This is a genomic window from Streptomyces sp. NPDC104367 (genome assembly GCF_055583825.1).
In genome coordinates, this window is sequence record NZ_JBVJND010000029.1 from 1 (window position 1) to 115,343 (window position 115,343).

97 protein-coding genes and 7 pseudogenes (1 of these 104 running past the window's edge) are annotated in these 115,343 nt (G+C 72.2%); 61 read left to right on the plus strand and 43 right to left on the minus strand.

The features are described from left to right. Positions 1-178: 178 nt before the first annotated feature. From ACZ619_RS33885 to ACZ619_RS33895, 3 genes are all read right to left on the minus strand, one after another. On the minus strand, positions 179-1,180 hold the full coding sequence (locus tag ACZ619_RS33885) for an ABC transporter substrate-binding protein (RefSeq protein WP_469607232.1): 1,002 nt from the start codon (positions 1,178-1,180) through the stop codon (positions 179-181). A 101-nt stretch (positions 1,181-1,281) separates the two neighbouring features. Then, on the minus strand, positions 1,282-2,289 hold the full coding sequence (locus ACZ619_RS33890) for an amidohydrolase family protein (RefSeq protein ID WP_469607235.1): 1,008 nt from the start codon (positions 2,287-2,289) through the stop codon (positions 1,282-1,284). Continuing rightward, on the minus strand, positions 2,282-3,106 hold the full coding sequence (locus ACZ619_RS33895) for an SDR family NAD(P)-dependent oxidoreductase (protein WP_469607238.1): 825 nt from the start codon (positions 3,104-3,106) through the stop codon (positions 2,282-2,284). The genes ACZ619_RS33890 and ACZ619_RS33895 overlap by 8 nt, the downstream gene beginning before the upstream one ends. Before the next feature lie 187 nt (positions 3,107-3,293). Between ACZ619_RS33895 and ACZ619_RS33900 the strand changes: the two genes are divergently transcribed. Then, a complete protein-coding gene (locus ACZ619_RS33900) occupies positions 3,294-4,652 on the plus strand; it encodes a hypothetical protein (RefSeq protein WP_469607241.1) in 1,359 nt (452 codons plus the stop codon). Between the two features lie 83 nt (positions 4,653-4,735). Here ACZ619_RS33900 and ACZ619_RS33905 read toward each other — a convergent pair whose 3' ends face one another. From ACZ619_RS33905 to ACZ619_RS33920, 4 genes are all read right to left on the minus strand, one after another. Then, a complete protein-coding gene (locus ACZ619_RS33905) occupies positions 4,736-6,316 on the minus strand; it encodes an FAD-binding oxidoreductase (protein ID WP_469607244.1) in 1,581 nt (526 codons plus the stop codon). A 22-nt stretch (positions 6,317-6,338) separates the two neighbouring features. Beyond that, positions 6,339-7,676 (minus strand): hypothetical protein, encoded by a 1,338-nt coding sequence (locus ACZ619_RS33910; protein WP_469607247.1) that lies wholly within the window; start codon positions 7,674-7,676, stop codon positions 6,339-6,341. A 153-nt stretch (positions 7,677-7,829) separates the two neighbouring features. Further along, positions 7,830-8,759 (minus strand): fumarylacetoacetate hydrolase family protein, encoded by a 930-nt coding sequence (locus ACZ619_RS33915; protein WP_469607249.1) that lies wholly within the window; start codon positions 8,757-8,759, stop codon positions 7,830-7,832. A gap of 46 nt (positions 8,760-8,805) precedes the next feature. After that, on the minus strand, positions 8,806-9,366 hold the full coding sequence (locus ACZ619_RS33920; RefSeq protein ID WP_469607251.1) for a MarR family winged helix-turn-helix transcriptional regulator: 561 nt from the start codon (positions 9,364-9,366) through the stop codon (positions 8,806-8,808). 133 nt (positions 9,367-9,499) lie between these two features. On the opposite strand from ACZ619_RS33920, the gene ACZ619_RS33925 reads away from it, so the two are divergent. The 6 genes from ACZ619_RS33925 to ACZ619_RS33950 all read left to right on the plus strand — a co-directional run bounded on the left by ACZ619_RS33925 (position 9,500) and on the right by ACZ619_RS33950 (position 16,265). Beyond that, positions 9,500-10,573 (plus strand): VOC family protein, encoded by a 1,074-nt coding sequence (locus tag ACZ619_RS33925; protein ID WP_469607252.1) that lies wholly within the window; start codon positions 9,500-9,502, stop codon positions 10,571-10,573. 12 nt (positions 10,574-10,585) lie between these two features. Beyond that, the gene (locus ACZ619_RS33930; protein ID WP_469607255.1) at positions 10,586-11,530 is read left to right on the plus strand and encodes an MBL fold metallo-hydrolase; all 945 of its coding nucleotides are present in this window, start codon (positions 10,586-10,588) and stop codon (positions 11,528-11,530) included. Continuing rightward, positions 11,527-12,666, plus strand: a complete 1,140-nt coding sequence (locus ACZ619_RS33935; protein ID WP_469607258.1) for an FAD-dependent oxidoreductase — start codon at positions 11,527-11,529, stop codon at positions 12,664-12,666. The genes ACZ619_RS33930 and ACZ619_RS33935 overlap by 4 nt, the downstream gene beginning before the upstream one ends. 11 nt (positions 12,667-12,677) lie before the next feature. Continuing rightward, positions 12,678-13,658, plus strand: a complete 981-nt coding sequence (locus tag ACZ619_RS33940) for an ornithine cyclodeaminase family protein (RefSeq protein WP_469607261.1) — start codon at positions 12,678-12,680, stop codon at positions 13,656-13,658. A 91-nt stretch (positions 13,659-13,749) separates the two neighbouring features. Beyond that, positions 13,750-14,769: a dihydrodipicolinate synthase family protein gene (locus tag ACZ619_RS33945; protein WP_469607264.1), complete on the plus strand. Its 1,020-nt coding sequence runs from the start codon at positions 13,750-13,752 to the stop codon at positions 14,767-14,769. A gap of 14 nt (positions 14,770-14,783) precedes the next feature. After that, positions 14,784-16,265 (plus strand): NAD-dependent succinate-semialdehyde dehydrogenase, encoded by a 1,482-nt coding sequence (locus ACZ619_RS33950; RefSeq protein WP_469607266.1) that lies wholly within the window; start codon positions 14,784-14,786, stop codon positions 16,263-16,265. Positions 16,266-16,313: 48 nt separating this feature from the next. Here the strand turns inward: ACZ619_RS33950 and ACZ619_RS33955 are convergent, their stop codons facing one another. After that, positions 16,314-17,558, minus strand: coding sequence for an amidohydrolase family protein (locus ACZ619_RS33955; protein ID WP_469607269.1), 1,245 nt, complete (start codon positions 17,556-17,558; stop codon positions 16,314-16,316). 191 nt (positions 17,559-17,749) lie between these two features. On the opposite strand from ACZ619_RS33955, the gene ACZ619_RS33960 reads away from it, so the two are divergent. Further along, the gene (locus ACZ619_RS33960) at positions 17,750-18,196 is read left to right on the plus strand and encodes a VOC family protein (RefSeq protein ID WP_469607271.1); all 447 of its coding nucleotides are present in this window, start codon (positions 17,750-17,752) and stop codon (positions 18,194-18,196) included. Between the two features lie 139 nt (positions 18,197-18,335). After that, positions 18,336-18,860 carry a carboxymuconolactone decarboxylase family protein gene (locus ACZ619_RS33965; RefSeq protein ID WP_469607274.1) on the plus strand — a complete coding sequence of 175 codons (525 nt, stop codon included), beginning with the start codon at positions 18,336-18,338 and terminating at the stop codon, positions 18,858-18,860. Between the two features lie 38 nt (positions 18,861-18,898). Here the strand turns inward: ACZ619_RS33965 and ACZ619_RS33970 are convergent, their stop codons facing one another. The 3 genes from ACZ619_RS33970 to ACZ619_RS33980 form a co-directional block, all read right to left on the minus strand. Continuing rightward, complete coding sequence (locus ACZ619_RS33970; protein WP_469607276.1) at positions 18,899-20,548, minus strand: thiamine pyrophosphate-dependent enzyme; 1,650 nt, start codon at positions 20,546-20,548, stop codon at positions 18,899-18,901. Between the two features lie 51 nt (positions 20,549-20,599). After that, entirely contained in the window at positions 20,600-22,090 is a 1,491-nt protein-coding gene (locus tag ACZ619_RS33975) for an aldehyde dehydrogenase family protein (RefSeq protein ID WP_469607279.1), read from the minus strand. A gap of 123 nt (positions 22,091-22,213) precedes the next feature. Then, a complete protein-coding gene (locus ACZ619_RS33980; RefSeq protein ID WP_469607281.1) occupies positions 22,214-22,993 on the minus strand; it encodes an IclR family transcriptional regulator in 780 nt (259 codons plus the stop codon). Between the two features lie 202 nt (positions 22,994-23,195). Here ACZ619_RS33980 and ACZ619_RS33985 point away from each other — a divergent pair, with 202 nt between their 5' ends. From ACZ619_RS33985 to ACZ619_RS33995, 3 genes are all read left to right on the plus strand, one after another. After that, positions 23,196-24,407 (plus strand): FAD-dependent monooxygenase, encoded by a 1,212-nt coding sequence (locus tag ACZ619_RS33985; RefSeq protein ID WP_469607283.1) that lies wholly within the window; start codon positions 23,196-23,198, stop codon positions 24,405-24,407. A 76-nt stretch (positions 24,408-24,483) separates the two neighbouring features. Further along, positions 24,484-25,551 carry a maleylacetate reductase gene (locus tag ACZ619_RS33990; protein WP_469607505.1) on the plus strand — a complete coding sequence of 356 codons (1,068 nt, stop codon included), beginning with the start codon at positions 24,484-24,486 and terminating at the stop codon, positions 25,549-25,551. Then, complete coding sequence (locus tag ACZ619_RS33995) at positions 25,548-26,441, plus strand: dioxygenase family protein (protein ID WP_469607284.1); 894 nt, start codon at positions 25,548-25,550, stop codon at positions 26,439-26,441. Before ACZ619_RS33990 ends, ACZ619_RS33995 begins: the two co-directional genes overlap by 4 nt. 29 nt (positions 26,442-26,470) lie before the next feature. On the opposite strand, the gene ACZ619_RS34000 is transcribed toward ACZ619_RS33995, so the two are convergent. Further along, entirely contained in the window at positions 26,471-27,031 is a 561-nt protein-coding gene (locus tag ACZ619_RS34000) for a nuclear transport factor 2 family protein (protein ID WP_469607287.1), read from the minus strand. A gap of 108 nt (positions 27,032-27,139) precedes the next feature. Continuing rightward, positions 27,140-27,922, minus strand: coding sequence for an SDR family NAD(P)-dependent oxidoreductase (locus ACZ619_RS34005; protein ID WP_469607289.1), 783 nt, complete (start codon positions 27,920-27,922; stop codon positions 27,140-27,142). Between the two features lie 295 nt (positions 27,923-28,217). Between ACZ619_RS34005 and ACZ619_RS34010 the strand changes: the two genes are divergently transcribed. From ACZ619_RS34010 to ACZ619_RS34020, 3 genes are all read left to right on the plus strand, one after another. Beyond that, complete coding sequence (locus ACZ619_RS34010) at positions 28,218-31,130, plus strand: helix-turn-helix transcriptional regulator (protein ID WP_469607292.1); 2,913 nt, start codon at positions 28,218-28,220, stop codon at positions 31,128-31,130. Between the two features lie 372 nt (positions 31,131-31,502). Continuing rightward, positions 31,503-33,407, plus strand: coding sequence for a putative Ig domain-containing protein (locus ACZ619_RS34015; RefSeq protein WP_469607294.1), 1,905 nt, complete (start codon positions 31,503-31,505; stop codon positions 33,405-33,407). Between the two features lie 53 nt (positions 33,408-33,460). After that, on the plus strand, positions 33,461-35,995 hold the full coding sequence (locus ACZ619_RS34020; protein ID WP_469607296.1) for a hypothetical protein: 2,535 nt from the start codon (positions 33,461-33,463) through the stop codon (positions 35,993-35,995). A 237-nt stretch (positions 35,996-36,232) separates the two neighbouring features. On the opposite strand, the gene ACZ619_RS34025 is transcribed toward ACZ619_RS34020, so the two are convergent. Further along, positions 36,233-36,343 carry a DUF6210 family protein gene (locus tag ACZ619_RS34025; protein ID WP_469607299.1) on the minus strand — a complete coding sequence of 37 codons (111 nt, stop codon included), beginning with the start codon at positions 36,341-36,343 and terminating at the stop codon, positions 36,233-36,235. A 56-nt stretch (positions 36,344-36,399) separates the two neighbouring features. On the opposite strand from ACZ619_RS34025, the pseudogene ACZ619_RS34030 reads away from it, so the two are divergent. The 4 genes and pseudogenes from ACZ619_RS34030 to ACZ619_RS34045 form a co-directional block, all read left to right on the plus strand. Then, positions 36,400-36,606, plus strand: a pseudogene (locus ACZ619_RS34030) (response regulator transcription factor); the annotation flags it as partial. A 183-nt stretch (positions 36,607-36,789) separates the two neighbouring features. Further along, entirely contained in the window at positions 36,790-37,353 is a 564-nt protein-coding gene (locus tag ACZ619_RS34035; protein WP_469607302.1) for a hypothetical protein, read from the plus strand. Positions 37,354-37,896: 543 nt separating this feature from the next. Beyond that, complete coding sequence (locus ACZ619_RS34040; RefSeq protein WP_382539523.1) at positions 37,897-38,100, plus strand: cold-shock protein; 204 nt, start codon at positions 37,897-37,899, stop codon at positions 38,098-38,100. A gap of 400 nt (positions 38,101-38,500) precedes the next feature. Continuing rightward, positions 38,501-39,319 carry an isocitrate lyase/PEP mutase family protein gene (locus ACZ619_RS34045; protein WP_469607305.1) on the plus strand — a complete coding sequence of 273 codons (819 nt, stop codon included), beginning with the start codon at positions 38,501-38,503 and terminating at the stop codon, positions 39,317-39,319. Positions 39,320-39,539: 220 nt separating this feature from the next. On the opposite strand, the pseudogene ACZ619_RS34050 reads toward ACZ619_RS34045, so the two are convergent. Then, positions 39,540-39,890, minus strand: a pseudogene (locus ACZ619_RS34050) (NAD(P)H-binding protein); the annotation flags it as partial. A 247-nt stretch (positions 39,891-40,137) separates the two neighbouring features. Here ACZ619_RS34050 and ACZ619_RS34055 point away from each other — a divergent pair. Together ACZ619_RS34055 and ACZ619_RS34060 are read left to right on the plus strand one after the other, a co-directional pair. After that, positions 40,138-40,386 carry a hypothetical protein gene (locus ACZ619_RS34055; protein ID WP_469607308.1) on the plus strand — a complete coding sequence of 83 codons (249 nt, stop codon included), beginning with the start codon at positions 40,138-40,140 and terminating at the stop codon, positions 40,384-40,386. A 377-nt stretch (positions 40,387-40,763) separates the two neighbouring features. Then, positions 40,764-40,991, plus strand: a complete 228-nt coding sequence (locus ACZ619_RS34060; protein WP_469607311.1) for a hypothetical protein — start codon at positions 40,764-40,766, stop codon at positions 40,989-40,991. A 21-nt stretch (positions 40,992-41,012) separates the two neighbouring features. On the opposite strand, the gene ACZ619_RS34065 is transcribed toward ACZ619_RS34060, so the two are convergent. The 4 genes from ACZ619_RS34065 to ACZ619_RS34080 are packed head-to-tail and all read right to left on the minus strand — an operon-like array spanning position 41,013 to position 47,984. After that, entirely contained in the window at positions 41,013-42,500 is a 1,488-nt protein-coding gene (locus ACZ619_RS34065; RefSeq protein WP_469607314.1) for a hypothetical protein, read from the minus strand. Further along, positions 42,497-44,128: a hypothetical protein gene (locus ACZ619_RS34070; protein ID WP_469607316.1), complete on the minus strand. Its 1,632-nt coding sequence runs from the start codon at positions 44,126-44,128 to the stop codon at positions 42,497-42,499. Before ACZ619_RS34070 ends, ACZ619_RS34065 begins: the two co-directional genes overlap by 4 nt. Next, on the minus strand, positions 44,125-45,171 hold the full coding sequence (locus tag ACZ619_RS34075) for a hypothetical protein (RefSeq protein ID WP_469607318.1): 1,047 nt from the start codon (positions 45,169-45,171) through the stop codon (positions 44,125-44,127). Before ACZ619_RS34075 ends, ACZ619_RS34070 begins: the two co-directional genes overlap by 4 nt. Beyond that, positions 45,168-47,984, minus strand: a complete 2,817-nt coding sequence (locus ACZ619_RS34080; protein ID WP_469607321.1) for a hypothetical protein — start codon at positions 47,982-47,984, stop codon at positions 45,168-45,170. The genes ACZ619_RS34075 and ACZ619_RS34080 overlap by 4 nt, the downstream gene beginning before the upstream one ends. Before the next feature lie 194 nt (positions 47,985-48,178). Here ACZ619_RS34080 and ACZ619_RS34085 point away from each other — a divergent pair, with 194 nt between their 5' ends. The 4 genes from ACZ619_RS34085 (at position 48,179) to ACZ619_RS34100 (ending at position 53,354) form a co-directional block, all read left to right on the plus strand. After that, complete coding sequence (locus tag ACZ619_RS34085; protein WP_469607324.1) at positions 48,179-49,711, plus strand: helix-turn-helix domain-containing protein; 1,533 nt, start codon at positions 48,179-48,181, stop codon at positions 49,709-49,711. 258 nt (positions 49,712-49,969) lie between these two features. Continuing rightward, positions 49,970-51,646 carry an XRE family transcriptional regulator gene (locus tag ACZ619_RS34090; RefSeq protein ID WP_469607327.1) on the plus strand — a complete coding sequence of 559 codons (1,677 nt, stop codon included), beginning with the start codon at positions 49,970-49,972 and terminating at the stop codon, positions 51,644-51,646. A gap of 1,289 nt (positions 51,647-52,935) precedes the next feature. Beyond that, positions 52,936-53,067: a hypothetical protein gene (locus ACZ619_RS34095; protein ID WP_469607330.1), complete on the plus strand. Its 132-nt coding sequence runs from the start codon at positions 52,936-52,938 to the stop codon at positions 53,065-53,067. A gap of 104 nt (positions 53,068-53,171) precedes the next feature. Then, positions 53,172-53,354, plus strand: a complete 183-nt coding sequence (locus ACZ619_RS34100) for a hypothetical protein (RefSeq protein WP_469607332.1) — start codon at positions 53,172-53,174, stop codon at positions 53,352-53,354. A 306-nt stretch (positions 53,355-53,660) separates the two neighbouring features. Here ACZ619_RS34100 and ACZ619_RS34105 read toward each other — a convergent pair whose 3' ends face one another. Continuing rightward, positions 53,661-54,653, minus strand: a complete 993-nt coding sequence (locus ACZ619_RS34105; RefSeq protein WP_469607334.1) for a hypothetical protein — start codon at positions 54,651-54,653, stop codon at positions 53,661-53,663. Continuing rightward, a complete protein-coding gene (locus tag ACZ619_RS34110) occupies positions 54,650-54,964 on the minus strand; it encodes a PadR family transcriptional regulator (RefSeq protein ID WP_469607336.1) in 315 nt (104 codons plus the stop codon). The genes ACZ619_RS34105 and ACZ619_RS34110 overlap by 4 nt, the downstream gene beginning before the upstream one ends. A gap of 240 nt (positions 54,965-55,204) precedes the next feature. Between ACZ619_RS34110 and ACZ619_RS34115 the strand changes: the two genes are divergently transcribed. The 8 genes from ACZ619_RS34115 to ACZ619_RS34150 all read left to right on the plus strand — a co-directional run bounded on the left by ACZ619_RS34115 (position 55,205) and on the right by ACZ619_RS34150 (position 62,458). Then, positions 55,205-56,500 (plus strand): flavin-containing monooxygenase, encoded by a 1,296-nt coding sequence (locus ACZ619_RS34115; RefSeq protein WP_469607338.1) that lies wholly within the window; start codon positions 55,205-55,207, stop codon positions 56,498-56,500. A 10-nt stretch (positions 56,501-56,510) separates the two neighbouring features. Next, entirely contained in the window at positions 56,511-56,981 is a 471-nt protein-coding gene (locus tag ACZ619_RS34120) for a RidA family protein (protein ID WP_469607340.1), read from the plus strand. Next, positions 56,978-57,652, plus strand: a complete 675-nt coding sequence (locus ACZ619_RS34125) for a DUF1028 domain-containing protein (RefSeq protein WP_469607342.1) — start codon at positions 56,978-56,980, stop codon at positions 57,650-57,652. Before ACZ619_RS34120 ends, ACZ619_RS34125 begins: the two co-directional genes overlap by 4 nt. Then, entirely contained in the window at positions 57,649-58,794 is a 1,146-nt protein-coding gene (locus ACZ619_RS34130) for a M20 family metallopeptidase (RefSeq protein ID WP_469607344.1), read from the plus strand. The genes ACZ619_RS34125 and ACZ619_RS34130 overlap by 4 nt, the downstream gene beginning before the upstream one ends. Positions 58,795-58,894: 100 nt before the next feature. Further along, on the plus strand, positions 58,895-60,337 hold the full coding sequence (locus ACZ619_RS34135) for an aspartate ammonia-lyase (RefSeq protein ID WP_469607347.1): 1,443 nt from the start codon (positions 58,895-58,897) through the stop codon (positions 60,335-60,337). Positions 60,338-60,451: 114 nt separating this feature from the next. Continuing rightward, complete coding sequence (locus ACZ619_RS34140; RefSeq protein ID WP_469607350.1) at positions 60,452-61,033, plus strand: MFS transporter; 582 nt, start codon at positions 60,452-60,454, stop codon at positions 61,031-61,033. Positions 61,034-61,072: 39 nt separating this feature from the next. Continuing rightward, on the plus strand, positions 61,073-62,002 hold the full coding sequence (locus tag ACZ619_RS34145; protein WP_469607353.1) for a LysR family transcriptional regulator: 930 nt from the start codon (positions 61,073-61,075) through the stop codon (positions 62,000-62,002). 207 nt (positions 62,003-62,209) lie between these two features. Further along, complete coding sequence (locus ACZ619_RS34150) at positions 62,210-62,458, plus strand: UTRA domain-containing protein (protein ID WP_469607507.1); 249 nt, start codon at positions 62,210-62,212, stop codon at positions 62,456-62,458. Between the two features lie 36 nt (positions 62,459-62,494). Here the strand turns inward: ACZ619_RS34150 and ACZ619_RS34155 are convergent, their stop codons facing one another. Next, a complete protein-coding gene (locus ACZ619_RS34155) occupies positions 62,495-63,112 on the minus strand; it encodes a TetR/AcrR family transcriptional regulator (protein ID WP_469607355.1) in 618 nt (205 codons plus the stop codon). Positions 63,113-63,358: 246 nt separating this feature from the next. Between ACZ619_RS34155 and ACZ619_RS34160 the strand changes: the two genes are divergently transcribed. The 5 genes from ACZ619_RS34160 (at position 63,359) to ACZ619_RS34180 (ending at position 71,079) form a co-directional block, all read left to right on the plus strand. Further along, positions 63,359-64,831, plus strand: coding sequence for an aldehyde dehydrogenase (locus tag ACZ619_RS34160; protein WP_469607358.1), 1,473 nt, complete (start codon positions 63,359-63,361; stop codon positions 64,829-64,831). A 69-nt stretch (positions 64,832-64,900) separates the two neighbouring features. Beyond that, entirely contained in the window at positions 64,901-66,253 is a 1,353-nt protein-coding gene (locus ACZ619_RS34165) for an aminotransferase family protein (RefSeq protein WP_469607360.1), read from the plus strand. 124 nt (positions 66,254-66,377) lie between these two features. Beyond that, on the plus strand, positions 66,378-67,883 hold the full coding sequence (locus ACZ619_RS34170) for an APC family permease (RefSeq protein WP_469607363.1): 1,506 nt from the start codon (positions 66,378-66,380) through the stop codon (positions 67,881-67,883). 147 nt (positions 67,884-68,030) lie between these two features. After that, positions 68,031-69,398, plus strand: a complete 1,368-nt coding sequence (locus tag ACZ619_RS34175) for a purine-cytosine permease family protein (protein WP_469607366.1) — start codon at positions 68,031-68,033, stop codon at positions 69,396-69,398. 25 nt (positions 69,399-69,423) lie between these two features. Beyond that, entirely contained in the window at positions 69,424-71,079 is a 1,656-nt protein-coding gene (locus ACZ619_RS34180) for an amidohydrolase (protein WP_469607369.1), read from the plus strand. Between the two features lie 288 nt (positions 71,080-71,367). Here the strand turns inward: ACZ619_RS34180 and ACZ619_RS34185 are convergent, their stop codons facing one another. Then, complete coding sequence (locus ACZ619_RS34185) at positions 71,368-71,556, minus strand: hypothetical protein (protein ID WP_469607513.1); 189 nt, start codon at positions 71,554-71,556, stop codon at positions 71,368-71,370. Positions 71,557-71,582: 26 nt separating this feature from the next. Here ACZ619_RS34185 and ACZ619_RS34190 point away from each other — a divergent pair. The 3 genes and pseudogenes from ACZ619_RS34190 to ACZ619_RS34200 all read left to right on the plus strand — a co-directional run. Continuing rightward, positions 71,583-71,959, plus strand: a pseudogene (locus ACZ619_RS34190) (dioxygenase family protein); the annotation flags it as partial. 160 nt (positions 71,960-72,119) lie between these two features. Continuing rightward, a pseudogene (locus ACZ619_RS34195) lies at positions 72,120-72,616 on the plus strand (DinB family protein); the annotation flags it as partial. Positions 72,617-73,364: 748 nt separating this feature from the next. Then, the gene (locus ACZ619_RS34200) at positions 73,365-73,871 is read left to right on the plus strand and encodes an RICIN domain-containing protein (RefSeq protein WP_469607372.1); all 507 of its coding nucleotides are present in this window, start codon (positions 73,365-73,367) and stop codon (positions 73,869-73,871) included. Between the two features lie 242 nt (positions 73,872-74,113). Here ACZ619_RS34200 and ACZ619_RS34205 read toward each other — a convergent pair. Together ACZ619_RS34205 and ACZ619_RS34210 are read right to left on the minus strand one after the other, a co-directional pair. Next, a pseudogene (locus ACZ619_RS34205) lies at positions 74,114-74,209 on the minus strand (integrase core domain-containing protein); the annotation flags it as partial. A gap of 108 nt (positions 74,210-74,317) precedes the next feature. After that, entirely contained in the window at positions 74,318-75,406 is a 1,089-nt protein-coding gene (locus tag ACZ619_RS34210) for a GMC family oxidoreductase (RefSeq protein ID WP_469607374.1), read from the minus strand. Between the two features lie 282 nt (positions 75,407-75,688). Between ACZ619_RS34210 and ACZ619_RS34215 the strand changes: the two are divergent. Next, a pseudogene (locus tag ACZ619_RS34215) lies at positions 75,689-75,845 on the plus strand (DEAD/DEAH box helicase); the annotation flags it as partial. A gap of 226 nt (positions 75,846-76,071) precedes the next feature. Continuing rightward, positions 76,072-76,317 (plus strand): DUF5302 domain-containing protein, encoded by a 246-nt coding sequence (locus ACZ619_RS34220; protein WP_469607376.1) that lies wholly within the window; start codon positions 76,072-76,074, stop codon positions 76,315-76,317. Between the two features lie 698 nt (positions 76,318-77,015). Here ACZ619_RS34220 and ACZ619_RS34225 read toward each other — a convergent pair. The 5 genes from ACZ619_RS34225 to ACZ619_RS34245 all read right to left on the minus strand — a co-directional run bounded on the left by ACZ619_RS34225 (position 77,016) and on the right by ACZ619_RS34245 (position 84,964). Next, positions 77,016-78,701 (minus strand): ribonuclease J, encoded by a 1,686-nt coding sequence (locus ACZ619_RS34225; RefSeq protein WP_469607379.1) that lies wholly within the window; start codon positions 78,699-78,701, stop codon positions 77,016-77,018. Between the two features lie 422 nt (positions 78,702-79,123). Continuing rightward, positions 79,124-80,542 (minus strand): amidase, encoded by a 1,419-nt coding sequence (locus tag ACZ619_RS34230; protein ID WP_469607381.1) that lies wholly within the window; start codon positions 80,540-80,542, stop codon positions 79,124-79,126. 80 nt (positions 80,543-80,622) lie between these two features. Next, complete coding sequence (locus tag ACZ619_RS34235) at positions 80,623-82,311, minus strand: CocE/NonD family hydrolase (RefSeq protein ID WP_469607384.1); 1,689 nt, start codon at positions 82,309-82,311, stop codon at positions 80,623-80,625. A gap of 45 nt (positions 82,312-82,356) precedes the next feature. Then, positions 82,357-83,847, minus strand: coding sequence for a long-chain-fatty-acid--CoA ligase (locus ACZ619_RS34240; RefSeq protein ID WP_469607387.1), 1,491 nt, complete (start codon positions 83,845-83,847; stop codon positions 82,357-82,359). A gap of 448 nt (positions 83,848-84,295) precedes the next feature. Next, complete coding sequence (locus ACZ619_RS34245; RefSeq protein WP_469607389.1) at positions 84,296-84,964, minus strand: TetR/AcrR family transcriptional regulator; 669 nt, start codon at positions 84,962-84,964, stop codon at positions 84,296-84,298. 355 nt (positions 84,965-85,319) lie between these two features. Here ACZ619_RS34245 and ACZ619_RS34250 point away from each other — a divergent pair, with 355 nt between their 5' ends. The 7 genes from ACZ619_RS34250 to ACZ619_RS34280 all read left to right on the plus strand — a co-directional run bounded on the left by ACZ619_RS34250 (position 85,320) and on the right by ACZ619_RS34280 (position 93,546). Continuing rightward, positions 85,320-86,948, plus strand: coding sequence for an ABC transporter substrate-binding protein (locus ACZ619_RS34250; protein WP_469607392.1), 1,629 nt, complete (start codon positions 85,320-85,322; stop codon positions 86,946-86,948). 21 nt (positions 86,949-86,969) lie between these two features. Beyond that, the gene (locus tag ACZ619_RS34255) at positions 86,970-87,917 is read left to right on the plus strand and encodes an ABC transporter permease (protein WP_469607394.1); all 948 of its coding nucleotides are present in this window, start codon (positions 86,970-86,972) and stop codon (positions 87,915-87,917) included. After that, positions 87,914-88,786, plus strand: a complete 873-nt coding sequence (locus ACZ619_RS34260; RefSeq protein ID WP_469607397.1) for an ABC transporter permease — start codon at positions 87,914-87,916, stop codon at positions 88,784-88,786. The genes ACZ619_RS34255 and ACZ619_RS34260 overlap by 4 nt, the downstream gene beginning before the upstream one ends. A 65-nt stretch (positions 88,787-88,851) precedes the next feature. Continuing rightward, on the plus strand, positions 88,852-89,838 hold the full coding sequence (locus ACZ619_RS34265; RefSeq protein ID WP_469607400.1) for an ABC transporter ATP-binding protein: 987 nt from the start codon (positions 88,852-88,854) through the stop codon (positions 89,836-89,838). Continuing rightward, entirely contained in the window at positions 89,835-90,641 is an 807-nt protein-coding gene (locus ACZ619_RS34270) for an ABC transporter ATP-binding protein (protein ID WP_469607403.1), read from the plus strand. The genes ACZ619_RS34265 and ACZ619_RS34270 overlap by 4 nt, the downstream gene beginning before the upstream one ends. Continuing rightward, positions 90,638-91,804 (plus strand): class II histone deacetylase, encoded by a 1,167-nt coding sequence (locus ACZ619_RS34275; RefSeq protein WP_469607405.1) that lies wholly within the window; start codon positions 90,638-90,640, stop codon positions 91,802-91,804. The genes ACZ619_RS34270 and ACZ619_RS34275 overlap by 4 nt, the downstream gene beginning before the upstream one ends. 59 nt (positions 91,805-91,863) lie before the next feature. Then, positions 91,864-93,546: a CocE/NonD family hydrolase gene (locus tag ACZ619_RS34280; RefSeq protein WP_469607408.1), complete on the plus strand. Its 1,683-nt coding sequence runs from the start codon at positions 91,864-91,866 to the stop codon at positions 93,544-93,546. Positions 93,547-93,562: 16 nt separating this feature from the next. On the opposite strand, the gene ACZ619_RS34285 is transcribed toward ACZ619_RS34280, so the two are convergent. After that, positions 93,563-93,916, minus strand: a complete 354-nt coding sequence (locus ACZ619_RS34285; RefSeq protein WP_469607510.1) for an MFS transporter — start codon at positions 93,914-93,916, stop codon at positions 93,563-93,565. A gap of 38 nt (positions 93,917-93,954) precedes the next feature. After that, positions 93,955-94,128: pseudogene (locus ACZ619_RS34290) on the minus strand (IS256 family transposase); the annotation flags it as partial. Positions 94,129-94,183: 55 nt separating this feature from the next. Between ACZ619_RS34290 and ACZ619_RS34295 the strand changes: the two are divergent. Then, the gene (locus ACZ619_RS34295) at positions 94,184-94,363 is read left to right on the plus strand and encodes a transposase (protein ID WP_469607411.1); all 180 of its coding nucleotides are present in this window, start codon (positions 94,184-94,186) and stop codon (positions 94,361-94,363) included. A gap of 217 nt (positions 94,364-94,580) precedes the next feature. On the opposite strand, the gene adh is transcribed toward ACZ619_RS34295, so the two are convergent. The 5 genes from adh to xylB all read right to left on the minus strand — a co-directional run bounded on the left by adh (position 94,581) and on the right by xylB (position 101,417). Continuing rightward, entirely contained in the window at positions 94,581-96,104 is a 1,524-nt protein-coding gene (gene adh / locus ACZ619_RS34300) for an aldehyde dehydrogenase (protein ID WP_469607414.1), read from the minus strand. A 96-nt stretch (positions 96,105-96,200) separates the two neighbouring features. Beyond that, positions 96,201-97,457, minus strand: coding sequence for a GAF domain-containing protein (locus ACZ619_RS34305; protein ID WP_469607416.1), 1,257 nt, complete (start codon positions 97,455-97,457; stop codon positions 96,201-96,203). Positions 97,458-97,535: 78 nt separating this feature from the next. Further along, positions 97,536-98,141 (minus strand): N-acetylmuramoyl-L-alanine amidase, encoded by a 606-nt coding sequence (locus ACZ619_RS34310; protein ID WP_469607418.1) that lies wholly within the window; start codon positions 98,139-98,141, stop codon positions 97,536-97,538. 587 nt (positions 98,142-98,728) lie between these two features. Next, positions 98,729-99,937, minus strand: coding sequence for an ROK family protein (locus ACZ619_RS34315; protein ID WP_469607421.1), 1,209 nt, complete (start codon positions 99,935-99,937; stop codon positions 98,729-98,731). Positions 99,938-99,971: 34 nt separating this feature from the next. After that, positions 99,972-101,417, minus strand: a complete 1,446-nt coding sequence (xylB, locus tag ACZ619_RS34320) for a xylulokinase (RefSeq protein WP_469607424.1) — start codon at positions 101,415-101,417, stop codon at positions 99,972-99,974. 212 nt (positions 101,418-101,629) lie between these two features. Here xylB and xylA point away from each other — a divergent pair, with 212 nt between their 5' ends. Together xylA and ACZ619_RS34330 are read left to right on the plus strand one after the other, a co-directional pair. Further along, complete coding sequence (gene xylA, locus ACZ619_RS34325) at positions 101,630-102,796, plus strand: xylose isomerase (RefSeq protein WP_469607427.1); 1,167 nt, start codon at positions 101,630-101,632, stop codon at positions 102,794-102,796. A gap of 184 nt (positions 102,797-102,980) precedes the next feature. After that, the gene (locus tag ACZ619_RS34330; protein ID WP_469607429.1) at positions 102,981-103,433 is read left to right on the plus strand and encodes a hypothetical protein; all 453 of its coding nucleotides are present in this window, start codon (positions 102,981-102,983) and stop codon (positions 103,431-103,433) included. Here the strand turns inward: ACZ619_RS34330 and ACZ619_RS34335 are convergent, their stop codons facing one another. After that, positions 103,434-104,774: an esterase-like activity of phytase family protein gene (locus ACZ619_RS34335; RefSeq protein ID WP_469607432.1), complete on the minus strand. Its 1,341-nt coding sequence runs from the start codon at positions 104,772-104,774 to the stop codon at positions 103,434-103,436. 540 nt (positions 104,775-105,314) lie between these two features. Here ACZ619_RS34335 and ACZ619_RS34340 point away from each other — a divergent pair. Beyond that, positions 105,315-105,497, plus strand: coding sequence for a hypothetical protein (locus ACZ619_RS34340; RefSeq protein ID WP_365291209.1), 183 nt, complete (start codon positions 105,315-105,317; stop codon positions 105,495-105,497). A 51-nt stretch (positions 105,498-105,548) separates the two neighbouring features. Here ACZ619_RS34340 and ACZ619_RS34345 read toward each other — a convergent pair whose 3' ends face one another. The 3 genes from ACZ619_RS34345 to ACZ619_RS34355 form a co-directional block, all read right to left on the minus strand. Further along, positions 105,549-106,499 carry a hypothetical protein gene (locus tag ACZ619_RS34345; protein WP_469607435.1) on the minus strand — a complete coding sequence of 317 codons (951 nt, stop codon included), beginning with the start codon at positions 106,497-106,499 and terminating at the stop codon, positions 105,549-105,551. Positions 106,500-106,636: 137 nt separating this feature from the next. Continuing rightward, complete coding sequence (locus ACZ619_RS34350) at positions 106,637-106,933, minus strand: hypothetical protein (RefSeq protein WP_469607437.1); 297 nt, start codon at positions 106,931-106,933, stop codon at positions 106,637-106,639. Between the two features lie 244 nt (positions 106,934-107,177). Further along, entirely contained in the window at positions 107,178-107,786 is a 609-nt protein-coding gene (locus ACZ619_RS34355) for a class I SAM-dependent methyltransferase (protein ID WP_469607439.1), read from the minus strand. 141 nt (positions 107,787-107,927) lie between these two features. On the opposite strand from ACZ619_RS34355, the gene ACZ619_RS34360 reads away from it, so the two are divergent. The 5 genes from ACZ619_RS34360 (at position 107,928) to ACZ619_RS34380 (ending at position 112,912) form a co-directional block, all read left to right on the plus strand. Beyond that, positions 107,928-108,701, plus strand: a complete 774-nt coding sequence (locus tag ACZ619_RS34360) for an MHYT domain-containing protein (RefSeq protein WP_469607441.1) — start codon at positions 107,928-107,930, stop codon at positions 108,699-108,701. A gap of 48 nt (positions 108,702-108,749) precedes the next feature. Beyond that, entirely contained in the window at positions 108,750-111,254 is a 2,505-nt protein-coding gene (locus tag ACZ619_RS34365) for a sensor histidine kinase (protein ID WP_469607443.1), read from the plus strand. Continuing rightward, entirely contained in the window at positions 111,251-111,688 is a 438-nt protein-coding gene (locus ACZ619_RS34370) for a roadblock/LC7 domain-containing protein (protein WP_469607446.1), read from the plus strand. The genes ACZ619_RS34365 and ACZ619_RS34370 overlap by 4 nt, the downstream gene beginning before the upstream one ends. Next, positions 111,685-112,065 carry a DUF742 domain-containing protein gene (locus ACZ619_RS34375; protein ID WP_469607448.1) on the plus strand — a complete coding sequence of 127 codons (381 nt, stop codon included), beginning with the start codon at positions 111,685-111,687 and terminating at the stop codon, positions 112,063-112,065. Before ACZ619_RS34370 ends, ACZ619_RS34375 begins: the two co-directional genes overlap by 4 nt. 241 nt (positions 112,066-112,306) lie before the next feature. After that, positions 112,307-112,912, plus strand: a complete 606-nt coding sequence (locus ACZ619_RS34380) for a GTP-binding protein (protein WP_469607450.1) — start codon at positions 112,307-112,309, stop codon at positions 112,910-112,912. 2 nt (positions 112,913-112,914) lie between these two features. On the opposite strand, the gene ACZ619_RS34385 is transcribed toward ACZ619_RS34380, so the two are convergent. Next, positions 112,915-113,343, minus strand: coding sequence for a PPOX class F420-dependent oxidoreductase (locus ACZ619_RS34385; protein WP_469607453.1), 429 nt, complete (start codon positions 113,341-113,343; stop codon positions 112,915-112,917). Positions 113,344-113,439: 96 nt separating this feature from the next. Here ACZ619_RS34385 and ACZ619_RS34390 point away from each other — a divergent pair, with 96 nt between their 5' ends. Both ACZ619_RS34390 and ACZ619_RS34395 read left to right on the plus strand, forming a co-directional pair. Continuing rightward, positions 113,440-113,853 carry a roadblock/LC7 domain-containing protein gene (locus ACZ619_RS34390; RefSeq protein WP_469607456.1) on the plus strand — a complete coding sequence of 138 codons (414 nt, stop codon included), beginning with the start codon at positions 113,440-113,442 and terminating at the stop codon, positions 113,851-113,853. A 127-nt stretch (positions 113,854-113,980) separates the two neighbouring features. After that, positions 113,981-114,949: a DUF6397 family protein gene (locus ACZ619_RS34395; RefSeq protein ID WP_469607458.1), complete on the plus strand. Its 969-nt coding sequence runs from the start codon at positions 113,981-113,983 to the stop codon at positions 114,947-114,949. Between the two features lie 44 nt (positions 114,950-114,993). On the opposite strand, the gene ACZ619_RS34400 is transcribed toward ACZ619_RS34395, so the two are convergent. Next, positions 114,994-115,343, minus strand: partial view of an acyl-CoA thioesterase gene (locus ACZ619_RS34400; RefSeq protein WP_469607461.1) — the end only. Its footprint extends 517 nt past the window's final position; 350 of the gene's 867 nt are visible here — the last part of the coding sequence; its start codon lies off the right edge, out of view; it ends in the stop codon at positions 114,994-114,996.

Consider the following 115,343-nt stretch of genomic DNA (forward strand, 5'->3'; position numbering starts at 1 on the left):
CCGCGACAACCGCCCACAACAACAGGACGGCCACGACGGCGGACAACTGGAGCAGCAGGAGCCCGGACCGCCCGGGGCCCCCGGGCCGGGCGCGCCGAGCGGGTGGTACGCCGAGCGGGGCTGGGCGCCGACGGCGTTTGGTGGATGTGGCCATGATGTGGGTGTACCTCTGCGCTAGTCAGCCGGTGACGGTCGGAGCCTGGTCCCAGTAGATGGCGCTGTCCTTCGGGGTACTGCTCAGCAGCCCGTACTGGTGCATCTTCGTGATGACGGTACGCATCACGGTCGTGTTGACGGTCTTGTCGTAGTACGAGACCTGTTCGTTCTTGATGTAGTCGGCGGACAGCTGGGTGTACTTCTTCTGGATGTCCTTCACCGCCTGCGGGTGCGCGTTGGCATAGGCGATGCCCTTGGCGACGGCTGCGGTGAACTTCTTGGCCGTGGCGGCGTTGGCGGACAGGTACTTCTGGCTGGAGAAGAGCACACCCTGGGCGATGCCGGGCAGGCTGTTCATGCCGTCGCCGATGGAGGTCAGACCGGCTGCCTTGCCGGCGGCGTAGAAGGCGCCGAAGGAGTAGACGGCGTCGGTCTTGCCGGTCTTGGCCGCGTCGGTGAGCGAAGTGGTCGGCAGCGCGACGAACTTGACCTTGCTCGGGTCGCCGCCGTCCTTCTCGACCAGGTACTCGACGATGAACTGGATCGTGCCGCCGAGCGCGGCCAGGCCGACGGTCTTGCCCTCCAGGTCCTTGAAGGACGTGATGGAGCTGCCCTTCTTGACCAGCAGGCCGTCCGTGGGGTCGGTCCTGGTGGTGGCGGACTCCAGTCCGGTGGCGATCCGGATCGGCATGTTCTTCGCCGCGCCCTTGAGGAAGCCCGAGCTGTCCGTCATCGCGAACTGGGCCTCACCGTTCAGCACGGACGGCGCGTTCTGCGAGGTGTCCTGCGCGCCGGCCTTGATGGTGACGTCGAGGCCCGCGGCCTTGAAGTAGCCCTGCTGCTGGGCGATGTAGAGCGGCTCGAAGAGAGCGGCGGTCGAACGCAGCACGGTGATCTTCGTCGCGCCGTCACCGGAAGCGGTGTCGGCGCCGCCCGATCCGCAGGCCGCGAGCGGGCCCGTGACGGCGAGCGTGACGAGGACGAGTGGAAAACGGCCCAGTGGACGGCTCATGGACTTCGACATGAGGGGTGTGCTCCTTTGCACGGTCACGGCTGTTGTTCGTGGGCGCGTCGCCGCAGACGATCTGGAGGTACCCAGACGTTACTGTCGACACAAAATGGGGGTCAAGGGATCAGATCTGATTTTTCTTGGCTTTCTGTCGACACAATTTGGTTGGTGTCGAGATGTCCGTCATGTCGGCCCGGCGCGGTCGCATCGTCCGTCGGGCCGAGCGGCGGGAAGTCGAAGAGTTGCGCCGGGTTGTCGACCAGCAGGCCGTGCAGCAGGCCCGGATCGGGAGCGATGCCGGCGAGCAGGTCGACGAGCAGGCCGTCGTCGGGAGCGTCGCCCTCGATGTTCACGTGCGGATAGTCGGTGCCCCACACCACCCGCTCGGGAGCGTGGGCCACCAGGGAGGCGGCCAGGGCGACGCCGTCCAGGTAGGGCGGGCCGGTGCGGGACACCCGGTCCACGCCGCTGACCTTGAGCCAGACGTCGCCGGTGTCCAGGAGGGCGCGCAGGCTGCGCAGGGCCGGATCACTGGGTCCCCGCGCCAGATCCACGCGTGCGAGATGGTCGATCACCACCCGGCCGGGCAGGGAGCGGATGAGTGACTCGTACTCGGCGACCTCCTGCCCCCGGACGTGGATCTCGGTGACCCAGTCCAGACCGTCGACGCGCTCCAGGACGGAGTCGATCTCCCCGCGGGTCGGCGCGCTGCGCAGGTGCGGCAGGAAGTTGAGCCGGAACCCGCGGACTCCGGCGCGGTGGAGGGCCTCGATCTCCGTCCGGGTGGTCGTCTCCCCGACGAGCGCGACCCCGCGGAACCGGCCGCCCCCCGACGTCAGCGCGTCGACGAGTGCCCCGTGGTCGGAACCGTTGCACGAGGACTGGACGATCACGGCACGGGACAGGCCGAGACGGGCGTGGAGGGCGGCGACCTGCTCCTTGGGGGCGTCGATCGGCGTGAAGGTGCGCTCGGGCGCGTACGGGAAGACCGCGGCCGGGCCGAGGATGTGGCAGTGGGCGTCGCAACTTCCCGGCGGGAGCGCGAGAGAAGGCTTGCGCGGTGTCGGATGCGGAGGCGGGCAGCCGGGGGAGGGCACCGCTTCGTGGACGGCGGGTTCAGTCACAGCGGGCCGTCATTCCGCCGTCGACGACGATCTCGGTGCCGGTGACGAACCGCGCCTCGTCCGAGGCGAGGAAGAGCGCCGCGTGCGCGGTGTCCCTGCCGTCGCCCATGAAGCCGAGCGGGATCCGGGCCTGGCGCTCGGCGAGCAGCTTCGCCACGTCGCCGCCCGCGCGCTGGTGGGCCAGCCGGGCCTCGACCATCGGCGTGTGCAACTGGCCCGGTACGACGGTGTTGACCCGGACGCCGTCGGCCGCGTACTGGACGGCGGTGACCCGGGACAGCTGGATGACCGCCGCCTTGGCCGCCGCGTACCCGACCTGTGCGGCGCCGGTCCACCGCAGCCCGGACGCGGAAGCCGTGTTGACGATCGAGCCGCCGCCCCCGCGCCGCATGATCGGGACGGCGTGCTTGCAGGCCAGGAAGGCGCTGGTGAGGTTGGTGCGCAACTGGCCGTCCCAGTCCTCCAGGGACAGTTCGGCGGCTCCGCCGGCGCGGGATCCGCCGACGTTGTTGACCAGGATGTCGATCCGGCCCGCCTGCCGCTCGGTGCGTTCGAAGTAGGCCTGCACGTCGTCCGGTTCGGTGACGTCCAGCAGGTCGGTGCGGACCTGGCCGCCCTCCTCGCGGATCTGTGCCGCGGTGACCTCCAGTGCCTCGCTGTCGCGGTCGGTCAGGAACACGGTGGCGCCTTCACGGGCGAAGATCACGGCCGTCGCGCGGCCGTTGCCCCAGCCGGGGCCGACGCTTCCGGCGCCGCTGATTACGGCGATCCGACCGGCCAGGCGACCGGACCGATCGGGGACCACGTCGTGGGTCACGGTTTGTCTCCTCGGTTCAGGTGGTGCGCTTCATCCGTCGAAGTCTCGCCTAGTGTCGACAGAAAGTAAATCCATCCCGACCTTAAGTCGGTCTTCTTCGGGTTTGTTCGGATCTAGTGTCGACAGTTGGGAATTCGCGGTGATTGAATGACGGCGCAAGGACAGCCCGAGACCGCCCGGAGGGCGCATGGACAAGCCGGCCGTGTTCACCAGTGAAGAAATCGAGCGATTCCGCTCCGAACTCGCCGCCAGACGGGCGCCGGGCTCCTACGAGCCGGGCCGCTGGTCGGTGAGCCCGCTCAACCGCCGCCCGGACGTACGCGGGCCCATGCCCGAGTCCGTGCGGCTACGTGACTCCACCCTGCGCTCCGTCGAGACCATGCCGGGCGTCGTCGCCTCCACGGAGGCGAAGGAGGCGTATCTGCGCCGGCTCGTCGGCGCGGGCGTCCACGAGATCGTCACGGCGGGTCTGGCCGGCCGTGACGACAAGGCGCTGCGCGCCGAGGTCGAGGTCATCAAGGGCGAGAACACCGGCTGCCGGGCCGTGCTGCCGCTGCCGCGCACCGCGCGGGACGTCGACCGGGCCGCCGACGCCGGATACGACGCGGTGCAGATCTGGGTACAGGGTCTCGGCGAGGCGTCCCTGATCTACAACCCGGCCGTCTACCAGCACGCGTGGCGGGGCGAGGACTGGCGGGGCACCGGTGTCGCGCGAAACCGTGACGACCTCCTCGCCGGGGCCTGCGCTCTGGTCCGGCGGGCCCGTTCCCGGGGTCTGGAGGTGATCGCACCGATGCTGATGGTGTCCTACCTGACCGAGGAGGTCCTGGAGGAGACCGTCGCCGTCCTCGTCGACGCGGGCGCCACGGAGCTGACGCTCTTCGACGGCCCGGGTGCCATGAGCCCCGAGGCCTACGGGCATCTCGTCGCCCGTACCAAGCAGCTCGCACCCGGAGTGCAGGTGGGGCTGCACCCGCACAACACCTTCGGGCTCGCGATCGGTTGTGCCGTCGAGGCGGTCCGCGCCGGTGCCGATGTCGTGGAGCTGTCGGTCAACGGCTACTGCGGAGGCCCCGGCAACGCCGACCTGGCCGCCACCACGATGGCGTTCGAGGTGCTGTACGGGGTGCGCACCGGGATCCGGACCGAGCGGCTGACGGAACTGGCCCGCGCGGGCGAGGCGCTGACGGACCATCATCTCGCCTGGAACCACCCCGTGACCGGGACGAGCGCCTTCTCCTGGGGAGGCCTGGACTTCATCACGCAGGAGACGGCCGTCGACCCGCTGCTGCACAACTGCCTTGAGCCGACCCTCGTCGGCAACGCCCGCAAGGTCCCCTTCACGCTGCACAGCGGTCCTTTCACTCTGGCGGACAAACTGACCGGGCTCGGTGTCGACGCGACCACCGCCCAGGTCGACGAGATCCTGCGGCGGGCCCGTGAGGTCATGACCCGTGAGGGACGCCCGCTCACCGACGCGGACCTGACGGCACTCGCCCGGGAGTCGGCGGGCGGCTCGGACACGGAGCCGGCCACCGGTTCCTGAGGCCGGAGCCCGTACCGGCCGGTGCGCCACGGCGGAGTTCCGCCCACCGGCCGGTTCGCGGGCGCCGGGAAGGCGCTCCGCGATCAGCGGCTCTCGCGCAGGCCGGCGGGCCAGATGCCCTGCTTTCCGGGGGAGAGGATGCCGGCCGGGTCCACGGCGTCCTTGATCTTCTCGACGAAACGCCGGTACGCGTGGTCGTTGAAGGAGAACTGGTCCGCGGCCAGGTCCATGAAGCCGAGGTGGGACCGGTACATGCCGTATCCCTGCCTGCCCGCCTCCTGGATCAGGGACGCGACCACGTCATGGACCCGGCGGGTGCCCTCCTCGTCCCGGAAGTCGAAGTTGCTGCCGCTCACGTAGATTCCGCTGCGGGGATTGATCGCCATCAGGTCGGTCTTGTAGTCGAGTCCCGCGCTTTCGACCATGGGCCGGAACGTCCTGACGAACCGGAGCACGTCCGCGCCCCGCAGCGGCACCACCGGCGCGAAGTCCATGTGCCCGCCGTGGTCGCCGCCGGCCCATCCCGCCATGCCGACGAGTTCCAGGTGCGGTACCCCGGATATCACCCGGTCCGACGGGTTCGACAGCTCCCGCGCGCCGTCCGGCGTGGTCTTCTCGCCGCGGACACGGACCCCGGGGACGGCCGAGAAGGCCGCCTTCACCTTGGCGAACCTCCGGTCGACGAGGTCGCTGTCGCCCCAGAGCGACAGACGCAGCATCCAGCGGCCGACCTCCAGTTCACGTCCGATCCGCTCCAGGACCTCCTCGGGCATCGGACCGTCGCCGGCGTACCAGTCGCTGCGCCGCGACAGCATCGCCGCCGCGCTCGGTGTGTTGAACACGCACGGCACCCCCTCGACCGTGCGGTCGAGCAGCAGCCCCCGCAGCGTGTCGATCAGGGGGACGATGTCGTCCTCGGCCCGCGCCGTGACCGTCACCGGCATGACGGTCTCCGGAGCGGGCTGGAGCCAGACGCCCATCTTGGTGACGATGCCGAAGTTGGACTGCATGAACAGCTGGTCCAGCGAGGGCCCGAGACCGCGCCGGTAGAGGTTCCAGGCGGGGTTGCCCGGTACCCCGCCCATGCCCGTGCGCAGCAGCTCCCCGTCGGCGAGGACGACCTCCATCCCGCAAGGTGCCATGAAGTCCTGGCCGTACGCCATGTAGGTGACACCGTGGTCGAGCGAGTTGCCGATCACGCTGCCCCACCCGATGTCCGGCACCGACAGCATCAGGGGATGCCCGCGGCCGGTGAGCGCCTCGTGCAACTGGAGGAAGCTGACCCCGGGTTCGACGAGCGCGTACGACAACTCGTCGTCGATCTCCAGGATGCGGTTCATCCGGCGCAGGTTCACCGTCACCGAGCCGCCCAGCCGGGGACCGGCGCCGCCGTAACCGTTGTTGCGTCCCTGGCTGTTGGTCCACAGGGGCACTCCGTGTTCGGCCGCGACCCGGACGATCGCCTGTACCTCCTCCACCGTCTCCGGCTGCACCACCGCGGACGGGCGATGGTCCTTCCAGGCCTCGGGCTGGAAGGGGTCGCGGAACTCGAGGAACTGCGGCCCGGACGTGAGGACGTGCTCGGCCCCCACGATCTCCTCGAAGCGGCTGATCGCCGTTGCCAGAGCCTGCTCGCTCGGGGCACCCGCGGTCGATGCGGTCATGACGGTTCTCCTTCGGTCTCTGTCAGATGTCGTTCTTGGCGTCGAACCGGAGAGCGAGGTCCCTGATGTCCTCGTCGGACAGGGGCGCGCCGACGCGGGCCGCCATGGCCCGGCAGGCGCGCAGGATCTCGCCGGTCTGCCGGGGAGTGGCCGACATGCCGAGCGCGGTGAGTTTGTCGGCGAGGGCGTAGGGCCCGCTGAACGGCGTGAAGGTGACCGGCCGTTCGTTGCCCACGGACTCCGGCGCCAGGCAGTTGTGCAGCAGGGCGTCCACGGTGACCTCCTGCGAGATGTGGTCCGTACCGCCCCAGTCGAAGGCCATCGGTCCGGTGACCGGGTGGTTCCAGGCGACCCGGAGGCCGGTGAGCGCCTCGCCGGCACGGGCGAGCCCGGTGAGTTCGGCCATCCGGATTCCGGTGTCCACGCCGTAGAGCGCCTCGAACGCCGCCGTCGTCGCGGCCAGGTCGGCGTTGCCCGGGCCGCCGCAGTAGCCGTTCGCGGACAGTTCGACGACGTCGGCGCCGGCCCGGACGGCCGCGACCGCGCACGCCACCGCCAGTCCGAACGTGTTGTGGGGGTGCAGACCCGTCTCGACCTCCGGGGCGAGCGCCCGGACCCGTGTCACGAGCCGGGCGAACGCCTCGGGACCGACGGCGCCCGGACCGTCGAACAGGGTCAGCTCCGAGGTGCCCGCCCGCCGCAGCGCGTCGACACTCTCCTCCAGCAGCGCGTCGTCCAGGTAGGACACCATCAGCATGGGGGTGACGACCCGCAGTCCGTGTCCGCGTGCGTGGGTGACCAGCCGTTGGGCGTCCGCGAGGACCTCGGTCCGGGAGCGGACCGGCAACGCGGCGCGCCAGTCCTCGCCGGCCCACGCGGTGTCGTAGACGGGCCGGTAGATCTGGGACGCCTTGCCGAAGGCGTCGACCCACACCTGGACGCCGTCGAAGCCGGCCCGTGCCGCCCGGTCGATGTCCGTCTCGGTCCACACCAGCGGGCTCAGTATCCGGCAGTCGTCCTTCTCCTCCTTGACGACGGCGACCTCGGCCTTCAGCGCGTCGAGTGTCCGTCCCGCGGGGCTGCTGCCCACGATCTCGGTCACTCCGGCTCGGATCAGGCGCCGGAGGTAGGCGTCCCGTTCCTCCTGGCCGAACCGCGTGCCGGGCATGGTGTCGAGCGAACGCAGGGTCGAGTCCCGGAACCGGACCTTCGACGGCATCGCACCCGTGACACCGGGGTCACGGTTGAGCGGGCTCACCGACCACCGGCCGGGTTCGAAGGCCCCTCGGACCCGCCGCTCCGCGATCTCGGCACGGAACGCGGAGATCTCCTCGGCGGTGAAGACGGGTGGCTTGTCCACGGACGTTCCTCCTCGGTTTCGGGGTGGACGGGGGCATGGGTCGCCGCACCATGGCGCGGCGGCCGACGCCGGGAGGCGTTCTGGGGGAGTGCCGTCGCCGTCCGTGCGGCGGCCGGGGGCCCGCGCGTGGTCCGGAACGCGGGGGCGGGTGCCTCAGCGCAGCGGCACGACGGGGGCCGCGGCCGTGAGCCGGGCGTCGATGGCGCCGAGCCGGCCCGCTTCCAGGCGGACCCGGTCGCCCGGCCGGAGCCAGGGGTACCCGGCCTGGCCGTGGCGTGCGGACAGGTCCGCGATGCAGCCGGTGGGGACCGTGCCGGAGCCGATGATGTCGCCGGGGCGCAGGGTGGTGCCCCGGGAGGCGTAGGCGATCATCTGCCCGAAGGTCCAGTAGAGGTCGGTGAGGTTCGCCTCGGAGTACGCGCGGCCGTTGACACTCGCGCGCACCGTCAGATCCGGGCGGCCCGAGCCGCCGGCCGGCGGCAGTTCGTCCGCGGTGACGAAGTACGGGCCGAAACTGGTCGCCCAGTCCTTGCCCTTGGCCGGCCCGAGGCCCACGCCCCGTTCGCGGCGCTGGAGATCGCGTGCGCTCCAGTCGTTCATCAGGATGTAGCCGGCGATCAGGCTCTGGCCCGTGGCCGGGTCCACGTCCTCGGCCTGCCGTCCGACGACCGCCGCCACCTCCAGTTCGAAGTCCAGCTCCACGGCGCCCGGTGCCGCGCGTACGTCGTCGTGCGGGCCCCGGGTCGCGGCGGGGTTGGTGAAGTAGAAGGCGGGGATCTCGTACCAGGCCGGGTCCATGGACGCGCCTCGCGCGGACAGGATGGGTTTGAGGTGGTCCTCGAAGGCCATGAAGTCCCGGACGGACGGGGGCCGCGGAATCGGCGCGGTCAGCGCCGCGTCCTCGATCCGCAGTGTCTCCAGCGGGTCGGCCAGGATCTCGGCCGCGGTCTCGGTGAGGTCCCGGCCCTCCCTGAGCACGGTGACGAGGTCGTCATGGGTCCTGCTGGCGAACAGCCTGCCGTCGTCCGTGGCGACGGCCAGGCGCAGCCCGGAGTCGGATGTCCGATAGCTTGACCAGCGCATTTCTTCTCCTCGGGTGAGGTCTGCCGGAGCCGCCCGAGCGGGCGGCTCAGCCGGCTTCCCGGCCCCGGGAACGCCCGGTCCGGGCAGTGCCGGGCGGCGTGGCCCCGGCGTCCCTGATCGATTGCAACGCAGTTTTGTCGTCGGCGAGTTGTTCCCATGCCGTGGCATAGCGGGAGAGCAGGCCGAGCAGTGTGGCGAGCTCTTCCGGCGTGAACCCCTCCGACGAGCGGGATTCGATGCGCATCATGCGGTCCCGGAGGGCGGCCGCGAGGGCCTGCCCCTCCTCGGTGAGCCCGACCGGCCGGGTGCGGACGCTGACGCTCTCCGGCGGCCGGGTGACCAGGCCGCGCCGCTGGAGCTCGTTGAGCGGAATCGTCAGCGCCTGGCGGGTGACCAGGGTGCGCCGGGCGATCTCGGCCGCGCTCGTGGTGCCGGTCTCGGCGAGGGTCTCCAGGATCATCGCCAGCGTGCCGTTCAGCTGCAGGTCGGTGAGCATCGTGGACACGGCGTCGCCCGTGGCGACGCGGATTCGGTGGACCAGGTTCATGGGCCTGTCCGAGATCGTCTCGGCCCCTTGGCCGGAATCCGTGGGCGTGGGCATGGACATGCAGTCGGCTCCTTCGTGCCCCATCTGCGGGGACGGACAAGAGCGTAGACATCCCCCCACGGGTGAGGTCAACAGCTTGACGTCAATCAATTTACGTCAAGTAGTTGACGTCAACTAGTTGACATTCGCGATCGTGCGACGGATCGTTCTGGGCATCCCCAAGGCACAGGAGCCGCTGATGTCCGACATCTCCACCGCCTCCGCGGACCGCCCACCACCCCCGTTCAGGCCACAGCCGATGCCGCCCGTCGCCGCTCCCCGCCCGGTGAGGGCGTCCGAGCTCGCCGCCCGGTCTCCGGTCGCCGGGCTGCGGTACGTCGGCCTGGGCGTCCCCGACCTGGCGCGCGCCTGCGCGTTCTACGAAGGCATCTGGGGTCTGTACCGGGTCGCGGACGACCGCGGTGTCGTCTTCCTCGGCTCGGTGGGCTCACCGGAGCCCTATGTACTCCGCCTCCGGCAGGCCCCCGCCAAGCGCATCGACGTCATCTCCTTCGCGGGCCGCGACCGGGCGGCGGTCGACTCGCTCGCCGCCGACCTCGCCACGTCCGGCGTACGGCTGGTCCGCGAACCGGACGCGCAGGACACCCCCGGCGGCGGATACGGCGTCCGGTTCTTCGACCTCGACGGCCGCCTCGTCGAGGTCTCCGTGGACGTCGCCCCGAAGCCGTACCGCCTCCTGGAGAAGGGCGAGGCGGTCCCGCGCAAGCTGAGCCACGTCGTCGTCAACAGCACCGACGTGGATGCGACCGTCGGCTTCTACGAGCGCTTCCTCGGCTTCCGTGTGTCCGACTGGCTCACCGAGCGCATGGCGTTCCTGCGCTGCTCCACCGACCACCACAGCCTCGCCGTCGCCCGCCGCTCCAAGGTCTCGCTCAACCACATCTCCTTCGAGATGCGCGGCGTCGACGAGTACCTGCGCGGCACCGGCCGCCTCATCCGCAACGGTCACCCGCCGGCCTGGGGGCCGGGCAGGCACTCGGCCGGCGACAACACGTTCTCCTACTTCGCGGATCCGCACGGCAACGTCGTCGAGTACACCACCGAGCTGGCGCGGATCGACGACGAGGACGCCTGGATTGCGCATGTCTGGCCGAGCACCCCGGACTACTACGACCAGTGGGGCACGGCGGGCGACCTGGAGGACCTCTACGCCCTCGACGCTGCGAGCGAAACCGACAGCGGGCTGTGGAGTCCCGCACCGATCTAGGAGGGAGGAGCCATGACCCACGCAGTCCACGAACCGCCCGCCGGCCTCGCACCGCCCCGCACCGAGCTGATCGCTCCCGGCGTGTACGCCTACGTACAGCCCGACGGCGGCTGGTTCGTCAACAACAGCGGCATCATCGTCGGCACCGACACGGTGACCGTCATCGACTCCGCCGCCACCACCCGCCGCACCGACGCGCTCATCGACGCGGTCGCGCAGGTCAGCCCGCTGCCGGTGGCCACTCTCGTCAACACGCACTGGCACACCGACCACACCAACGGCAACTACCGTTTCCGCGGCGCCACGATCGTCGCCCACGAGCGGACCCGGGCGATGATGCTGGACCACGCGCCCACGACCCCCGACCCGAACGGGCCCTTCCCCGACGTCGACTGGGGACCGCTGGAGCCCGCACCCCCGTTCCTCACCTACGCCGACGCGGTCACCCTGTGGGCCGGCGCCACCCGCTGCGACATCAACTGGGTGGGCAGGCCCGCCCACACCACCGACGACTCGGTCGTCTGGATCGAGGAGCACTCCGTCCTCTTCGCCGGCGACCTCGCCTTCAACGGCAGCGCACCGCTGATGTCGGCCGGCTCCGTGGCCGGCGCGATCGAGGTCCTCGCCGACCTGCGCGGGCTCGGCGCCCGGCACGTCGTGCCCGGACACGGCGACGTCTGCGGCCCCGAGGTGTTCGACGCCCAGATCGACTACCTCCGCTTCGTCCAGGACGTGGCCAGGACCGGGCACCGGCTCGGGCGCACCCCCCTGGAGGCCGCGCGGGACGCCGCGGACAACCCGTTCGCCGACCTGCTGGACTCCGAACGGCTGGTGGCCAACCTCCACCGGGCCTACGCCGAACTGGACGGCGCCCCGCCCGGCGCCCCGATCGACCTCGACGCGACCCGACGGGACATGATCGCGTTGCACGGGGGACCGCTGAGGTGCGCCGCATGAGCCCGAGAACACGTTCCGCACTCGTCGTCGGCGCGGGCATAGCCGGCCTGTCGGCCGCGATCGCGCTGAGCGAGCGGGACTGGGACGTCACCGTCGTCGAGGTCAAACCCGAGAACGCCACCGTCGGGGTCGGACTGAACCACCCGGCCAACGCGCTGCGCGCGCTCAGGGCACTCGGCGTGTACGACCAGGTGGTCCGGCGCGGCTACGTCTACCGGGGAATCCAGCGCTACACCCAGGCCGGGGACCTGATCGCGACCTTCGAACCGGCCGACCCCGACGACGTGCCCTTCCAGGTCTCCATGACCCGGGCCGACCTCCACGAACTCCTCACCGACCGGGCCCGCGTACTCGGCGCACGCATCGAGTACGGCCTGACCTGGAGCGACATCCGCCAGCACGAGGACGCCGTGGCGCTCACCCTGACCGACGGCAGCACCCGCACCCACGACCTCGTCGTCGGGGCCGACGGCATCCGCTCGCCGCTGCGCCGGCTGCTGTTCGGCGACGGGCACGAGCCCCGCGGCACCGGCTACGTGTGCTGGCGCATGCCGGTGAAGCGCCCCGAGGGGGTGACGCACAGCCAGTACTTCAACGGGGAGCACGTCAAGGCCACCGCCATCAACCTCAACCGGACCACCATGTACCTGCTGGTGATCCAGCAGGCCGCCGCCAGAGCGCCGCGCGACGCCGCCGGACTCGCCACGGAACTGCGCGATCTGCTCGACGGGTTCCCGGGCATGATCGGCGACATCCGCGACGGCATCACCCCGGCCACCGAGATCCACGTCGGCCCGCTGGAGGAGGTCGAACTCCCGGGCCCCTGGCACCGGGGACGCGTCCTGCTCATCGGCGACGCCGCCCACGCCATCACACCCCATCTCGCGCAGGGCGCCGGCATGGGCATGGAGGACGCCCTCGTCCTGGCCGACGAACTGACGCGCCACGACGGCGTGCCGCAGGCGCTGACCGCCTTCATGGAACGCCGGCTGCCCCGCGTCCGCTTCGTGCAGCGCCAGGCGCACGAGATCCTCCGCAACGAGATGGAATCCGACGCCGAACGCAAGGCGGCCTTCGCCGCCGGCCTCGGCGCCCGCCAGGAGCGCATCACCCGGCTGCTGGCCGAACCGGCCTAGGGAGGCACAGAATGACGACCTTCCTCACGGAAGACGACATCCGCTCCGTCTTCGACTGGCACGGAGCCGTCGACGCGCTCCGCTCCGCCTACTCGACGCCGATCGCGGACAGCCAGGTACCCCCGCGCGCCGTCGCCCGTAGCTCCGAGGGATGGCTGCGGACCCTGACCGGCGTACTGCCGGGCGGCCCCGTGATGGGCGCCAAGCTGATCGCGGCCTCCACCACTCGCCGCCGCGCGTCGTACCTGATCCCCCTGTTCGACCAGCACTCCACCGAACTGGTGGCGCTCCTGGACGCCGGGCTCATCACCGGCTACCGCACCGCGGCGACCTCGGCGCTGGCGGCGGACACCCTGACCCCGCCGGGTCCCGTACGGGTCGCGGTGATCGGGTCGGGCTTCGAGGCGCAGCAGCACGTGCGCGCGCTGGCGGCGGTCCGCGAGCTCGCCGCGGTCACGGTGTTCAGCCCGAACCCGGCCAGCCGCCGGCGCTTCCTCGACGTCCTGTCCGACGTCGAGGCACCGCTCGACGAAGCACCCACCGCGGTCGAGGCCGTCGTCGGCGCCGACATCGTGCTGTGCGCGGCCAGGTCCCGGAACGAGGAACCGACGCTGCGCGGCGCGTGGTTGGCGCCCGGGACGACCGTCGTCTCCATCGGCTCCACGCTGCCGGAACAGCGGGAACTGGACGTCGAGGCGATCGACCGGGCCGACGTCGTGGTCGCCGACCAGCCGGACGAGGTCGTGCACGGCACCGGCGACATGATCGCCGCGACCGGGGCCGGCCTGACGCCGGACCGGAAGGTCGTCTCCCTCAACGACGTCCTCCTGGGCCGGGCCCCGGGGCGGCGCACGTCCGAAGAGGTCGTGCTCTACAAGTCCGTCGGCTCCGCCGTCCAGGACCTCGCGGTCGCCTCCCTCTGCCTGCGACGGGCACTGGACCGGGGGATCGGCACCGTGCTCCCGGTGGGCCTCAACACCGTCGTCAAGTGACGGCCAGAGCAACCCAGAGCAACCCAGAGCAACCCAGAGCAACTCAGAGCAACTCAGAGCAGCACGGAACACGAGGAAAGGAACGACGCACATGGCGCGCTACACAAGGGGCGAGGCCCGGCAGTGGGCCAGGGAGACCCTGGTCGGGGCGGTCAACTGCACCATCCCCTCCTTCACGCGGGACCTGGGGGCGCTGAACGAGACCGCGATCCGTCACGACACCCGGCTCGCCATCGAGCACGGGTTCATCGGCACCCTCGGCGTCTCCGAGGTCTCCATCACCCTGCCCGAGTACCTGGACTTCCTCCGGATCGTCAAGGACGAGGCCGGTGACCGGCTGGTCCTCACCCACCACGCCAGTTTCAGCAATCTGGAACAGAACATCGTGGCGGTCAAGGCGGCGGAAGAGACGGGCGCCGAGTTCGTCCTGCTGTCCTACCCGCCCAACTTCTACCCGGAGTCCGAGGACGACATCTTCGCGTACACGAAGGCGTTCTGTGACGCGACCGACCTCGCCGTGCTGCTGTTCCCGATGTACCTGTGGGGGTTCAGCCCCCGCATCCACCCGTCGGACATCCCGGTCCGCCTGATCCGCCGGCTGCTCGACGCGTGCCCCAACATCGCCGCGATCAAGGCGGAGGGCGGATTCCCCAGCATCCAGGGAATCATCGAGTGCAACCGCCACTTCGGTGAGGAGGTCGTGATCTCGATGCCGATCGAGAGCGACCTCATCCCGCTCTCCCAGATCATGCCGATCCAGCTCTCCGCGACGAGCAACCACGAGTTCTACGGTCCGCTCGTGCCCCGGGTGATGGAACTGCTCCGCAAGGGCGAGCACGACCGGGCCGCCGAGATCTACTGGCAGATGCACCCCGCGCGCCAGGTGGCGAAGGCCCTGTCGCCGGCCCTGCACGGCGGCTACTTCATCAACCGGCAGGCCTGGAAGTTCCAGGGCTGGCTCCAGGGCTACAACGGAGGTCCCCTCCGCCAGCCCACCCAGCGCATCCACGACCAGCAGATGCTCGCCCTGCGCAAGGGACTCGCCGACGCCGGCCTCGAACCCAGCATGGACCCGCTGCGGGAGTTCTTCGTCGGCCGCAACCCCGCCTGACCGAGGAAGAAGCCATGACACAGCTCAGTTCCTCACTCGGCCTGACCGACCCGGCCCTGGTGCGCACCAAGCCGTACGTGGACGGGGCCTGGGCCGACGGCGGTGAGTCCGCCGGGCTGCCGGTCGACAACCCGGCGACCGGCGGACGGCTCGCCGTCGTCACCGCGCTCGACCGGCAGCGCACCGCTGAGGCCGTGGCGGCGGCGCACCGCGCCCTGCCGGCCTGGCGCGCCCGGTCCGCGGCCGACCGGGCACGGGTGCTGCGCCGGTGGTACGAGTCGGTGACCGACGCGGCCGAGGACCTCGCCCGGCTGATCACGCTGGAGGAGGGCAAACCGCTCGCGGAGGCCCGGGGCGAGGTGGCGTACGCCGCCTCGTTCATCGAGTGGTTCGCGGAGGAGGCCAAACGCGTCCGCGGGGACGTCTTCCCCGGACCGCAGGGCTCCCGCCGGGTCGTCGTACTGCGTGAACCGGTCGGTGTGTGCGCGGCGATCACGCCCTGGAACTTCCCCGCCGCGATGATCACCCGCAAGGCCGCTCCGGCGCTGGCCGCGGGCTGCACGATGGTCGTGAAGCCCGCCGAGCAGACCCCGCTGACCGCGCTGGCGCTGGCCGAGCTCGCCGACCGGTCCGGCGTGCCCGCGGGGGTGTTCAACGTGGTGACCGGTGATCCGCGCGAGATCGGGCCGGAGCTGACCGGCAACCCGCTCGTCCGGAAGATCAGCTTCACCGGTTCGACCGAGGTCGGCCGGCTGCTGCTGGCCCAGGCGGCGGACACGGTCAAGAAGGTCTCCATGGAGCTCGGCGGCAACGCTCCCGTGCTGGTGTTCGACGACGCCGACCTCGACCGCGCCGTCGAGGGGGTGCTGACGGCCAAGTACCGCAACAGCGGGGAGTCGTGTGTCGGCGCCAACCGCGTCTACGTCCAGGCCGGCATCCACGACCGGTTCGTCGAGGCGGTGACCCGCCGGGTCGGTGAACTCGCCGTCGGCGACGGGCTCACGCCCGGAGTGAGCATCGGACCCCTGATCGACACCGACGCGGTCGCCAAGGTCGAGGAGCACGTCCACGACGCCGTCGCGCGAGGAGCCACCGTGCGCTGTGGCGGCGGCCGGCACCGGTCCGGGAGCCTCTTCTTCGAGCCGACCGTGCTGAGCGGTGTGCCGGAAGGGGCGAGGATCACCCGGGAGGAGACCTTCGGGCCCGTGCTGCCGGTCATCCGGTTCACCGAGGAGGCCGAGGCCGTCGAGGCGGCCAACGCGACCGAGTACGGCCTGGCCGCCTATCTCTTCACCTCCGACGCCGAACGGACCTGGCGGGTCAGCGCCGCCCTGGAGACCGGGATGATCGGCATCAACACCGGTCTCATCTCCACCGAGATCGCTCCGTTCGGGGGTGTGAAGCAGTCGGGGCTCGGCCGCGAGGGATCCGTCTACGGCATCGACGAGTACCTGGAGATGAAGTACCTGGCCTGGGAGGGCGCCGGCGCCTCCTGAGCCGCCCCCCCGCGGGGCCTGCGGGAACCGGCTCCGCGTGCCGACGGGTCAGCGGGGCGCGGGAGCCGGTACGGCGTCGGGGGCCGCCTTGTGGACCGATCCGCCCTTCATGATCAGGGAGAGGTTCGCGGGGTCCTCCAGGATCGACACGTCGTCGGTCGGGTCCCCGTCGACCAGGAGGAGATCGGCGAGATGGCCCTCCTTGACGAGGCCGAGCTCGTCGCCCATGTCCATGATCTGGCCGCCGTTGCGGGTCGCGCAGCTCAGCGCCTCCGCGGGGCTCAGACCGAACCAGTCCACGAACAGCCGGAGGTCGCGAGCGTTGTGCCCGATCGGGTTGAAGCCGAAGCCGTAGTCCCCGCCGATCACGAGCCGGACACCCGCCTCGTGCAGTGCGGGGGCCACCCTGGAGACCGCCTCGATGGTGGTGCGGGTCTCCATCCCCTCGGTCGGCGGGTGCTCCTTGTCGTTGAGGTGAGCCCAGAGGATGCCCGGTGTCGGTGCGACGAAGACCCGGTCCCTGGCCTCGGCGAGCGCGGCCACCGCGGCGTCGTCGGCGAAGGAGGCGTGGTAGATCGCGCGGACACCGTGCTTGACCGCCATCGTGATCGCCTCGGCGGAGTGCGCGTGCGCGGTCAGCCAGACGCAACGCTCCCTGGCCGCCTCACCGGCCGCGGCGACCTCGCCCTCCGAGAACTGCAGGATGCGGGAGGTGCCCTCGTCGACGGCGCTCTCGCCGGTCAGGCTGAGCTTGACGATGTCGACTCCGAGGTCGGCCATCGCGTGCACGAAGGCGGCGACCGCCCCGGGGTCGGGGACGCGGTTGGCCACACCGGAGAAGTCGTACCGGCCGGGTGCCAGGTTCCCGGCGCTGCCCTCCCAGGAGGCGGCTCGCAGCCGGGGCCCCGGGAGCCAGCCCTCGCCGAAGGCCTTGCGCGCGGCGATCTCGGCCTTCGGCATCCGGTTGCCGCCGGAGTAGCAGCTGGTGAAACCGTGGTCGAGCATGACCCGGCCGCAGTGGGCCGTCAGCAGGGCCTTCTCCTCGTCGGGTTCCAGCCGGGTGGAGAGGTGCTCCACGGATGACCCGAAGCCGAGGTGGGCGTGTCCGTCGACGAGCCCCGGCATCAGTACCCGCCCCCTGCCTTCGACGACGGACGCCCCGGTGCGGCGGTCGTCCGGCACCGCGTCGGTGACGAGGGATATCCGGCCGTCCTCCACCAGAACCTCGCCGGGGCGGGGCAGGGCTCCGGTGCCGTCGAAGACACGTACGCCGGTGAACAGGTGAGAAGCCACGGACTCCGCCTTCCGTAGTGAGGGGCGAGCCGCCCGCTTTCCGTTATCTGTCGACAGATATCTTAGCCGTGTCGCAAGTAGGGCGGAAGATGCCCAGTTGAATGGGAAATTCTGATCGACTATCCAGTCTAAGTGTCGGCACTATGGGAGAGGTCTGACGCAGTGACCCATCGACAGCGCGAGGAGACACCATGACGGACCGCCAACGGCAGCCGGTCGCCCTGGACCACATCGGACTGAACGTTCCCGACCTGGAGGCGGCGACCGCGTGGTACAGCGAGGCGCTGGACCTCACGCCCGGCGCGCCCTTCGCCGTGCCCGGCACGGATCTGCGGGGGGTGATGCTCCTGCACGAGCCGAGCGGCTACCGGCTCGAACTGCTGCACTGCCCGGGGGCGCGGGCGGGAATGTCGGCGGCGACCCCCGACGAGGCCGTCCTGACCCTCGGCTACGGGCATTTCTGTCTCCGCGTCCAGGACGTCCGGGCGGAGTTCGCCCGTCTCGTCTCCGCCGGGGCGTCCCCCCGGATCGAGCCCTCGCCGGCCCCTCGTCCCGGCGCCCTGTTCTCGTACGTGGCCGACCCCTGGGGCAATCTCATCGAGATCATCAACCGCGACCGGGTCGGGGGCGGGGAGTAGGTGAGGGAAATCTGTCGACACTATGGCGAAAGATTGAGGCGTAAAGGTCGATGAAAGGCCGATTCACGGAATCTGAATCACTGAATCTGTCGACACTAAGGTAAGGTTGCGCCATCGTTTCCCTGAGGAGGTAATCGTCGTGGCACGCATTCCGGACGCGGGAGAAGACAGCGCGGTGGCGGAGCGGATCCGCGCCCGGCGGCCGGGCGGCCGGCTCCGCCCGATCGACGGCGTCCTGCTGCACTCGCCCGGGCTCGCGGACGGCTGGAACTCGTTCCTGGGCGCGATCCGCCGCGGTGGCGGACTCGCCGCCGACCTCCGCGAACTCATCGTCCTGCGGATCGCCGTACTGAACGACGCGCCGTACGAGTGGGACTCCCACCTCGCGGACGCGGAGGCGGCCGGGCTCGGCCCCGAGCAGCTCGCGGCGCTGCGCACCGACGACCCCGCCGCCGACGGCCCGTTCGGCGAGGCGCAGCGCCTCGCCCTGCGGCTGGCCGATGTCGTCACCCGTGACATCACGGTTCCCGACGAGCTGTTCGACGAGGTGAGCCGGCTGTTCGCGCCGGCCCAGGTGGTCGAACTGGTCACCACGGCCGCCGCGTACAACATGGTGTCCCGTCTGGTCGTGGCGCTCGGGGTCGAGGAGACACCGAGCGCCTGATGAACCCGCCGCGCCGCCGGACACGCGGCGGCGCGGCGCTATCCGTAGCTGGGATCGGCGGCCACCGCGATGTCGAGCAGCAGCGGCGTGGTCCTGTCGGCCAGGTCCCGGAGCACCCCCGGGAGGAGCGCGGCGAGCTGCCCGTAGGAGTCGACCCGCAGAGCGGGGCAGCCCAGACCGGCGGCGACGTCGGCGATGCGGACCTCGGCGAAGGACGGCCACGGCGGCTTGCCCCGGCCCGACTGCTCGGCCAGCCGGTCCATGATCGCGTAGCCCCCGTTGGACAGCACCACGAAGAGCACCCCGACGTCGTAATGGGCCGCGCTCCACAGTCCCTGGATGCCGTACATCGACGAGCCGTCGCCGAGCACGGCCACCACCGGCCGCTCCGGCGCGGCCAGCCTCAGACCGATCGCGGCCGGCAGGCCGAAGCCGAGACCGCCGGCGGCCGCGCTGACGAAACCCAGGGGCGCGCGGGCCGGCACCCTGCGGTGCAGTTCCGGCCGGCTCGACGGCGACTCCTCGACGAGGACGGCGTCCCGCGGCAGACCGGCGGCCAGCAGGTCGAACACGTGCCCGGGACGCAGGGGCTCACCGTCGGCGGGCTCCGGGAGAGGCGCCGGCCGGGCACGGCGCGCGGCCGGCGCCACGGGACGCGCCGTGGCCCGTTCGCCGAGCCGTTCCAGCAGCGCCCGGCAGGTGGCGGACACCTCCGCGACGAGCGCGAGATCGGCGACGCTGTGGTGGGTCTCGTCGGCGTACGGGGTGACCTGGACGACCGCCGTGCCCTCCGGCAGCAGGTCGCCGGGCTCCCAGGGGTACTGGCGCAGCACCGGCGCGCCGAGGACGAGCAGCAGGTCGTGCCCGGCCAGGGCCGCGCGTACGCCCGAGCGCCCGGGCGGGAGGTGACCCGCGAAGGAGGGGTGGTCCTGCGCGAACCCCGCCCTGGCCCCGAACGGCTCCTGCCACACCGGGGCGCCGAGCCGCTCCGCCAGCGCCGCCACGGCGGTCCAGCTGTCCTCGTCGTCGGCGGCGGCACCGACGACCAGCGCCGGGCCGCGGGAGCCCGCGACCCGCTCGGCCAGCTCGTCCAGGGCGGGCCCCGGGACGGCCGGGCCGCGGCGCAGCGCGAGCGGAGCGGCGCCCCGCCGGTCCTCGGCCGGCTGGAGCCAGTCGTCCATGGGCACGACCACGATGGCCGGTCCCGCGCCCGTGACGGCCTCGTGGTGGGCCCGGGCGACGGCGGCGGGTACGTCCTGCGGGCGTGCCGGGGTACCGGTCCACACCGGGTAGTCCCCGACGAGCCCGTCGAGCCGCCCGGTCAGGAAGGGGTCGTGCGCGAGATGGCGCCGGTCCTGCTGCCCGACCACCACGACGAGCGGGGCCCGGTTGGTCCGGGCGGTGGCGAGGGCGCCGGCGGCGTTGGCCAGACCTGCGGTGGTGTGCAGGTTGACGAAGGCCGGGCGGCCGGAGGCGATCGCCCACCCGGTGGCCATCCCGACCACGGAACCCTCATGGAGGGCGAGGCGGAACGCGATGTCGTCGGGCAGGCCGGTGAGGAACTGGATCTCGGTCGAGCCCGGGTTGGCGAAGACGGTGGTCATCCCGTAGCGGCGCAGCACGTCGAGGACGGCGTCGCGTACGGTCCGGGGCGCGGAGTCCGGATCGCTGCTGCTTTCGGTGGTCACGGTGTGCGGTCTCCTGGCGGAAGGTCGGACGGGGTGCGCGGCGCGGAACGGTCAGATCGGGTAGTGGCGTTCACCGGACTGGATGGTGACCCAGTGCAGCTCCGTGAACTCCTCCAGCGCCGCGCGTGAGCCGAACCGGCCCCAGCCGCTGGCACCGACCCCGCCGAACGGCATCTGCGGCTCGTCGTGCACGGTGGCGCCGTTGATGTGGCAGATGCCGGAGCGGATGCGCTGAGCGACCGCCAGGGCCCGTCCGCCGTCCCGGCCGAAGACGCTCGCGGACAGGCCGTACTCGGTGTCGTTGGCGCTGGCCACCGCCTCCTCGTCGTCGGCCACCTCGATGACGGAGACGACCGGTCCGAAGGTCTCCTCGTGGTAGATCCGCATCTGCGGTGTCACCCCGCGCAGCACGGTGGGCCGGACGTAGAGCCCGTCCGACGTCCCGCCGGCCAGCACCCGCGCACCGTGCGCGACGGCGTCCTCGATCAGGGCGAGGACGTGGTCGCGGGCGCCCGCGTGGACGAGAGGGCCGACCTGGGAGGCGGCGTCGTCGGGCGGGCCCACCACGAGCCGGTCGGCGCGTTCGGCGAGGAGGGCGCTGAGCTCGTCGGCGACCGGCCGCTGGACGATGACGCGCTCGGTCGACATGCAGATCTGGCCCTGGTTCATGAAGGCGCCGAACCCGGCCGCCGCGGCCGCCGCCCCGAGGTCCGCGTCGTCCAGCACCAGCAACGGCGCCTTGCCGCCGAGTTCCAGGACCGTCCGGGTCAGGTGACGCCCGCCGAGTTCGCCGATGACGCGTCCCACCCGGGTCGAGCCGGTGAAGTTGACGCGCGTCGTCGCGGGGTGGGCGATCAGGGCTTCCACCACCGCGGGGGCGTCGCCGGGGTCGTTGCTGACCAGGTTGACGACGCCGGCGGGCGCGCCGGCGTCGTGCAGGATCCGCACGATGGCCGCCTGGGTGAGCGGTGTCTGCTCCGACGACTTCAGCACCACGGTGTTGCCGTAGACCAGGGGCATCGCGATGGCGCGGACACCGAGGATGAGCGGTGCGTTCCAGGGGGCGATGCCGACCACGACGCCGGCCGGCCGGCGTACCCCGAGGGCGGTGAGCCCCGGCACGTCGGAGGGGATCACCTCGCCCACCGCGGAGTACGCCTGCGCGGCGGCCTCGGTCAGCATGCCCTGGGCGACATGGACGTTGAAGCCGCACCACGGCCGGGTGGCGCCCATCTCGCGGCCCATGACCTCGGCGAGTTCGGCGGCGCGTTCGCCGAAGAGTTCGGCGGCCCGCGCGAGCACGGCCCGCCGCCCGGCCGGCGGCAGCGCGGCCCAGGCTGGCAGGGCGGCCGCCGCCGCGTCGACGGCGCTGTGCGCGTCGGCGGCCGACGCCGCGGCCACCCGGGCGATCGGCTTGCCGGTGAGAGCCTCGCGCGTCTCGACGTAACGGCCGTCCTCGGCCGCCACGGTCCGGCCGGCGATGAACAGGTCGGACGTCACGGCCTGCGACGGCTCGGCGGGCGGTGCTGCAATGGCTGACATCAGGGTGTCTCCTCCGCGGCTCGGGACCCGGGCGCACAGCCGGTGCGCCCGCTCCGCGGGAAGTATCCGAAGTCACCCGCGGGCAGACAACGAGCCTGTTCGTTGAATGACCATCCGGACGGCTCAGCCCTGCCGGGCCCTGGTCCCCGGCTGCCAGCCCAGCCTCCGCGAGATCGCCAGGCCGCTGGTGATCACCGACGGGAGCACGGCCTGCGGCTGCACCGAACCGGTGCGGACGACGACCGACAGCGCCGCGACCACCCGGCCCTGCTGGTCCATGATCCGGGTGGCGACCGAGTCGGCGCCCTCGGTGAGCTCGCCGCGCACCAGCGCGCTGCCCGTGCGCCGGCATTCGGCGAGTTCACGGCGGACCGCGTCCGGGTCGGTGACGGTGTGCGGGGTGAACCGCCGCAGCTCGTCCGCGAGCACCCGCTCGATCAGTTCGGCGCCGCTGTGACCGAGGAGGACCTTGCCGACCCCGGAACAGTGCAGCGGCAGCCGGCCGCCGACCCCGGAGACCAGGTCGAGCGCCCGCGGCGCCGACAGCCGTTCGATGACGACGGCCTCGCGGCCCTCCAGGACGGCGAGCTGCACATGCTGGTGGAGCGCTCCGTAGAGGTCGTCCATGTAGGGCTGGGCCATCGTGCGCAGCGACTCGGTCAGCGGTGCCAGGGTGCCCAGCCGCCACAGCCGCAGCCCGACGACGAACCGTCCGTTCTCACGCTGTTCGAGCGCGCCGGCCGCGGTCAGCTCCCGGACCAGTCTGCGGGCGGTGGGGTGCGGCAGTCCGGTGCTGCGGGAGAGTTCGGCCAGACTCAGCTCCGTCTGCCCGGACTCGAAGGAGAACAGCAGGTCGAGCAGGCGGGAACTCACGCTCCGCCCGGGTTCGCTGGTTCGCGGCATACGGTCGTCAGCTCCTTCTCCCGTCGGCCGGCAGGACCGGAATGTTCGTTCAATGGCCCATGATGCCCCCGGTATCCCCGGTCCGGGCAACCTGATCGCGCCGGACGCCGCACGGCGCCCGCGGGCCACCGGCCCGGGCCGTCCCATCGGCCGACACGCCTCGGGACCGCCCGGGAAGGGCGAAGAACAGAGGGGCTTCCTCATGACCGCGTACGAGACCCCGCCGAGGATCGCGATCCTCGGCGGCGGCATCGGCGGCCTCGCCGCAGCAGCCTTCCTGCACCGCGAGGGGCTGCCCAGCACCGTGTACGAGCAGGCACCGCGACTGGGCGAGGTCGGCGTCGGCCTGGTCGTGGCGCCCAACGCCGCGCGGCAGCTGCGCAGGCTGGGCGCGCTCGACGCGCTGCGCGAGCACGCCGTACGCCTGGACGTCGGCTGGGAGTTCCGGCGCTGGCAGGACGGGACCGTGCTCTCCGCCGAGGACCTCGCCGCCTCCTGCGAACGGCTCTACGGCGAGCACACCTACACCGCCCACCGGGCCGACCTGCTCACGGCGATGCGGTCCCGGGTCCCGGCGGACCGCATCGAGCTGGGCCGCCGGTGCGTGGGCGTCGACAGCCACGGCGAGAACCTGCGCGTCGCCTTCGCCGACGGCACCCGGGTGGAGGCCGACATCGTGATCGGCGCCGACGGCGTCCACTCGGTCCTGCGCGGGGCCCTCTTCGGCGCCTCACCGGCCGCGTACTCGGGCATCTGCGCCTTCCGCGCGCTCGTCCCCGCGGACCGGGCACCGGACTTCGCGCGCCGCGCCGCCCAGACGCTGTGGATCGGCCCCGGCCGCCATCTGGTCCACTATCCCGTCTCCGCGGGACGGTTCGTCAACCTCGTCGCCTTCGCGCCGGCGGGTGACTACACCGTGGAGTCGTGGACCGCCACCACCACCGTGGAGGAGTTCCTCGCCGAGTTCCAGGACTGGGACCCCCGGCTCGCGGAACTCGTCCGCGCATCCGCGACACCCGGCCGGTGGGCCCTGCTGGACCGCGCACCCCTGCCCCGGTGGACGGTCGGCGGCGCCACGCTGCTGGGCGACGCCGCCCACCCCATGTTCCCGTTCTTCGCCCAGGGCGCCGCTCAGGCGATCGAGGACGCCGCGGTCCTGGCCCGGTGCCTCGCGGACGGCGGCGCCGACCCGGCCGGGGCCCTGCGGCGGTACGAGGCGCTGCGCGTCCCCCGGACCGCCAGGCTCCAGGAGATCAGCCACGGCCGGTCCCACGTCAACCACCTCGCCGACGGCCCCGAGCAGCGCGAGCGGGACGCCCGCTACGCACGGGAGGACCCCCTGGTCGCCAACGCGTGGATCTACGGCTACGACCCGGAGACCGCCCTCGCGGGGACGACCCGTGACCACGGCTGACGCGGCGGTCCACGGGCGGGTGGCCGCAGGTGACGCGGCGGCCCGCGAACGAGGGGACCGACGAAGCGAACCCGGGATGCGTTTCGTGCACCGGACACTGCCCCAGCGGATCGTCTTCGCCTCCGGCGCGGCGCCGTCCGCGGCCGCGGACGAGTTGGCGGTGCTCGGCGCGTCGCGGGCCATGCTGATCGCGTCCGGCCGCCACGCCCGCCTGGCCGGCCGCCTCTCGGCGCGGATACCGGTCGTGCTGCACCACGAGGAGGTCGTGATGCACGTGCCGGTGGAGGCGGCCCGGCGGGCCCGCGAGGCGGCCGTCGCCTCGGGTGCCGACGTCGTCGTCAGCGTCGGCGGCGGCTCGGCCACGGGGCTGGCCAAGGCGGTGGCGCTCGGCACCGGGCTCCCGATCGTGGCCGTACCGACGACGTACGCCGGTTCGGAGGCGACCGGAGTGTGGGGTCTCACCGAAGGGCACACCAAGACGACCGGCACCGACGACACCGTGCTGCCGCGCTCCGTCGTGTACGACGCCGCGCTGCTGGCCACCCTGCCCGCCGATCTCGCGGTGGCCTCGGGGCTCAACGCGCTGGCGCACTGCGTCGACTCGATGTGGGGACCGCACGGCGACCCGATCGACCGGGCCCTCGCGGGCGAGGGCATCCGCGCGCTGGCCGACGGCCTGCCGGCGGTGGCCGACGACCCCTCCGGGACCGCCGGCATCGAGCTGACGCTGTACGGCGCCTACCTGGCCGCGACCGCCTTCGCCTCGGCCGGCGCCGGCCTCCACCACAAGATCTGCCATGTGCTGGGCGGCATGTTCGGCCTGCCCCACGCGCAGACCCACGCCGTGGTGCTCCCGCACGTGCTCGCCCTCAACGCGCCCCACGCGCCCGAGGCCGAACACCGCGTCGCCGAGGCCCTCGGCGGCGGGTTCGGCCCGGGAGACTCCTCGGCCGCGCTGGCCGCCCTGTACGAACGCCTCCACGCGCCACGGGCGCTCAAGGACCACGGCATGCCCGAGAGCGGCATCGCCCGGGCCGTCGCACCCGTCCTGGCCGCGGTCCCGGCCGGCAACCCCGCCCCCGTCACCGAGGAGAACGTGTCCGCGCTGCTGCGCGCGGCATGGGAAGGAAGCACCACGTCATGACGAGCACCCACGGAGGACCGGCGGAGCAGGCCCGGCGCGAGGAGGAACTGACCGAGCGGGTGCTGCGCTCGTTCGACGGCTGCGCGGACCCGCGGCTCAAGGAGCTGATGACCGCTCTGGCCGGACACCTGCACGCCTTCATCAGGGAGACCCGGCTGACCGAGGCGGAATGGAACGAAGCCATCGGATTCCTCACCGAGGCCGGTCACCTCACGGACGACAGGCGTCAGGAGTTCATCCTGCTCTCCGACGTCCTCGGCGCCTCGATGCAGACCATCACGGTCAACAACGAGGCCCACGGGAACGCCACCGAGGCGACGGTGTGGGGGCCCTTCTTCGTCGAGGGCTCACCGCGGATCCCGCTCGGCGGCGACCTGACGTCCGGCGCGCCCGGCGAACCCTGCTGGGTCGAGGGAACGGTCACCGGCACCGACGGCGCCCCCGTGCCCGGGGCGCTGATCGAGGTCTGGGAGGCCGACGCGGACGGGCTCTACGACGTCCAGTACTCCGACGGCCGCGTCGCCGCCCGCGCGCACCTGTACACCGACGCCGACGGTTCCTTCAGGTTCTGGGGCGTCACCCCGACGCCGTACCCCATCCCGCACGACGGGCCGGTCGGCCGTCTCCTCGAAGCCGCGGGCCGCTCCCCGATGCGCGCCTCCCACCTGCATTTCCTGGTCCGGGCGGCCGGCCGGCGGGAGCTGGTCACGCACATCTTCGTGCGCGGCGACGAACTGCTCGACCGCGACGCGGTCTTCGGGGTCAGGCCGTCGCTGGTCAAGGAGTTCCTCACCCAGCCCGCCGGCACCCCCACCCCCGACGGCCGGGCCGTCGACGGGTCCTGGGCGAGGGTCGGTTTCGACATCGTGCTGGCCCCGGCAGGCCACTGACGCCCGCACGGCGGGCGGGGCCGCGGGCGTCAGTTCTCGCCCGCGGCCGGCCGGTCGCCGGCGAAGTCGTCCATGCCGATGAAGAAGTAGCCGAACCGCCAGCAGCCGTCGGCCTCACGGCGGAGCGCCGCGTCGTAGAACACGCTGGCGCCCAGCGCGAGCCCGTCGGCCGCGACGGTGACGACGCTGAACGCCAGCGCCTTCGCCGTACCGGCTGCCAGATCGAGGTCCTCGACCACGACGTTGGAGATGACATGGCGGCGCTGGTCGCGCGTCTCGGCCGCGACGGCGGTCAGCTTCCGCTGCACCATGGCCCGGCCGTGGTACGTCGCGAAGGGCTCGGCGGAGCCCATGGCGACCTCGTAGACGACGTCCTCGGTGAAGCAGGAGCCGACCACGTCGGCCCGGCACTCGTCGTGGCCGATCCCGAACCGGTAGAAGGCGTCGGCGATCTGCGCCCGGGCGGCGAGGGCGTCCGGCGACCAGTCGGCCGGCCGCAGGGGCTGCATCCGCACCTTCCCCTGCCGGTGCGCCCACGCCTGTGGCGGGAAGGTCTCCTTCGTACGTCCGGCACTGCCGTCGTCGCTCACGTGTGGTCCTCGCTCGTGTCGCTCGTGTCGCTCGTTCGTCTCGCTCGTCCGTCCGGCCATGGGCGTCCGTCCGGCCATGCGGGTCCCCGCCGGGTCGGTCCGGGCCGCTCAGGCGGCGGTCACTCCGCCGTCCACGGGAATGTTCGCCCCGGTCACCCAGCCCGACTCGTCCGAGCCGAGCCAGACCGCGCAGTGCGCGATGTCGTCCGGCACTCCGAGCCGTCCCAGGAGCGTGGCGGCGATCACGGACCGGGCCAGGTCGCCGTCCGTGTACCCGGAGGCCTGGGTCGCGCCGGTCTGGATGAGCCCGGGTGCGATCGTGTTGACCCGGACCTGGTCGTCGCCGCCCTCGATCGCGAGCTGGCGGGACATGGCGAGGACGGCGCCCTTGCCGGCCGTGTGCGCGGTCATTCCGGTACGGCGGCTGCCCCGGGCGGAGTTGACGGAGGCGAAGTTGATGACGGAGGCGCGGCCGGAGGCGCGCAGCAGGCTCCACGCCTCATGGCACAGGATGAAGACCAGATCGACCTCTCCGATGATCGTCGGCCGGAACTGGGACGCGTAGTCCATCTCCCAGACCCTGGCGATGTGCGGCTGGATCGCGCCCGCGTTCACCAGGGTGTCGATCCGTCCGTGCGTCCGGCCGATCTCGGCCACGAGATCACGGACCTGGTCCGGCTGTGTCAGGTCGCAGGCGTGGACCGAGGCGAACGGCGTCCCCGCGCGGGCCGCCTCCTCGGCGGTGCCGTCCGCCGAAGCCGCGTTGACGTCGACACCGACGACGACGGCGCCCTCGGCGGCGTAGCGCAGGGCTATGCCCTGTCCGATACCGGAGCCGACGCCGGTCACCACCGCGACGCGACCGGCCATGCGGCCCTGCTGGCTCGTCATGATTACCTCTCCACGGTTCGTGCGCGTTTCGCTGGACCGTCCGACGCGTGTGATCGCGCCCCTCTCAGACCGTATTGTCGACAGAGTTCATCGTCAACCTTGATCAGTGTCCATTTTTTAGGGAATCACCGCATCAAGTGTGGACAGAGCCATGTGTGATCACTGAACGTGCCCTTGGTCGCGGCACCGCCCCGGAACATCTTTCCCGGGCGATTGGGCAGCATCGACCCGCGGGCGCACGGGGGCGAGCCTCTGGATCCGGCCTAGGGGAATGAGGCAGATGTCGGGAAACCGGGTGGGTGGATCGCATCAGGCCGTCGACGGTGTGCCCGCGCCCGCCTTCGTCGGCCGCGACGTCGAACAGCGATGGCTCCGGGAGGCGCTGGCGCGCGACTCGACACGGCTGGTCGTCATCGAGGGCGAGGCCGGGATCGGCAAGTCCCGCTTCGTCCAGGAGACCCTGCCGGACGCGGCCTACGCCGGCACCGGCGTACTGCTGCTGCGCTGCCCGCCGGTCACCACCCCCTTCCCGATGGGGACACTGGTGGAGGCGCTCGGCTCCACGCCCCCCGACCCCCGCCGGCCGGGGCGGCTCGCCGGGGCGCTGCGGCCGTTGTTCCCGGAGTGGTGGGACATCCTGCCCGGCCCGCTGCCGCCCGCGGAGAGCGGCGCGCTCGAACGGCACCGGCTGTTCAGGGCCCTGGCCGAACTGGTGCGGACGCTGGGCTTCCACACGGTGGTACTGGACGCCGCCCACTGGGCCGACGACGCCACCCACGAGTTCCTGCTGCACCTGGCGACCGTCGACGGGGACGCACCGGTGCGGGTGGTGGAGACCTGGCGCACCGAGGAGCGACCGGCCCAGGAACTGGTGACCCGGATCCTGCGCATCGCCACCGGCGGCACCGGCCGGGTGATCCCGCTCGGCCCGCTGGACCTGGCCGGCACCCGCGAGTTCGTCGCGTCGATGCTGAGCGGCCCGCTCGCCTCGCCGCGCGTCGCGGACCTGCTGCACCGGCGCACCCAGGGCGTGCCGCTCCTGCTGGAGGACCTGATCCGCACACTCGACGACCAGGTGCGGGCCAACCCCGGCCAGGCGTACGGGAGTCCGGCGAGCATCGGCGCGCTCGCGCCGCCCGCCAGCCTGCGCGAGTCGGTGGCCGCGCGGATCGGACGGCTCACCACCGCGGCCAGATCGGTGGGCTGGGCCCTCGCCGTGCTCGCCGAACCGGCCACCGTCGCCCTGCTCGCCACCGTGACGGGCCTCGACCACCAGGAGGCCGGCACGGCGCTCGACGAACTGGTGGCGGCCCACCTGCTGAGCGTCACGGGCGGCGGCGAGATCACGTTCCGCCACGCCCTCGTCCTGGACGCGGTCGCCGACCAGGTGCCGCTGGGCGAACGGTCGCGCCTGCACGCCCGGGCGGCCGCGGCGCTGGGCGCGCTGCCCGCACCGCCGGTCGTGCGGCTGGCCCGCCATCTGAGACTGTCGGGCGACACGGCGGGGTGGGCCCGGTACGCCGAGCGGGTGGCCGACCTCGCGCTGGGCCGCGCCGACGACCTGACCGCGGCGAACATCCTGCTGGAACTCGCCACCGCCACCGTGCAGGAGCCCGCGGACCTGGCGCGGATCGTGGCGAAGACACCCTTCGCGGTGTTCCGCGGCGACGAGCCCTACCGCGCGGTCGAGGAGGTCCTGCGGCGCGTCGCGCAGGACCCGGGGCTCTCACCGCCGGACCAGGGCCGGGTGCGCTGGCAGCTCGCGCGGGTCCTGATCCTGGAGGACCGGATGAGCGAGGCCGCCGAGGAGACGCGGCGCGCGGTCCCGCTCCTCGCGGACGAGCCCCTCCTCGCCGGGCAGGCGATGATCAACACCGTCCATCTGTCCTGGACCACCTGGTCGTTGACCACCCGTCGGCAATGGCTCCGGCGGGCGGCCCGGCTGCTCCAGGACCGTGACGCCGCCTCCGAACTGCGGCTCACCTCCGACCTGGCGACCGTGCTGCTGCGCTTCGGATCGGCGGACGGCTGGCGGGAGGCGGCCAGGATCCCGACCCGCGACATCAAGGTCGGGGACCGGCTGAACGCGGCCCGCGGACTGGGCAACATCGGCCACTGCGCGCTGATCTGGGGCCGGTACGCGACCGCTCGGACGGCCCTGTCGGCCGCGTCCGAGCTCGCGCACACCTACGACTACCCCGTCGTGTCGGCCGTACTGGAGGACATCACCCTGCACCTGGACTACCTGGAGGGCTCCTGGGAGGGACTGCGGGAGCGGGCGGCGGCGCTCGTGGCCACCGCCCGCTCCGCGGGCGGCGACCGGCTGGAGGCCGAGGTCGTCGAGGCGCGGCTGCTGGTCGCGGAGGGCGCCGGCGACGACGCGCGCCGCCGGCTGCGGGCGGTGCTCGACCACCCGGCCAGCCGACTGGGTCCCGAACTGGTCATGGAGGCCTGCGCGGTCCTCGCCGAGGTGGTGCTGGGCGACGGCGACCCGGCGGAGGCGCTCGCGCTGACCCGGGAACCGTTCGCGCTGATCGAGCGCACGGGGGTGTGGCTGTGGGGGGCCGATCTCGTGCCCACCCGGGTGCGGGCCCTGCTGCTCACCGGCGGTCGGGAGGCGGCGCGGGAGGCGCGGGAGGCGGTGGACGCGATGGCCGCGGGGATCGGCGGCGACGCTGCCCCGGCCGTCGACGCGGCCCTGATCAGCTGCCGTGCGCTGCTCGCGCACGCCGCGGGCGACCTGCCCCGGGCCCGGGACCTGCACCGGCGGGCGGCCGCGGCCTGGCGGGAACTGCCGCGCCCGCACGAGGAGACGCGCCAGCTGGAGGCGGCGGCCCGGTGCCTGCCCGGCAGCGCCCGGCAGGAGGCGGTCGGCGAACTCCGGGACGTCCTGCGGCGGTACACCCGGCTGGGCGCGGTCGTCGACGGCGAGCGGGTGGCGGCGGCGCTGCGGACGGCGGGCGTCGAGACCCGCGGACCGGGACGGCGCGGCAGGAAGGGGTACGGTGCCCGGCTCTCGCCCCGCGAGCGGGAGGTGGTCCGGCTCGTGGCGGCCGGTGAGACGGACTCCGCGATCGCCGCGAAGCTGTTCAAGTCGCCCAACACCGTGCAGTCGCAGGTGAAGTCGGCCAAGCACAAGCTCGGAGTGTCCACCCGCGCGGAACTCGCCCGCGCGGCGGCGGAGTTGCCCCCGGACGACGACTGGTGACGACGACTGGTGACGACGACTGGTGACGAAGCCGCGGGCCACCGCGACCGCACACCGTGACTCCGGCCGGCACAGGTTCCGCCGCTGAACTCGCCCTGGAAACAACCGACTTACCGCTGAGCGGAGCAACCCGCCCGCCGTGGCGCCCGGTGGTTCCCGGCCGCTGTTTGTTTCACCCGTCCCGGGAATTCATTCACCCCGCGGTCCCCGGCCTGCCTCCGGGCGCGCGCTGGCAGACTCTCCGGCAACCGAAGAACGGTGCGCACCCCCTCACGACACCGCGCGGCCCCCGGTTCCCCACGCTTCCCTCCGCAATGGCGCCGTGCTGCCCGAACCCCCTTGGAGGTACTCGTGAAACACGCCCTCGTTGCCATGGCGGCAGCGTCGGTGCTCGTGCTGAGCGGCGCCACGGCCCAGGCAGGCACACCACCGGCCGACTCCCCGTCGGCAGAACCGAGTTGCGCCCAGGACGTGACGGCCGGCCACTACACCTGCTTCGCCCTGAAGCGCACCGACGTGAAGGGGGTGAAGGCCCTCGCGGCCGACGCCACCCCCAACGGCTACGGCCCCGGCGACCTGCGCTCGGCGTACAACCTGCCGGACAGCGACACGACGACCACGATCGCCGTCGTCGACGCCTACGACGACCCGACCGCCGAGTCCGACCTCGCCGCCTACCGGTCCCAGTACGGACTGCCGGCCTGCACCACCGACAACGGCTGCTTCACGAAGCTGAACCAGGACGGGCAGACCGGTCCGCCGCCGTCCCCGGACGCCGGCTGGGCGGGCGAGATCTCGCTGGACCTCGACATGGTCTCGGCGATATGCCCCTCCTGCCACATCACCCTGGTCGAGTCGGACGACAACACCGCGGAGAACCTGTTCGGCGCGGTCAAGAAGGCCACCGACCTCGGCATCACGTACGTCTCCATGAGCTTCGGCGGCTCGGAGTCCGGCGCGGAGTCCGGCTACGACACGACGTACCTGCGCTCCTCCGGCGTCGTCTACACCGCGTCGAGCGGCGACAGCGGCTACAGCGCCGGGCCGATCTACCCGTCCACGTCCAACCGTGTGGTCTCGGTCGGCGGTACGTCCCTGACCCGGTCGTCCGACGCCCGCGGCTGGAGCGAGTCGGTGTGGGGCGGCAGCGGGGACGGCACCGGCTCGGGCTGCTCCAGCGACGAGAGCAAACCGTCCTGGCAGGGCGTCGTTCCCGACACCGCGTGCGCCCGCCGCGCCGACGCCGACGTCTCCGCCGTCGCGGACCCGGCCACCGGCGTCGCCGTGTACCAGACGTACGGAGGCGGCGGCTGGGCGGTGTACGGCGGGACCAGCGCGTCCGCGCCGATCATCGCGGCCGTGTACGCCCTCGCCGGCCCGCCCGCCGACGACGACCAGCCCGCGTCCGACCCGTACACGCACAACACCGTGCTGAACGACGTCACGACCGGCGACAACGGCACCTGCACCCCGTCGGTGCTGTGCACCGCGGGCACCGGCTGGGACGGCCCGACCGGACTCGGCACCCCCGACGGCCTGACCGCCTTCAAGGCGGGCAACAGGATCACCGTCACCGGCCCCGGCGACCAGACCGGCACCGCCGGCACGGCCGCCGAGATCCAGATCCGGGCGACCGACTCCGACCCGGCCGCCACGCTCGCCTACGCGGCCACCGGCCTGCCGCCCGGGCTCACGATCGACGCGGACACCGGCCTGATCTCGGGCACACCCAGCGCCGGCGGCGTCGCCAAGGTCACCGTCACGGTCTCCGACGGCACCGGCGCCACCGGGTCCACGTCGTTCACCTGGATCGTCGTCGGCAACGGCACCGGATGCTTCGGACAGGTCCTGCTCAACCCCGGATTCGAGTACGGCGACGCGGCCTGGACCGCGAGCGACGGAGTGGTCAACGACGACGGCACCTACGCGCACGACGGCTCCGGCTACGCCTGGCTCGACGGCTACGGCACCGCGCACACCGTCACCCTCTCCCAGCAGGTGGCCATCCCCGCAGAGTGCAAGGCCACGCTGGTCTACCAGCTGCGGATCTCCAGCTACGAGAGCGCCGGGCACGCCCGCGACACGCTCACGGTGACCGCCGACGGGCACACCCTCCAGACCTTCTCCAACACCGACCAGAGCACCGGGTACACCGAGCGCACCGTCGACCTGTCCGCGTACGCCGGGAAGACCGTGACCCTCACCTGGACCGGCAAGGAGAACGGCTCGCTCGCCACGTCCTTCTTCGTCGACGACACGGCCCTCGACCTCGCCTGACGCACGGCCCGCTCCCCACGCGGCCCGTTGACACGCACACGAAAGGCACTCCCATGCGCACACGACCAAGACGCGCCCCCAGCGCCCTGGTGGCCGTCGCGTCGCTCCTGCTGGGCGCGGCGGCCCTCGACTCCGCGGCCGTCGCACCCGCCACCGCCGACCCGGCCGGTCACGCCGCCCCCGCCGCACACCACCCGGTCCGGCACTGGAAGAAGAGCGGCCTGACCCAGACACTGACCGCCGACGCGGGTCTCGGCGCCACCATCGGCTACTCGTCCGCGCTCTCCGCCGACGGCACGACCGCGGTCCTCGGCGCACCCGACGCCAACTCCTACGACGGCGCCGTCTACGTCTTCCACAAGTCCGGCGGCACCTGGCGGCAGGACGCCGAACTGACCCAGAGCGACCTCCAGTACGCCGAGATCGGATTCTCCGTCTCCGTCTCCGACGACGGCCGCACCATCGCCGCCGGCGGGATCAACTCGGGCGGCCGCGTCTACGTCTTCGCCGAGCAGGACACCGGCTGGAAGCAGGACGCCGAGTTCAAGCCGCCCGCGGGCGGCGGCATCTTCGACGACCTCGGCTACTCGGTGAGCGTCTCCGGCGACGGATCGACCGTCGCCGCAGGCGACTTCGCCCGCTACAACAACCAGGGCTCGGTCTTCGTCTACGACAGGACCGCGGACGGCTGGAGCGCCGGGTCCGAGCTGAAGGCCCCGGACGGCGTCGCGGGCGACCGTTTCGGCTACGCCAACGGCGTCTCCCTGTCGCACGACGGCAAGGCCGTCGCCGTCGGCGCGATGAGCAGGAACAAGGACAGGGGCGCCGTCTACACCTTCGCCCGCGAGGACGGCGACTGGACCCCGACCGGCGAGCTGACCGCCCCCGACGGCGCCGCGAACGAGCGGTTCGGCGAGGCCGTCGCGCTCGCCGGGACCGGCGACGGCCTCGTGGTCGGCGCGCCCTACCACGACACCGGCGTCGCCTACACCTTCCAGCTCACCGGCGGGTCCTGGACCGCGACCGGCGAGCTACAGGCCGGCGGCAGGCGCGACTTCAGGTCCGACGCCATCGCGGTCGACATCTCCGGTGACGGCTCCGTCGTCGGGGTCGGCCTGCCGTCCCGCAACATGCTGTACGGCGCCGCAGCCGTCTTCGTCCGGAACGGCTCCGGCACCGGCTACACGCAGAACGCGACGCTCGTGCCGTCCGAGTACCGCGGCACGACCGGCGGCGCCGGCACCGGGCTGGCCCTCTCCGCCGACGGACACACCGCGCTGGTGGGGGCACCCATGGTCGCGGAGCCGGACTTCATATCCGGCGCCGGCTTCGTCTACGAGGACGGGGCCGCCGAGCCCGGCCCCGGCGGGATCCTCGGCCAGGTCGCGTCCTCGGTCCGCGACACCGCCTCGCAGGGCAAGCCCCCGACGGCCGACACGCCCTCGCCCTACGGCAACAGCGGCCGGACCCGGGCCACTTCGGCGGCGCACCGCTCCGGGCTCGCCGGCCGCCACCCCCTCCTGAACGGCACCCACCGCACCGCCACCGCCTGCGCCGCGGTCGCGCGGCCGGGCCACGCGAGCTGCAGCGCCCAGGTGGTCACCGACTCCGCGCTGAAGCCACTGACGACCGCCGACTACGAGGACGGCTACACCCCCGCCCAACTCCGGAGCGCCTACGGGCTGACGGGCCTGACCGGCAGGAACACCGTCGCCGTCGTCGACGCCTACGCCAACCCCGACGCGCAGAAGTCACTGAACACCTACCGCGAGCGGTTCGGCCTCGGCCCGATCCACCTGACCCAGGTCGGCCAAGACGGCACCTCCAGGCTGCCCACGGCGAACTCCGGCTGGGGAACCGAGGAGATGCTCGACCTGGAGATGGTCTCGGCGGCCTGCCCGACCTGCTCGATCCTGTACGTCGGCGCGGACTCGGCCACCTTCGAGGACCTCGGCACCGCCGTCGACACCGCGGTGAAGCTCGGCGCGAAGGTCGTCTCCAACTCCTACGGCGGCGAGGAGGACTCCGACAGCCCGGAGATCCAGGCGAAGTACTACCAGCACCCGGGCGTCGCGATCACCGCGAGCAGCGGCGACTACGGCTACGGGGTCTCGGTCCCGGCCGCCTTCAACTCGGTGGTCGCGGTGGGCGGCACCTCCCTCACCCTGGACACCTCGGGCACCCGTACCGAGGAGACCGCCTGGGACGACGCCGGCAGCGGCTGCTCGCGCTTCACCGCCAAGCCGTCCTGGCAGCCCGACGGCTACTGCGCCAACCGCACCGTCTCGGACGTCTCCGCGGTCGCCGACCCCGACACCGGGGTCGCGGTCTACGACTCGGCCGCCGGGGGCTGGCTGGTCGCCGGCGGCACCAGCGTGTCGGCGCCGATCATCGCCGGGATCTACGGCCTGACCGGCCACACCTCCGGCCTGCCCGCCCAGCGCCTGTACAGGGCTCCCGGCCACTCGCTGTACGACGTGCGCACCGGTCTCAACGGCACCTGCTCGTCGGACTACCTGTGCTCCGGCCTGTCCGGTTACGACGGCCCGACCGGGGTCGGCTCGCCCAACGGCGTCGGGGCGTTCTGACCACCGCGCCGACACCCGCTGCCGTGACCGGCCCGGACACCCCGTCCGGACCGGTCACGGCCCCGTCTCCGGCACCAGGGCGACGTCCCGGCGACGTCCCGCCCCGGGAACTCCCCCTGGCCGGACGAACCCCGGGTTCCAACTGCACCGGTACAGCGCGCCGTTCGCTCGCGGATCCCGATGTCCGCCGTACGGGTCCGGCGGCCGTCGACGGCGACGCGTGCCTCGGTCCCGAACTCAGTCCGAGTTGAACCACACCAGCACACCGGGGCCGTCCGGTGTGATCACCGGGACCCACGCCTCGTCGGCCTCCCGCATCCGGCTCTCGTCCAGCCGCAGGGCACGCAACTCCTCGGTGGTCCCGTCGCAGCCTCCTCGCGCTCACCGACGGCGTCAGGACCCCGACCGACCGCGAACGCGAGGTCACGACACCGGCCGCGTACGGCAGATCCAACGCCGAGACCGCCGAGCACCTCGTCCTCGGCCCGCTGACCGTGCGCAGCCACATCCAACGGGCCATGGCCAAGGTGGGCGCCCGCGACCGCGCCCAACTCGTCGTCACCGCCTGCCAGAGCGGACTGGTCAAACCGCACCAGCCGCCCCGCGGCTGAAGAGGCACTGCTCTCCGGCGGTGAGACCCGCGGAGGACGATCCTGCCGTCGGGCGCCCGCCGGTACCGCGCAGCCCTCGGCGCGGGGCCCGCAGAGACCGGGCCGACGGGTCTCGCCGCAGCGTTCGGGTGAGGCACCGCCGCGCCGCCGACGCCGGGCCCGCACGCACGGGATCATGCCCCCATGATCACTTCCCGCCCGTTCTCCGCCCGGCGGCTCCGCGCCGCCGTGGCAGCCGCGGTGACCGCCCTCGGCGCACTCGCCCTCACCGCCGCGCCCGCTGCGGCGTCTGCCGCACCGCACCGCGCGGCCGCCCCCGCACTCACGGTCGACGAGCCGCACTGCGGCGGCGAATGGGTCGACTACAAGGACAGCAACCAGGACCGGCGGATGAAGAGCTGGCTCTGTCTCTACGACAGCGGGAACGGCGGCATCTACCCGACCCTGTGGACCGAATGCGGCTGGTGGAAGATCATCGGCTGGGCCGCGCCGCCGAACGGCTGCCGGATCTGGGAGCCCAGCTACTACGAGATCACCTTCCCCGACGGCACCAAGACCAAGGACGCGGTCTTCCCCGGAGCCTCCGGCAGCGACAAGGCCGCCACCAACGGCAGCTCCTACCCCTGCCAGAGCGGCCCCTGGAAGCTCTGGTCCTACTACGGCGTCCAGATGAAGGACGTCCTCGGCAACTGGGGCAGCAGCGTCTCCGCGACCCACGAAGTCACCATCAACGTCACCTGCCCCTGAACCAGCCGGCCCCGCCTCCCGCCTCTCGCCCCGCCCGGACCCTCTCCCTCCGTGAAGGTCCGGGCGAAGCCGGTCCGCACGCAGGCGTATCGACCGGCCGGCGGCCGACGTGGCCGGCCCGGCGGAAACCCGCCCTGTGGGCTGTACGGCTGCCCGGCGCCGCCGTCCTGGTCGCTGCCGGCCGGGTGCGGCCGGGTCTCGGCGTCGATCCGGTCGGCGGCGTCGGCGAGCCGACGGGCACGGGCCGCGAGCGTCCTCCCGTCGCGGGTCCGGGCCGCCTGGACGCAGGCGGCGAGGTGCGCATGCGGCGTGCTGTCCGCGTCGGCGGAGCGATCGGACACCGGAGCGGGCCGGCTCGCGTCGGCCGGGGGAGCCGCGGCGGGGGAGTCCTGGCGTGAGGTACGGCGCTCCCCCCGACCTTTGGGGACAGATGATCGAATGACCCAGCCCGGACCGGGGTAGGACGGACGCCGGGTGTCTTCCTCCAGCGGAGGACCCCGCTACTCATCCGGCCGGTAACCCGGCAAGAGCGAAGGACGCAGTATGGCCAGCGGCACCGTGAAGTGGTTCAACTCCGAGAAGGGCTTCGGCTTCATCGCCCAGGACGGCGGCGGCCCCGACGTCTTCGCCCACTACTCGAACATCTCGGGCAACGGGTACCGCGAGCTGATCGAGGGAGAGCCGGTCACGTTCGAGGTCACCCAGGGCCAGAAGGGACCCCAGGCCGAGAACATCGTCCGCGGCTGACGTCCCGTCGGCCTGCGGAGCCCCGTGCGGAGTCGCAGCACCGGCGCGGGGTGAAGCGGCCCGGTGGCCCGCCGGGCTCACAGCCCCGAGGCCGCAGGTTCAAATCCTGTAACCGCTAGGAGCGTCAGGGGTCCGGCACCAGCCGGGCCCCTGACGTGTTCCTCGACCACAGTCCCCGCCGGACACGGCGCGACGGCGCCCCCGCGGGCAGCCGACGGACGCGGCGGAACCCTGCGCGGCTCGCGGAGCCGCCGCACTGCGGGACGACCTTGTCGCCGACAGAGTGCACGATCTGGTTGCGGAAGCCGGATCCCGGCCTGGACCGCCTGGACCGCCTGGGTCGACGCCTGAGTCGGATTCTTGCCAGAAGTCGGGCATGAGTTGCTGTTTGACTGCGCCCATGACCACCACACAGCCGGACGACGCCCGCCTCTTCCGCTCCTTGCACACCCCGACCGAACCCCTCGCGCTCGCCAACGCCTGGGACGTGGCGAGCGCCCGTGTCATCGAGGCCGCGGGTGCCTCCGCGATCGCCACGACCAGTGCCGGCGTCGCCTGGTCGCTGGGTTCTCCGGACGGCGACAGCCTTGACCGGGGCATGGCGCTGGAACTGATCGGCCGCATCGTCGCCGCCGTCACGGTTCCGGTCACCGCTGACATCGAGGGCGGGTACGGCGAGGATGCCGCCGGTGTTGCCGAGACCGTCGCCGGGGTGCTCGCGGTGGGCGCCGTCGGCGTCAACATCGAGGACGGCACCCGGCCCCCGGCGGAGCTCGCAGCACGGCTGGCCACGGCCCGGCGGACCGCCGACCGGGCAGGCGCAGACCTGTTCCTCAACGCCCGGATCGACACCTTCCTGTTCGGGCTCGGTGCCCCGGACACCCGGCTGAAGGAAACCCTGTCCCGGGCGCAGAGGTACGTCGACGCGGGCGCGGACGGCATCTTCGTCCCCGGCGTCACCGACACCGCCACCATCGCGGCACTGGCCGGCGACATCTCCGTACCGTTGAACGTCATGGCCGGCCCCGGCACCCCGACCGTCGCCGAACTCGGTGCCCTCGGCGTGGCCCGCGTCAGTCTCGGATCGGGCGTGGCACAGGTCGCCTACGCTGCCGCCCGCCGCGCCGCGCAGGATCTCCTCGGCACCGGCGGCTACGACTCCCTCGCCGAAGGCATGGCCTTCCCGGAACTCGACGCGCTGCTCTCCACCTCCCGCTGACCCGGGCATCCGACGGGCCCACCTGCCGTACCTGCCGGCCGCGCGGACCAGGTCGTCCGCGTACAGGCCGCCCGAGGTCTGGCGGCGCACGAGGCCGGGGACGGTGTCCTCGACGCGCACGGAGGTCGTGGCGAGGAACTCGGTCACCGTGCGGGCGTTGTCGCCCCGGAGGGCGTAGCGGGTGTTGGCGAGCAGGCGCTGTCCGGTTGCCGACCAGTTCGCGCGGCCAACGCGCGTACGGTGGAACGTCGTTGCTCGTACCGGCGCCGTGGGTGGACATCAGGAACAGCCGGTCCGTACCGTGGCGGGGCGTCTTCTCCAGCAGCAGCCGGGTCGACACCAGGCACACGCCGACGGAGCCGCTGTCGTCGATCTCGGCACGGGAACGTCCGGACGCGGGGATGCCGAGGCTGGAGACGACGGCGTGGGTGTCCCGCAGGATCCGGTCGACGGTTCCGGGGTCCCGGGCGTCGCCCACGACGACGTCGAGGCGGTCGTCCCGCAGCGGCAGTCCCTCCGGACACCGTACGAGGGCGGTTACGTGATGCCCGCGGGACACGAGGGCGGTCACGTGATGCCCGTGGGACAGGGCGCGGGCGACGACCTGCCGAGTCGGGTATCACCAGCCTCACCCACCAGAACCTCGCGGCCAGGGCGGAGGGGAGCAGGGCGACGGTCCACCGGCACCGGCCGACCGTCATCGACGTCGTCCTGGACCTGCTGGACACACGACGCGCGTCGAGTCGGTCGCCGCCGCCTTCGCGCCGGAGTGCGACCTGCGGCGCGACACCGCCCACGTCACCAACCTGCTGGCCCTCGTGAACGGTCCGCTTTTCCAGCTCGCCGCCTTCGTCGGTACGCGGCCGCCGCCGGAAGTGCTCGACGCCGTCGTCGACACGGTCGAGGCCTACCTGCACCGGCACTGTGCGGCGCGGGTGGAGCGACAGGCTGAAGCGGAGAAGGGACGACGAGGTTTCGGGACGGCCGCGGTGATCGGTGCCCGGTCCCGGCATCCGGGTGCGGGCCGGGTCGCGGGCGGCGGTGGTCGTCGGGGCCGGTGGTGGTGACGGGCTCTGCCTCTCCTCCGCGCAGCGCCTGACGGGCCTTCCCGAAGCGCCACTCGGGCGAGCGCCCGAGCCGGACAGCGCGGTCCGGATCCCGTTGCTCCTGGTACGACGGCTCTCCGTCGCCTCGCGGTACCAGCCGCGCGGGAACTCGGAGCCGATGCCGGTTCCGGTCGTGCGCCCGCGGGCGGCGGAGGCGGGCGGTGTCCGGCGGGCCGCTGCCAACCGGGGCCGCGCCTGACGGACTTGTCGGCCGTGCGCCCGTCGGCGTCCGGCACTGGGAGCGGAATACCGGGTAAACAGCTGTCCGCCCGCCACTCCCGAGATGTGACGGTCGCAGGAAGCGGCGGACGGACCGGAACTCCGCAGGAGGAGCATCCATGGCCCACGATGACACACCCCGGATGCCGGACGGCACCGGCCGCGCCGTGACGTTCACGCTGCCGAGGGCGGCGCGCGCGGTGTCGGTGATCAGCACCAGCGGTCTCGTCCTCGCCATCGCCGACGGCCGGTTCGCGCACAACACCGCAGGCCTGTGCGCGGTCGTCGTACTGGACGTCGCCGGCATGGTCTACGACCTGGTCGACCGGGCGCTGCGGCGGCGCTGAGCCGCGACAGCGTCCGGTCCTTCACGGCCGGACCGCGGTCGCCACACCGAAGTCCGGCCGGACGGCCAGCCATTCGGCCACCGTGGGACGCCACGCCGGGTCCCACAGCCGGGGCAGGTGCGGCGCCCCCGCCGCACCCGCCGTGCGCCGGACGTCCCCGGCGCGCTCCGGCAGGTCCGCCGGCGGGGCGCCGAGGGACTCCGCGGCGTCGCCGGCGGCCACGGCCAGCGCCCACACACGGGTGCCCAGCGGATCGTGCCCGGCGCCCGCGGCGGTCTCGTCCAGGCTCCGCGCGGCGTGCACCGCGGACCGCACCCAGTCCCGCAGCGCGTCGCGGTTGCGGACGGACCAGTGCAGCCGCAGGGCGACCAGCCGGCGGACGGCCCGGCGCTCGTGGGCGGCCCGTGCGGCGGCCCGGCCCAGCCGCGGGCGGGACACCATGGCCGGGTCGAACACGTCGACCGTCATGTCCGCCGGATCCAGGAGGCGCGCCAGAGGGCTGAGCAACGCCTCACCCCGCAACTTCCCCCTGCCCGGCCCCGAGTACGAGGTCAGGCTGCCCAGTGCCACCGGCAGCGGCAGGTCCGGGTGGTACACGCGAAACCCCAGCCCGTCCGGCGCGGCTTCCCGGGAGCCGGGCTCCACCTCCACCCGCAGCAGCACGCCGTCGTCCGCGTCCTGCGTCCACCAGCTCACCGTGTTCTCCGCGGCGGCGAGCACCCGCGCCGGGACCTGGTCCCAGTCGGCGCTGCCGATCCAGCGGCCGGAACCGGTGCCGCCCGTCTGGATCCGGACCCTGGGCAGGATCCGCTCCTCGGGGCAGGACATCCGGGTCCCCGACTCCCGCACGGCCGCCTCCTCCCGGGCCAGTTCGAGCAGCCGTGCGTGATGCGGATGGCCGTCGAGCAGGCACGCGGCGGCCAGCAGGGAGTCCATGACCGCCTCGGCGACCAGACCGTCCGACACCTGCTGCGGCGACCAGCGGCGCAACAGCTCGACGAGCGGCAGCAGACGGTCGGCCGACCTGCGCAGGCACGCCTCCGCCGCCGTGTGCGCCTCCGGAACGATCCCGTCCAGGTCCCACAGCAGGCCCCCCGCCTCCAGGTCGAGGAGCGCCGGATCGAGCGGGTCCGGTGACCAGTTCGCCAGCCAGCGGGCGGTCGCCAGCCGCGCCACGGACGTGTGGTGCGGTCCCGGAGCCCACGGCGTGTCGACCGACCGGACGGTGGCGTCCACGGGGTCCTGCCGGGACACCGTCCCGGCCCGCGCCCCGGCCAGCGCCACCCGCGCGACGGCCACGGCCTCGGCGCCGTAGACGCCGGCCAGCCAGTCCGCGGCATCGGCGAGGTCGTCCACCTCCGCGTACGGCGGGGCGTCGGGGGCGAAGGGGTCGGTCACCAGCATGCCGCCGGCCAGCTCCAGGGGCGAGTGGAACGGCCGCTCCTGGAGGGGAGGACCCAGCCGCACGGTGCCGACCGTGTCGATGCGAACGGTCACTGTCGTGGTCATGGTTCCGTGTCCTCTTCTCGGTCCGAACAGAAGGTCTCGATGACATCGCGAGCCTGTTCCACGGTGGGCCGCACCAGCGGTTTCCCGCTGTCCGGCTGCGAGTCGGCGTACGCCTGAAGCGCCTGGAGCCACCAGACGCGGACGCTTTCGAGGTCCGGGGCGGTGAGGAACCAGCGGACCAGCCCGCGAGCGCCGCCGTCCGCCAGGGAGGGGTCCGCGCCGATGCGGTGGTCGAAGACGGCCACGACCACGTCCCGAAGGTGCAGGGCCCGAACCGAGTGACGGGTGGCCGCGGGCTCGCTCGCGGCGGGGTCCTGCGGCTCCCTCGGGCCCAGCCTCAGCATCTCCGGCTCGTCGGGGTCGGGCCCGCCGGAGCCGGCCTCGCGGACGAAGGAGCGGATCGCGCTGCCGACCAGTTCGATGCAGCGCTCGGGGGAGGTCGGCATCCCGCGGACCTCGCCGGTGTGCAGCCTCGGCCACAGCCGGGGCACCACATGGACGGGGGCGGCCTCCAGCTCCTGGCGCGCGCGTCCGTGCAGTCCGCCCGGACGGCGCATGCTGTAGGCCAGGAAGTCGGCTCTGACGATCGCGCCGATCAGCTGTTCCATGCGGCGAGGCAGCCGTTGCACGGGCGACCGGCCTCTCGCCGCCAGGCGCTCGTCGATGACGGAGGTGGTGACCGCGTAGGCCAGCTGCACACCCAGCGCGAACGCCGACCGCCGGTCGTCGCCGGCCAGACCCAGCGGACCGCACATGCGTTCCGCCTCCCGCAGGGCGACGTCGAGCGTGGTGCTGTTGCGGAACTCCTCGCTCGCTTCCTCCGGGTTCCGGAAGACCGCGGCGCCGAGCCGCTGCCTCAACGACCTGTCGAGCGGGCGCGGCAGGGGGGTGCCCCGCCCCGTACGCCGCTCGGCCACCCCCGGCCGGGGCGGGACGGCCGACTCCGAGAGCCCGGAGGCCTCGGCGTCGGCCAGCAGGCGCTCCCAGGGCCGGGTCTTGACGTAGGCCTCCCACAGCCCGTTCACGTCGCTGGTGACGTCGGAGTCGAGCAGTTCGTCCAGGGCGTGCCGCTCGGCCGGATCGGGTGTGCGGCTGGGGGCGGGCGCCGGCGGGGCCCAGTGCCGGTCCACGACGGCGCGGAGCCGCTCGACCACGGCGGGGTCCGCCAGCAGATTCTGCAGCACGGCGTGTTTCGGGGGCGGCTGGTCCTGCGCGCCGGACAGCCGCAGCACCGCACGGTCGCAGTCCTCGGCGGCCGGGGGGCGGTCGCCGTCCCACTGCCTGGTCACCCGGTACAGCACGTCCTCGCACCGCCAGACGGCCACGTCGGCCCGGCGGCACGCCTCCCGCAGACAGGGCAGGACCAGGCCGTCCAGCAGCACTTCGGGTAACAGGCCGGCCACGGCGTCGGCCACCTGGTCCATCTCCCGCCGGTCGCCCGACTTCGCGCGCAGGACCGACCGTAGCCCGGGGTGCTTGTCCCTGAGCCAGGGCATCAGATAGCTGCCGGCGAGGCGCTTGTTGACCACGTCCTTGGCCACCCCGCCCAGCGGGTGGATCGCCTGGCGTGCCTCGCGCGGCAGCCGCAGCCAGCCGCGGGTCAGTGCCTCGATCAGACTCTCGGTCATGGCGTCCCCTTTCCGTCCGGGGCACGCAGCCCCTCCCGTTCCAACGCCGTCTCGGCCAGCGCGCGCAGGGCCCGCACGGTGGTGCGCACCTCGTTGAGGTACCTCGTCGGCGTGAACGGCTGATGCAGGGCGGGCGCCCGGTCCGCCACGTCGCCGCCGACGGTCTCCACCTCCACGTCGTGCGGGAGGGCCAGCATCCGGATCGCGGTGAAGTGCTGCATGGGCTGGTAGATCGGCGTGGTGACGAGCAGCAGCCGGGCACCGGGCTTCAGGGCGGCCATCCGGTCGGCGAAGAAGGCGTACGTCTCGCCGGTGTGGGCGCGGCGCTCCGGGGCGGTGGAGGGTGCGGCGGCCACCCGCACCGACAGTCCCCCGGCGGTGCGGTAGTGGCGCACGCCCCAGGTCAGGCCGGGAAGGCGGGCGGGGTCGGGGGACACCTCGCCTTCCTCGCGCTCCGGGGCGTCGAGACCGAACGCGAGCCGGGTGCCGAGGTCGAGCGCCTGGTACTCCTCGGTCAGCTCGGGGTGGCCGAGGCGTCCGGCGAGGACGGACTCCAACTCGTTGGGGTCGCGCGCCTCCTTGGCGAACGGCCGGTGGCCGCCCAGCGCGGTGACGGCCCCGGCGGTGACGGTTCCCTCGGCGATGAGCTGGGCGGCGTAGGCCGGGCGGTTGAAGCAGGCCCGGATCAGGCCGCCGAGCATGAGCACATGGTCGTACTCCCGGCGGCTGGGCGGCACCGTGTCCCGCAGGCCGAGGGCCGTGACGGCGGCGAGGGTGGTCTCGGCCTGCCCCGGGGTCATCGGCAGCTCGCCGGCCTGGTGGCGCTCCTCGTCCGCCAGACGGGTGTTGACGCTCCCGGTGAACTCGAAGAGCCGGTCGATGCGCTCCAGCAGGGTGTCCGCGGTGCCCGCCAGCTCCGCGGGGTCGCCCCCGAAGGCACCGACCAGCGCCCGCATGGCGTCGCAGGCGAGATAGCCGTCGATGTCGGAGAGCAGGTCCTTGCCGCTGCCGGGCAGGGTGGGCCGGGGGAAGTACGAGGTCATGAGCGTTCCCTTTCACTTTCCTGGGGTGCGGGGGCGAAGCGACCGTCGCCGGACTCACTCCGGTAGACGCGGTACAGCTTCTCGGAGGCGTCGGGCACCCGTGTGGCGTCCCGGGCCAGTTGCTGGGCGTCGAGGCGGGCCAGGCCGGACTTGGCCAGGATGTCCAGGCTCTTGAGGACGTTCCCCTCGACGGTGACGACCAGGCTCTGCCGCACCTCCAGCGCCTCCCGCGCGTGGCGCAGCGCGTCCGTCAGGTACTGGACGCGTTCTGCGGGCGTGATGTCGTCCTGCAGCGCGGCGCGGTAGAAGTTCACCAGCGCGAGGCCGTGCACACAGGTGATCACTTCCTCCAGGTGCCGTGTGTGGTAGCGCAGTTGGCGGATGTTCAGGACGGCCTCGTAGTGCGCCTCGGCCTCGTCGAGGTGCGCGCGGGGCGGGCCGGAGGGGTCCACCTGCGCCAGCGCGATCTCCAGGCCGGCGAGGTTGAAGCGGCTGCGGTCCACGTCGGGCGAGTCCTTCTCGGTCAGCTCGGCGCGTTCGTCCGCGCTGTGCCGCAGCAGCCGTTCGGCCTTGCGCAGCAGCTCCAGCCGCTCGTGCGCCGACAGGTCGTCGGCCCTGGCCCGCTTACGGATCAGCAGGCCGTGCATCGCCTCGGCGCGGGAGGCGGCCAGTTGCTCGGACCGGCCCGCCCCGGGGCCGTCGCACAGGGCCTGCGCCTCGGCGGTCCAGGCGATGGCCTCCTCGACCGTGCCCCACCGGGACGTGCCGTGGGCGTTGTGCACGGCCCGGGCCCTGCCGCGCAGACAGTCGGAGCGCATGATCCGCCACTCGGCGTCGGCGCCTGCCCCGTCGTCCGCGTCGGCGTGTTCAAGGGCCCGGTGGAAGGCGTACGTTGCGGCCGCCGTGTCCTGCCGCTGCACCAGCACGCCGAGCGCGTGCAGGTCGCGGAAGGCGTCCCGCCCAAAGGGCGTGCCCGCCAGCAGGTCGGCGATGCGCTCGACCTCCCTGGTGACCAGGACGAGATCGAAGGGCGAGGCCAGGACGGTCCGTTCGGCCGGGGCGGGCCGTGCGGCGTGCGTGGCGGCGAAGAGGTTCCGGTACAGCGTGCCCACCAGTACGGCGGTGTCCGCGCCGGCGTGCCGGGCGGAGTGGTCCTGGATCGCGCTGCGGAAGAGCCGGTGCATGGTGGCCTGACCACCCGTGAAGTCGATCAGGCCGAGGTCGTGCAGCCGGTCCAGGCCGGCCCGCACCTCGCGCCGGGGCCCGTCGCCCGCCTCGTCGCCTTGCATCGCCAGCGTCAGCAGTGCCGGGCTCAGCCCGGAGGGAGGCAGCCAGGCCATGGCGGTCGCCAGCCGGCGCTCGGGGGCGGCCGGGTCCCGCAGCGGCCCGTCCGTGTCGCCGTCCGGTCCACCGATCACGGTGGACCAGATGGTCGCGGGCACCTCCTCGCTCGTGCGGGTCGGCGTGGAGCCTGTCTTCCACCAGGCGAGGCCGGTGCTGTGCAGCAGGCGGGCACTGGCCTCCAGCAGCAGCGCCCGTCCGCCGATGAGGTCCAGGGGCGCGTCCGCCGCGTCGAGGAGCTTCCTGGCGTCGTCGGCGTCCAGCGGGGCCACGGGGATGTGCACGGCGTGCGTGTTCGGCGGCGCGGAGCCGATGGCGTCGCCCCACTCCGGCCTGGTGGTGGTGACGACCACCAACTGGCCCGGCGCGGTGGCCTGCGGAAGGCGCAGATCCTTCGGCTCGACCTCCACGTTGTCCAGCACGACCACCCAGGAGGCCTTGGTCGCCCGGAGCCGTTCCAGCGCCAGGGCCGCGTACCCCGAGCGGTCGCCGCTGTCGCGGTCCTGGGCGCTCAGTCCCCGCTCGTCGATCTCCGCGTCACCGAGCGACGCCGTCAGGGTCCGCTGGTCGGAGGCGCCCAGGAACCATCCGCGCCCCTCACCGGCACGCGCCGCGAGATGGTGGGCGAGCATGCTCTTGCCGATGCCCTGCGGCCCGTGCAGCACCACCGTTCCACCCTGCGCCGCGGCCTTGCGCAGGTCCTCGACGAGCGCGGCGCGCCCGGGGAACTCGATGAACGGCGGCTGGGGTGGCAGCCGCCGGTGGATCGCGGCCCTGGACTCGTTGCGCACCATGGGCAGGGGGCGCACGCTCTCGTCACCCTCCGCGTGCAGGGCCACGACGTCGACCATACGGACGGTGTCGTGCTCCGCCTCCAGCAGCGCGGTCCCCCTCCGGCACGCCGTGCCGAAGTCCGCGTTCCGGCCGTGGCAGGCGTACACCGCGTCGACGGCCGTGCCGCCCGTCAGCCGCAGCCGCTGCCCGTAGGCGCGGAAGACGCCCCGCTCGTGCTCGGGAACCGGGGTCACCGGCGGCCGGGCCATCTCGTCGTCGGCCGCCGTGGGGTCGGTGTGCACCACCAGGACGGCGTGGTCCTCCAGGATCGTGACGTACGACCGCAGACCGGCCGCCTCGCACATGGCGGCGAACAGGAGCGTCAGGTCCAGGCAGGTACCCGAACTGCGGTCGACCTCCTGCGGGTCACGGATGCGCTGCTGGGCGCGAGCGCTCCACGGGGCGCCGTTGTAGGGGATGCCCTTGCGCCGCAGACGCGTGTAGAGCCGTTCGAGCAACTCCAGCGGCCTGCCGTCCCAGCGGTGTGCCTCGTGCTCCAGCAGGTCGAGATCCCACAGGGCCTGCACACTGACGTAGCGGGCGAGCAGGCGGTGGCTGTCCGGTGTGCTGTCCGGATGCCACTCCGGCCACTCGGCCACCGTCGGGATGGCACCCACGGGGGTGGCGCCCTTCGGCATGTGTCCTCCCGCGGGATTGTCCGGTGTCATGTTCCACTCCCTCCTCCGTTCCCAGACCTGGCGGGAGGAACAGTCCCGTGTCCTCCCCGGGGAACGGCGTCGCAGAGGCCACATTTCCCGAAGGCCGGCACACTGCGGACGTCGGATCCGTACGCTCGTGTCACCATTTCTGTACGGGAGCCGAGGGGGCACCGGTGACCTACACGAGGGAAGAACGCGACCTGCTCAGAACCGCGTTGGAGGGCTGCCGGGCCGCGCTGGCCGCGGGCGGCCGGCCCTGCGGTGACAGCGTCCTCGCGGCCGCCCTCGACTACAAGCCGGAGACCGTGCGGAAGTACATGCTCGGCGAGCGCATGCCACCGCCCCGCTTCGTGCGCGCGCTCGCGGAGCTGGCCGGGGTGAGCCCGGCGCGGGTGTTCGCGAACATCGGCTGGCTGCCCCGAGGTGAGGCGCCGACGGCCGCACCGTACGAGCGGCCGCCCGAACTGGCCGCGGCGGTCTCCGCGATCAGCGGGGTGGAGGCGTTCGTACGCCGCCTGCCGCAGGCCCGGCTGCCCGCTCCACTGCGCGCCGTGGCGGCGCTCCACGACGACCGCCGGGCGGCCCTGCGGTTCCGGACCGGCCTGGCGCATCTCGTCTCCGGCGAGGAGTACGCGCTGCCCACGGCCCTGGTGAGCGAGTTCCGGCTGACCGACGGCGCCGAGCCGCTGCCCTGGGAGGACCTGAAGGAGCGTGCCCTGCGCGCGGGCTTCGGCGGCCGGTTGACCTACCACCCCTCGGACACGGACCCCGGCGCCGCACACGGTCGGACCCGCGCCGAACTGGAGATCACCGTCTGCGAGGCGCTGCGCGCGGCGGGGGAGTACAGCTGGCAGGGCGAGCCGGGAACCTCTCTGTGGGCCCCCGTCGCCGCGCACTGGCCGGGACACCTGCTGGTCCAGAACGGCCTCACCGACCTGCACCATCCCGCGGCCTCCCCCTGGCGGGGCGCCGACCGGCGGCCACTGGTGGTGATCGGCGCCGTCTGGTCCGCTGCGCACACCGCCGCTCTGGTCGCCGGCGCGCTCGGCTGGGAGTACGTTCCGGTCAGTTCGGCCACCGAGGTGCACGGCGGCCGGGTGGTGCAGGGCGATCCCCTCGACCGCAGGTCCGGACGGCTGCGCGGCTGGGCCGTGACGGCACGTCATATCGAGGAGCTGCAACGGCAAGGCCGGCCCTGGCCCGCGGTGCTCCTGGTCCGGCCCTACGTGTTCGCCGAGGACCGCAACTACGGCAGCATCATGACGGACCTGCTGCGCGACACCTGGGCGCGGGTGCTGTACGTGCGCCCGTCACCCCGTTACCTCCACTGGTGGGCGGCGCGTAGGGAACTCACGGCCGTCGACCGGACGCCGGCCGAGGTGTGGCGGGCCGGTATCGACCGCGCCCTGGAACGTGTCGAGGACGTCCTCGCCGCGCGGCGGGGCGGCGGGGGGCCCGGGGACGGCGACCTGCTGCTGTCGCTGCCCGACCCGCCGTCCGCCCCGCTCGCGGAGGACCCGCGGCTGCCGGGCCGGCTGGTGGACGACCAGTTCCGGTGCGCCTGGCGCGCCCTGGAGTGGCTGGACCGGACCGCCAACCGGGGACGGCGGTCCCTCTTCGCCGAACTGCGCCCCTCGTACCTGGGCGACCGAGCGGCCCAGGTACAAGGCGACCTCCCCGCCGTCCGTGGCCTGCCGAGTCTGTGACGGAGCGTCAGGCACGCGACCGCCGTCTTCGACGCAAGGACGGACTTGGGCAAACGCCGGCTTACCAGCCCTGGAAGCAGGCGTCGTCGGGGTCCTCGGGGCCGATGGCGTCCCCAGCGGCGGGAGTGTCGTACGGGCCGGTCTCGAACACGGTGCGTCCCCCTTCTGGTCGTTGATCGAAAGGAACATTAGGGGGCGCGGCGGACAGGCGGCCGGTAGATTGCACACGGATGCGGACAGTGCAATAAGGGGCGTTGCATGGGGCATTCTGTGGTAAAAGCGGACCTCGGACGGCCGTACCGCGGTGGCACCCCACCGGCGAGCGGCGGCAGGCTCTCGGCGCGGCACCGCACGGCATGGCTGTTACGGGTCAACCGGCTGTACGGCGCCCCTCCCGAGTGGGCGACCAGGGCCTACGCCTTCGCCGCAGCCTTCCGCGGCGGATGCTGGCCGCACTGGGCCGACCCGAGCAAGATCTCCCGGTGGGAGACCGGGGTGACCGAGGTCCCCTACCTCGCCGTGCGCCGTTACGAGGAACTTCTCGCGCTGCCGCCCGATCATCTCAGCAGCGCCGTCGACACCTTCAACCGCTACCTGTCGCCAGGCGTCGGCGCGGCGTCGGCACGCGTCCTGCTGGTGCGCCCGCCGCGGCGGCTGGCCGCACTCACCCACCGGGTGGACGACGTGCTCGACGCGGTGACCGGCGACGACGCCGTGACCGGGGCCGACTGGGACGAGCTGACCGCCTTCCTCGCGGCCCGTCCCGGCCTGCGGCTGCGCTCCGGCGACTGGTCGGCCGTCGCCCGTCGCCTGCTCACCGAGACCGTGGTCTCCGACGGACGGGCCTGGCGACAGCGCTTCGAGGCGTTCAACCGCCTGCTGGAGCACCCCTCCGGCGGCCGGGCGGCCGTCGCGGCGCTCGCCGACTGGGCCGCCGACCCGACCAACCAGGCCTACATCGAGACGGTGTGCCTGCTCGACGGCAGCGCTCACCCCGAGGCGGCCCGGCTGGTCCTGGCCCAACTGGCGAACCCCACCAACGACGACGCCCGCTACGGCGCCCTGCTGGCCTGCGTCCGCAAGCTCAAGTACGGTCACTTCCGGCCGGAACAGGTCGGGAGGGTCGCCGGGCACGCGGCCGAACTGCTCCGGGGGACCGGCGCGCGCTTCCACGACACCGGGGTCCTCGCGGGCTCCGTCCTCGACCTGGCCCGCTCGTGCGACACGGGTGAGGTGCCGCCGTCCCTGCGCGCCCCGGTACGCGGTGTTCACGGCGCGGGCCCACCACCGCGCACCGCCGCACCGGAGACCCGACGCCACCTGGCCGTGCTGGTCGCCCGGATCGCCGGTTCCGCCGTGTCCCTGCTGCCCCGCCAGACGGACCGCTTCCAGGACGAGACCCTGCCGATCCTGCTGGAGGAGGCTCTCGCCGATCCGGTCTTCGACGTCCGGCTGCACGCCCTGCTGCTCCTGTACGCCACCCCCTACCGGGCGCCGCTCGCCGCCGCCGTGAGCCGGGAGATCACCCGGCTCGGGTTCGGCCGCGACACCGAGGCGACGGTGCGGCTGTTCCACGCCCTGGGCGTCCTCGGCGGACCCGCGGAGCGCCGCCAGGCCGAACGCGTGGTGCTGCGCGGCGGTGTGCCGGCCGCCGTGGCGGACGCCGCCGCGCGGGCGCTCGCGCACATGGGCGGCCGCAGCGGCGAGGAGTTCTGGACGGCGGCGCTGGCCCTGCACGGCGCCGCCGCCCGCGCGGGCAGCGACCTCGGCGTCCGGGTCCTGGGCGACCTGGTCTACGCCCTCGGGATCGGCGGCGACCGCCTCTGGGTACGACTCCTCGCCGACGACCACCACCTGCCACCGACACTGCGCGCCCGCGCCCGCTGGTGGACCCGCCTGCCCTCCTACATCGGCTCCGCCCAGCCGACGGTGTGAACCGCTGATGAGCCTGAGGTGGGGCGAGCCCGTCAGCTCTCCGTCACTGGCCGCAGAAGCCGAGCGGTGATGACGGCCCGAGGCCAGCGCGTCACCCTGAACCGTCGCGCATGCTTCCCCGCCCCGCCCCGCCCCCCACAGGACTGACTCACTGGGCACCGCGTGCGACCGCAGGCAATGCGCCGACTGCGCGATGCGGTGCCGGCGCTCCTGATGGAAGGGGAGGCAACTGCTCCGGACCGTGGCCCGCGGCGACCGTCCGGTCTTGGAGGCCCAACTCCGCAGTGGGGCTGAGGAACTGCGCCACCGCTGACCGGACTCGCCGGGGAGGAAGACCTGGTAGCCGACGGATGACTCGTTGTACACACGTCCAGTACCAGCGAGTACGTTGTCCCCTGTGTCCAGTGATCACCGCTGGACACAGGCGCAGGAGGACGACATGCACGGGCGCACGCTCACGAACACCGCGGCAGGACTCGTCGCGGCGGCTCTGCTCCTGGGTGCCGCCGCCTGCTCCGGCGGGACCGGAGGCCGGGACGAGAAGGGCCGCGAGGCAGCCGCGTGCGGACAGGGCACGTACGTCTGGACCGGTGTCGTGCGTGAGCAGCGGCTGACCGGGCTCGCCGACCCGATCACGCTGAAGAAGAGGACGGACTCCGTCTCGGGCGTGATCAGGCCGTTGAAGGGCGTCAGTTACAAGCCCCATGTGTCGTCCACGGACCCAGGGTTCGCGCGGCGGACGTCATCAAGGCGCTCGGCAGGCATCTCGAGACGGAGGAACCGCTCGGGGACCCCTCGGAGTCGGCCGAGCCGGAGAAGACCCCCACCCACTTCGACTACTACGTCGGGGACCTCAGGGGGTCCTACTACGCGTGGAACTCCGTCGGCCTCGTCGAGGCCGACTTCACGTACACCTGCCCCGGCGGCGCCGCCAAGCCGGTCGAGGGCCATGCCGTGACGTGGGAGACGGTCGGAGGCGGTTTCCTGTCCTGCGGTGACCACATCCCCGAGGACCCCGTCAGAAAGACCGATGCCGCCGCGCGTGCCGCCGCCCGCAAGCTCTGCCCTGCCGGTTCCAGGGCGGCTCGGAGCGCCTGACCACGAGGCCGGAGGCATCCCGCGGGCCCTCGCGCCACGGGCGTAGTGGACCGTCTCGGTCGGCGGGTGCCTCCCGGCTTTGTGGACGTCTGCCGCCGGAACCCGGCTCTGGCACAGCTCTTGGGGGCAGTCGCGGAAAGGCGCCGCTGTGTTCGATCCTCATCGAGGCGTTCACGCGTCTGGCGGAGTCGATGTCCGGCCGGTACCGGGTGCTGCTCGACGCGGCCGAGACTGTTCCTCAGGCGCGCGAGGCGGTCGTCGAAACCATCTGCGGGGGCGAGTGGGGCACCCCCCGCGAGCTGATCCTCAGCTGTGAGCTGTGAGCTGTGAGCTGTGAGCTGTGAGCTGTGAGCTGTGAGCTGTGAGCTGTGAGCTGTACGCGTTCGCGTCACGCAACCCAGCGTTGTTGGGCGTCATCCGGGGCTGGATGACCGAGAGCCGCGCGGCCCTGAGCGAACACTTCGACGCCCGCACTGCCCGCGCACTGGACGTCCTGGTCGAAGGGTTCTCGATCCACAACTCCATGGATGCCCACCCGACCGGTCGAGAGGACGTCGCCGTCGTCGTCTACGCCGTCACCGCACACACGGACCGAGACCGGAACGACTGACGGCCCATGAGGCGCGCTCGCGCGGGAAGAGGTGAAGCTTCGGCCCGGGTATGGTCCGGATCTCGGGTGGGGCGACGCCGGTACGGGCTGGGCGGTGTCCATCGGCGGGCCGGAGCGGGAGTCTCGGAGCTACTGGCGAGACTCCCGCTCCGGTGTGTCGTCCTCGCCGCTCACGCCTGAGGAGGTGCGTGCGGTGCCAGGACAGCGGCTCCAGGTGCGCCCGGCCGCGTCGCGGATGACGGGGGCGGACGTCACGACGGACCGCCGGCCCCCGTCCGTACGCGGGCCGCGGCATCCTGCCCCGGCTCAGGACGTTGCGCCCCGCATGCTCGTCCGCCGTCTGGCCAGCAGTGTGCGTACGGCGTTGAGGAGCAGGGCGACCGTCCCGAGCGCCGTGGCCGAGAGGGCCCACCACTGCTCGTCCCTCCCGAAGTGCACCCACTGGCTCAGTCCGACGGCGAGCGGGAGCACCGCCACGAGGAACGGGGCGATCCGCGGCAGGTGGCGGGAGCGGGAGAGGGCGAAGAACGCGGGGATCACGAGGATCTCGGCCGCGAGGGTGAGGAAGCCGTCGCGGGGGTCGGCCTGGATGACGTACGTTCCCGGCCCTTCCCAGGACGCCAGGGTTGCCGCGAGCGACACGAACGCCATGGGCAGGCCCACGAGCACCAGGGTCCGCCGGGCCCTGAGGGACACCTGGGGAAGGTCCGGCGGCGCGAGGAGTATCGCCGCGGCGGCCACCGCCAGGCCGGCCAGGGTCCCGTTCTCGTGTGTCAACGCCGCCTTGCCGTACATCAGTTGCACCTGCGGTACGGACACCAGCGCGCCGAGCAGCGCGATCCCGGTGCTCACCCGCGTCGCCGTCCAGCGGCCGAGCAGGGCGAAGAGAGCCACCGCGCACCAGGGCGCGTACGCGGCCGGTGCGTTCATGGGGGCGCGGTCGGAGCCGGGTACGGCCGGGATCGCCCAGCCGACCAGCAGCGCCAGGGCGAGCGAGGCGGACATCGCGATGAGCACGGGGGCGGCGCGGGCCAGGAGCCGGCCGGGCAGGTGTGCCGAGTCCGTACGGGTGCGCAGCCGCAGCGCGTGCCCCAGCACCGCGCCCTGTTCCAGCGCGGCCGCCGCCCGGCCCCGGTCCGCGCCTACGTCGGCGATGACGCCGCTGACCTCGGCGGCGAACCGGTCCCGGTAGGCGCGCGGGTAGAGCCGGGTCGTCCAGTGGAGGCCGGAGACGGGCCCGGGTGTCCCGGTTCCGGCGGGTGGGTCGGCCGGCTCGGGCGTCTTCGGTGTCTCGGTCACGTGGTCGCTCCGTGCGGTCGGGGGAAGGCGAGGGAGAGGCGCCGGGTGGCCTCGTCGGCCGTGGCCCGCAGCCGCTCCGCCTCCGCGGCGAGCACCCCCGAGCCGGTCTCGGTGAGTGCGTAGGTGCGCCGCAGGCGTCCCTCGACGACCGTTTCCTCCTCGATCCTCACGAGGTCCTCCTTGAGGAGCCGGTCCAGGGCCCCGTAGAGGGTGCCCGCGCGCATCCGCGTGCGGCCCCCGGAGATCTCCTCGATGTCCCGCATCAGGCTGTAGCCGTGCTGGGGCTGCCCGGCAAGTGCCGTGAGGATCAACAGAGTCGGCTCCCGCAGGGGCTGATGTTGCCCGTGTGGACTGGGTTGTTGATGAGTCACGCGAGGAGCATATACCGGTAGCCGATATATGCAGGCGTCCGGAGGGTCGGCATCCGGTCGGCCGGTAGTTCTGAAAAACAGATGGCCTTCAGCGGAAACATCTGTTGGACAGAATTCGAGGTGGGTTCAAGGATGGGCGCAGCGGTACCGCAGTCGATCCGGACCCGGGACGACTGCCGCATGAGTGGAGGCCGAACGTTGAGTGAAGAGACCGAGGTAGTGGTTGTCGGGGCGGGGCAGGCGGGTGTCGCGATGAGCGAGCACCTGAGCGCCGCCGGTGTGCCGCACGTCGTGCTGGAGCGGCACCGGATCGCCGAGCGGTGGCGTTCGGAGCGGTGGGACTCCCTCGTCGCGAACGGGCCCGCGTGGCACGACCGGTTCCCGGGTCTGGAGTTCTCCGACGTCGCGCCCGACGCCTTCGCCTCGAAGGAGCAGGTCGCGGACTACTTCGTCGCCTACGCCGAGAAGATCGGTGCACCGGTCAGGACCGGTGTCGAGGTGACCTCGGCGCGCAGGCACGAGGGGCGGCCCGGCTTCCGGGTCGAGACGTCGCAGGGCGCTATCGACGCGCGCTTCGTGGTGGCCGCGACCGGTCCGTTCCAGCGCCCGGTGTACCCGCCGATCGTCCCCGACGGCGCGGTGCCCGTGCAGATCCACTCCAGCGGCTACCGGAACCCGGAGCAGCTGCCGGAGGGCGCGGTCCTGGTGGTCGGGGCCGGTTCCTCGGGCGTGCAGATCGCCGACGAGCTGCGCCGTTCCGGCCGCCGGGTCTTCCTGTCGGTCGGCCCGCACGACCGTCCGCCGCGGGAGTACCGCGGACGTGACTTCTGCTGGTGGCTCGGTGTCCTGGGGCGCTGGGACGCGGAGACGCCCGCGCAGGGTGCCGAGCACGTCACCATCGCGGTCAGCGGCGCCCGAGGCGGTCACACCGTGGACTTCCGCGCGCTGGCCGACTCCGGTATCGAGCTGGTCGGCCTGACGGCGTCCTACGCGGACGGCGTGGTGCGCTTCGCCGAGGACCTGGGCACGAACATCGCGGAGGGCGACGCCAAGTACCTCGAACTCCTGCGCGCTGCCGACGCGTACATCGAGCGCAACGGTCTCGATCTGCCCGAGGAGCCGGAGGCCCACGTGCTCGGCCCGGACCCGCGGTGCGTGACCGAGCCGCGGCTGGAACTGGACCTGGCCGGGGCCGGGGTCACCTCGATCGTGTGGGCGACGGGCTTCGCGGCGGACTACGGCTGGCTGGAGGCCGACGCGTTCGACGAGCACGGCAGGCCGCGGCAGCGGCGCGGTGTCTCCACCGAGCCCGGGGTCTACTTCCTGGGCCTGCCCTGGCTCTCCCGGCGCGGCTCGGCCTTCATCTGGGGTGTCTGGCACGACGCCCGCTACGTCGCCGACCACATCACCACCCAGCGGGGCTACCTCGCGTACGACACGAACGGCACCCCCGCCCCCGCGGCCGGGAAGAGCTGAGGAGAAGACGATGACCTCCACGAGCGAGGGCCGTGAGCCGAAGGCCCCCGTCGTCGCCGGCGGGCACACCCGGATCCGGCCGTTCAACACCCGCGACACCTATCCCGAGCAGAGCCTGGACAACGACCTCTGCCAGGCCGTCGTCGCGGGCAACACGGTGTACGTCCGGGGCCAGATCGGCCAGAACCTCGACACCAGCGAGTCCGTGGGCATCGGTGACGCCGAGGCCCAGGCCGAGCAGGCCATGGCGAACATCAAGATGCTGCTGGAGGAGTCGGGCAGCCGCATCGAGCACCTGGTCAAGCTGACGATCTATCTGATCGACCCGCGCTACCGCGAGGCGGTCTACCGCACGGTGGGCCGCTGGACCAGGGGCGTCCACCCCATCTCCACCGGCATCGTCGTCTCCGCGCTGGCCCGCCCGGAGTGGCTGTGCGAGATCGACGCGATCGCGGTGATCCCGGCGGGGGGGCAGGCATGACCTTCTCCCTCGTGGTCCGCGACGGCGACCGGTTCGGCATGGCGGTCAGCTCCTCCAGCCCCGCCGTCGCCGCCCGGTGCGCCCACCTGCGTCCCGGCGTCGGCGCGGCCGCCTCGCAGAACGTCACCAACCCCGTCCTCGGCACGGAACTGCTGGACGGGCTCAGCGCGCACGGCGACGCACGACGCGCCCTGGCCGACGTCACCGGCGCCTCCCACAACACGGCGACCGTCGAGTACCGGCAGCTGACCGTGGTCGGGCTCTCCGGCCCCGGATACGCCTTCAGCGGCTCCAGGACCCTCGGTACGTACGCGTCGGCGACCGCGGACGGGGCGGTCGCGGCCGGCAACATGCTGGCCGGCACCCACATCCCCGACGTACTCCTGGACGCCTACTTCACGGCCGAGGGCGAGCTGGAGGAGCGTCTGGTCTCCGCCCTGCGGGCCGCGATCGCGGAAGGCGGCGAGGCGGGGCCGGTGCACTCCGCGGGCCTGGCGGTCGTCGCGGACGTGGACTGGCGGGTGACCGACCTGCGCGTGGACTGGGCCGAGGACCCGATCGAGCAGCTCGCCGCCCACCTGGACGTCTGGCTGCCGCAGCGGGACGACTACGTGCGGCGCGGTCTCGACCCGGCCTCCGCCCCCTCCTACGGCGTACCGGGGGACCTGTGACGGGCACGCTGAAGGAGGCCGCCCGCCGCGAGGTCGACCGGCACGCCGAGCGGCTGATCGCGCTCTCCGAACGACTCCACGCCGACCCGGAGACCGCCTGGGAGGAACACCGGGCGGCGGCCGCCGTACCCGAGCTGCTGGACCGCGCCGGATTCGCCGTCACCCCGTCCTACCTGGGCCTGGAGACGGCGTTCCACGCCCGGTTCGGCAGCGGGCCGGTGCGGATCGCGCTGTGCGCCGAGTACGACGCGCTGCCCGGCCTCGGTCACGCCTGCGGCCACAACCTCATCGCGGCGAGTTCGGTCGGCGCGGCGCTCGCACTGGCCGCCGTCGCCGACGAGGCGGGACTGACCGTGGAGGTCTACGGCACGCCCGCCGAAGAAGGCGGCGGCGGCAAGATCGAGCTGCTGGAGCGCGGGGCCTTCGAGGGGGCGGACCTGGCGATGATGGTGCACCCGGCACCGGTCGACGTCGCCGAGGCCCGCCCGTTCGCGGTCAGCCACTCCAAGATCTCCTACACCGGCAGGTCGGCCCACGCCGCCGCCTACCCGGAGACCGGGGTCAACGCGGCCGACGCCTTCACGGTGGCCCAGGTGGCCATCGGGCTGCTGCGCCAGCAACTCCCGCCCTCCGTGCGGGTGCACGGTGTCGTGACCCACGCCGGCGACGCGCCGAACGCGATCCCGGAGCGGTCGAGCGGACGGTGGTACGTGCGGGCGGAGACGCTTGCCGAGCTGGCCGAGCTGGAGCCGCGTGTCATGCGGATCTTCGAGGCGGGTGCGCTGGCGACCGGCTGCGAGCTGGAGATCGAGCCGGAGAGCAAGCCGTACGCCGAGTTCCGCGCCGACGAGACCGCCCTGGGGAACTACCGGCTCAACGCGCTCGCGCTCGGGCGGGAGTTCGCGCCGCCCGGCCAGGCGGCGCGGATGAACCGGGCCTCCACCGACATGGGCAACGTCTCGCAGGTGGTGCCCGCCATCCACCCGTACATCGGGATCGGTTCGCTGCCCGCCACCAACCACCAGCACGAGTTCGCCGCGTTCTGCGTGGGCGGACCGGCCGAGCGGGCCCTGCTCGACGGGGCGGTCGCGCTGGCCTGGACCGGCATCGACCGAGCCGGGCCGGACACGGAGACGGCATGACAGAGGCGCCCGCACCGATGACCACCCGGCCCGGGCGGGCGCCTCACACCGGTCCGTCACCCGGCGGCTCCCTCGGTTCTCGACGATTCGGAGGACAAAGATGTCCCTGACAACCGGCAGTCGGCACACTCCCGTGCGGAGCAACGGCAGCCGCACGGAGCACGACATGCTCGGCGATGTCGGTGTACCCGCGGAGGCCTACTACGGCGCGCACACCGTGCGCGCGGTCGCCAACTTTCCCCTCACCGGGGAGACCCTGGCCGCCCGGCCCCACCTGATCGCCGCCCTGGCGGTGGTCAAACAGGCCGCCGCCCTCGCGAACGAGGAGGTCGGCGCCCTGGACGGCCCGCTCGCCTCGGCGATCACGGGAGCCTGTGCCGAGATCCGCGACGGCTCGTTGCACGAGCAGTTCGTGGTCGATCTCATCCAGGGCGGCGCGGGCACCTCGACCAACATGAACGCGAACGAGGTGATCGCCAACCGCGCGCTGGAACTGCTCGGGCGGGAGCGCGGGGAGTACGCGGTCCTGCATCCGCTGGATCACGTGAATCTCGGGCAGAGCACCAACGACGTCTATCCGACCGCGGTGAAGCTGGCGCTGGACGCGCACATCGGTGAACTGCTCGGCTCCCTGGGCGCGCTGCGCGAGGCCTTCGTCGGCAAGGCGGCCGAGTTCGCCGACGTCCTCAAGACGGGCCGCACCCAGTTGCAGGACGCGGTGCCCATGACACTGGGGCAGGAGTTCGGAGCGTTCGCCGCCACCCTCGCCGAGGACGAACTGCGTCTCGCGGAGGCCAGGCTGCTGCTGCACGAACTCAACCTCGGCGGTACGGCGATCGGCACCGGCCTGAACGCCCGCCCCGGCTACCGGGAGCGCGCGGTGGAGCAGTTGCGGCTGCTGACCGGCATCCCGACCCTGGTGTCCTCGCCCGACCTCATCGAGGCCACCCAGGACGTCGGTGTGTTCGTGCAGTTGTCCGGTGTGCTCAAGCGCGTGGCCGTGAAGCTCTCCAAGATCTGCAACGACCTGCGGCTGCTGTCCTCCGGCCCCCAGACGGGCTTCGGCGAGATCAACCTCCCCCCACGGCAGGCCGGTTCGTCGATCATGCCCGGCAAGGTGAACCCGGTGATCCCCGAGGCGGTCAACCAGATCGCCTTCGAGATCATCGGCAACGACGTGACCGTCACCCTCGCCGCGGAGGGCGGTCAGCTCCAGCTCAACGCCTTCGAGCCGATCATCTACCGCAGCCTGAGCGCCGGCCTGGACCACCTCTCGGCGGGCATCACGGTGCTCACCGAGCACTGCGTCCTCGGCATCACCGCCAATCGGGACCGGCTCGCGAAGACGGTCGCCGCCTCGACCGGGCTGGTCACCGCGCTCAGTCCCGTGATCGGCTACGAGACCGCCTGCGCCATCGCGATCGAGGCGCACCACAGCGGCCGTCCGGCCCTTGAGCTGGTACGCGAACGCGCGCTGCTGACCGAGGCCGAACTACGCATCCTGACCAGCCCCGCATCCCTCACAGGCCCACGCGCCTCCTGAGAACCCGGAGCCACCGGAAACCCCTCTCCACAGCCCCGGCGGCCACCCCACCCCACAGAAGGAGGCGCGCATGCCCGCTCTCGACAACGACGCCCGGACGGACGAGACGGCGGTGTGGCGTTCGACGCCGTCCTCACCTACCTGGTCACCTACGAGACCGACCACCTCGGTCACTCGGCCGACAGCGCGGCCCTGCTGTCCACCGTGATCTCGCTGCTGGGCCTGGTGCTCGTGCCGCTGTTCGGCAGGCTGTCCGACCGGGTGGGACGCAAACCGGTGTTCGTCGCGGCGACCGCGGCCCTGCTGGTCCTCGCCACGCCCGCGTTCCTCCTCATGCGCACCGGCCTCGCCGGGACCTGGATCGCGGGGCTGCTCCTGGGGGCGATTCTGGCGGCGATCCTCGGCACGTACGCGGTCTGGTCGGCGGAGATCTTCCCCACCCGGACCCGGCAGAGCGGTCTGTCCATCGCCTACAACATCACCGCGGCCCTTTTCGCCGGCACGGTGCCGTACCTGATGACCGTGCTCATCTCCGCCACCGGAAGCACCCTGGTGCCCGGCCCCTACCTGATGGTGGCCGCTGCCGGCGGTCTCGTCGCCGCCCTGTCCCTGAAGGAGACCTCGGGGACCGCCCTGCTGCGCCCCGAGGACGTACCCGACGCGCCCGTCGAGCGCCACGAGGCGCCTTCCGCGTAGGGTTCGGCCGGAACGGAACAGCAGGCGCGAAGGTCTCGAATGACGTCACCGGTGGGTTTCACGCTCGTCCAGCTCCGCTACTTCCTGGTCGCCGCCGAGCGCGGTTCGGTCACGGAGGCGTCGCTGGAACTGCACATCGCGCAGTCCGCGGTGTCCTCGGCCGTCTACAACCTGGAACGCGAGCTCCAGGTGCAGCTGTTCATCCGGCGCAGGGGCCGGGGACTGACCCTGACGCCCGCGGGGGAACGGGTCCGGCAGCAGGCGCGGGAACTGCTGGCCCGGGCCCGGGAGATCGAACGGGAGGCCCGGGGAGAGGGCGAGGCCCTCTCCGGACCGGTGACGGTCGGCTGTTTCGTGACCCTGGCCCCGTACTACCTGCCGCCGCTGTTCGGCGAGTGCAGCAGCCGCTACCCGGGGCTGGAGATCGAGGTGGTGGAGGCGGAGACGGACGAACTGGTCCGGGACCTGGGCGCGGGCCGAATCGACTTCGCCCTCACCTACGACCTGGGGCTGGCGCCCGAGACGGACCTGCGTGCCGAGAGCATCGCCCGCGCCCCCGCCTACGTCATCGTCCCGGCCGGGCACCCGCTGGCCGGGAGGGACTCGGTGGAGCTGGCCGAACTGTCCGAGGAGCCCCTCGTCCTGCTCGACCTGCCGCACAGCCGGGACTACTTCCGCGCCCTGGTGGCCGCCACCGGCACCGCCCCCGACGTGCGCTTCCGCACCCGGAGCTACGAGACCGTGCGCTCCCTGGTGGCCCGCGGTCTCGGCTACTCCGTGCTGAACCAGCGCCCGGCCACCGGCCAGACCTACGGCGGCGGCGAGATCGCCGTACTGGAACTGCGCGACGACAGCCCTGCGCTGGAGGTCAAACTCGCCTACGTGCAGGGCATGGCCCAGACCACCCGCGCCCGGGCGGTGATGGATCTCCTCCGGGAGATCGCCGCAGCTCGCGACCGGCGCGGCTGACCCGGTCCGGGCCGGCCCGTACGCGGGGACGCGATCACGCGCCTTCGCCCACCGTGTCACCGTGCGGGAGCACGGTCCGGCAGTAGAGGTCGAGAGTGAACGGACCGCCCGTGGCGGCTGTCGCCGCCCGGGGCCCCCTCCTGGACGTCTTCCTCGCCGACCACCCCTGCTTCAACACCTTCGCGGCGAATCCCGTGTCGACGGCGGATCTGCTGCGGGACCGCTACGACCTCCCGGGCCGACGAAACACCGGACGTCGAGCCGGCCTGCCCCGAGCACGCCACCGTGCTCAGCGTGGAACCCGGCTCGCCGCTGTTCGCCGTGAGGCGCACCGGTGCGGACGCGGACGGGTGGATCGTCGAGTTCGGCGTCGACCGGTTCCGATGCGATCGCACCCGTTTCCATCAGCGGCCCTACCCCGCGGCACGGAAGTCACGGTCTCCGGAACCGCCGTAGACGCGTGAACCGCCCGCCCCGAACCGCCGGCCTGCGCTACAGCTCGGCGTACCCGGTCACCACGCGTGCGTGCGCGCACAGCAGTTCCTGGGTCCGCTCCAGCCGCAGTGCGGAGTTGTGGCTGATCATGTGCAGTCCGTAACCGTCCTCGAGCGCGACCAACCCGTGGGCCAGATCCCGGGGGTTCCCCGCGAGACCGAAGACACCGACGGCCGCGCCCACCTCCAGTGCGGTCGTGTACAGAGCCACTTCCCGGCTGAACAGCGAGGTCATCAGTTCCGCGTGGCCGGGGCTGCGACCCGCTCGCCGGTGGAGCTCGTACAGCAGCGCGTGCACGGGATCCTCCGCCATCGTCGGCAGGCCGCTTCGCAGCAGGGCCCGCAACCGTGCCGCCGGGTCCGCGGCGGGTGCGCCGTCGTAGGCCTCCTGCCGCGAGGTCAGGTAGCTCTCGACCGCTTCCCGGTGCACTTCCAGGACGAGATCACTGAGCTCCGGATAGTAGTAGAGCACCGAGCCCTGGGAGACGCCTGCCGCGTCCGCGATGTCCTTGATCCGCAAGCCCTCCAGACCCCGTTGGGCGATGGCGCGCCCCGCGGCGGAGACGAGGGCCTCCCGGCGTGCCGTCTGATTGCGTGGTCTCCCAGGTTTCCCCATGGTGGTTAATTCTCTGTTACCGGAACCGGTTCCTGCAAGAAGTTTCTGTCGGGAGCATTGACGTCGGGTTCACTCATTGTTTGAATCTCGACTCAAAGAAACCGGTGTGGCGATGATCACCAACAACTCGCCCGGCTCTGGTCTCACCTGTCGTCTCCAGGCGGTGCCGCCGAGACAGCGCAGGTCACACGCGATCCGGTCAGGTATCGGCTCGTCCTATGTCCCCGACGCTATGAAGGCCTCAGCATGACGACGTACTCGCACTGGCGGCAGCGTGCCGCCGACTTCGCGCCACGCACGCGTCTGTTCATCGACGGAACGTGGAGCGACCCGGCCGAGGGCGGGTGGCTGTCCACGGTGAACCCGGCGACCGGCAAGACCACCGCCGAGGTGGCGGCCGGCTCGGCGGCCGACGTCGACCGTGCGGTGTCGGCGGCCCGCGTCTCCTTCGAGGACGGCCGCTGGTCCCGCACCGACCCGGCCGAGCGCAAGCGGGTCCTGCTCGCCCTCTCCCGCCTGATCGAGGAGCACGGTGAGGAACTCGCGCTCTGCGACACCCTCGACATGGGCAAGCCGATCGCGGAGTCCCACGGCACCGACGTGCCCGGTGCCGCCGGTGTGTTCGCCTGGTACGCCGAAGCCGTGGACAAGGTCTACGACGAGGTCGCCCCGGCACCGCCCGGCAACCTCGCCCTGGTACGCCGCGCGCCGCTCGGCGTGGTCGGAGCGGTGGTGCCCTGGAACTTCCCCCTCGACATCGCCAGCTGGAAGCTGGCGCCGGCCCTGGCCGCCGGTAACAGCGTCGTGCTGAAGCCGGCCGAGCAGTCCCCGCTGTCGGCGCTGCGGCTGGCCGAGCTCGCCGTCGAGGCCGGTCTGCCCGCCGGCGTCCTGAACGTGGTGCCGGGGCTGGGGGAGACGGCCGGCCGCGCCCTGGGGCTGCACCCCGACGTGGACGCCCTCGCTTTCACCGGATCGACCGCCGTGGCCAAGCGGTTCCTGGCCTACTCGGCCGAGTCGAACATGAAGCCGGTGTGGCCCGAGGCCGGCGGCAAGAGCCCCAACGTGGTCTTCGCCGACGCCGACCTGGAAGCGGCCGCGGAACAGGCGGCCTGGGGATTCGTCTACAACGCCGGGCAGGTGTGTTCCGCCAACACCCGGCTGCTGGTCGAGGCCTCCGTCGCCGAGGAGTTCACGGCCCGGGTGGCCGAGCACGCCCGCGGCTGGCTGCCCGGCGACCCGCTCGACCCGGCCACCCGGCTCGGACCGCTCGTCGACGAGGCCCAGGTGGAGCGGATCCTCGCGGCCGTGGCGCGCTCGGGCGGCACCCTCGTCTGCGGCGGCGGCCGCCCGGACCTGGACGGTGCCTACTTCGATCCCACCGTCGTCACGGGTCTCGCCCCGGACGCTCCTCTGGTGCGGGACGAACTGTTCGGACCCGTGCTGGCCGTGGTGCCCTTCCGCGACGAGGCCGAGGCGGTGCGCCTGGCCAACGACTCCGCCTACGGCCTGGCCGCGTCCCTGTGGACCCGCGACCTCGGCCGTGCCCACCGTGTCGCCGACGCCCTGCGGGCGGGAACGGTGTCGGTCAACACCGTCGACGCGCTCAGCACGGCCACACCCTTCGGCGGCTTCAAGCAGTCCGGCCACGGCCGTGACCTCTCCCTGCACTCCTTCGACAAGTACACCGGCCTGAAGACCACCTGGATCAACTACGGCTGACCGGGAGGCCGGCGACCGCCTTCCCCACGCATCACCCGCACCGTCACCCAGTAAAAGGACGCAACTCCCATGACCCTCGACACCGCGCGCCTGACCGGCCTGGACCGGGCGCACATCATCCACCCCTACCTGCCGGGCACCGCCGCCGAGCGTGTCATCATGACCGAGGGCTCGGGCTGCCGGCTCACCGACTCGGAGGGCCGGTCCTACCTCGACGCGACCGGCGGCCTGTGGCTGGCCCAGATCGGCCACGGCCGTGCCGACCTGGCGGACGTCGCCCACGAGCAGATGAAGAAGCTGGAGTACTTCACCAGCTTCTGGGAGTTCTCCAACGACCGTGCCATCGAGCTCGCCGCCCGCCTCGCCGAGCTGGCCCCCGATCCGCTGAACCACGTGTACTTCACCTCGGGCGGTTCGGAGGGCAACGAGGCGGCCGTCAAGATGGCGCGCTACTACCACCACCGCCGCGGCGACACGAACCGCACCTGGATCCTCGCGCGCAGCAAGGCCTACCACGGCGTCGGCTACGGCGGCGGCTCGGCCACCGGCTTCCCGGTCTACCACGAGGGCTTCGCCCCGATGATGCCGCACGTCTCGCACCTGACCCCGCCGTGGCCCTACCGCGCGGAGCTCTACGGCGGCGAGGACCCGACCGACTTCCTGATCCGCGAGCTGGAGGAGCGCATCGCGGAGATCGGCGCCGGGAACATCGCCGCGATGATCGGTGAGCCGATCATGGGCGTCGGCGGCATGCTGGTCCCGCCGGCCGACTACTGGCCGCGGGTCCGCGAGGTCCTCGACCGCCACGGCATCCTGCTGATCTTCGACGAGGTCGTCACCGCCTACGGCCGCGTCGGCGAGTGGTTCGCCGCCCAGTACTTCGGCGTCACCCCGGACATCATCGTCACCGCCAAGGGCATCACCTCCGGCTACGTCCCGCTCGGCGCCCTCCTGGTGGGCGACCACGTCGCCGAGGTCCTGCTGCGCGACCACGGCTTCCCGATGGGCTACACCTACAACGGACACCCCGTCGCCACCGCCGTCGCCCTCGCCAACCTCGACATCATCGAGAAGGAGGGCCTGCTGGCCCGCGCGACGAGCATGGGTGCCTTCCTGACCGCGGAACTGAAGTCCCAGCTCGGCGAGTTGCCGGTCGTCGGCGAGATCCGCTCGGTGGGCATGATGCTCGCCGTGGAGCTGGTGGAGGACCGTGAGACGAGGGTTCCCCTGCCGCTGGACCCGGACCGGATGCCGCACGACGTCATCCGCCGCGAGACCGGGGTCATCGTCCGCGACTCCGCGCACAGCCTGGTGCTGTCCCCGCCGCTGATCATCACCGAGGCCGAGGCCAAGCAGGCGGCCGCCGCCATCAGGTCGGTCCTGGAGCGCACCGAGCCCACCGGCGCGATCCGCTCCGCCTGATCCCACCAGGAGGCCCGGCCCGGCGCCGGGCCTCCCCGCACCGCACCACCCGACACGGCCCCACACCGTCGCGGCGCCCGCACGCGCCTTTCCGCAGCCCCCTCTCCCGCTCTAGGAACTGCCCGTGTCTTCTGCCGTCTCCTCCGTGGATCCGACCGTGTCGCAGCCCGAGACCACGCTGAAGCGCAGTCTGAAGCGTTTCGACATCACGGCCATGGCCATCGCCGCGGTCATCTCCTTCGACACCGTCGGCCAGATAGCAACCGGCGGCGGTGAGGCCGCCACCTGGACCGCCGTCATCGCCGTGTTCTTCCTGATCCCCTACGCCCTGCTGTTCGCCGAGACCGGCGCCGCGTTCCCGCAGGAGGGCGGCCCGTACGTCTGGGTCAAGCTCGCCTTCGGGCGTCCGGTGGCAGCGCTCACCACGCTGTTCTACTGGGTCACCAACCCCATCTGGCTGGGCGGTTCGCTGGTCTTCCTCGCCGCCGGGACCTGGGACGGCTTCGTCTTCCACCTCGGCTCGGGCACGTTCGCCGACTACGCGTTCAAGCTGCTGTTCGTCTGGGCCGCCATCCTCACCGCCGTCGTCTCGCTGCGCCGCGGCAAGTGGATCACCACCGCCGGCGCCGCGGTGAAGGTCCTCGCCCTGGCGCTGTTCACCCTCACCGCGGTCCTCTACGGCGTCGAGCACGGCTTCCAGGGCCTGGCCGAGACCCGGTTCACCCCGACCACCGGTGGCTTCCTCGCCCTGGTGCCGATCCTGCTGTTCGCGTACGTCGGCTTCGAGGCCCCCAACGCCGCGGGTGAGGAGATGCACGACCCCCAGCGCGACGTACCGGCCGCCCTCGGGCGCTCCGCGGCCGTCGCCGCCTGCTGCTACCTGCTGCCGGTGCTGGCGCTGCTGGCCGTCGTCCCCGCGGGCAAGGTCACCGGCATCGGCGGCTTCATGGAGGGCGCCCGGCTGGTCTTCGGCGTCTACGGCGGCGCGGCCGGACCGCTGCTGACGTTCACCGCGGTGATGTTCGTCTTCGCGCTCCTGACCCAGGGCAGCGCCTGGATGATCGTCAGCGACCGCATGCAGGCGATGGCCGCCGCCGACGGCGGCTTCTTCACCCGACGGCTCGGTGCCTTCCACCCCCGGCTGTCCACCCCCGTACGGACGAATCTCCTGTCCGGTGTGGTGGCCACGGTCTTCATGCTGGTCGCCATGCAGCTCGCGGACGGCAATGCCGCCGCGGTGTTCACCGTCGTCCTCACCGTCGCCGTGACCACCCTGCTGCTCTCCTACCTGGTGGTCATCCCCGCCCTGGTCGTGCTGCGGCTGCGCCGCCCCGACGTGCCGCGTCCCTACCGGGTGCCCTTCGGCGACCGCGGCTTCATGATCTGCGCGGTCCTCGTCTACGCCTGGATCGCGGTCGGGTCCTGGTCGGCGCTCTTCCCCGGTGTCCTGGAGCGTTTGTTCGGCATCGACTACGCCTTCCAGGACGTCTGGGGCGTCTCCCGAGTCACCTTCGAGGCGTTCACCCTCGGCACCGTCGTCGTGCTGTTGAGCATCGGAGCCCTCGGCGTCGTCACGGCCCGCCGGACGTCGTCCGACGTCCCTGACGCGGGCGAGCCGCACCCCGAGTAAGTCCCGCTCCCGCACCGCACACGCGGTCTCGTGCACTCTCCCCGAGAATTGAAGTGAAAGGCGCAGTCGATGACGACCGAAGGTCCTGCCCAGGCCACCACGGTGCCACCGCAAGTCCTCCCTGCGGAAACCTCCGATGCCGCCGGCGTGCTGGAACAGCACACCATCGGCCCCATCCCCGAAGCCGAGCGCACCGGTTCCGCGCGGGGCGTCTTCGGGATCTGGCTGGGCATCAACATGCTGCCCCTCACCGTGATCACCGGCGCCCTGGCAACCACCGTCTTCGCGCTGCCGTTCGGCCTGGCCGTGCTCGCTCTCCTGATCGGCAACCTCGTCGGCGGTGTCTTCATGGCGCTGCACGCCGCCCAGGGACCGCAGCTCGGAGTGCCCCAGATGATCCAGGCCCGGGGCCAGTTCGGCACCAAGGGCGCCATGCTGGTCTCGCTGGTCGCCTGGGTGATGTTCATGGGCTTCTACATCTCCAACCTCGTGGTCGGAGCGCAGTCCCTGAACGGGGTCCTGCCCGTCGTCGACCCCGTCGTCGCCCTCATCGGCGCCGCCGTCGTCAGCATGGCCATCACCACCATCGGGCTGAAGCTGATCAAGCTCGTCATCACGGTCAGCGCTGTCGTCATCGGCCTGCTGGTGGTCGCCTCCTTCACATGGATCCTCGTCTCCGGGGTACCCGCCGGCGCACTGGGCGCCGGGCACTTCTCCGGCACCAGCTTCGTCTCCGTGATCGCGGTGGGCGCGGTCTGGCAGATCGCCTACGCCCCGTACGTCTCCGACTACTCCCGCTACATGCCGTCCGGCTCGGGAGGGCGCTCCGCCTTCTGGGCCACCTACGGCGGCAGCGTGATCAGTTCCGTTCTCGTCCTGGCGCTCGGCTGTCTCGTCGGAGCGGTGGCCACCGGTGACGACGTGATCGGCGGCCTCGCCTCCCTCACCGGAGGCCTGTCCACCGCGATCCTCCTCGCCTTCGCCGCAGCCTCGGCGCTCGGCAACGCGGGCAACGTCTACTGCGCGGTGCTGAACACCCTGACCGTCATCGAGACCTTCAAGCCCGGCTGGCGCCCCAGCGTGCGCTCACGCCTGATCACCGGCGGCATCCTGCATGTGATCGGTGTGATCGTCGCCCTGGCCGCCTCGGACGGATTCATCACTTCCTTCACCAACTTCCTGACCGTCCTGCTGTACATACTGGTGCCGTGGTCGTCCATCAACCTGGTCGACTACTTCATCATCAGGGACGGGCACTACGACGTAGCGGCGTTCTTCACGCCCGGCGGCGGCCAGTACGGCACCTGGAACGTGTCCGCGCTCGGCGTCTACGCCGTCGGACTGCTGGTGCAGATCCCGTTCATGGTCCTTCCGATGTACGTCGGCCCGGTGGCGACGGCGCTCGGCGGCATCGACCTGGCCTGGCTGGTCGGACTCGCCGTCAGCGGAGGGCTCTACTGGTTCGTCGCACGACGCACCCTCGCCACCGAATCCGACCTGCCCCTCACCGCCTGACACGGCTTCCAGCAAAGGCCTCATCGTGACCAGCACGCATCCCGACACCGTCATCGTCAACGCCAGGATCCGCACTCCCGAGCCGGACATCACGTCCCTCGCCATCACCCAGGGCCGCATCACCGCTCTCGACCGTGAGCCTCTGCTGGGCCTGGCCGGCCCGGGCACCCGTGTCATCGACGCGGGCGGCGCCACCGTACTGCCCGGCTTCACCGACGCCCACGTCCACCCGCTCGCCTCCGGCGTGCAACTCCTCTCCTGCGACCTGTCCCGTCAGCCGCACGACCTGGACGCCTACCGGGCGGCCGTCCGCGACTACGCCGACAGCCACCCCGACCGCGAATGGATCAACGGCACCGGCTGGTACGGCGACACCTTCCCCGGCGGACTGCCCACCCGGCAGATCCTGGACGAACTCGTGCCGGACCGGCCCGCGGTCTTCCTCAGCCACGACGCCCACGGCGTCTGGGCCAACAGCAGGGCCCTGGAACTCGCGAAGATCGACGACGGCACGCCCGACCCCGCCAACGGCCGCATCAACCGTGACGCGAACGGCGCCGCGACGGGCTTCCTGGCCGAGCGGGCCGGAGACCTCGTCACCGACCTGCTGCCCCCGATCGACGACCAGTTCGCCGAACGAGCCCTGCTCGCGGCCCAGTCGCACCTGCACGCCATGGGCATCACCGGCTGGCAGGACGCCTGTGTCGGGCCCCTGTTCGGGATGCCCGACCCGCTGCCGATCTATCAGCGCCTCGCCGCCGACGGCAGGCTCACCGCCCGGGTCGTCGGCGCGCTGTGGTGGGTCAGCGAGAAGGGGCTCGGCCAGCTCGACTCGCTCGAAGCGCGACGCGCGGCCGGCAGCGTCGGGCGGTTCCGGGCCACCACGGTCAAGGTGATGCAGGACGGCATGTGCGAGAACTGCACGGCTGCCATGCTCCAGCCCTACGCCGGTGACGTCCACCACGGTGCCGGTACCGGCATGTCCTTCATCGACCCGGAGGAGCTCAAGGAGATCTGCCGCGAGCTGGACAGCCGCAGCTTCCAGATCCACATGCACGCCGTCGGCGACCGGGCGGTACGCGAGTGCCTCGACGCCCTCGAAGCCGCCCGGAACGTCGGCCTCGGGCACGACAACCGCCATCAGATCGCCCACCTGGACGTCGTCGACCCCGCGGACATCCCCCGGTTCGCCGAACTCGACGTGATCGCCAACATCCAGGCGCTCTGGGCACGCCGCGACAAGGAGATCACCGAACGCAAGCTCCCGCTCCTCGGATCCGAACGGGAGAGCCGGCACTTCCCGTTCCAGGAGCTGAAGGCGACCGGTGCCCGCCTGGCCATGGGCAGCGACTGGCCCGTGAGCGACCCCAACCCCCTCTGGGCGATCTACACGGCCGTGACCCGTCTCGGCCCCCGCCAGGACCCGCACGCCGTGGGCGACGGGGTCTTCACCCGCCCGCTCGAAGCCCAGCACGCCCTCGGCCTCGACGTCGCGCTGGACGCCTACACGGCGGGCTCGGCCTACGCGAACCACATGGAGGACAAGGTCGGCACGCTCACCGTCGGACGCCAGGCCGACCTCGTGGTCCTCGACCGGCCGCTCACCGATGTGGAAGAGGTCAGCGCCGCCCGGCCCGTGCTCACGCTGGTGGACGGAGACGCCGTCCACGGGGAGTTCTGACGCCGATCCCGCCCCGCTCCGCCCCGCTGCCGGGGCGAACCCCTGACGCGCTCCCACAGCCGGCGGCGTGCGGCGCACGCGTCCTCCAGCGCGGTGAGGTACTGCTCGCGGCTCACCGGGTCACCGGTGCTGAGCGGCTCCAGCAGCTGTGGGGCGTTCGACGGGGTCGATCGAGACGATCCGGGCCATCCCCTCCAGGCTCACGACGACCGAGCCGGCGGTGGCGTTGGCCCCGCCGGAGCAACCGGGGGCGGACGCTCAGCCATTCGCGCCGCTGAGCACGACTGCTCAGCGGACAGCGTCTTGCGGCAGGGCGTTCTCCTCGGTTGTCTCGCGTTCCACCGGGGCGCGTCGTGAACGGACGGACAGCAGCAGTGTGACGGCGAGCAGCACCGAGGCCGCGCAGGCGGAGAGGTCGAAAGCACCGTGGACACCGTGGATCGTCACCGTTGTCCCGTCGCTCGACAGGCCCTGCATGGCGGCGACGAGAGCAGGGGCGCCCGAACGACCGCGGGCTCTTTCACACCGACGGCCAGGGCCGCTTCCGGTTCCGCAGCCTCGTCCCCCCCCGCACTACCCGATCCCCACGGACGGCCCCGTCGGCACCCTGCTCAAGGCGACCGCCCGGCACCCCTACCGGCCGGCCCACGTCCACTTCATCGCCCGTGCAGAGGGGCACCGGCCCGTCACCACCCACGCTTTCGTCGCGGGCAGCCCGTACATCGAGTCCGACGCCGTCTTCGCCGTGGAACGGGGACTCATCACCGACTTCGCCGAATCCGGCAGCCCTGGGGACGCCGACCGCTTCGGAGCCGAATCCCCCTTCGTCCACGCGGAGTTCGACATCGTGCTGGTCACGGAGCAGGAGACGACACCGTGACCGTTCCCGCGCCTGGCTTCGGCTACGAGGCACTGCCCATCGCGTGGTCTTCGGGGCCGGCGGCTTCCGCCGCATTCCGGAGGAGGCCGCCCGATGGAGCAGGTGGGGCCCGTCGTCAATGCCTCGACATCGGTCGCGGTGATCGGGGACGCTTCGCGCGATGACAAGAATCGACGACACACCACCCGCGTGGGACGAGCGCACCCAGCTCACCACGTTTCTCGACTACGCACGGGACACCGCCCGCGCCAAGTGTGACGGCGTCTCTGCGGAGAACGCCCGCAAGGCACTTCTGCCGGGCTCACCGCTGATGACCATGAGCGGAGTGATCAACCATCTCCGTTGGGTCGAGTACTACTGGTTCCAAGTGGTCTTCCCCGGCAAGGAGGACCGGGCCCCATGACGGATGAGGACCCGGACCGCGAGATGCGTATCGCCGTCGAGTTTCCGCTCACGCAGTTGCTCGACGAATACGCCGGACAGAGCGCCCGCTACCGAGAACTGGTCGCCGGGAACGACCTGGCCAAGCAGGCCGAGGGAACCATCCGCAACGGCCTCCACGTCGACCTGCGCTGGATTCTCCTCCACCTCACCGAGGGGACCGCCCGTCACAACGGCCACCTGGACATCCTGCGCGAGATGCTCGACGGCACGACCGTGCGGAAACAGGTCGGTGCCGATCCCGGTCCGCTGCTGCCCAGGCGGGTCCTGCCCGCCGGGACCGCGGTCCGCCGACTGCCGGCCCGCATCGACGGCGACGCGCTGGACCTGGCTGTCGGGGGCTGGCTCGCCGACCGCCGCCCGAAGGTGACCGGGCCGCGCTGCCTCGCAGCGGACGGCGGGAGCCTGCGCGGCGCGGCCGAAGCGAAGGGCCGCAGGATTGATCTGTTCGCCCCACTGGAGCACACCACCTGCCTGGTCCTGGCCCAGCGGGACATCGGTGAGAAGACGAACGAGATCACCTGTTTTCCAGCCGCCGCTGGACACCGTCGCGACCTGGCCGACGCGGTCGTCACCGGCGACGCCACGCACACCCGGCGCGAGCACGCCGACTGCCTCCTCGGCCGGGGCGCCCCCTACATCATGATCGCCAAGGGCAACCAGAAGAAGCTGCGCCGACAGCCCAAGTCCCTTGCCTGGAAGGACATCCCGCTTCAGGGACGGACCCGGGTCCTCGCGTTGCCGGGCGAGGCGCACGGCCGGGTCTCCGCTTCGAAGATCACGAACAAGTCGGGATCTTCGTAGTGACCCGGCCGGGCCTGTGGCAGGTGCTCTCCTGCGGGTTCACCCGTCTGGCGGCATGGTCCACACCGCTGAAGGGGACCTCGCCCGTGACGCAAAGTGTTTGAGTGGATGCGTAGAGTGTTAGGTGGTGCTCTGTACCGGACCTCTCAAGGGAGACATCATGCGGTTGCGCTGTGCGTTGCCCACTGCCGTGCTCGGCTCGGTCTCGGCTCTTTCTCTGCTGTTGGGGGGCGCCGCGTCCGCGGTCGCCGGCCCGGCCGGACCCGGCGCCGTGGCGGAGGCGCAGTACAACCTCGTGGGCTTGGCCACGGGCCGCTGCCTGGACCACGACACCGGCGGCCACGCCTACACGAGGTCCTGCTCGGAGGGCTACAACCCCTACCAGCTGTGGCGGGGGCTTCCTGCGGGCAGCGGCACGCGCCCCATCCAGGGAGTGGCCACGGGCCGTTGCCTGGACAGTGACCAGTTCGGAGTCGTCTACACCAAGGTGTGCGCAGGCGGGAACACGTACCAGCAGTGGATCTTCACCGACTTCAACGGCTCGTACAGGATCAGGAACAGGGCCACCGGCCGCTGTCTGGACCACGACGTCCTCGGTAACGTCTACACGAAGTCCTGCTCGGAGGAGTACAACCCTCACCAGCGGTGGAACAAGGTGCCGCGGTAGGACCTGGACTGAACCAGGCGGCATCCGGCCGGCCGCGGTCACCCGATCTGCCGGCGCAGGCCGAGCTGGTCGAGGTCGGCGCGGCGCTCGGGGATCGGTTTCGTGGCGCGGTGGCGGGTGTTGTCGGTGAACGCTGCTCTTGCCGGAGGACTCGTCCACGCGGGTCACGCGGCATGTTCGTACGCGTGGAGGATTCCGCCGAGGCGGTCGCGTCGTCGTATGTCGAGGTGGGCGATGGCGTCCGGTTGCGCGGTGGCACCCAGGACCCGGATCCGGCGGGCCGCGTGCTCGATCACCGCGAACACGTACGGCCGCGCCCCGGTCAGGGTGACCGTCTCAGTCGCAGCAGCGCGGTCGGTCGTGTTCCCGCGGTTCCCGGCAGGCCGTCACATCGTCTCCCACCAGGACGGATGAGTTTTTCGGCAGGGGTAGGCGCAGGGGCAGGGTCAGCCTGCGGTGATCAGTTCTGTCGCCTTCTCGGCGATCATCGCTGTGGGCGCGTTGGTGTTGCCCGTGGTGACGGACGGCATGACGGACGCGTCCGCGATCATGAGGCCCTCCACCGCGACGCACTGCAGGCCCGGGGTGACCACCGCCTCCGCGTCCACGCCCATGCGGCATGTGCCGACCTGGTGGTGGTAAGTGTTGACCGCTCGTCGCACCCAGTGGGCCAATGCTTCGTCGCTGTCGTCCGTGTCCGGGCCGGGAAGGGCTTCGTAGGCGCCCCAGTCGTCCGCCAGGGGACTTTGGCGCCCCACCTCACGGCACTGCCGCACCGAGGCCACGAGAGCGTCCACGTCGAGAGCGCCGACGCACAGGACGACCCGGTCCGCGGACAGTGTCCGGCGCACGCCGTTCCGGTCCAGGACCCGGACCCCGGTCACCCGGCCACGCTCGATCACCAGCGAGTCGACGACTGTGTCGGTGTGCAGAACGAGGCGGGGGTGATCCAGCACGGGACGCATGTACGCCGCCCAGGTGGACAGCCTCTTGCCGTCGCGGAGATTGAGCCGCATCCGGGACACGCCGTCGAGTGTGCCGTCGTTGTAGTCGCTGTTGTAGGGCAGTCCCCAGGCCCGGGCGGCGTCGATGATCGACTGCTGGATCGGGGAGAGCTCAGGCTGCACCAGGTCGAGCATGCCCTCGCCGGTCGTCAGGTCCCGCTCCATGCGTTTGAACAGCGGCTCGACGGACATCCAGTCCCAGCCGGTGTTGCCCGCCGCGGCCCACGAGTCGTAGTCCCAGGCCGAACCCCGCACCCAGATGGTGCCGTTGAGCTGGTTGGAGCCTCCGACGACCTTGCCGCGAGGCAGGTGCAGGCGGCGGCCGAGCGCGTGGGGCTGCGGAGCACTGAAGTACCGCCAGTCCTCCGGACCGAGCCACAGCTCACCCACGCGTGACATGTCGTGCACGGCGGGGTTGGTGTCGCGGCCGCCCGCTTCCACGAGCGTGACCGTCGCGCCGACGTCCAGGAGCCGACGGGCGATCACGGATCCGGCGGTGCCCGCACCGAGGATCAGGAAGTCCGATGTCATGGTCTCTCCGGTGCATAGTGGTCCGCGCCGGCGCACAGCGCCGACATCGCGGAGGCGAGAGCACTCCGCGACACGAGCCGGACGGTCAGGCGCACGCCGACTTCGCGTGCCCACCCCTACTGTGATCGTCCGGACTGCTCAAACCGTGCCTCAGCCGTCTCCGTGGCGGGCTCTGTTCCGTGCACGGGAAACCACCGCCCCGTGCACCCGAAGCCGTACGGTCCGCGCACGTCGCCGCCGGTGCAGGGGTGCACCAGTCCGGTGACCAGAGGACGCGGCATCCGCCACGCGGTCACCACGGAAATCACCGCTCGTGGCGGCCGCGTCCTGCTGTTCCTCGACACGGAGCACGCCGTCGACCAGCTCACCCGGCATCTGCGGGCCGGCGCGGTGCACACCGGGGCCCTGCCACAGCGGCAAGTCCCAGCCACAGCGCACGGCACCAGCAAGGTCACGGCTGAGGGCCGTTGCCCCGGCAGCCTGGCCACGGGATCGACAACCCTCGGCCCGGCCCGAAGCCGTCCGGTGCGCCTCACCTACGAAGTCAACGCCTCGGGTGCGAGAGGGATACCCGCCGAAACGGAGCAGGATGACGTTGCCTGTGCCTCGCACCGTGCCCAGCATGACAAGCTGTGCTTGCCCACCCCCGAACCCAGGAGGTCACCATGACCGCAGAGCCTGTATCCACGGAAGGTTCGGAGCCGGCTGCCGCCTCCGAGACATCCCCTCTGGCGCCGGACAGCGACGGCAACTACGACCTCAAGCGCAAGTTCCGCGAAGCCCTGGCGCGCAAGCGCGGTGCGCAGGCGGACGCCGCTGACAGCGCCGACAAGTCCGATACGTCGAAGGTGCGTTCGGCGCACGGCCCGGCCGCGAGCCAGCGGTCGTTCAGGCGCAAGAGCGGCGGCTGAGCCGATGAGTCCCGCTGTCTGACCGCTTCACCGGCACTCGCGCCGTCCACTCGCGCGTCCCGTCCAGCGGCCCGCGACGTGCGCATGCCCGTACGCGCGTCGCGGGCGGGGCGCAGCCGGCGGACCCGCCTGGGGGGAATGCCCCAGATGCAGTTGGCACGGGTCGGTGGCGCCGCCGACCCGGAATTCCGGTGTCGCGCGCCTTGCGTGTCCCTGTGCCGCTGTGAAAATCGTCTGTTCACGTTCCCGGCAGCGGTCGCCTTCGTGCCCAGCCACGACGTGCAGGTGCCGACCTGCCCGGAGTGGACGCTGCCCGATCTGGTGCACCATCGGGTCTGGTGCACCATCTGGTCTGGTGCACCATCTGGGCGGGGTGCACCGCCGCCATGCCACCGGTTCCTCCCGCGGCTTCGGCCGCGAGCTCGCGCAAGCGGCCCTGGAGCCCGGCGACAGGCCGTCGCCCGAGACACCGACTCCCTCGCCGGACCCGCCGGCCGCCCACGGCGAGGCGCTCCGCCTCGCCGAGCCCGGCGGCTTCGCCACCGACCGGTCCGGGCCTGCCCGACCTTCAGCGGTCGCCCCTTCGTGCCCAGCCGTGCCCTGGAGCGCGGCGACAGGACCGTCGCCGATGCTCTCGGGGCCGCCACCGGAAGCCGCGGACCGCGTTGCCGGGCTGCCGGGCTGCCGGGCTGCGCGGCTCAGGCGTCGATGATGACGGGGATGATGAGGGGCTTGCGGCGATGGGTGCGGAACGCCCAGTTCGCCACGGCGCGGGCGACGAGTTGTTCGAGTTGGCGGGCGTCCCCCACGCCTTCCTCGGCCGCGGTGGCCAGGGTCTTCTCGATGACGGGGATGACCGGCTCGAAGGTGGTGTCGTCGTGGACGAAGCCGCGGGCCAGGAAGTCGGGTGCCTCGGCGAGGGCGCCGGTGTCCGCGTCGACGATCGCCACCACTGTGACCACGCCTTCGGCGGCGAGGGTGAGGCGGTCCTTGAGGGACGCTTCGGTGGCGCCGCCGACTTCCATACCGTCCACGTAGACGTTGCCGGCGGGCACCTTGCCGGTGATGGACGCGCGCCCGTCGACGAGGTCGACGACGACGCCGTCCTCGGCGATGACGACCCGTTCGGGGTCGACACCGGTACGGATGGCGAGGTCGGCGTTGGCCCGAAGGTGGCGCCATTCGCCGTGCACGGGCATGACGTTGCGGGGTTTGACGATGTTGTAGCAGTAGACGAGTTCGCCGGCGCTGGCATGCCCGGAGACGTGCACCTTGGCGTTGCCCTTGTGGACCACGTGGGCACCCCACCGGGTGAGTCCGTTGATCACCCGGTAGATGGCGTTCTCGTTGCCGGGGATGAGGGAGCTGGCGAGCAGGACGGTGTCGCCCTTGCCGATGCGGATCACGTGGTCGCGGTTGGCCATCCGTGACAGCGCGGCCATCGGTTCGCCCTGGGAGCCGGTGCACACCAGAGTGATCTTGTGGTCCGGGAGCTTCTCCAGCTCCTTCGTGCTCACGACCAGACCGGAGGGGACCTTCAGATAGCCCAGGTCACGGGCGATGCCCATGTTGCGGACCATCGACCGGCCGACGAAGGCGACCTTGCGGCCGTGCTGGTGGGCGGCGTCCAGGACCTGCTGGATACGGTGCACATGGCTGGCGAAGCTGGAGACGATGACCCGGCGCGGTGCGGTGCGCATCACCTGCTCGATCGCGGGGTTCAGCTCTCGCTCGGAGGTGGTGAAGCCGGGTACTTCGGCGTTGGTGGAGTCGGTGAGGAACAGGTCCACGCCCTCCTCGCCGAGGCGGGCGAAGGCGCGCAGATCGGTGATGCGGTCGTCGAGAGGGAACTGGTCCATCTTGAAGTCGCCGGTGTGCAGCACCATCCCGGCCCGGGTGCGGAGCGCGACCGCGAGGCTGTCGGGGATGGAGTGGTTGACCGCCACGAACTCGCAGTCGAAGGGCCCGAAGCCACGCCGGTCGCCCTCCCGCACCCGCACCGTGCGCGGCCGGATGCCGTGCTCCTTGAGCTTGGCCTCCAGGAACGCCAGCGTCAGCTTGGAGCCGACGACGGGAATGTCGGACCGCTCGCGCAACAGGTACGGCACGCCGCCGATGTGGTCCTCGTGGCCGTGGGTCAGCACCAGGGCCACGATGTCGTCGAGCCGGTCCCGGATCGAGGTGAAGTCCGGCAGGATCACGTCCACCCCGGGCTGGGTCTCCTCGGGGAACAGCACACCGCAGTCGACGATGAGCAGCTTGCCCGCGTGCTCGAAGACGGTCATGTTGCGGCCGATCTCCCCCAGGCCGCCCAGGGCGATGACCCGCAGCCCTCCTTCGGGAAGGGGCGGGGCTGCTTTCAGTTCGGGGTGCGGATGACTCATACCCTGACGGTACCCGGAGAGCGGGACGGCGTGATCCATTGCCTGTGTGTTCGTCGAGGTCCAGGACCAGGCCGGGCAGCACACGCCCCGCGCCCCGGGCAGGTCCTCACCGGGCTCGGCCGCCTGCGGCCACGCGGTCTCCCGGGCCGAATCCCTGGCCGAGCGCACCCAGGCCGGTGCCTGCCCGCGGTGCCGGGGTCGTACCACGCCGCACACGTGTCGATCCCCGAACCGGCGACACAGGCGGCCGGCCGAGCCTTTCCGGTCGCGGCCGGGGGACCGACGTCGATCCGGACCGAGGCCGACGCCGACGTGCGTCAAGCGTCGGCCGGCCTCATCGGGGCCTGGCCGGACCGGTGTTGGTGTTCAGTTCAGGCCGAGCCGTCCGGCCGGCGCGCTCCGGGGACCGGGACGAGCTCCGTTCAACGGGTGAGCGGAGTGAGTGTCGGGGTGAGATCCTCGATGGCCTGGGCCGCGTCGAGCAGGATGTCCTCGGTGAACCGGCCGCCGATGAGCTGTACGGCCGTGGGCAGTCCGGCGGCTGTGCCGGTCGGCACGCTCACCGCGGGGAAACCGAGGACCGGCACCGAGGTCATCGGCCACATCGCGGGCACGAGGCCGCGCGCGCGTACGGGGTCGGTGAGGTCCGCGTCCTGTTCGAGCGGCGGTTCGGCGCTGACCGGTGTCAGCAGGATCCGGTCGGTGCCGAGGAGTTCCTGGAGCCGGGTGATCAGGGTGCCGCGGCGTGTCCAGCCCTGGATGTAGGCGGTGAGGTCGGGGCGTTCGCCCCAGAGTTCCGCCGCGTGAGCGTAGTAGTGCTCCAGGGCGGTGCGCAGCGCGTCGTCGGCGAGTTCCCGGGCGAGCGGCAGCATCGGACGCACGTCCTCGAACAGCAGCAGGGACCACAGGCGTGCCGCCTCGGCCAGGATCGCTCCGGCGTCCGTCTGCTCCACGACGTACCCCGCGTCCTCCAGCTTGCGGACGGCGTCGTCCAGGGCCGCGTCGACGGACGGGTGCGGGGCGGCGAGGCCCACGTCCCGGACGACTCCCACGCGTACCCGGTCCCCCTGGGGCCGGTGCGCGGGCAGGGCCGGAACGCCGAACGGGTCCCGCAGGTCCGGACCGCTCATGGCGTGCAGTGCCGTGCGCGCGTCGGCCACCGTCCGGGCGATCGGCCCGTGCACGGTCCAGGCCTGGAAACTGAGCGGGCCATCGACGTCCATCTCCTGGGGCGGGCCCCAGTTGGGGATCACTCCGACCGTCGGCCGGACGCCGACCACACCGCAGCAGGCCGCCGGATACCGTACGGAGCCGCCGATGTCGTTGCCCTGCCCGATCACCGTCATGCCGGTCGCGACGCCGCAGGCCGCGCCACCGCTGGATCCGCCCGGTGTGCGGGTGCTGTCCCACGGGTTGAGCGTCCGGCCGTGCGGATCGTTCTCGGTGAACCAGCGCAGCGAGAACGCGGGCGCGTTGCTGCGTCCCATGAAGACCGCTCCGGCCGCCCGCAGCGAGCTGATACAGCTGTCGTCACCCGAGCCGAGGGCTTCGGCGGCGGCCGACAGTCCGTGACTCGTGACGCGGCCGTCGTGGGCGGTGTCGATCTTCGTGGACACGGGCACGCCGTGCAGCGGTCCCAGGGGCTCGCCGGCGGCCACCGCCTCGTCGGCGCGGGCCGCCTCCGCCAGCGTCTCCTCGGGGCGGACGTCGACGAGGGCGTTCACTGTCGGGTTGACCTTCTCGATCCGGTCCAGGAAGGACTCGGCGACCTCGACGGCGGAGATCTCCCGCGTCCGGATCCGCCGCGTGATCTCGGTCGCGGACAGCTGCCAGGGTTCCATGCGTACTCCAGGTGGGACAGAGGGACAGCGGGAAGGTGGGGGCACTGACGCCTTGTGAGTCGGCTGCCGGTGAGGACGGCTCAGCTCGGGCCGGGCGCATCGATGACGGTCAGGGTCAGGCGGGCGGGCCGGCCGGCTCCCGTCGTGAGGGTCTGGACGGTCGTCTTTCCGGTGGTGGCCAGCCAGGGGTTCTCGTCGGTTCCCGGGTGGGGCAGGTACATGGGGAAGTCGCTGGAGGCGATGTGCAGGCGCAGCCGGTGGCCGGCCCGGACGCGGTAGCCGGCGTGGGCCAGGTCGAAGGAGACGGGGGCCGGGTCGCCGCCGTCGAGGAGGCGCTGGCCGCGGACCAGCATGCGGGCGGAGCCGTCGGGGGCGACGTCGCTGAGTTTGAGGTAGACGTGGGCGCCGGGTCCGTCGGTGCCGAGGGTGAGGGTCGCGCCGACGGGGCCGGCCAGGTCGAGCGGTTCGGTGAGCGGCTCGGTGGTGAAGGTGAGGACGTCGGGCCGGTCGTGGACGGCGCTCTCGTCGGCGTTGTAGAGGACCGCGGAGAAGGAGTCGGGGATCAGGCTGGGCACCAGGTCCGCCGGGTCGTGGACCCAGGAGGCCGAGGCCGGGGCCGTGGCCGGTTCGGTGACGGCGTCGGAGGCGAGGGTGCCGCCGTGCGCGTCGCGGGCGGCGGCGGGCAGGTCGCCCAGGTGCAGTTGGACGGTGCGGGCGCCGGGCGGGGGCCAGGAGGCTGCGGTGCGCTCGCCCAGGTGTCCGTGGTTCCAGCGCACCCGCCGAAGGGTGTCGGCGGACCGTTCGCCCTTGACGAAGACGTCGAAGAACTCGACCAGGGGGTCCAGGTAGCGGGGCAGCATGCGCTCCAGCGCCGCGTCGTCGCTGCCGTGGTCGAGTTCCGGCGGTACGGGGACGTCGTCGAGGTGGTAGTTCTCGTGGTCGGTGGAGTCGGCCGCCAGGTACTGCAGGGGCGCCCAGTCCGGCCGGGAGGTGAGCTCGGTCCAGTCCGCCATGCCGAACTCCAGGCAGTTGTCGAACCAGGCGACCTGGTGGAGGACGGGCAGCGGACGGGCGTCGAAGGGGTGGCCGTGCGGGAAGGCGGCGACGGCGCGCGTCTCGGGGATGATCTTGTCCCACATGGTCATGCGGGTCCCGATGGTCTCGACGGCCTCCTCGAACGCGGAGACGAGCGGGCGGCGTTCGAGGTCGGGCGTGAACTCGTAGCTCCAGCGGTCGCTCCAGAAGGCGAGGTAGTAGAGCGCGCCGAAGAGCGGCATGACGCCCTGGCGGCTCCAGGTCTCGGGGCGGATGCCGTCCGCGCCGGTGACGCGCGGGGCGATCGCCCTGAGCGCGGGGTGGCCGGCGGAGACGGCGGCCCACTGGGTGGCGCCGTAGTAGGAGTCGCCGAACATGCCGACGCTGCCGTTCGACCAGTCCTGGCGGGTGATCCAGTCGATGGTGTCGTAGCCGTCGTCGGGCTCGTGGACGAAGGGCACGGTCTCGCCCTCGGAGCGGAACTTGCCGCGCACGTCCTGGACGACGACCGCGTAGCCGCGGGCGGTCAGGTAGGCCGCGATCCGGTCCATGAACACGTACCGGCTGTTCTTGTCGTAGGGCAGGCGTACCAGTGCGGTCGGCAGCGGGTCCTGGCGGCCGTCGGGCAGGTAGACGTCGGTGGCGAGGCGGACGCCGTCGCGCATGGCCACCAGGTGCTGGGCGGCGGTGTCGGGGACCGGGGCGGGTTCGGCGCGGTCGACGGGAAGAGGCATGGCTGTCTCCTGGAACGGTGAGGGGGAAAGGACGCGGAACAGCGTTCAGACGCTGTCGGGCCTGGCGATCCGGCGTTTGAGGATCTTTCCGCTGGGGCCCGTGGGCAGCGCGTCCGTCAGCCAGACGACGCGCGGGTACTTGTACGCGGTGACACGGTCCTTGACGAACTGCCGCAGCTCGTCGGTGGTGGCCTCGGCGCCGGGGCGCAGGACGACCGCGGCCCCCACCTCCTCGCCGAGATGCGCGTCGGGCAGGCCGATCACGGCGGCGAGCGCGACGGCCGGGTGCTCGTGCAGGACCTCTTCGAGTTCGCGCGGGTAGACGTTGTAGCCGCCGCGGATGATCATGTCCTTCTTCCGGTCGACGACGAAGAGGTAGCCGTCCTCGTCCTGCCGGACCAGGTCGCCGCTGCGCAGCCAGCCGTCGGGAACGGCGGCGGCCGTCTCCTCGGGGCGGTTCCAGTAGCCCTTCATCACGTTGGGCCCGCGGACGGCCATCTCACCGACCGCGCCGGGTGCCACGTCCTGGCCGGCGTCGTCGACCACCCGGACCTCCACGTCCGGGATCGGGATGCCGATCGAGCCTGCCTTGCGGGGCCGGTCGGGATGGTTGAAGGTGACGACGGGGCTGGTCTCGGACATGCCGAAGCCCTCCAGGACGACGCAGCCGAAGCGCTTCTCGAAGCCGTGCAGGACCTCCACCGGCAGGGCCGCGCCACCCGAGGTGCACAGCCGCAGCGTCGAGGTGTCGGCTTCCGTGCGGTGCTGGAGCAGCGCGCTGTACATCGTGGGCACGCCCTCGAAGACGGTGGCGTGATGGCGTGTCATGGCCTCGAAGACCACGGCCGGGTCGAACCGCGGTATGAGGACGAGCGTGGCACCGCTGCGCACGGCCGCGTTCATGGTGCACACCTGCCCGAAGGCGTGGAACAACGGCAGGCAGCCCACGACGGTGTCGTCGGCGGTCACGGTCCGCAGATCGAACACGAGGGCCTCCGTGTTGTGCCGCAGGCCGCCGTGTGTGAGCATCGCGCCCTTGGGTCTGCCGGTGGTCCCGGACGTGTAGAGCAGGACGGCCAGATCGTCGTCCGCGGTCTCCGCCACCGCACGCGGCGCCGTCGCTCCGGTGCCGGGACCGGTGAACGCGCCGGCGTCGACGGGCACGTGCGGCACGCCGGCCGCGCCGGCTCCCTGGGCCCCCTCGCCGTACGCCTGCCGCGACTCCAGCAGGAGTACCGCGCCGGAGTCGCGCAGGTGGTACTCGACCTCGCGTGCCTTCAGCAGCGGGTTGAGCGGTACGACGACCGCCCCGAGGCGCAGGACGCCGTAGTAGAGGCTGATGAACTCCGGGACGTTGGGAAGCATGACCGCCACCCGGTCGCCGCTACGGACGCCGTGCGCGTCCAGCAGGTCGGCGGCTCGTGCGGTGCTCTCCTCCAGTTCCGCGTAGCTGACTTCGAGGGCTTCGAAACACAGGGCGGGATGTGCGGGACGCTGCCGTGCTGTGTCCAGGAGGAACTGCGCGAGGTTGGCCATGTGCCCTCTTCGGGAGTCGTTTCCATGGGATGGTTGCGTATGGTGATGTTTTGGGTGCGCTGAGTGACCGGCGCGGGGTGCGGGCGGTCCGGAGATGGTGTCCCGGTGTGCCGGCGCGCTCGGCTTCTGGCCGAGGTCGCGTCAAGGATCTGCGGATGATCTGCGGACGAGCCGTGGGCGACGGTGCGGCCGCCGTGTACCCCGCGGTGACGCGGACCGGGCCCGGGGCAGGGCCGCGGCGCCCTCCGTCCTGTCCTTCGTGTCCGGTCCGATGGTTGTGCCGCGCCGACCGTCCGGGCTGTCTGATGTCCGCGTCGGCCTGCTGCGCGGCACGTCTGCCGTGCTCCGTGTAAGCGGGACCCTAGTGTGAACGCGGCGCGAAACCATGGGAAAAAATACGGCCGAGGCCGTCAGCCGACGCCTCGGCCGATGCCGTCAGTCGGTGCCGTCAGTCGGTGCTGTCGGACGGCAAGGTGGATGTGAGCAGCCTCTCCAGCAGGTCGAGGACCTCGTCGGCCGGGTAGTCCTCGCCGGCGAGGGCGCGGTGGAGTTCGATCCCGTCCACGGCGGCGAAGGTCAGCTCCGCGCGGGCCCGGTCGAAGATCCGCTCGTCGGATTCGACCGCTTTCGAGAACGCCTTGATGTTCCAGTGGTTCAGCTTGGCCAGGCGTGCCCGCAGCGCCGGCTCGCGCAGCGCCAGCGCGGCGATCTCGAAGTAGGCCTGGGTGGCGTCCTGGTCGGCGTACATGGACCGGACGCTCTCGAAGTAGGCGTGGAACCGGGCGTGCAGGTCCGGCAGATCCTGGATCCGCGCGGCGAACTCCGCGGTGGGGCCCGAGTACAGCCGGTCCATGAGGGCCTCGATGAGCCCGTGGCGGGTTCCGAAGTGGTACGAGACGGTCGTGACGTCCACATGGGCCTCGCGTGCCACCGCCGCCAGCGTCAGCCCCTTGGTGCCCGAGCGCAGCAGGACCCGGTGGGCCGCGCTCAGAATGGCGCGGCCGGTCGGCGAGCCGCCGAGCGGGCCGTGGTCCAGGGGGGTGCCCTCGCCGGGCCGGCGCCGCACGACCTCTCTCGGGCGTCCGCGACCGCGTCGCTCGCTCGGCTCGTCGCCCATGGCGCCCACTCCTCGATTTATTCCCATGGTTTTGCGTTGCGGAGAGCCTAACCTCACGCACACACCAAGTGACCAGGCGAGAACCTCGACGGATCCGAGGTTTCCGCGTCCCGCCCCCTGATCAGGCACGTCCACACCCTGATGTCCCGCCTTGGCCGGTCGGCCGGCCGACCACGGCCACACGGCATCTGCCTCCGGCCACCACCCGGCCCGGGCCACGATCCTCTCCTCCCGCTTCGGCGCTCGTCACGGGCGCCCGCTGTCTCCGCCCTCCGCACCGTCGTCGATGACGTGCAGCCAGGATCCGCGCCGCCTCTGCCGCGACGCGGTCACACGATCTTTGCCGGAGAGACACATGAGAACTTCCTGTATCGCCCGCTTCGTGGCGCCCGTGGCGGTCATGGCCCTCACGGTCACCGCCTGCGACAGCGGCTCGAAGAGCAACGCCTCGGCACCGCCGAAGTCCGTCAAGCTCACCACAAGCGTCAGCAAGCCCAAGGGCGAGGTCGACGCGATCACCTGGAACCTCGGCACCGGTGAGCCGCAGACCCTCGACCCCGCCCAGTCCTCCCTGGAGAACGTCAGCTCGGTCGTCTCCAACCTCTGCGAACCGCTGATGACCTTCACGGCCGACTACCAGCTGAAGCCGGCCCTCGCGAAGAGCGTCACCCAGCCTGACGCGAAGACCTTCGTCTTCGACCTGCGCGACGGCGCCACGTTCTGGAACGGCGACCCGGTCACCGCCGACGACGTCGTCTACTCGATCAAGCGGACCATGGCGGAGTCGACGGCATCCTCGTGGGCCGCGGCCTACCAGGACCTGGCGTCCGTCAAGAAGACCGGCACGGCGCAGGTGACGGTCGAGTTCAACCACCCCACCGCCATGTTCCACTGGTACGAGGCCACACCGGCCACCGCGGTCGTGCAGAAGTCCGTGGCCGAGAAGGCCGGAAAGAGGTTCGGGACCGGCACCGGCGGCCTCATGTGCAGCGGGCCCTACAAGCTCGACTCCTGGACCAGCGGGCAGAACATCACCATCTCGCGAAACGATGCGTACTGGGGCGACGAACCGCTGGTCAAGAAGGTCAGGTTCACCTTCGACACGGACAACGCCTCGCGCACGGCGGCGCTGGTCCGGGGCGACTACGACGGCCAGTGGATCAACTCGGTGTCGTCCCTGAACACACTGCAGAAGAGCAGCGCCGGCAGCGTCCTGTACGGAGCCAGCCTCTCCCCGCTCTTCATCTCGGAGTTCACCAAGGACCCCGCGATCAAGAACGCCGACGTCCGCAAGGCCCTGCAACTCCTGGTCGACTACCAGGGCATCACCGACAGCGTCTACGGCGGCGCGGCCACCACGATCAAGAAGCTCGCCTTCCCCGCCACCTGGGGCTACGCGACCGACACCTTCAAGAAGGCGTACGACGCGGTCCCCGAACGCAAGCAGAACCTCGCCGAGGCCAAGAAGCTGATCAAGCGGGCCGGTGACGTCCCGACCCTGACACTCGCCTACGACAACTCCTCCACGGAGGAGTCGAAGATCGCGCTGTCCCTGCAGTCGGCCGCCGAACAGGCGGGCCTCACCGTCAAGCTGCGCTCCCTCCCCTCGACCGAGTACCTCAAGATCTTCTACGACGCGAAGGCACGCGAGGGGCTCAGCGCCTACATCGTCTTCGGCTACCTCGACTTCCCCGAACCCCTGGAGTACGACCAGTACGCCACCCAGGGCAGCTACTACAACTACGCCGGCTACGACAACCCCGAGTACGACGCCCTGCTGGCCGAGGCGGCCCGGACCCTCGACGACGACAAGCGGGCCTCCCTGGTCACCCGGGCCGAGGCACTGAGCGACGCCGACGCCTACAACGTGCCGATCGTCTCGCCGTACGTGAACGTGTTCGTCAGCAAGCGGCTCACCGGACTGGTCCCCACCCAGAACTACCTGTACACGCCGTGGGTGGCATCCCTCGGCGCGGCCAAGTAGCGGCAGAGGGGTGACGGCACCGTGCTGCTGTTCTTCCTCCGCCGGCTGGGCGCGCTGGCGCTGACACTCCTGGCCAGCTCCATGGCGATCTTCGGCTCGATGTACCTGGTCCCCGGCGACCCGGCGGTGTTCCTCGCCGGGTCCACCAAGGTCACGCCCGAGCAACTCGACGCACTCAGAACGGAGTTCGGCCTGGACCGGCCGTTCGTCGAACGCTACGCCGACTGGCTGGGCGGTGTGCTGCACGGCGACTTCGGGCAGTCGTTGCAGTACCGCGAGAACGTGAGCCACCTGCTGCTCTCCCGGGCGCCCACCACCGTCACGCTGGTGGTGTACTCGGCGGTGCTCATCCTCGTGGGCGGACTGGCGCTCGGCCTGGTCGGCGCCCTGCGGCGCGGTGCCGTCGACCGGCTGATCCTCGTCGGGATCAGCGCGGCGGTGGCCACACCGGTGTTCGTGGTGGCGGTACTGCTGCTCGCGGTGTTCGCCGTCGGACTCGGCTGGTTTCCCGCCACCGGTGCGGGCGACGGGTTCACCGACCGGCTGTGGCATCTGACGCTGCCGTCCGTGGCACTGGCCATGTCCCTCACGGGCGCGCTGGCGCGGGTCGCCCGGGCCTCCTTCGTGGACTCCCTGAGCCGCGACCACGTCACGGTCGCGCGCAGCCGGGGCGTTCCCGAACGCCTGGTGATCCGCCGGCACGTGGTGCGCAACGCGCTCGGACCGATCGCCACCATCGCCGGTCTGGTCATCGCCGGTCTGATCGTCACCACCACGATCGTCGAGTCCGCGTTCGGCCTCAACGGCGTGGGCTCGCTCCTGGAGTCCTCCGTGGCCCGCCAGGACTTTCCCGTCGTCCAGGCGCTGAGCCTGCTGATCGTGTCCGCGTTCCTGGTCAGCAACACGATCGTCGACGTGCTGTATCCGTTCATCGACCCCAGGGTCGCCGGCTGGCGGAGGACCTCATGACCACGGCCACCGTACCGGGCAGCGGCCGGTTCCGGGTGCGCCGCATCCGGGGACTGCGCGGCAGAGCACCCGTCGTGATCGCGGTGACGGTGCTGCTGACCGCGGTCGCCATGGCGGTCCTCGCACCGCTGCTCACCACCCATCAGCCCTCCGAGGTCGACCTCGGCGCCATCCTGACCGGGCCCGGCTCCGCCGGCCACTGGCTGGGCACGGACGCCGCGGGCCGCGACACGTACTCCCGCATCCTGCAGGGCTCGCGGGTGAGTCTGCTCGCGCCGCTGGTCGTGATCACCCTGGCCACGGTCACGGGCGCGGTCGTGGGCGTGGCCTGCGGCTGGGCCGGAGGCGTCGCCGACGCGGTGCTCTCCCGGGTCGTCGACTTCCTCTTCGCCTTCCCCAGCCTTCTGGTGGCGATGCTGGCGGTCGCCCTGTTCGGCCCCGGCCTGACCGCGCCGACCGTCGGCCTGGTGATCGCGTACGTGCCGTACGCGGCGCGGCTGGTGCGCAACCTCGTCATGCAGGAGAAGTCCCGGCCGTACGTGGAGGCGTACCGCTTGCAGGGCTTCTCGGGAACCACCGTCGCCGCGCGCATGATCGTGCCGAACATCGCGCCGACCGTGCTGGCCCAGTGCGCGCTCGCCTTCGGCTACGTGCTGGTCGACCTGGCCGCCCTGTCGTACCTCGGCCTCGGCGTCCAGCCGCCGACCGCCGACTGGGGCGTGATGGTGGCCGAGGGACAGGACGCTCTGGTCCAGGGCGTCGTCTGGCCCGTGGTGTTCCCCTGTGTGGCGATCTTCGCGGTGGTGGTCGCGGTCAACATCATCGGTGACTACGTGGGCGAGAGACTGAGCGGCGGTGCGGTGGAGTGATACGGAACAGGACGAGCCGGCGCCCGGCGGCGGCAGCCGTCGGCGAGGCACCGGCGGAACACACCGTGAAGGACGGCGGGGGCGCGGGCGAGGAGGTGCTCCGGATCGAGTCCCTCGGCGTCGACCTCGGCGGCCACCGTGCGTCGCGGCCCATCCTCGACGACGTCAGCCTGACGGTGCGGCGAGGCGAGTCCGTCGGGCTCGTGGGCGAGTCGGGCTCGGGCAAGTCGGTGACCTCCCGTGCGGCGCTGGGCATGCGCCCGTCGGGCGCGAAGGTCTCCGGCCGGGTCCTCGTCGACGGCGAGGACATCCTGGCGGCGGACCGGCGCCGGCTGCGTGCGCTGCGCTCCCACCGGGTCGCGATGGTCTTCCAGGACCCCAGGGCGGGCGTGAACCCCGTCCGCAGAGTGCGGGAGTTCCTGGTCGAGGGCCTGACGGCCGCCGGCGCCGACAGGACCGACGCGCTGACGCGATGCAGGCAGCTGCTGGAGTCCGTGGGAATCCGGGACCCCGAGAGGGTGCTGGAGCAGTACCCGCACCAGTTGTCCGGAGGGATGCTCCAGCGCATCATGATCGCCGCGGTGCTGGCCGCGGAGCCCGGACTGCTGCTCGCCGACGAGCCGACGACCGCCCTCGACGTGACCACCCAGGCCGAGGTCGTCTCGATACTGGAGCGCAGGCGGGCCGAGACCGGTACCGCGATGCTCTTCGTGACCCACGACCTCGACCTGGCGTCCGTGGTCTGCGAGCGCGTCTACGTGATGTACGCGGGCCGGATCGTCGAACACCAGCCGGTGGACCGCCTCTTCGCGGCACCGCGCCACCCCTACACCAGGGGGCTGCTGGCGTCGACGCCGCACATCGACGGCAGCCGCCGGGTCGAGGCGATCCCGGGACGGCCGCTCTCCCTCTCGGAGTCACCGGCCGGCTGCGCCTTCGCACCCCGGTGCGCCCACGCCGAGCAGATCTGCCTCGACAGCCCGCCGGTGCTCCGCAACGTCGACGGCGCCGACGTGGCATGCGTCCGCGCGGAGGAAGTGAGCAAGCCGTGACCGACGTCCTGGAGGCGGTGGAGCTGACCAAACGGTTCGGCTCGCACACCGCGGTGGAGAACGTCTCCTTCACACTCGGCGCCGGCGCGGCGCTGGGCCTGGTGGGGGAGTCGGGTTCGGGCAAGACCACGGTCGCCCGCATGCTCGTCGGCCTGGAGAAACCGACCGCGGGCCGTGTCGTCCACGGCGGGGACCGCCCGGACGGCGGGAACCGGCGCGCGCTGGCCCGCCGGATCCAGATGGTCTTCCAGGACCCCTACCTGTCCCTGGACCCCCGGCTGTCGGCGACCGATGCGCTGGCCAGAGTCCTCAGGCTGCACTTCGACGACGACGCCCGCACCCGCCGCTCCCGGATCGGGGAACTCCTCGACAGCGTCAACCTCAGCAGCCGCGAGGCCACCGCACTGCCCCGCGAGCTCTCCGGCGGACAGCGCCAGCGCATCGCCATCGCCCGCGCGCTCGCCGTCCAGCCACAGGTCCTCGTCCTCGACGAGGCGACCTCGGCCCTCGACGTGTCGGTCCAGGCACAGATCCTCACCCTGCTCAACCGCATCCGGGCCGAACGCCAGGTGGCCTATGTCTTCGTCGCCCACGACCTCGCCGTGGTCCGGGAGGTCTGCGACGACCTGCTGGTGATGTACCGCGGCCTGGCAGTCGAACGCACCACTCCGGCCGACGCCCTCACCGACCCGCAACACGCCTACACCCGGCTGCTGGTCGAGTCCCTGCCGAGGTCCGGCTGGAACCCCGGACACATCGCGGACCGCCGGCGCGAGCTGGAGAAGGAGATCGGCCGAGCATGACCACCCCCGACGCACAACGACCGGACCACGGCCCGGTACCGGACGCCGACGCACGACCGGACCGGCGCACGGTCGCGATCGTCCACGAGGAGCGGTACTTCTGGCACCAGTCGTACCTCGACTACGGCCCGGCCGTCCAGGACGCCCACCTGTTCCAGATCGAGACCCCCGAACCCCGGCGCCGCCTGCTCAACCTGCTCGACGTGTCAGGGCTGCTGGACCGTATGCAGCGCATCCGCCCCCGGCCGGTGACCCGCGAGGACCTGCTGCGCGTCCACACCGCCGACTACGTCGACTCGGTCGCGGCGCGGAACACCACGGGAGGAGTGGCAGGGGAGTACACCCCGTTCGGGCCCGGCGGATACGACATCGCCCGGCTGTCCGCGGGCGGCGTCCACGCGGCCCTCGACGCGGTCCACCGGGGAACGGCGGACACCTCGTTCGCGCTCGTGCGGCCACCGGGCCACCACGCCGAACGCGACCGCGGACGCGGATACTGCCTGTTCGCCAACATCGCGGTCGCCGTCGAGAAACTGCGTGCCGAGCACGGACCACTGCGGGTCGCCGTCGTCGACTGGGACGTCCACCACGGCAACGGCACCCAGTGGATCTTCTACGACGACCCCGACACCCTCACCGTCTCCCTGCACCAGGACCGCCTCTACCCGTCGGAATCCGGATCCGTGGAGGAGGCGGGAGGCCCGGAGGCGACCGGCTCCAACGTCAACGTGCCGTTGCCGCCGGGCAGTGGCAAGGGGGCCTATCTCCACGCCCTGGACCAGGTGGTGGCGCCGGCGCTGTGGGCGTTCGCCCCCGATCTGATCGTCGTCGCCTGCGGGTTCGACGCGAGCGCCTACGACCCGAACGCCCGCATGATGCTCAGCGCGACCGCGTTCGCCGAACTCACCGAGCGGCTGCTGACGATCGCCGGCCAGTGCGCCGGCGGCCGGCTGGCCCTGGTCCAGGAGGGCGGCTACTCCTCGCTCTACGTGCCGGCCTGTGGCCACGCCGTCGTCTCGACGCTGCTCGGGGAGGCGGTGGAGCCGGACCCGGCCACCCGCGGGATCGACGAGGACCCCTACCAGGAACTGCAACCCCATCAGGCCGCGGCCGTCGAGGCCGCGGCAGCGGCGGCCGCCGCCCACGGCGCCTTCAGCGACTAGCCGCGCCCGATCACCCTCACCCGAACACGCTCACGACGCACGAGGAGAGGCCGGTCACCGTGCCCATCGAGTTCACCACGATCACCGAGGAACCCCTCGCCCCTGCCGCCACCCAGCATCTGGTCCGTATGCGGGACGGGGCACGCCTCGCCACCGACGTCTACCTCCCCGACGGCTGGGAGGGCGGGCCCGTCGTCCTGACGCGGCTGCCGTACGACAAGAACAGCCGGTACGTGTTCTTCGACCGGGCCGCGGCGCTGTTCAACGCCCGTGGCTACGCGGTCGTCGTCCAGGACGTGCGGGGCAAGTTCCGTTCCGAGGGCGAGACGACAGCGGCCGTCCACGAGGTGGACGACGGCTACGACACCATCGACTGGATCGTCCGCCAGGGCTGGAGCGACGGCCGGGTCGGCATGTTCGGCGACTCCTACTACGGCTACACGCAATGGGCCGCGGTCGCCGGCCAGCACCCCGCGCTGCGCGCCATCGTCCCCCGCGTCACCGGCGCGGACATCGGCAGGTTCGACGGCGGGGCGAAACCCGCGGACGGCCGCTCACGCCGGCTGCGGAACCTGTGGAGCTACGTCTACCTGTCCCAGGTGTGGGTCGACCGGCATTCGTACGACTTCGTGCCGGACTTCTCGCTGCGTCCGATCTCCGCGATCTTCGAGGACGTCTTCGAGTCCGTCGGCGGCCGCTCGAACACGTACGACCTGCTGCGGCTGCCCTCGCCCGACCTGCGTCCGTTCGCCGGACCCCACCCCTTCGACACCAGACCGCTCCCGGTCCTGCACGTCGCCGGGTGGTTCGACAACCTCAAGGAGAGCTCGGTCGGCGACTTCCTGAGGCTGTCCGCACGTCCCGCGTGGGCACCCCTGCAGTACCTGCTCGTCGACTCGATCGACCACGAGAACTACCGGCTCGCCGACCTGCCGATCACCGAGGAGAACGACCACAGTACGAACGACGAGGCGCTGGCCGGGATGCTCACCCGGTACGTCGGCCCCGCCGCGGACTTCTTCGACGTCTTCCTGAGCGAGACCCGGCCGGTCTCCTCCCTTCCCCGGGTGCGCTGGCACCTCGGGCACGGACCGGACCGCTACCAGGAGGCGGAGACCTGGCCGCCCGCCGGAGTCCGCACCGCGGAGCTGTACCTCGGCGAGGCGCAGCGCGCCACGGCCGACGCGGCGGGCGGTGTACTCGCTCCGGTACCGCAGCCCGCTTCCACGGTGAGCTGGACCCACGACCCGGACGACCTTGTGCCCGGCACCGTCTCCAACGCGTTCGCCATCCTGTTCGAGCTGCCGGACGAGACCCCGGTCAGCTCCCGCGCCGACGTGGTCACGTTCACCTCCGCCGCCCACGACGCCCCCCTCGACCTCGTGGGCCCGGTCGAGGTCACGCTGGTGGTGGGCTCGACGGCGCCCACGGCCGACATCGTCGCCAAACTCCTCGACGTCGCCCCGGACGGCAGGGCCACCCTCGTCGCCTGGGGCGACGCCCAGGTGGACACCGCAGACGGAGACACCGGATTCACCGTCTCGCTGGGACACGTCGGCTACCGCGTACGTGCCGGACACGCGCTCCGTCTCCAGCTGGCCGGCAGCGAGTACCCCGTCTTCGTCCCCAACTCCGGCACCGCCGGATCCGCGTGGCTGAGCAGCGAGACCAAGGCCGGCCGCCAGAGCCTGATCTGCACGGCCGGCACCGTCGTACGCCTGTCGGTGCTTCCGGGGGCCTGATCCGCCGGCGGCCGGGTCACAGCCCCTGCACCAACGTGACCCGGTCGCCCGTGCCCTTCTCCAGGAAGTCGCGGATGGCGTGGTGCCGGGCGTCGGTGAGGGGGTAGCGGGCACAGCAGACCACGGCCGGGACGAGCCACACGGCGGTGCCCACCGACATCAGGACCCGGATCGTGGTGAGGGCCTGGGCGTCGGGACGGCCCCCGCCGTGGTAGCCCATGGCCGACAGCAGCAGGCCCAGCCAGATCGCCAGCACCGCCACACCCACCTGGGCGAAGGCGCTCAGACCGTACAGCGCGCCCTCGTTGCGCGACCCGCTGCGCGCCTGCTCGGCGTCGGTGAGGTCGGCGAGCGTGGACCAGATGGCCAGAGTCTGTCAAACGAGCGTTGTAACTGGAGTAGTTGGGGCTACTGGCGGGCTGCCGACAGGCGGCCGTCGAAGATGATGTCGAAGGCGTTCAGCGCGGTCTTCCAGCGCATGCTCCAGCGGACCTGGCCCTTGCCCGTGGGGTCGAGGGACATGATCGCCATGTAGACGCACTTCAGGGCGGCCTGCTCGTTGGGGAAGGGGTCTGCTGCACGATCGGGTGACATCTGAACTGGCTTGCCCTGTGGGGCGGGTGGGAAGGATGTCGCTGTGCCCAAGCCATATCCCGAAGAGTTCCGCGAGGAGGTCGTGCGGGTCGCGAGGAACCGCGGCCCGGGGGTGACGGTCGAGCAGGTGGCCAAGGACTTCGGCGTCCATCCGATGACGCTGTGGAAATGGATGCGCCGCGCGGACATCGACGACGGGTCCAGGCCCGGGACGACCAGTTGATCGAGGAGTCGATGAATCGTTGGGAGGGTTCCCCGTCTCCTGGTGAGGCTCGGTGACCGGAATCTGGTCCGAAATATTCCGGACCAGGTGGGCGGCACTGGGACACCAGTGGGGCGAATCGGGAGCAAGGTGCCGTTTCGCTTTGCTGCCCGAGGCGGTGACCGAGAAGGGCGCCTGGCGGGAGATTTCCCAGCTCAGGCGCCCTTTTCCTGTGTCCCTAGAAGAAGCCCAGCTTCTTCGGCGAGTACGAGACGAGTAGGTTCTTGGTCTGCTGGTAGTGCTCCAGCATCATCTTGTGGGTCTCGCGGCCGATGCCGGACTGCTTGTAGCCGCCGAACGCCGCGTGCGCGGGGTACGCGTGGTAGCAGTTGGTCCAGACCCGGCCCGCCTGGATCGCGCGGCCCGCGCGGTACGCCGTGTTGATGTCCCGGGTCCAGACACCCGCCCCGAGGCCGTACAGCGTGTCGTTGGCGATCTTGAGTGCGTCGTCGAAGTCGTCGAAGGACGTCACCGAGACGACCGGGCCGAAGATCTCCTCCTGGAAGATCCGCATCCGGTTGTCGCCCTCGAAGATGGTCGGCTGGACGTAGTAGCCGCCCTTCAACTCGCCGTCGTGCTCGATGCGTTCGCCACCGGTGAGGATCTTCGCGCCCTCCTGCCGGCCGATGTCCAGGTAGGAGAGGATCTTCTCCAGCTGGTCGTTGGAGGCCTGGGCGCCGATCATCGTCTCGGTGTCGAGCGGGTGGCCGGGCTTGATGAGGCGGGTACGGGCGACCGCCGCCTCCATGAACTCGGCGTAGTTGCCGCGCTGGATCAGCGCCCGGGACGGGCAGGTGCAGACCTCGCCCTGGTTGAGCGCGAACATCGTGAAGCCTTCCAGCGCCTTGTCGCGGAAGTCGTCGTCGTGCGCCCAGACGTCGTCGAAGAAGATGTTCGGCGACTTGCCGCCGAGCTCCAGGGTGACCGGCTTGATGTTCTCCGAGGCGTACTGCATGATCAGCCGCCCGGTGGTGGTCTCACCGGTGAACGCGACCTTCGCCACCCGCGGGCTGGACGCCAGCGGCTTGCCCGCCTCCACGCCGAAGCCGTTGACGATGTTCACCACGCCCGGCGGCAGCAGGTCCGCGATCAGGCTCATCCAGTAGTGGATGGACGCCGGGGTCTGCTCGGCGGGTTTGATGACGACCGCGTTCCCGGCGGCCAGCGCCGGCGCCAGCTTCCATGTGGCCATCAGGATCGGGAAGTTCCACGGGATGATCTGCGCCACGACCCCGAGCGGCTCGTGGAAGTGGTACGCCACCGTGTCGTCGTCGACCTCGCCCAGCGACCCCTCCTGCGCGCGGATCGCCCCCGCGAAGTAGCGGAAGTGGTCGATGGCCAGGGGGATGTCCGCGGCCAGCGTCTCCCGCACCGGCTTGCCGTTCTCCCAGCTCTCGGCGACCGCGAGCTGTTCGAGGTTCGCCTCCATCCGGTCGGCGATCTTCAGGAGGACGTCGGAGCGTTCCGTCACCGACGTACGGCCCCAGCCCGGTGCCGCCGCGTGCGCCGCGTCCAGCGCCCGCTCCACGTCCTCGGCGGTGCCGCGCGCGATCTCGGTGAACGGCTGCCCGTTCACCGGCGACGGGTTCTCGAAGTACTGCCCCCGGGCCGGCGGCACGTACTCGCCGCCGATGAAGTGGTCGTAGCGCGCCTGGTAGGAGACGATCGCGCCCTCGGTACCGGGTGCCGCGTAACGGGTCATGCTGGCCTGCCTCCTTGCAGAAGCGCTGCCCGCCGTTGGGCAGCTCTCGGCGCGGAGGCTAGGCGAACGAACGTTGCGAGGACGTTGCGCCGCAGGTCACAGCACGGGAACCGCCAGCTCCGACTCCAGCGCCGCCAACCGGCTCCGCACCACCGCCGTCGGCCGTAGGGCGGCCAGCGCCCGCCACACCTCGACGTCGTCCTCGCCCCACGGCGCGTGCGCCCAGTCCGCGAGCAGGTCGGGATCGTGGCGCGCGATCAGCGCGGCCCGCAGACCGTCCGCCAGCCGCCGCCGCAGCCGTACGACCTCCGGGGCCTGCGAGGCCGGCAGCAACGGGCCCGTGTACGACGTCACGGCCGCCGTCACCGCCCCCGCCGCCAGCCGCCGTTCCACCACGGTCGCGTCCGACTCCACCGGAGCCGTCAGCCGGTACGGCCGGGAGGCGAGCAGCCCCGGGCCCAGCAGCCGCCGCAGCCTGGCCAGTTCGGCCCGCAGCGTCACCGGCGTCACCGACTCGTCCTCGTACAGTGCGCACAGCAGTTCGTCGCCGGTCAGCCCCTCCGGGTGCCGGGACAGCAGCACCAGCAGCTCGCTGTGCCGGCGGCCGAGCCTGATCCGGTGACCGTCCAGCCGGAGTTCGGCCTCGTCACGGCCGAGCGCCGTCAGTGCGGGTGCCTCGTCGGCGGGCGCCGGCGGATCGAGCAGCGCCAGCTGCGACTCGGCGGCCCGCGCCACCGCCTGTACGAAGCCCAGGCTGTGCGGATGCGCCAGCCGGTCGCCGCCGGTGATGTCCACCGCGCCCAGCACCCGCCCGGTGCGTGGATCGTGCACCGGCGCCGCCGCGCACGTCCACGGCTGCACCCGGCGGATGAAGTGCTCGGCCGCGAACACCTGTACCGGCCGGTCCACGGCCACCGCCGTACCCGGCGCGTTCGTGCCGACCGCCGCCTCCGACCAGCGGGCGCCCGGTACGAAGTTCATCCGGTCCGCCCGGCGCCGGGTCGCCGGATGCCCCTCGACCCACAGCAGCCGCCCGTTCGCGTCGCACACCGCCAGCAGGTGCTCGCCGTCCGCCGCGAACGTGCCCATCAGCTCCCGGAACAGCGGCATCACCCTGGCCAGCGGATGCTCCGCCCGGTAGGAGCCGAGGTCGCCGTCGGTCAGCTCCACGCGCGCCGCGCCGTCCGGTCCCACCCCGGCCCGTGCCGAACGCCGCCACGACTCGGCCACCACCGACCGCACCGGGCGCGGCACGGCGCCCACGGTCGTGAACGTCTCGTGCGCCCGGCGCAGCACCCGGACGCGTTCGGCAGGGTCGGCCCCCGGTTCGAGGGCCACCCACGGATCGGTCAACTCGGCCTCCCCGGAGAGCGATGCGGCTGGGGACATCGTCACTCGCGGTGTTCGCGCCGACAACCGTTTCGACGACCCTCACTGGGACGACGGGCCGACCAGTCTCATGTAGCGGGCCCAGTCCCAGTGCTTTCCGGGATCGGTGTGGTCGGTCCCCGGCACCTCCACATGCCCGATGATGTGGTTGCGGTCCTTCGGGATGCCGTACCGGTCGCAGACCGACGCCGTCAGCCGCGCCGACTGCTCGTACAGGGCGTCGGTGAAGTAGGACGGCTGGTCCACCCAGCCCTCGTGCTCGATGCCGATGCTGCGCGTGTTGTAGTCCCAATTTCCCGCGTGCCAGGCGACGTCGAACTCCCTCACGCACTGCGCCACATGACCGTCGGCCGAGCGCACCAGATAGTGCGCGGAGACCCGCTTCCTGGGGTTCTGGAAGATCGACAGCGTGCCGCCGTAGGACTGCTGGGTGACATGGATGATCACCCGGTCGATCGCGTACTCGCGGGGACGGTCGGCCGCCGTGAGGTTGTCGCCGCTCGCCGGCTGCCACTCGGCCCCCGCGTAGTCGACCGATCCGGACTGCGCGTCCGCGCGGCCCGCGGGGAGCAGCACGTAGGGGACGGCGGCGAGCGCCGAGCCCTTCAGGAGCAGTCGCCTGCTGGGGAGCGGTCGTGCCCGGTCCATGGATGGGGTGCCTTTCCGAAGTGCCCGGGAGGGGCGGGTCGACGATGGTGCGCGTCACCGGCCGAGTGCCGCCGCCGTCTCGTGCAGTCGCGCGTGAGGTCCTCGGCAAGTCTCGCGCGCGGGCTGCCACTCCTTGCGGAGCTTGGCCACCCGTGCAGTTGGTGTCGCACACGTTGGCCAACGGCGATTCCACCGCCCGGGTTGCGTGCTGGTCCGTGTCCGGTGCACCGAACCCGTGGTCGCGCACCAGCCACCGCACCAGGTCGAGTCGCGGTGTCCGGACGGCGGCGACCGTGGCGGCGGACGCCTTCGCCGTGATGCTCTGGAACAGCACCTTCCGCAGCCGGACCGCGTCCCGCCGCAGCCCCCCGGTCACCTCTCCCGTCATGCGTCCCCCCGAGTGTGTCTCCCTGTTCCGGCGCCGTGCCTCGCGTGAATCACGGTACGGCGGTCGCGGACAGGGCGGATGAGCGCCTGGTGGTTTCGTGGACAGGGCGGGAACTGTGGAAAACCCGGCCACTCGTACGGGTGATGGGAACCGGGCGGGCCTCACCCCGGCGGGAGCTCAGACCCCCGCTCCGCCGCCGTCAGCCCCGTTCGGCCACCGTCGCCGGATCGTCGAGCACGGCGCGGACCACCGAGTGGGCGGCGCCGAGGAGCGGGCCCTCGGAACCCAGGCGGGAGACCGCGACCGGGCAGGCCGGGCCCGTGGTGCGGTCGGCCAGTTCGGCTTCGAGGGAGGGCAGGAGCCAGGGGGCGAGCCCGGCCAGGGCGCCGCCCAGCACCACGGACTCGGGGTCGAGGAGGTTGACGGCTCCGGTCAGCGCGATGCCCAGGGCCGTACCGGCGTCGTGCAGGGCGCGCCGTACCCCCTCGTGACCGGAGCCCGCCCCCTGGGCGAGGACGCCTACCGCGTCCTCGCGGGACGCGAGGCCGGCCGAGCGCAGCACCGCCTCCTCGCCGGCGTACTGCTCCAGGCACCCGCGACCGCCGCAGGCGCACCGCGGACCATCGGGGTGGACCGGCACATGGCCGAGCTCGCCCGCGAAACCGCGCTTCCCGCGCAGCAGTTGTCCGTCGACGACGACCGCCGCGCCGATACCGATCTCGGCGGACACGTGCAGGAAGTCGGGCGGGGTCGCGTCCCCGAGCCACAGCTCGGCCAGCGCGCCGAAGTTGGCCTCGTTGTCCACCGTCGAGGGCAGGCCGGGCGGCAGCAGCGCGCCCAGGTCGGTGTCGTGCCAGTCGAGGTTCGGGGCGTGGACGACCGTGCGGCCGTCACGCGCCACCAGACCGGGCACGGCGACCGCGAGACCGGCCGGCCACAGGCCCTCCCGTTCCGCGTCCGCCACGACCCGGTCGGCCAGCGCGGTCAGTTCCGCGACCACCGGGCGCGCGTCCCGGCCCCGGTTCGAGCCGTGCCGGACGGCACGCGCGCGTACCTCGCCGCGCAGGTCCACCACGCACACGGCGAGATGGTCGACGCCGACCTCCGCACCGACACCGGCCGGCCCCCGCCCGCTCACCGCGAGCGCCGAGCCCGGCCGACCCACCCGGTTCGGCCGTTCCGGGCCCAGCTCCTCCAGCAGCCCCCAGCGGATCAGCTCGTCCACCAGGGTCGACACCGCCGCCCTGGTCAGACCGATGCGCGAGGCGACCGCGGCCCGCGACAGCGAACCCTCGGCGCTGACCGCGTGCAGCACGCGCGCGAGGTTGCGCCGGCGCATGCCCTGCTGGGTGTCCGGCAGGGCACGGCCGGTCGCCGTCGGGCGGGCCTCGTGCGGCGGTGCGGTCATGCCTCCCTCGATCCTCCGGGCGTTTCTTCGCAGGTCAGCGGTCCTGGGGTGCCCGCTCCAGCAGCGGGGCCGCGTCGGAGAGTACCCCGGAGATCCTCGCCAGCGTCGCCTCGTCCCGCTCCACCGCTTCCAGCACCGGTCCCGCGGCCGTGTTCCAGCGCCGCGCCACCGCCGCCGGATCCTCGCCGGTCAGCAGCCCGGCCGCCTGCGCCGCGGCCCCCAGCGCCACCAGTTCCCTCGCCTGAGGCACCTGCACCGGACGTCCCGACAGCCGGCGTACCGTCTCCTGCCAGGCCCGGCCGCGGGCACCGCCGCCGATCAGCAGCAGCGGGGAGGTGCGGTCGGCGTCCTCGTCGAGGACCAGGTCCAGGGCGCCCAGCAGCGCGTGCACGGCACCGTCGTAAGCGGCCTGCAGCAGCTGGCCGCCCGTCGTGTCGTGGCGCAGGCCGTGCAGCAGCCCGGAGGCGCTCGGCAGGTTCGGGGTGCGCTCGCCGTCCAGGTACGGCAGCAGGGTGACCGAAGTCCCGGGCTCCACGGCCTCGCGGTCCAGGCCGAGCAGAGCCGCGACCCGGTCGACCGCGAGGGTGCAGTTCAGCGTGCAGGCCAGCGGCAGCCAGTCGCCGTGCGCGTCGGCGAAGCCCGCGACCGTGCCGGTCGGGTCGGCGGGGCGGCGCTTCGAGACGGCGTACACCGTGCCCGAGGTGCCGAGGCTCAGCACCGGGGTGCCCGGGCGCAGCCCGAGCCCCAGCGCGGCCGCCGCGTTGTCGCCGGTGCCGGGGGCCACCAGGGTGCCCTTCGAGAACGGCAGGTCGTGGCTGTCGCGGACGGTGCCGGCGATCTCGCCGGGCCGGACCACCCGGGGCAGGAACGCCGGGTCGAGGCCCACGTGCGCGAGGGTCTCCTCGTCGTACGCCTCGGTCGCCGAGGCCCACCAGCCGGTGCCGGAGGCGTCGCCGCGGTCGGTGGTGCCCTGGCCGGTCAGCCGCTCGGTGAGGTAGTCGTGGGGGAGTCGTACCGCCCTGGTAGCGCGCACCGCGTCGGGCTCGTGCTCCGCCAGCCAGGCCCACTTGGTGACCGTGAACGACACGCCGGGCACACTGCCGGTGCGGTCCGCCCAGGCCTTGGGGCCGCCCAGTTCCTCGATCAGCCTCTGGGCCTGGGGTGCCGAACGGACGTCGTTCCACAGCATGGCGGGCCGCACCGGCTCGCCCCGCTCGTCCAGCGTGACCAGGCCGTGCTGCTGGCCGCCGATCGACACCGCCGCCGCCTCGTGCGCGGCGTCCCCGCACTGGCGCAGCGCCTCGCACAGCGCGTCCCACCACTGGCGCGGGTCGCTCTCCCGGCCCGCCCCGGAGGACACCGTGTGCGGCGCCTGGCCGCTCGCCACGACCTCCCCGGTGGACACGTCGACCACCAGCGCCTTCGTGGACTGGGTGGACGTGTCCACGCCGACGACGAGCGGACCCTCGGCTGCTGACATCCGGCTCTCCTTTTTCCGCGGCTCGCGGTTTCCCTGACCTGCAGTTTTCCTGGTTCACCGGGGTGTCGCGACCCGGATTTCACCCCTCGGGGACAGGGTGACCCTTCCCAGGGATGCGTCGGCATACTAATTTGTAAACGGCCATGACGAAATAGTCCGCAAGACGGTCGTCCGCACAGTCATCAAGTGTTTTCCGAGCAAGGAGCCGCGGCATGAGCTTCCAGCCCACCCCCGAGGACAGGTTCACCTTCGGCCTGTGGACCGTCGGCTGGCAGGGACGGGACCCGTTCGGCGACGCCACCCGTCGCGCCCTCGACCCGGTCGAGACGGTGCAGCGCCTGTCCGAGCTGGGCGCCTACGGTGTGACGTTCCACGACGACGACCTGATCCCCTTCGGGTCCTCGGACACCGAGCGCGAGTCGCACATCAAGCGCTTCCGCCAGGCCCTCGACACGACCGGCATGACCGTGCCGATGGCCACCACCAACCTCTTCACGCACCCGGTCTTCAAGGACGGCGCGTTCACCGCGAACGACCGTGAGGTGCGCCGCTACGCGCTGCGCAAGACCATCCGCAACATCGACCTGGCCGCCGAGCTGGGTGCGAAGACGTACGTCGCCTGGGGCGGCCGCGAGGGCGCCGAGTCCGGCGCCGCCAAGGACGTGCGGGTCGCCCTCGACCGCATGAAGGAGGCCTTCGACCTCCTCGGCGAGTACGTCACCTCCCAGGGCTACGACCTGCGCTTCGCCATCGAGCCCAAGCCGAACGAGCCCCGCGGCGACATCCTGCTCCCCACCGTCGGCCACGCCCTCGCGTTCATCGAGCGCCTGGAGCGCCCCGAGCTCTACGGCGTCAACCCCGAGGTGGGCCACGAGCAGATGGCCGGCCTGAACTTCCCGCACGGCATCGCGCAGGCCCTGTGGGCGGGCAAGCTCTTCCACATCGACCTCAACGGCCAGTCCGGCATCAAGTACGACCAGGACCTGCGCTTCGGCGCCGGTGACCTGCGCGCCGCCTTCTGGCTGGTCGACCTCCTGGAGAGCGCCGGCTACGAGGGCCCGAAGCACTTCGACTTCAAGCCGCCGCGGACCGAGGACCTCGACGGTGTCTGGGCGTCGGCCGCCGGCTGCATGCGCAACTACCTGATCCTCAAGGAGCGCGCGGCCGCCTTCCGCGCGGACCCGGAGGTCCAGGAGGCCCTGCGCGCCTCCCGTCTGGACCAGCTGGCCCAGCCGACCGCCGCGGACGGCCTCCAGGCGCTCCTCGCCGACCGTGCCGCCTTCGAGGAGTTCGACGCGGACGCGGTCGCCGCGCGCGGTATGGCCTTCGAGCAGCTCGACCAGCTGGCGATGGACCACCTGCTGGGCGCCCGCGGCTGAACGCGCACGCGCGCGTGGGGGCGTTTTCCGAAGCGGACGCCCTCACGCGCGCGTGTCGTCATCCGCACCCTGACGACCGGTTCTCGCGCGAAATGCTCCGGAACCGTGCGGTCCAGGGTGTCACTCCGTATCAACTCCCGCGCGGGGCTCGCGCGATGACCGGTACGCGGTGACTCTTGGCGGTATGGCCATGCCGCCCGTACCGCCCCGTCCGCCCGGCCCGCCGAACGGCACCCCGCCCCCGGGCGGGGGCTACGACCCGCCGCCCTACGGCGGATTCGGAGCGCCCCCCGGAGGCTACGACCCGCCCACCGCAGTCGACCGGCAGCCGCCGCCCCCGGGACCGCCCCGCCGGCGCCGGGGCCCGTGGTTCGCCGTACTGGCGCTGCTGGTGGCCGCGGTGGCCGTCGCCGCCGTGGTGCTGATGGCGTCCGGCGGTGACGGCTCGCCCGACAAGAAGTCCACGGGCAGCCCGAGCGTCTCCGGCTCGGCCCGGCCCTCCTTCAGCCTTCCGACGGAGCTGCCCAGCAGCCTGCCCTCCCGGCTGCCGAGCGAACTCCCCTCGCAGTGGCCCTCGGGGCTGCCCAGCGAGCTGCCGAGCGGTCTGGACTCACTGCTGCCCTCGCTGCTCGGCTGATCAGAGCCCCTTGGGCAGCCGGACGTACACCAGGGTCGTCTCGATGCCGCTGTCGACCAGGCGGCCCTGCGCGTCGAACGCGCCCGAACCGTCGGTCATCCCGAAGTCGTTGTCGTTGATCAGCGCGAGGGTGTCGTGGTCCACGCGCGCGATGCCCTCGACCTTCAGGGGCACCCCGGTCACCGTGTTCAGGTCGACGACCAGCTTCTTGTCCAGCACCGGGACACCGGCGGCGGCCGGGTCGTCCAGCTGCTCCAGCGACGGGGACGTGGTGTCGTCGTCGTACACGCCGCCGAGGATGTTCGACCCGCGGTCCAGCTTCACGACCTCCAGCCGGGCCGCCTTGTCCGTGCGCTCCTCGACCAGCAGCCGGTCGCCCCCGACGGCGACCACCGACGAGATCTTCAGCTCGGAGGTGTCGTCCTCGCTCGGGTCGACCACGTTCACCGGGTCGAAGCGGTAGGCGTACTCGGCCGTGACCGCCTTCTTGCGGGGCGAGAAGCGCAGCAGGCGCGTCGTGCGCGAGGACTCCCCGGCGTCGGTGTCCGGCAGGGAGAGCGGGCTCTGCAGGGCCATCACCAGGTCCCCGTCGGGCAGCAGGGCCAGCCCCTCGAAACCGCGGTTGACCTTCCGGTGCAGGAAGACGGACGGCAGGGCCTCCGCCACCGGGTAGTCGGCGCCGGTGAGGTTCAGCCCCTTGGGCACGTACCGCGTGAGCACCTTCCCGCGCGCGGAGACGTGCACCAGCGAGGGGCCGCACTCGTCGACGAGCCAGAACGAGCCGTCCGCGGCGCGCACGATGCCCTCGGTGTCCAGACCGTTCGGGTTGTACGACAGCGCGGTCTGGGCGTCGTAGGAGTACGGCGCCTCGTCGCGGCCCGCCTGGTCGGAGAGCCCGGTGACGGCCTTGCCGGAGGAGGTGGTGATCGGGATCGCGTCGATCACCTCGAGGCTGTCCCCGGAGACCCGCACCTTCACGATCGCCGGGTCGAAGCCGGGCACCGGGAAGGTGCGGCGCTTCTTGCCGTCGACCTTGATCTGGCCGTTGGGGCCGCGGTCGGTGACGGTCCAGTATTCGCCCTTGCGGCCGGCCGGGTAGATGTCGCTGCCGATGCCGCCCAGGTCGATGCCCCGGTCGTTGTCCACGCTGCCCGGCAGCAGCGCGTTGCTGAAGGTGCCGAGCGGGATGTTGCCGAGGGTCGCCGTACGGATGACGTGTGTCTCGCCCGACGTCGTGGCGGTGGCCGTGCCCGCCGCCACGAGGGCGGCGGCCAGGGCCAGGGGCAGACCCGTCGCTACGGAACGGTGGACGCGGCGCCGGCCGGTGGCGTGCGGGGACATCGAGCCTCCTGGTGACAAGTACGTTGACAGCGGACACGGTTGGGCCCGGTAAGGAACGCTGTACGACTATCGGGTGAACGGGGCACGGCTACCATCCGGCGGGTCGTCGGTTTTCGGCCTAGTGCCCGCGGACCGCCGGATTCCGTCGTCGGCGACCGCCTTCCGTGGATCAGGCTCGTCGTCGACGTCGGTTCCGTACGGCTGGTCGGCCCCCGCGCCCTCGTGCCGGTCGGTCCCGTGCCCCCGTGCCGGTCGGCCCCGCGCCCTCGTGTCGGCCGGTCCGCGCGCCCGGCCGGCTTCCTCGCCTGTGCGGGACGCGCGGGCACATTCGGTGCGGGGCCGGCATGGCTACGCTGGGAACCGGAACACTTCACAACCTGTTCGACTCGGTTCTTGGGGGCCGGTGAGGGCCAGCGGGGTCAGTGGGACCAGTAGGGGTCGCTCGTCAGGGATGTCTCAGGGTCGCGGTCCGGAACCGCGGGAGGCGCGGGCCCGTTTTCAGATCAGAGAGCGGCAGTGGCCGCGAAGGAGGCGACGCTGATGTCGAAGAACGCGAAGATCGCCGCAGGAGGTGTGGCGGTCGGGCTCATCCTGCTGATATGGCTGCCCTGGTGGGTGACGTTCCTGATCGTGGTGGGCGTCCCGGTGGCCGCCTACCTCACCCTCGACCCCTCGCAGCGGCGCAGGCTGCGCCGGGTCACGCGCAAGGAGGTCGGCCGCTGAGCGACCGCCCCGGGGCCGCCACCCCTTCGGCGGGGTGCGGCCCGGGACGGCTCACAGGGGCCGTACGGCCATCTTGTCGAGGGCTTGCAGGAGGCCGGGGAGCTCGGGGCCCCGGCCGACCGGCAGAACCTCACCGGGTTCGTCGTCCAGGAGCACGAAGGCTATGTCGTCCGTGCGGGCCACCATCGACCAACCCGGCCCGTCCGCGCGCAGCGTACGGGCGTCGCCCGGGGCGAACGACGAACGGACCCTGCCCAGCGGCGGCGGCGTGTCCACGTAGGCCCACGCCTCGGCCAGCACACGCCGGATCCCGGGGTGCCCCGTCGGAGCCGCCTCGGCGGTCTCCGAAGGCCCCGCGGCCTCGGTCTCCGCAGTCTCGGTATCGGCGGTCTCCGCGGCGCCCTTCCCGGCGCTCTCCGCGGCACCCTCACCGGCGGTTTCCGGGGCGTCCTCGGAGGCGTCGGGGGTGCCGTCGGTCTCCTGCGCTGCCGGGGCGCGGAAGTGGTCGTCTCCGATCTGCTCCCGCCACACCGCCCACTGGAGGGCGATCTCGTCGGCGCCCAGCCGCCGCTGCGCCGGGCCCCAGGAACTGGTGTCCGGCGGACTCAGAGGGGCGCGGCCCGAGATCTCCAGACCGGGATCGTGCGGCGCGGGCACGTTCGGGGCCGCCACGGCGACCGCCAGCGGCCAGCCAGGCAGAGCGACGACCACCGTGCGCTCGTCCGGCGAGAGGTCGTACTCCATCCCGCAGTCCCAGGACGCGATCGCGACGGCGACCAGCGAGACGTCGTCGATGACGACCGTCCAGCGGGCCCCCTCGCCGTCCTGGCCGAGGATCAGGCCGTATCCGTCGGCTCGCGGTGCCAGCCCCAGTGCCGCGCAGGCCTCCGGGTAGTCGTCGCCCAGCACGCTCGGAAACTGCGCAGGCGTCAGCAGCACCGCCGTGAGCACGTACAGCGCCTCGTCCGCGGCGGCGACGGCCTCCTCGTCCGTCTCGGCCATCCCTGTCTCCCCATCCGTTCGTCCAACGGCGCGCACCCTAGTGCGACCGGAAGGCCCTTGTCACGACCGGCCGCCACACCCGGAGCTGCAGCTTTCCGCCGGGACAGGGACGAAACGGCCTCCACGGCACGGAAGAGTCAGGCGGCCGGCAGTCCGAGGAGGTCGCGCGCGACGGTCCGCGGCGACTCCTCGCGCTCCCGGGCCAGCGCCACCACCGCGCGGCACGCCAGCTCGCTCACCCCGAACGACAGCGCCTCCGGTGACACCCAGCCCGCGGCCTCCTCGATCCGGTCCTGGTCGTCCTCCGCCCGGGCGGTGACGTAGACGGCCGCGGCCTCGAACAAGTTGTGCGCACGTCGTGCGGGTCGCTTCGGCGCCTCCCCGTCGTCGGCGCCTCGAAATCTGCCTGCGTACTTGCGGATCCGGTCGAACACGCGGACCACCTTCCCCCAGTCGCTGCCACTTCCGAACAATCGCCTTCTCCCGTCGAACGTAGAGATGAAGCGGCGGCAACTGAAGAGGGCCTCACCGTGGCGGGGCGCCTCCGCCGGCCCGGGCCCGGGCCGTCTTCGCCCCGGTGCCGAGCGGAAGGGTTGTACGGCGTCCGGGAGGCGACCGTCCGGTCTCCAGGACGAGTTGAGCGGCGAGCTCCGACGCCTTCGCCGCCGCGGTTGCCGGCTAGTCTCCGCGGACCGCCAGGGCCAGGAACCTGGCGTCCTCGTCCACGTACGACGTCATGCGCCAGCCCGAACCGGCCAGCAGCGGGCCGAGGTTGCCCTCCGCGCGCAGGTCCTCCGGGGTGATCCGGCGTCCCTGCCGCGCCGCCAGCGCGGCCCGGCCGATGGGGTGGAACAGGGCGAGCCTGCCACCGGGGCGGACCACACGCGCCAACTCCCGCAGATTCTCGGCGGGGTGGGGCAGATGCGCGATGAGACCCGCGGCGAACACGGCGTCCAGGCACTCCGGGCGCAACGGCAGCGCGGCGACGTCCGCGAGCAGCAACCGCCCGGCACGGTCGCGTCCGGCCCGCACGGCTGCCTGGAGCATCGCCGGGGTGAGGTCCATGCCGAGGACCGTGCCCGAGGGGCCCACGGCCGCGCGCAGCGGCGGCAGGGCGCGACCGGTGCCGCAGCCCGCGTCGAGCACCCGGTCACCTTCGCGCAGCCCCAGATCGGCGACCGCGGCCGCGTAAGCGGGACCGTCGTCGGGAAATTTCCTGTCCCAGTCCGCCGCCCGCGCGGTGAAGAACTCCTGGACGTGTGTGTGGTCGTCGCTCATGTTCCGCATGATCTCTCACCGTCACGGAGGACGCTCCTGCGCGCATGTTCTGGCGGGACACGATCGTTCCGGCGCACCGCTATGTCATATTGCAACACCTTCCGAAATGCGCCCTCTTTGTGCCCCCATGCCCCCTAGCGTCCCTGGGCCATGGGACACCTGGACCACGCCACCTTCGGCTGGCTGACCCCCGTGCTGTCGTACGTCATGGCCTGCATAGGCGCCGCACTGGGACTGCGCTGCACCGTGCGCGCGCTCGGCAGCACCGGCCGCTCGCGCCGCAACTGGCTGCTCACCGCGGCCTCCGCGCTCGGCACGGGCATCTGGACCATGCACTTCGTGGCGATGCTCGGCTTCGGCGTCAGCGGCACAGACATCCGCTACGACGTGCCGCTGACCATCCTCAGCCTGCTCGTCGCCGTGACCGTGGTCAGCGCCGGAGTCTTCGCCGTCGGCTACAGCCGCGACCGCAACCGGGCGCTCCTGCTCGGCGGACTCACCACCGGACTGGGCGTCGCCAGCATGCACTACCTCGGCATGGCGGCCGTCCGGCTGCACGGCGACGTGCGTTACGACCCGATGCTCGTGGGACTCTCCGTCCTCATCGCGGTGATCGCCGCGACCGCCGCCCTGTGGGCCGCGCTCAACATCAAGTCGCCCGTCGCGGTGACCGCGGCCTCCCTGGTCATGGGGGCGGCGGTGAGCAGCATGCACTACACCGGGATGTTCGCCGTCAGCGTGCACGTCACACCCGCCGGCACCCCCCTGCCCGGGGCCACCGCGATGCAGTTCATCTTCCCGCTCGCCGTCGGCCTCGGCTCCTACCTGTTCCTCACCTCGGCCTTCGTCGCCCTGTCGCCCACGGCCGGGGAACGCGAGGCGTCCGCCTCGGCCCAGCGGCCCGTCCCGGGCGCGGCCCGCTGAGCCGGTCCCGCCCCGCGCCCCGACCCACTTCCGCCGAGCGAGGACGCCATGCGTACACCCCGTAGAACCCCCGCGGCAGGCCCGGAGACACCGTCCCCGCCGCCGCGCGGCCGTCGTGCGCACGCCGGACCACCCGCGGACGAACCGGTCGACGAACTCGTCGGTGCCGCCGCCGATCCGCGCGCGAGCGGCTGGCGGATCCGTCCCAGGACCGTCCGCGCCAAGGTGGTCTGCCTGCTCATGGTGCCGGTCATGTCCCTGCTCGCCCTGTGGGCGTACGCCACGGTCACCACCGCCCAGGACGTCTCCCGGCTGCGCCAGTCGCAGCGCGTCGACGCGGCGCTGCGCACCCCGGTCGCCGCCGCCGTGACCGCGCTCCAGGCCGAGCGCGCCGCCGCCGTCCGCTACGCCACCGACCCCGGCGCCGAACGGATCGGCGACCTGGAGAAGCTCGGCGACCGCACCGACCGGGCCGTGGCCGGACTGCGGCTGGGCAGGACCAGCACCGTCGCCGACGGCGAGGAACTGCCCTCAGGCGTCGCCCGGCGCCTGGAGGACTTCGTGAGCGGCGCCGAGCAGCTGCCCAGCCTGCGCAAGGCGGTACGGAACCACAGCGCGGGCTGGGACGACGCCTACCTGCGCTACACGCGGAGCGTCGACGCCGCCTTCGCCGTGGACGGCGCCCTCAGCGGCATCCAGGCCGACGACATGGGATCCGACGCGCGCGTGCTGCTCGAATTCTCCCGCGCGGGCGAGGCACTGGCCCAGGAGGACGCGGTCCTGGCCGGCGCCCGGTCGGCCGGCGGCCTCGACGGCATGCGACTGCGGTTGTTCACCGGCGCCGTCGACACCCGGCGGGTCCTCACCGACGCGGCCGTCGCCGACCTGCCCGCCGCGCAGCGGACGGCCTGGCAGCGCCTCACCGGCACGGACGCCTACGCGGCGCTCGGCGCGGCCGAGGACAGGATCCTCGCGAGTTCTCCCGGACCCAAGGCGCTCGCGGCGGCCCCGCGGGCCGACTGGGACGACGCCCACGCGCGCGTGCGGGACGGCATGCGGGCCATCCAGGCCGACACGAGCCGCGCGGTGGCGGGCCGGGCCGATCCGTTCGCCCGCGGTCTGCTCACCCCGGCCGGCGCCGCCGTCCTCTTCGGGCTCCTCGCCGTGGGTGCCTCGCTCGTGATCTCCGTGCGCATCGGACGCGGCCTCGTGGTCGAGCTGGTGAGCCTGCGCAACAGCGCCCTGGAGATCGCCCGCCGCAAACTCCCCGAGGCGATGCGGAGGCTGCGGGCCGGCGAGGAGATCGACATCCGAGCCGAGGCGCCGCCCGGACCGCCCGCCGAGGACGAGACCGGGCAGGTCGCCGAGGCCCTCGGCACCGTGCACCGGGCCGCCCTGCGCGCCGCGGTGGAACGCGCCGAACTCGCCAGCGGCATCTCGGGCGTGTTCGTCAACCTCGCCCGCCGCAGCCAGATCCTCGTCCACCGCCAGCTGAGCCTGCTCGACAGCATGGAACGCCGCTCCGACGACCCCAACGAACTGAGCGACCTCTTCCGTCTGGACCACCTCACCACCCGTATGCGACGCCACGCGGAGAGCCTGATCATCCTCTCCGGAGCAGCCCCCGGCCGGGCCTGGCGCATGCCGGTGTCCCTGACCAACGTCGTACGGGCCGCCGTCTCCGAAGTCGAGGACTACGCGCGCGTGGAGGTACGCCAACTCCCCGAGGCGGCCGTCGTCGGCGCGGCGGTCGCCGACCTCACCCATCTGCTAGCCGAGATCGTCGAGAACGCCGCCCAGTTCTCGCCGCCGCACACGCGCGTGCGTGTCACCGGAGAACCCGTCGGCAACGGCTACGCCCTGGAGGTCGAGGACCGCGGGCTCGGCATGGGCCCGGAGACCCTCACCGAGGCCAACCGGCGCATCGAGCAGTCCGAGGCCCTCGACCTGTTCGACAGCGACCGGCTCGGCCTCTTCGTGGTCAGCAGGCTCGCCGCCCGCCACGCCGTCAAGGTGCATCTGCGCACTTCCCCCTACGGCGGCACCACGGCGGTCGTCCTGCTGCCCAAGGCCCTGCTGCACGGCGGCGCGGCGGAACGTTCCCCTCGCCCCGCGACCGCCCCGGAGCAGGCCCCGGAACGCGTGTACGCGCGCGTGCCCGGCGCCTCCCTCCAGGAGGCGGCTCCCGCCGAACGGCCCGCCCTCGCCGCCACCGTCCCCGCGGCCCCGCACCCCGCGCCCGAACCGCCGCCTCCACCGCCGCCCGGAGTCACCGCCCTGAGGCCGCACCGCGCGCCGCACGGCCCCGAGCCCACCGACGGCGAACTCCCGCGCCGGGTACGGCAGGCGAGCCTCGCCCCCCAGCTGCGCGACCCACGCGCCGAGGAACCGGCGCCCGCCCGGCGCCGCGACGAGCGCACCCCCGAACTCGTCCGCGACCGTATGGCGGCCTACCGGGCCGGCTGGGTGCGCGGCGGCGGCAGACGGCCCGGCCGCGGATTCGCGCCGGAACCCGCACAGGGCACCGACAGCACCGAAGGAGACCGCGCATGATCCAGGACCCGAGCCCGAGGGCGGACCGGCGTTCCGGCGAACTCGACTGGCTGCTCGACGACTTGGTGCTGCGTGTCACCGAGGTGCGGCATGCCGTGGTGCTGTCGAACGACGGTCTTGCCGTCGGCTCCTCGACCGGTCTCAAGCGCGAGGACGCCGAACACCTCGCGGCCGTGGCCTCCGGCTTCAACAGCCTCGCCAAGGGCGCCGGACGGCACTTCGGCGCGGGCGGGGTGCGTCAGACCATGGTCGAGATGGACGAGGCCTTCCTCTTCGTGGCGGCCGCCGGCGACGGCTCCTGCCTCGCCGTGTTCACCGCCGTCACCGCCGACATCGGCCTGGTCGCCTACGAGATGGCGCGCCTGGTCAAGCGCGTCGGCGAGCACCTCCACACCGCGCCGCGCATCGCCGCCCGGCCGCCCGCAGCCGGATGAGCAGCCAGTGGTACGACAGCGAGGCCGGGCCCCTGGTCCGCCCCTACGCGATGACCGGCGGCCGCACCAGACCCGGCCCCACCGGGGTGCGGTTCGATCTGATCGCCCTGGTCACCCTCGACCCGGGCGCGCCCGGTGCCGACGACGACACCGCGCTCGGCCCCGAACACCGGGCGCTGGTCGACCTGTGCCGGGTGGAGACGCAGTCCGTCGCCGAACTCGCCGCCGACGCCGATCTCCCCGTGGGCGTGGTCCGGGTGCTCCTGGGCGACCTGCTGGAGCTGCGGCGCGTCACCGTCAGCCGGCCGGTCCCGCCGACCCAGCTGCCCGACGAGCGGATTCTGCGCGAGGTGATCGAGGGATTGCGGGCACTGTAGATGAACAACCGGAACCATCCGGGCGCCAACCGGTCGGAACAGATGTGTTCCGAACCAACCGTCCGCCGCGAAGCCGCAGTTGTCATGATGCTGGCTTCGCTTCCCGACCACAGTCGGGACTGCCCGAGCGCACCGAGCGGCCTGACGGGCGTCTTGAGCGGCGCCTCGGGCCCATGGCGCGCCCCGGGCATCCCGAGCGTTCCGATGCCGACCGCGGCCGGCCCTCCCGAGAGAAGTGATCATGGCCTCCGAGCACTCCGAACCCGTCGCCGACGACACGGCGGCCATGGCGCTCAAGATTCTGGTCGCCGGCGGCTTCGGTGTCGGCAAGACGACCCTCGTCGGCGCCGTCAGCGAGATCCGGCCGCTGCGCACCGAGGAAATGCTCAGCGAAGCGGGCCAGTCGGTGGACGACACGGACGGCGTGGACCAGAAGGTCACCACCACCGTCGCCATGGACTTCGGGCGCATCACCATCCGGTCCGGGCTCTCCCTGTACCTCTTCGGCACCCCCGGACAGGACCGCTTCTGGTTCCTCTGGGACGAGCTGTCCCAAGGCGCCCTCGGCGCCGTCGTCCTCGCCGACACCCGCCGCCTGGAGGACTGCTTCCCGGCGGTCGACTACTTCGAGCACCGGCGCATCCCGTTCGTCGTGGCCGTCAACTGCTTCGCCGGAGCCCGCGCCTACGGTGCCCACGACGTCTGCCGCGCCCTCGACCTGGACCGGGGCACGCCCGTGGTCCTGTGCGACGCCCGCGACCGGGACTCCGGCAAGGAGGTGCTGATCCGGCTCGTCGAGTACGCCGGACGGATGCACACCGCCCGGCTCCTCGACTCGGTGGGCTGAGCTCAGGCCGTGAGGTCCTTGAGCGCCACCACCTTCTCCACGGCGACCCGGACCAGCAGCTCGCCCGGGACGCCGTTGCGGGCGCCGAACTCCGCCGCCCGCTCCTCTCCCATGTAACGGGCCGCGATCCGGGTGGCCCAATCACGCACCTCGTCCAGCTCCTCCGACAGCCGGGCGCGTCCGTTCAGCACCACGAAGTGGAACGGCGGCCGGTCGTCGTCCACGCAGAGGGCGACACGCCCGTCACGTGCCAGATTGCGCCCTTTCACGGTTTCCTTGCCGGTGTTGAAGACCAGGTCGTCCCCGTCCAGCAGGAACCAGACCGGAGCCACATGAGGGCTGCCGTCTGCGGTGACGGTGGACAGCTTGCCGGTACGGGTGCCGTGCGAGACGAACGCCCGCCATTCGTCGTCGGTCATCTTCTGTGCCATGTCCCCATCCTCCTTGCCCGGACGCCGGTGGTGGGGAAGGCTTGCGGGGAGATCCTCCAGCCAGGGGGAGACCGCTCACGGGGAGACGGAACACAGATGGCGCAGAACCAGGGACTCGGCTGGCTGCTCGACGACCTGACCGAGCGCGTGGAGCACGTCCGGCACGCGCTGGTCCTGTCGAACGACGGACTGGTCACGGGTGCGAGTACGGGGCTTCGGCGGGAGGACGCCGAGCATCTGGCGGCCGTCGCCTCCGGGCTGCACAGCCTCGCCAAGGGGTCCGGACGGCACTTCGGCGCGGGCCAGGTCCGCCAGACGATGATCGAGTACGACGAGGCGGTCCTCTTCGTCACGGCCGCCGGAAGCGGCAGCTGTCTGTGCGTGCTCAGCGGCGCGGAGGCCGACATCGGCCAGATCGCCTACGAGATGACCCTGCTCGTCAACCGCGTCGGCGAGCACCTCGGCGTGGACGCCCGGCAACCCGAACGCTTTCCCGCAGTAGACCTCTGACCTGCTGCTTCATCTCCTCCGACGGGGTTATCCACAGGCCCGCCACGGAATTCGCCGAAGCGGATACGGTCTTTTCCACGGCGAGCGCACACGGCGCGAGCCACCCACTCCACGGGGGAGAACGACCATGTCCGCGACCACCGTCACCCCATCCCGCCCGCTCACCTGCGCGTCGAGTCGCGCGGCCCGTGAACTGGGCCTCAAGCGAGGCGAGTTCGACCTCGCGGTACACCTCGGGCGGATCCGTACGGTGCCCGACGAGGGAGGCGGTGGAGGCCGCCGCGTCCCCCGGGCCGAGATCGAGCGGCTGCACCCCCGGAGCGCGGCACTGCGCGAGAGCGTGCGGGTCGTGGGCACCACCGAGGGCGCGGCCCTGATGGAGATCCCGGTCGCCAGGTTCACCCGCCTCGCGAAACTCGGCCTGCTGACTCCCGTCAAGTGGTACCCCAACCGGTACCGGGCCGTGGTCTGGCTCTATCTGGCCGAGGAACTGCGGCGGTTCGCGGCCGACGAGAGGAACAGGCCGCTGTTCAGCGGCCGTACGCCCGAGGAACTGCGCGAGCTGCTCAAGGCGGGCGCGGACCAGCGGGCCCGCAACTGGCGCGGACGCCACTGCGGCTTCCTGCTCCGGCAGGCCGACGGACCCTGGGAGCGGGCCGCGGCGGTGGCAGCCTTCCTCGACCCGGGTGAGATCGACGACCTCCTCACGGACCCGTGCGAGCGCGCCCACGTGACGGCCCTCCGGCCGGCCCCGCCCGCCCACGGCGCGCCGGGGTCACCCGCCGCCCAGCTCGCCGAGGAGATCATGACGGCGGACGCCCCGGACGAGATCGACTGGTTCAGGAACGACCTGCTGCGCGAGGTGGCCCAGGCCCGCACGCTCCGGCCGCCGCCGCTCCCCACGGCACCACCGCACCTCACGCCAACACTGCTCCCCATGGCACCTCCGCACCTCACGGCACCACCGAGGCCCACCCCACCCGTGGCGCCCGCACCGGCACACGCCCCTGTCCGGCAGAGGCCCTCGCGGGGCCTGCGCGGCTGGCTGCTCCGCAGAAGCCCCCGCCCCGCGCACTCGGGGACCCTGACGGACTGAGCGACGCCGCCGACGGCTCGCGTGACCGCGGGCGACCGGATCCGCTAGAGCGCCCGGAACAGGCCCTCCTGGACGACCGACACCAGCAGCCGGCCCTCCAGGTCGTAGACCCGGCCGCGGGCCAGCCCCAGGCCGCCCGTGGCGATGGGGGACTCCTGCTCGTACAGGAACCACTCGTCGGCGCGGAACGGCCGGTGGAACCACATGGCGTGGTCCAGCGAGGCCATGTCGAAGTTCCGCGGCCCCCACAGGGGCTCGACCGGGACCCGGACCGCGTCCAGCAGCGTCATGTCACTGGCGTAGGTCAGCGCGCAGGTGTGCACCAGCGGATCGTCGCCGAGCGGACCGACCGCGCGCATCCACACCGCGCTGCGCGGCTCGGCGCCCGCAATCT

Bases quoted from the DNA above. Each gene is read 5' to 3' on its own strand.
- ACZ619_RS34390 (WP_469607456.1), top strand. From the start codon at position 113,440: ATGGCGCAGAACCAGGGACTCGGCTGGCTGCTCGACGACCTGACCGAG.
- ACZ619_RS33920 (WP_469607251.1), bottom strand. From the start codon at position 9,366: ATGTCCATGCCCACGCCCACGGATTCCGGCCAAGGGGCCGAGACGATC.
- ACZ619_RS34065 (WP_469607314.1), bottom strand. From the start codon at position 42,500: ATGACCACGACAGTGACCGTTCGCATCGACACGGTCGGCACCGTGCGG.
- ACZ619_RS34220 (WP_469607376.1), top strand. From the start codon at position 76,072: ATGACCGCAGAGCCTGTATCCACGGAAGGTTCGGAGCCGGCTGCCGCC.
- ACZ619_RS34275 (WP_469607405.1), top strand. From the start codon at position 90,638: ATGACCACCCCCGACGCACAACGACCGGACCACGGCCCGGTACCGGAC.
- ACZ619_RS34360 (WP_469607441.1), top strand. From the start codon at position 107,928: ATGGGACACCTGGACCACGCCACCTTCGGCTGGCTGACCCCCGTGCTG.
- ACZ619_RS34370 (WP_469607446.1), top strand. From the start codon at position 111,251: ATGATCCAGGACCCGAGCCCGAGGGCGGACCGGCGTTCCGGCGAACTC.
- ACZ619_RS33930 (WP_469607255.1), top strand. From the start codon at position 10,586: ATGACCCACGCAGTCCACGAACCGCCCGCCGGCCTCGCACCGCCCCGC.
- ACZ619_RS34365 (WP_469607443.1), top strand. From the start codon at position 108,750: ATGCGTACACCCCGTAGAACCCCCGCGGCAGGCCCGGAGACACCGTCC.
- ACZ619_RS33915 (WP_469607249.1), bottom strand. From the start codon at position 8,759: ATGCGCTGGTCAAGCTATCGGACATCCGACTCCGGGCTGCGCCTGGCC.
- ACZ619_RS34045 (WP_469607305.1), top strand. From the start codon at position 38,501: ATGACCACCACACAGCCGGACGACGCCCGCCTCTTCCGCTCCTTGCAC.
- ACZ619_RS34260 (WP_469607397.1), top strand. From the start codon at position 87,914: ATGACCACGGCCACCGTACCGGGCAGCGGCCGGTTCCGGGTGCGCCGC.
- ACZ619_RS34310 (WP_469607418.1), bottom strand. From the start codon at position 98,141: ATGGACCGGGCACGACCGCTCCCCAGCAGGCGACTGCTCCTGAAGGGC.
- ACZ619_RS34380 (WP_469607450.1), top strand. From the start codon at position 112,307: ATGGCCTCCGAGCACTCCGAACCCGTCGCCGACGACACGGCGGCCATG.
- ACZ619_RS33905 (WP_469607244.1), bottom strand. From the start codon at position 6,316: ATGACCGCATCGACCGCGGGTGCCCCGAGCGAGCAGGCTCTGGCAACG.
- ACZ619_RS33940 (WP_469607261.1), top strand. From the start codon at position 12,678: ATGACGACCTTCCTCACGGAAGACGACATCCGCTCCGTCTTCGACTGG.
- xylB (WP_469607424.1), bottom strand. From the start codon at position 101,417: ATGTCAGCAGCCGAGGGTCCGCTCGTCGTCGGCGTGGACACGTCCACC.
- ACZ619_RS34090 (WP_469607327.1), top strand. From the start codon at position 49,970: ATGGGGCATTCTGTGGTAAAAGCGGACCTCGGACGGCCGTACCGCGGT.
- ACZ619_RS34120 (WP_469607340.1), top strand. From the start codon at position 56,511: ATGACCTCCACGAGCGAGGGCCGTGAGCCGAAGGCCCCCGTCGTCGCC.
- ACZ619_RS34145 (WP_469607353.1), top strand. From the start codon at position 61,073: ATGACGTCACCGGTGGGTTTCACGCTCGTCCAGCTCCGCTACTTCCTG.
- ACZ619_RS34330 (WP_469607429.1), top strand. From the start codon at position 102,981: ATGGCCATGCCGCCCGTACCGCCCCGTCCGCCCGGCCCGCCGAACGGC.
- ACZ619_RS34385 (WP_469607453.1), bottom strand. From the start codon at position 113,343: ATGGCACAGAAGATGACCGACGACGAATGGCGGGCGTTCGTCTCGCAC.
- ACZ619_RS34250 (WP_469607392.1), top strand. From the start codon at position 85,320: ATGAGAACTTCCTGTATCGCCCGCTTCGTGGCGCCCGTGGCGGTCATG.
- ACZ619_RS34015 (WP_469607294.1), top strand. From the start codon at position 31,503: ATGGCGGCAGCGTCGGTGCTCGTGCTGAGCGGCGCCACGGCCCAGGCA.
- ACZ619_RS33935 (WP_469607258.1), top strand. From the start codon at position 11,527: ATGAGCCCGAGAACACGTTCCGCACTCGTCGTCGGCGCGGGCATAGCC.
- ACZ619_RS34315 (WP_469607421.1), bottom strand. From the start codon at position 99,937: ATGACCGCACCGCCGCACGAGGCCCGCCCGACGGCGACCGGCCGTGCC.
- ACZ619_RS33885 (WP_469607232.1), bottom strand. From the start codon at position 1,180: ATGTCGAAGTCCATGAGCCGTCCACTGGGCCGTTTTCCACTCGTCCTC.
- ACZ619_RS34070 (WP_469607316.1), bottom strand. From the start codon at position 44,128: ATGACCGAGAGTCTGATCGAGGCACTGACCCGCGGCTGGCTGCGGCTG.
- ACZ619_RS34340 (WP_365291209.1), top strand. From the start codon at position 105,315: ATGTCGAAGAACGCGAAGATCGCCGCAGGAGGTGTGGCGGTCGGGCTC.
- ACZ619_RS34125 (WP_469607342.1), top strand. From the start codon at position 56,978: ATGACCTTCTCCCTCGTGGTCCGCGACGGCGACCGGTTCGGCATGGCG.
- ACZ619_RS34080 (WP_469607321.1), bottom strand. From the start codon at position 47,984: ATGCCGAAGGGCGCCACCCCCGTGGGTGCCATCCCGACGGTGGCCGAG.
- xylA (WP_469607427.1), top strand. From the start codon at position 101,630: ATGAGCTTCCAGCCCACCCCCGAGGACAGGTTCACCTTCGGCCTGTGG.
- ACZ619_RS34020 (WP_469607296.1), top strand. From the start codon at position 33,461: ATGCGCACACGACCAAGACGCGCCCCCAGCGCCCTGGTGGCCGTCGCG.
- ACZ619_RS34005 (WP_469607289.1), bottom strand. From the start codon at position 27,922: ATGACGAGCCAGCAGGGCCGCATGGCCGGTCGCGTCGCGGTGGTGACC.
- ACZ619_RS33960 (WP_469607271.1), top strand. From the start codon at position 17,750: ATGACGGACCGCCAACGGCAGCCGGTCGCCCTGGACCACATCGGACTG.
- ACZ619_RS34225 (WP_469607379.1), bottom strand. From the start codon at position 78,701: ATGAGTCATCCGCACCCCGAACTGAAAGCAGCCCCGCCCCTTCCCGAA.
- ACZ619_RS34135 (WP_469607347.1), top strand. From the start codon at position 58,895: ATGTCCCTGACAACCGGCAGTCGGCACACTCCCGTGCGGAGCAACGGC.
- ACZ619_RS33985 (WP_469607283.1), top strand. From the start codon at position 23,196: ATGACCGCGTACGAGACCCCGCCGAGGATCGCGATCCTCGGCGGCGGC.
- ACZ619_RS34375 (WP_469607448.1), top strand. From the start codon at position 111,685: ATGAGCAGCCAGTGGTACGACAGCGAGGCCGGGCCCCTGGTCCGCCCC.
- ACZ619_RS34200 (WP_469607372.1), top strand. From the start codon at position 73,365: ATGCGGTTGCGCTGTGCGTTGCCCACTGCCGTGCTCGGCTCGGTCTCG.
- ACZ619_RS34100 (WP_469607332.1), top strand. From the start codon at position 53,172: ATGACCGAGAGCCGCGCGGCCCTGAGCGAACACTTCGACGCCCGCACT.
- ACZ619_RS34355 (WP_469607439.1), bottom strand. From the start codon at position 107,786: ATGCGGAACATGAGCGACGACCACACACACGTCCAGGAGTTCTTCACC.
- ACZ619_RS34245 (WP_469607389.1), bottom strand. From the start codon at position 84,964: ATGGGCGACGAGCCGAGCGAGCGACGCGGTCGCGGACGCCCGAGAGAG.
- ACZ619_RS34240 (WP_469607387.1), bottom strand. From the start codon at position 83,847: ATGGCCAACCTCGCGCAGTTCCTCCTGGACACAGCACGGCAGCGTCCC.
- ACZ619_RS34345 (WP_469607435.1), bottom strand. From the start codon at position 106,499: ATGGCCGAGACGGACGAGGAGGCCGTCGCCGCCGCGGACGAGGCGCTG.
- ACZ619_RS33975 (WP_469607279.1), bottom strand. From the start codon at position 22,090: ATGTCAGCCATTGCAGCACCGCCCGCCGAGCCGTCGCAGGCCGTGACG.
- ACZ619_RS34165 (WP_469607360.1), top strand. From the start codon at position 64,901: ATGACCCTCGACACCGCGCGCCTGACCGGCCTGGACCGGGCGCACATC.
- ACZ619_RS34155 (WP_469607355.1), bottom strand. From the start codon at position 63,112: ATGGGGAAACCTGGGAGACCACGCAATCAGACGGCACGCCGGGAGGCC.
- ACZ619_RS34095 (WP_469607330.1), top strand. From the start codon at position 52,936: ATGTCCGGCCGGTACCGGGTGCTGCTCGACGCGGCCGAGACTGTTCCT.
- ACZ619_RS34335 (WP_469607432.1), bottom strand. From the start codon at position 104,774: ATGTCCCCGCACGCCACCGGCCGGCGCCGCGTCCACCGTTCCGTAGCG.
- ACZ619_RS34210 (WP_469607374.1), bottom strand. From the start codon at position 75,406: ATGACATCGGACTTCCTGATCCTCGGTGCGGGCACCGCCGGATCCGTG.
- ACZ619_RS34185 (WP_469607513.1), bottom strand. From the start codon at position 71,556: ATGCAGGGCCTGTCGAGCGACGGGACAACGGTGACGATCCACGGTGTC.
- ACZ619_RS34395 (WP_469607458.1), top strand. From the start codon at position 113,981: ATGTCCGCGACCACCGTCACCCCATCCCGCCCGCTCACCTGCGCGTCG.
- ACZ619_RS34035 (WP_469607302.1), top strand. From the start codon at position 36,790: ATGATCACTTCCCGCCCGTTCTCCGCCCGGCGGCTCCGCGCCGCCGTG.
- ACZ619_RS33950 (WP_469607266.1), top strand. From the start codon at position 14,784: ATGACACAGCTCAGTTCCTCACTCGGCCTGACCGACCCGGCCCTGGTG.
- ACZ619_RS34115 (WP_469607338.1), top strand. From the start codon at position 55,205: ATGAGTGGAGGCCGAACGTTGAGTGAAGAGACCGAGGTAGTGGTTGTC.
- ACZ619_RS34230 (WP_469607381.1), bottom strand. From the start codon at position 80,542: ATGGAACCCTGGCAGCTGTCCGCGACCGAGATCACGCGGCGGATCCGG.
- ACZ619_RS34160 (WP_469607358.1), top strand. From the start codon at position 63,359: ATGACGACGTACTCGCACTGGCGGCAGCGTGCCGCCGACTTCGCGCCA.
- ACZ619_RS33995 (WP_469607284.1), top strand. From the start codon at position 25,548: ATGACGAGCACCCACGGAGGACCGGCGGAGCAGGCCCGGCGCGAGGAG.
- ACZ619_RS33945 (WP_469607264.1), top strand. From the start codon at position 13,750: ATGGCGCGCTACACAAGGGGCGAGGCCCGGCAGTGGGCCAGGGAGACC.
- ACZ619_RS33990 (WP_469607505.1), top strand. From the start codon at position 24,484: ATGCGTTTCGTGCACCGGACACTGCCCCAGCGGATCGTCTTCGCCTCC.
- ACZ619_RS34075 (WP_469607318.1), bottom strand. From the start codon at position 45,171: ATGACCTCGTACTTCCCCCGGCCCACCCTGCCCGGCAGCGGCAAGGAC.
- ACZ619_RS33980 (WP_469607281.1), bottom strand. From the start codon at position 22,993: ATGCCGCGAACCAGCGAACCCGGGCGGAGCGTGAGTTCCCGCCTGCTC.
- ACZ619_RS33900 (WP_469607241.1), top strand. From the start codon at position 3,294: ATGGACAAGCCGGCCGTGTTCACCAGTGAAGAAATCGAGCGATTCCGC.
- ACZ619_RS34040 (WP_382539523.1), top strand. From the start codon at position 37,897: ATGGCCAGCGGCACCGTGAAGTGGTTCAACTCCGAGAAGGGCTTCGGC.
- adh (WP_469607414.1), bottom strand. From the start codon at position 96,104: ATGACCCGTTACGCGGCACCCGGTACCGAGGGCGCGATCGTCTCCTAC.
- ACZ619_RS34060 (WP_469607311.1), top strand. From the start codon at position 40,764: ATGGCCCACGATGACACACCCCGGATGCCGGACGGCACCGGCCGCGCC.
- ACZ619_RS34235 (WP_469607384.1), bottom strand. From the start codon at position 82,311: ATGCCTCTTCCCGTCGACCGCGCCGAACCCGCCCCGGTCCCCGACACC.